Origin of the sequence: Azospirillum canadense, from assembly GCF_025961225.1 — a bacterium.
Classification (GTDB): domain Bacteria; phylum Pseudomonadota; class Alphaproteobacteria; order Azospirillales; family Azospirillaceae; genus Azospirillum; species Azospirillum canadense.
In genome coordinates, this window is record NZ_JAOQNG010000001.1 from 1,007,012 (window position 1) to 1,120,749 (window position 113,738).

At 69.2% G+C, this 113,738-nt stretch carries 100 protein-coding genes and 4 tRNA genes (2 of these 104 running past the window's edge); 70 read left to right on the forward strand and 34 right to left on the reverse strand.

Features of this window, described 5'->3' with window-relative positions; genetic code table 11:
- A protein-coding gene (rpoD, locus tag M2351_RS04770; protein ID WP_264654989.1) for an RNA polymerase sigma factor RpoD crosses the window boundary here: on the forward strand, positions 1-322 show its 3' portion. It extends 1,646 nt beyond the left edge of the window; only the last 322 of its 1,968 coding nucleotides appear in the window; its start codon lies off the left edge, out of view; the stop codon is at positions 320-322.
- Positions 323-469: 147 nt separating this feature from the next.
- Positions 470-545, forward strand: a tRNA-Ile gene (locus M2351_RS04775).
- 22 nt (positions 546-567) lie between these two features.
- Here M2351_RS04775 and M2351_RS04780 read toward each other — a convergent pair.
- Positions 568-1,188: a response regulator transcription factor gene (locus M2351_RS04780; protein ID WP_264654990.1), complete on the reverse strand. Its 621-nt coding sequence runs from the start codon at positions 1,186-1,188 to the stop codon at positions 568-570.
- A complete protein-coding gene (locus tag M2351_RS04785) occupies positions 1,185-2,642 on the reverse strand; it encodes a histidine kinase (protein ID WP_264654991.1) in 1,458 nt (485 codons plus the stop codon). The genes M2351_RS04780 and M2351_RS04785 overlap by 4 nt, the downstream gene beginning before the upstream one ends.
- Before the next feature lie 233 nt (positions 2,643-2,875).
- Between M2351_RS04785 and M2351_RS04790 the strand changes: the two genes are divergently transcribed.
- On the forward strand, positions 2,876-5,272 hold the full coding sequence (locus M2351_RS04790) for a TonB-dependent receptor (protein WP_264654992.1): 2,397 nt from the start codon (positions 2,876-2,878) through the stop codon (positions 5,270-5,272).
- A 63-nt stretch (positions 5,273-5,335) separates the two neighbouring features.
- The gene (locus tag M2351_RS04795) at positions 5,336-6,145 is read left to right on the forward strand and encodes an energy transducer TonB (protein ID WP_264654993.1); all 810 of its coding nucleotides are present in this window, start codon (positions 5,336-5,338) and stop codon (positions 6,143-6,145) included.
- Positions 6,146-6,164: 19 nt separating this feature from the next.
- Here M2351_RS04795 and M2351_RS04800 read toward each other — a convergent pair whose 3' ends face one another.
- A complete protein-coding gene (locus M2351_RS04800) occupies positions 6,165-8,090 on the reverse strand; it encodes a PhoX family protein (RefSeq protein ID WP_264654994.1) in 1,926 nt (641 codons plus the stop codon).
- A gap of 232 nt (positions 8,091-8,322) precedes the next feature.
- Here M2351_RS04800 and napE point away from each other — a divergent pair, with 232 nt between their 5' ends.
- From napE to M2351_RS04915, 23 genes are all read left to right on the forward strand, one after another.
- Positions 8,323-8,568: a periplasmic nitrate reductase, NapE protein gene (gene napE, locus M2351_RS04805; protein WP_264654995.1), complete on the forward strand. Its 246-nt coding sequence runs from the start codon at positions 8,323-8,325 to the stop codon at positions 8,566-8,568.
- 18 nt (positions 8,569-8,586) lie between these two features.
- Positions 8,587-9,093 (forward strand): ferredoxin-type protein NapF, encoded by a 507-nt coding sequence (napF, locus tag M2351_RS04810; protein ID WP_264654996.1) that lies wholly within the window; start codon positions 8,587-8,589, stop codon positions 9,091-9,093.
- Complete coding sequence (locus tag M2351_RS04815; RefSeq protein ID WP_264654997.1) at positions 9,083-9,379, forward strand: chaperone NapD; 297 nt, start codon at positions 9,083-9,085, stop codon at positions 9,377-9,379. The genes napF and M2351_RS04815 overlap by 11 nt, the downstream gene beginning before the upstream one ends.
- Positions 9,380-9,419: 40 nt before the next feature.
- The gene (napA, locus tag M2351_RS04820; RefSeq protein ID WP_264654998.1) at positions 9,420-11,912 is read left to right on the forward strand and encodes a periplasmic nitrate reductase subunit alpha; all 2,493 of its coding nucleotides are present in this window, start codon (positions 9,420-9,422) and stop codon (positions 11,910-11,912) included.
- A gap of 16 nt (positions 11,913-11,928) precedes the next feature.
- On the forward strand, positions 11,929-12,417 hold the full coding sequence (locus M2351_RS04825; RefSeq protein ID WP_264654999.1) for a nitrate reductase cytochrome c-type subunit: 489 nt from the start codon (positions 11,929-11,931) through the stop codon (positions 12,415-12,417).
- Positions 12,414-13,103 carry a NapC/NirT family cytochrome c gene (locus tag M2351_RS04830; protein ID WP_264655000.1) on the forward strand — a complete coding sequence of 230 codons (690 nt, stop codon included), beginning with the start codon at positions 12,414-12,416 and terminating at the stop codon, positions 13,101-13,103. The genes M2351_RS04825 and M2351_RS04830 overlap by 4 nt, the downstream gene beginning before the upstream one ends.
- Before the next feature lie 100 nt (positions 13,104-13,203).
- Positions 13,204-14,244, forward strand: coding sequence for a lysophospholipase (locus M2351_RS04835; protein ID WP_264655001.1), 1,041 nt, complete (start codon positions 13,204-13,206; stop codon positions 14,242-14,244).
- A gap of 168 nt (positions 14,245-14,412) precedes the next feature.
- Positions 14,413-14,814: a hypothetical protein gene (locus M2351_RS04840; RefSeq protein ID WP_264655002.1), complete on the forward strand. Its 402-nt coding sequence runs from the start codon at positions 14,413-14,415 to the stop codon at positions 14,812-14,814.
- Positions 14,815-14,834: 20 nt separating this feature from the next.
- On the forward strand, positions 14,835-15,581 hold the full coding sequence (locus M2351_RS04845; protein ID WP_264655003.1) for a beta-ketoacyl synthase chain length factor: 747 nt from the start codon (positions 14,835-14,837) through the stop codon (positions 15,579-15,581).
- Positions 15,574-16,359 carry a lysophospholipid acyltransferase family protein gene (locus M2351_RS04850; RefSeq protein WP_264655004.1) on the forward strand — a complete coding sequence of 262 codons (786 nt, stop codon included), beginning with the start codon at positions 15,574-15,576 and terminating at the stop codon, positions 16,357-16,359. Before M2351_RS04845 ends, M2351_RS04850 begins: the two co-directional genes overlap by 8 nt.
- A complete protein-coding gene (locus M2351_RS04855) occupies positions 16,352-16,630 on the forward strand; it encodes a phosphopantetheine-binding protein (protein WP_264655005.1) in 279 nt (92 codons plus the stop codon). Before M2351_RS04850 ends, M2351_RS04855 begins: the two co-directional genes overlap by 8 nt.
- A 26-nt stretch (positions 16,631-16,656) precedes the next feature.
- On the forward strand, positions 16,657-16,923 hold the full coding sequence (locus M2351_RS04860) for an acyl carrier protein (RefSeq protein WP_264655006.1): 267 nt from the start codon (positions 16,657-16,659) through the stop codon (positions 16,921-16,923).
- 1 nt (position 16,924) lies between these two features.
- A complete protein-coding gene (locus M2351_RS04865; RefSeq protein WP_264655007.1) occupies positions 16,925-17,482 on the forward strand; it encodes a COG4648 family protein in 558 nt (185 codons plus the stop codon).
- Positions 17,479-19,200 carry an AMP-binding protein gene (locus tag M2351_RS04870; protein ID WP_264655008.1) on the forward strand — a complete coding sequence of 574 codons (1,722 nt, stop codon included), beginning with the start codon at positions 17,479-17,481 and terminating at the stop codon, positions 19,198-19,200. The genes M2351_RS04865 and M2351_RS04870 overlap by 4 nt, the downstream gene beginning before the upstream one ends.
- Positions 19,197-20,885: a glycosyltransferase family 2 protein gene (locus M2351_RS04875; RefSeq protein ID WP_264655009.1), complete on the forward strand. Its 1,689-nt coding sequence runs from the start codon at positions 19,197-19,199 to the stop codon at positions 20,883-20,885. The genes M2351_RS04870 and M2351_RS04875 overlap by 4 nt, the downstream gene beginning before the upstream one ends.
- Positions 20,882-21,304, forward strand: a complete 423-nt coding sequence (locus M2351_RS04880) for an acyl-CoA thioesterase (RefSeq protein WP_264655010.1) — start codon at positions 20,882-20,884, stop codon at positions 21,302-21,304. Before M2351_RS04875 ends, M2351_RS04880 begins: the two co-directional genes overlap by 4 nt.
- Positions 21,301-21,918 (forward strand): LolA family protein, encoded by a 618-nt coding sequence (locus M2351_RS04885; protein WP_264655011.1) that lies wholly within the window; start codon positions 21,301-21,303, stop codon positions 21,916-21,918. Before M2351_RS04880 ends, M2351_RS04885 begins: the two co-directional genes overlap by 4 nt.
- On the forward strand, positions 21,915-24,287 hold the full coding sequence (locus tag M2351_RS04890) for an MMPL family transporter (RefSeq protein ID WP_264655012.1): 2,373 nt from the start codon (positions 21,915-21,917) through the stop codon (positions 24,285-24,287). The genes M2351_RS04885 and M2351_RS04890 overlap by 4 nt, the downstream gene beginning before the upstream one ends.
- Positions 24,288-24,323: 36 nt before the next feature.
- Positions 24,324-24,917, forward strand: a complete 594-nt coding sequence (locus tag M2351_RS04895; RefSeq protein ID WP_264655013.1) for a DUF3261 domain-containing protein — start codon at positions 24,324-24,326, stop codon at positions 24,915-24,917.
- On the forward strand, positions 24,914-26,119 hold the full coding sequence (locus M2351_RS04900) for a beta-ketoacyl-[acyl-carrier-protein] synthase family protein (protein WP_264655014.1): 1,206 nt from the start codon (positions 24,914-24,916) through the stop codon (positions 26,117-26,119). The genes M2351_RS04895 and M2351_RS04900 overlap by 4 nt, the downstream gene beginning before the upstream one ends.
- Entirely contained in the window at positions 26,116-26,586 is a 471-nt protein-coding gene (locus tag M2351_RS04905) for an ApeP family dehydratase (protein ID WP_264655015.1), read from the forward strand. The genes M2351_RS04900 and M2351_RS04905 overlap by 4 nt, the downstream gene beginning before the upstream one ends.
- Complete coding sequence (locus tag M2351_RS04910) at positions 26,583-27,308, forward strand: 3-ketoacyl-ACP reductase FabG2 (protein WP_264655016.1); 726 nt, start codon at positions 26,583-26,585, stop codon at positions 27,306-27,308. Before M2351_RS04905 ends, M2351_RS04910 begins: the two co-directional genes overlap by 4 nt.
- Positions 27,308-28,531, forward strand: a complete 1,224-nt coding sequence (locus M2351_RS04915; protein ID WP_264655017.1) for a beta-ketoacyl-ACP synthase — start codon at positions 27,308-27,310, stop codon at positions 28,529-28,531. The genes M2351_RS04910 and M2351_RS04915 overlap by 1 nt, the downstream gene beginning before the upstream one ends.
- Before the next feature lie 273 nt (positions 28,532-28,804).
- On the opposite strand, the gene M2351_RS04920 is transcribed toward M2351_RS04915, so the two are convergent.
- On the reverse strand, positions 28,805-31,213 hold the full coding sequence (locus M2351_RS04920) for a transketolase-like TK C-terminal-containing protein (RefSeq protein WP_264655018.1): 2,409 nt from the start codon (positions 31,211-31,213) through the stop codon (positions 28,805-28,807).
- 138 nt (positions 31,214-31,351) lie between these two features.
- Between M2351_RS04920 and M2351_RS04925 the strand changes: the two genes are divergently transcribed.
- The gene (locus tag M2351_RS04925) at positions 31,352-31,834 is read left to right on the forward strand and encodes an Lrp/AsnC family transcriptional regulator (protein WP_264655019.1); all 483 of its coding nucleotides are present in this window, start codon (positions 31,352-31,354) and stop codon (positions 31,832-31,834) included.
- Between the two features lie 84 nt (positions 31,835-31,918).
- Here M2351_RS04925 and M2351_RS04930 read toward each other — a convergent pair whose 3' ends face one another.
- Both M2351_RS04930 and M2351_RS04935 read right to left on the reverse strand, forming a co-directional pair.
- Positions 31,919-34,162: a xanthine dehydrogenase family protein molybdopterin-binding subunit gene (locus tag M2351_RS04930; protein ID WP_264655020.1), complete on the reverse strand. Its 2,244-nt coding sequence runs from the start codon at positions 34,160-34,162 to the stop codon at positions 31,919-31,921.
- Positions 34,163-34,176: 14 nt separating this feature from the next.
- Positions 34,177-34,623 (reverse strand): (2Fe-2S)-binding protein, encoded by a 447-nt coding sequence (locus tag M2351_RS04935; protein WP_264655021.1) that lies wholly within the window; start codon positions 34,621-34,623, stop codon positions 34,177-34,179.
- 243 nt (positions 34,624-34,866) lie between these two features.
- Here M2351_RS04935 and M2351_RS04940 point away from each other — a divergent pair, with 243 nt between their 5' ends.
- The gene (locus M2351_RS04940) at positions 34,867-36,093 is read left to right on the forward strand and encodes a sensor histidine kinase (protein ID WP_264655022.1); all 1,227 of its coding nucleotides are present in this window, start codon (positions 34,867-34,869) and stop codon (positions 36,091-36,093) included.
- Here the strand turns inward: M2351_RS04940 and M2351_RS04945 are convergent.
- Both M2351_RS04945 and M2351_RS04950 read right to left on the reverse strand, forming a co-directional pair.
- Positions 36,075-36,737 carry a response regulator transcription factor gene (locus M2351_RS04945; RefSeq protein ID WP_264655023.1) on the reverse strand — a complete coding sequence of 221 codons (663 nt, stop codon included), beginning with the start codon at positions 36,735-36,737 and terminating at the stop codon, positions 36,075-36,077. The two genes, M2351_RS04940 and M2351_RS04945, sit on opposite strands and share 19 nt — an antisense overlap.
- Positions 36,738-36,895: 158 nt before the next feature.
- Positions 36,896-37,267 (reverse strand): response regulator transcription factor, encoded by a 372-nt coding sequence (locus M2351_RS04950; protein ID WP_264655024.1) that lies wholly within the window; start codon positions 37,265-37,267, stop codon positions 36,896-36,898.
- A gap of 263 nt (positions 37,268-37,530) precedes the next feature.
- Between M2351_RS04950 and M2351_RS04955 the strand changes: the two genes are divergently transcribed.
- The gene (locus M2351_RS04955) at positions 37,531-38,823 is read left to right on the forward strand and encodes an MFS transporter (RefSeq protein WP_264655025.1); all 1,293 of its coding nucleotides are present in this window, start codon (positions 37,531-37,533) and stop codon (positions 38,821-38,823) included.
- Positions 38,824-38,927: 104 nt separating this feature from the next.
- Here M2351_RS04955 and M2351_RS04960 read toward each other — a convergent pair.
- Positions 38,928-39,004 (reverse strand) — tRNA-Arg (locus tag M2351_RS04960).
- Between the two features lie 227 nt (positions 39,005-39,231).
- On the opposite strand from M2351_RS04960, the gene M2351_RS04965 reads away from it, so the two are divergent.
- The 6 genes from M2351_RS04965 (at position 39,232) to M2351_RS04990 (ending at position 45,894) form a co-directional block, all read left to right on the forward strand.
- Complete coding sequence (locus M2351_RS04965) at positions 39,232-39,735, forward strand: hypothetical protein (RefSeq protein WP_264655026.1); 504 nt, start codon at positions 39,232-39,234, stop codon at positions 39,733-39,735.
- 65 nt (positions 39,736-39,800) lie between these two features.
- Positions 39,801-40,496 (forward strand): phosphatase PAP2 family protein, encoded by a 696-nt coding sequence (locus M2351_RS04970; protein ID WP_264655027.1) that lies wholly within the window; start codon positions 39,801-39,803, stop codon positions 40,494-40,496.
- Positions 40,497-40,791: 295 nt separating this feature from the next.
- Positions 40,792-44,073 carry a DEAD/DEAH box helicase gene (locus tag M2351_RS04975; RefSeq protein WP_264655028.1) on the forward strand — a complete coding sequence of 1,094 codons (3,282 nt, stop codon included), beginning with the start codon at positions 40,792-40,794 and terminating at the stop codon, positions 44,071-44,073.
- Between the two features lie 110 nt (positions 44,074-44,183).
- Positions 44,184-44,726, forward strand: coding sequence for a hypothetical protein (locus M2351_RS04980; RefSeq protein WP_264655029.1), 543 nt, complete (start codon positions 44,184-44,186; stop codon positions 44,724-44,726).
- Positions 44,723-45,247, forward strand: coding sequence for a DUF1499 domain-containing protein (locus M2351_RS04985; protein WP_264655030.1), 525 nt, complete (start codon positions 44,723-44,725; stop codon positions 45,245-45,247). Before M2351_RS04980 ends, M2351_RS04985 begins: the two co-directional genes overlap by 4 nt.
- A gap of 110 nt (positions 45,248-45,357) precedes the next feature.
- Positions 45,358-45,894: a DUF2141 domain-containing protein gene (locus tag M2351_RS04990; RefSeq protein WP_264655031.1), complete on the forward strand. Its 537-nt coding sequence runs from the start codon at positions 45,358-45,360 to the stop codon at positions 45,892-45,894.
- Here the strand turns inward: M2351_RS04990 and M2351_RS04995 are convergent.
- Positions 45,860-47,326: an aldehyde dehydrogenase family protein gene (locus M2351_RS04995; RefSeq protein ID WP_264655032.1), complete on the reverse strand. Its 1,467-nt coding sequence runs from the start codon at positions 47,324-47,326 to the stop codon at positions 45,860-45,862. The genes M2351_RS04990 and M2351_RS04995 overlap by 35 nt on opposite strands.
- 129 nt (positions 47,327-47,455) lie before the next feature.
- Here M2351_RS04995 and crtI point away from each other — a divergent pair, with 129 nt between their 5' ends.
- The 5 genes from crtI to M2351_RS05020 all read left to right on the forward strand — a co-directional run bounded on the left by crtI (position 47,456) and on the right by M2351_RS05020 (position 53,427).
- A complete protein-coding gene (gene crtI, locus M2351_RS05000; RefSeq protein ID WP_264655033.1) occupies positions 47,456-49,024 on the forward strand; it encodes a phytoene desaturase family protein in 1,569 nt (522 codons plus the stop codon).
- A complete protein-coding gene (locus tag M2351_RS05005; RefSeq protein WP_264655034.1) occupies positions 49,024-50,607 on the forward strand; it encodes a phytoene desaturase family protein in 1,584 nt (527 codons plus the stop codon). Before crtI ends, M2351_RS05005 begins: the two co-directional genes overlap by 1 nt.
- Before the next feature lie 248 nt (positions 50,608-50,855).
- Positions 50,856-51,584: a lysophospholipid acyltransferase family protein gene (locus M2351_RS05010; protein ID WP_264655035.1), complete on the forward strand. Its 729-nt coding sequence runs from the start codon at positions 50,856-50,858 to the stop codon at positions 51,582-51,584.
- Positions 51,581-52,702 carry a glycosyltransferase gene (locus M2351_RS05015; RefSeq protein ID WP_264655036.1) on the forward strand — a complete coding sequence of 374 codons (1,122 nt, stop codon included), beginning with the start codon at positions 51,581-51,583 and terminating at the stop codon, positions 52,700-52,702. The genes M2351_RS05010 and M2351_RS05015 overlap by 4 nt, the downstream gene beginning before the upstream one ends.
- The gene (locus M2351_RS05020; protein ID WP_264655037.1) at positions 52,699-53,427 is read left to right on the forward strand and encodes an endonuclease III domain-containing protein; all 729 of its coding nucleotides are present in this window, start codon (positions 52,699-52,701) and stop codon (positions 53,425-53,427) included. The genes M2351_RS05015 and M2351_RS05020 overlap by 4 nt, the downstream gene beginning before the upstream one ends.
- 192 nt (positions 53,428-53,619) lie before the next feature.
- On the opposite strand, the gene M2351_RS05025 is transcribed toward M2351_RS05020, so the two are convergent.
- Both M2351_RS05025 and M2351_RS05030 read right to left on the reverse strand, forming a co-directional pair.
- Complete coding sequence (locus M2351_RS05025) at positions 53,620-53,838, reverse strand: hypothetical protein (protein ID WP_264655038.1); 219 nt, start codon at positions 53,836-53,838, stop codon at positions 53,620-53,622.
- Positions 53,839-53,863: 25 nt separating this feature from the next.
- Positions 53,864-54,124 carry a hypothetical protein gene (locus M2351_RS05030; protein ID WP_264655039.1) on the reverse strand — a complete coding sequence of 87 codons (261 nt, stop codon included), beginning with the start codon at positions 54,122-54,124 and terminating at the stop codon, positions 53,864-53,866.
- Between the two features lie 191 nt (positions 54,125-54,315).
- Here M2351_RS05030 and M2351_RS05035 point away from each other — a divergent pair, with 191 nt between their 5' ends.
- Positions 54,316-56,961 carry a glycosyltransferase gene (locus M2351_RS05035; protein WP_264655040.1) on the forward strand — a complete coding sequence of 882 codons (2,646 nt, stop codon included), beginning with the start codon at positions 54,316-54,318 and terminating at the stop codon, positions 56,959-56,961.
- Positions 56,962-57,068: 107 nt separating this feature from the next.
- Here the strand turns inward: M2351_RS05035 and M2351_RS05040 are convergent, their stop codons facing one another.
- The 4 genes from M2351_RS05040 to M2351_RS05055 form a co-directional block, all read right to left on the reverse strand.
- Positions 57,069-57,902 (reverse strand): hypothetical protein, encoded by an 834-nt coding sequence (locus M2351_RS05040; RefSeq protein WP_264655041.1) that lies wholly within the window; start codon positions 57,900-57,902, stop codon positions 57,069-57,071.
- A gap of 104 nt (positions 57,903-58,006) precedes the next feature.
- Positions 58,007-58,222 carry a hypothetical protein gene (locus M2351_RS05045; protein WP_264655042.1) on the reverse strand — a complete coding sequence of 72 codons (216 nt, stop codon included), beginning with the start codon at positions 58,220-58,222 and terminating at the stop codon, positions 58,007-58,009.
- A 34-nt stretch (positions 58,223-58,256) separates the two neighbouring features.
- Positions 58,257-58,682, reverse strand: a complete 426-nt coding sequence (locus M2351_RS05050) for a hypothetical protein (protein ID WP_264655043.1) — start codon at positions 58,680-58,682, stop codon at positions 58,257-58,259.
- A gap of 94 nt (positions 58,683-58,776) precedes the next feature.
- Positions 58,777-59,256, reverse strand: a complete 480-nt coding sequence (locus M2351_RS05055) for a hypothetical protein (protein ID WP_264655044.1) — start codon at positions 59,254-59,256, stop codon at positions 58,777-58,779.
- Positions 59,257-59,619: 363 nt separating this feature from the next.
- On the opposite strand from M2351_RS05055, the gene M2351_RS05060 reads away from it, so the two are divergent.
- A complete protein-coding gene (locus tag M2351_RS05060) occupies positions 59,620-60,564 on the forward strand; it encodes an IS110 family RNA-guided transposase (protein WP_264655045.1) in 945 nt (314 codons plus the stop codon).
- Positions 60,565-60,838: 274 nt separating this feature from the next.
- Here M2351_RS05060 and M2351_RS05065 read toward each other — a convergent pair whose 3' ends face one another.
- Positions 60,839-63,073, reverse strand: a complete 2,235-nt coding sequence (locus tag M2351_RS05065) for a DNA topoisomerase (protein ID WP_264655046.1) — start codon at positions 63,071-63,073, stop codon at positions 60,839-60,841.
- A 21-nt stretch (positions 63,074-63,094) separates the two neighbouring features.
- On the opposite strand from M2351_RS05065, the gene M2351_RS05070 reads away from it, so the two are divergent.
- The 8 genes from M2351_RS05070 to M2351_RS05105 all read left to right on the forward strand — a co-directional run bounded on the left by M2351_RS05070 (position 63,095) and on the right by M2351_RS05105 (position 72,866).
- Positions 63,095-63,922: a trypsin-like serine peptidase gene (locus M2351_RS05070; RefSeq protein ID WP_264655047.1), complete on the forward strand. Its 828-nt coding sequence runs from the start codon at positions 63,095-63,097 to the stop codon at positions 63,920-63,922.
- A gap of 133 nt (positions 63,923-64,055) precedes the next feature.
- Complete coding sequence (locus M2351_RS05075) at positions 64,056-64,403, forward strand: RidA family protein (protein WP_209765800.1); 348 nt, start codon at positions 64,056-64,058, stop codon at positions 64,401-64,403.
- 227 nt (positions 64,404-64,630) lie between these two features.
- A complete protein-coding gene (gene fusA / locus M2351_RS05080) occupies positions 64,631-66,775 on the forward strand; it encodes an elongation factor G (RefSeq protein WP_264655048.1) in 2,145 nt (714 codons plus the stop codon).
- 185 nt (positions 66,776-66,960) lie between these two features.
- Positions 66,961-67,500, forward strand: coding sequence for a tetratricopeptide repeat protein (locus M2351_RS05085; protein WP_264655049.1), 540 nt, complete (start codon positions 66,961-66,963; stop codon positions 67,498-67,500).
- Between the two features lie 135 nt (positions 67,501-67,635).
- Positions 67,636-69,141: a DegQ family serine endoprotease gene (locus tag M2351_RS05090; protein WP_264655050.1), complete on the forward strand. Its 1,506-nt coding sequence runs from the start codon at positions 67,636-67,638 to the stop codon at positions 69,139-69,141.
- Between the two features lie 199 nt (positions 69,142-69,340).
- Entirely contained in the window at positions 69,341-70,018 is a 678-nt protein-coding gene (locus tag M2351_RS05095; RefSeq protein ID WP_264656838.1) for a winged helix-turn-helix domain-containing protein, read from the forward strand.
- 22 nt (positions 70,019-70,040) lie between these two features.
- Positions 70,041-71,537: a sensor histidine kinase gene (locus M2351_RS05100; protein WP_264655051.1), complete on the forward strand. Its 1,497-nt coding sequence runs from the start codon at positions 70,041-70,043 to the stop codon at positions 71,535-71,537.
- Between the two features lie 213 nt (positions 71,538-71,750).
- The gene (locus M2351_RS05105; protein WP_264655052.1) at positions 71,751-72,866 is read left to right on the forward strand and encodes an AI-2E family transporter; all 1,116 of its coding nucleotides are present in this window, start codon (positions 71,751-71,753) and stop codon (positions 72,864-72,866) included.
- Positions 72,867-72,870: 4 nt separating this feature from the next.
- Here the strand turns inward: M2351_RS05105 and M2351_RS05110 are convergent, their stop codons facing one another.
- Entirely contained in the window at positions 72,871-74,418 is a 1,548-nt protein-coding gene (locus M2351_RS05110; protein WP_264655053.1) for an MDR family MFS transporter, read from the reverse strand.
- Between the two features lie 132 nt (positions 74,419-74,550).
- On the opposite strand from M2351_RS05110, the gene M2351_RS05115 reads away from it, so the two are divergent.
- The 3 genes from M2351_RS05115 (at position 74,551) to M2351_RS05125 (ending at position 76,239) form a co-directional block, all read left to right on the forward strand.
- Positions 74,551-75,141, forward strand: coding sequence for an ABC transporter ATP-binding protein (locus M2351_RS05115; protein WP_264655054.1), 591 nt, complete (start codon positions 74,551-74,553; stop codon positions 75,139-75,141).
- A 1-nt stretch (position 75,142) separates the two neighbouring features.
- Positions 75,143-75,943: an ABC transporter permease gene (locus M2351_RS05120; RefSeq protein ID WP_264655055.1), complete on the forward strand. Its 801-nt coding sequence runs from the start codon at positions 75,143-75,145 to the stop codon at positions 75,941-75,943.
- 83 nt (positions 75,944-76,026) lie between these two features.
- On the forward strand, positions 76,027-76,239 hold the full coding sequence (locus M2351_RS05125) for a hypothetical protein (protein ID WP_264655056.1): 213 nt from the start codon (positions 76,027-76,029) through the stop codon (positions 76,237-76,239).
- A gap of 10 nt (positions 76,240-76,249) precedes the next feature.
- Here the strand turns inward: M2351_RS05125 and M2351_RS05130 are convergent, their stop codons facing one another.
- The gene (locus M2351_RS05130) at positions 76,250-78,793 is read right to left on the reverse strand and encodes a hybrid sensor histidine kinase/response regulator (protein WP_264655057.1); all 2,544 of its coding nucleotides are present in this window, start codon (positions 78,791-78,793) and stop codon (positions 76,250-76,252) included.
- Positions 78,790-81,933 carry a chemotaxis protein CheB gene (locus M2351_RS05135; RefSeq protein ID WP_264655058.1) on the reverse strand — a complete coding sequence of 1,048 codons (3,144 nt, stop codon included), beginning with the start codon at positions 81,931-81,933 and terminating at the stop codon, positions 78,790-78,792. Before M2351_RS05135 ends, M2351_RS05130 begins: the two co-directional genes overlap by 4 nt.
- A 673-nt stretch (positions 81,934-82,606) precedes the next feature.
- On the opposite strand from M2351_RS05135, the gene M2351_RS05140 reads away from it, so the two are divergent.
- Entirely contained in the window at positions 82,607-82,852 is a 246-nt protein-coding gene (locus M2351_RS05140) for a hypothetical protein (protein ID WP_264655059.1), read from the forward strand.
- A 132-nt stretch (positions 82,853-82,984) separates the two neighbouring features.
- On the opposite strand, the gene sppA is transcribed toward M2351_RS05140, so the two are convergent.
- Entirely contained in the window at positions 82,985-84,736 is a 1,752-nt protein-coding gene (gene sppA, locus M2351_RS05145) for a signal peptide peptidase SppA (protein ID WP_264655060.1), read from the reverse strand.
- 41 nt (positions 84,737-84,777) lie between these two features.
- Positions 84,778-85,350, reverse strand: coding sequence for a peroxidase-related enzyme (locus tag M2351_RS05150; RefSeq protein ID WP_264655061.1), 573 nt, complete (start codon positions 85,348-85,350; stop codon positions 84,778-84,780).
- A gap of 168 nt (positions 85,351-85,518) precedes the next feature.
- On the opposite strand from M2351_RS05150, the gene M2351_RS05155 reads away from it, so the two are divergent.
- The gene (locus M2351_RS05155) at positions 85,519-86,613 is read left to right on the forward strand and encodes a response regulator (protein WP_264655062.1); all 1,095 of its coding nucleotides are present in this window, start codon (positions 85,519-85,521) and stop codon (positions 86,611-86,613) included.
- A 149-nt stretch (positions 86,614-86,762) separates the two neighbouring features.
- Positions 86,763-87,047, forward strand: coding sequence for a hypothetical protein (locus M2351_RS05160; protein WP_264655063.1), 285 nt, complete (start codon positions 86,763-86,765; stop codon positions 87,045-87,047).
- Between the two features lie 68 nt (positions 87,048-87,115).
- On the opposite strand, the gene M2351_RS05165 is transcribed toward M2351_RS05160, so the two are convergent.
- From M2351_RS05165 to fabI, 4 genes are all read right to left on the reverse strand, one after another.
- Positions 87,116-87,688, reverse strand: coding sequence for an invasion associated locus B family protein (locus tag M2351_RS05165; protein ID WP_264655064.1), 573 nt, complete (start codon positions 87,686-87,688; stop codon positions 87,116-87,118).
- Positions 87,689-87,761: 73 nt separating this feature from the next.
- Positions 87,762-88,853 (reverse strand): chorismate synthase, encoded by a 1,092-nt coding sequence (gene aroC / locus M2351_RS05170; protein WP_264655065.1) that lies wholly within the window; start codon positions 88,851-88,853, stop codon positions 87,762-87,764.
- Between the two features lie 81 nt (positions 88,854-88,934).
- Positions 88,935-90,071: a hypothetical protein gene (locus M2351_RS05175; RefSeq protein WP_264655066.1), complete on the reverse strand. Its 1,137-nt coding sequence runs from the start codon at positions 90,069-90,071 to the stop codon at positions 88,935-88,937.
- 164 nt (positions 90,072-90,235) lie between these two features.
- Positions 90,236-91,087, reverse strand: a complete 852-nt coding sequence (gene fabI / locus M2351_RS05180) for an enoyl-ACP reductase FabI (RefSeq protein WP_264655067.1) — start codon at positions 91,085-91,087, stop codon at positions 90,236-90,238.
- Positions 91,088-91,178: 91 nt separating this feature from the next.
- On the opposite strand from fabI, the gene M2351_RS05185 reads away from it, so the two are divergent.
- Positions 91,179-92,525 (forward strand): YihY family inner membrane protein, encoded by a 1,347-nt coding sequence (locus M2351_RS05185; RefSeq protein WP_264655068.1) that lies wholly within the window; start codon positions 91,179-91,181, stop codon positions 92,523-92,525.
- Positions 92,526-92,531: 6 nt separating this feature from the next.
- Here M2351_RS05185 and M2351_RS05190 read toward each other — a convergent pair whose 3' ends face one another.
- The gene (locus M2351_RS05190; protein ID WP_264655069.1) at positions 92,532-93,539 is read right to left on the reverse strand and encodes a radical SAM/SPASM domain-containing protein; all 1,008 of its coding nucleotides are present in this window, start codon (positions 93,537-93,539) and stop codon (positions 92,532-92,534) included.
- 164 nt (positions 93,540-93,703) lie between these two features.
- On the opposite strand from M2351_RS05190, the gene M2351_RS05195 reads away from it, so the two are divergent.
- Together M2351_RS05195 and M2351_RS05200 are read left to right on the forward strand one after the other, a co-directional pair.
- Positions 93,704-94,840, forward strand: coding sequence for a sialidase family protein (locus tag M2351_RS05195; protein ID WP_264655070.1), 1,137 nt, complete (start codon positions 93,704-93,706; stop codon positions 94,838-94,840).
- Positions 94,841-94,914: 74 nt separating this feature from the next.
- The gene (locus M2351_RS05200; RefSeq protein ID WP_264655071.1) at positions 94,915-96,072 is read left to right on the forward strand and encodes a phosphoserine transaminase; all 1,158 of its coding nucleotides are present in this window, start codon (positions 94,915-94,917) and stop codon (positions 96,070-96,072) included.
- Positions 96,073-96,128: 56 nt separating this feature from the next.
- Here M2351_RS05200 and M2351_RS05205 read toward each other — a convergent pair whose 3' ends face one another.
- Positions 96,129-97,838, reverse strand: coding sequence for a hypothetical protein (locus M2351_RS05205; RefSeq protein WP_264655072.1), 1,710 nt, complete (start codon positions 97,836-97,838; stop codon positions 96,129-96,131).
- Between the two features lie 289 nt (positions 97,839-98,127).
- On the opposite strand from M2351_RS05205, the gene M2351_RS05210 reads away from it, so the two are divergent.
- The 4 genes from M2351_RS05210 to M2351_RS05225 all read left to right on the forward strand — a co-directional run bounded on the left by M2351_RS05210 (position 98,128) and on the right by M2351_RS05225 (position 103,358).
- On the forward strand, positions 98,128-99,291 hold the full coding sequence (locus M2351_RS05210; RefSeq protein ID WP_264655073.1) for an ATP phosphoribosyltransferase regulatory subunit: 1,164 nt from the start codon (positions 98,128-98,130) through the stop codon (positions 99,289-99,291).
- Between the two features lie 76 nt (positions 99,292-99,367).
- Entirely contained in the window at positions 99,368-100,660 is a 1,293-nt protein-coding gene (locus M2351_RS05215) for an adenylosuccinate synthase (RefSeq protein ID WP_264655074.1), read from the forward strand.
- Positions 100,661-100,790: 130 nt separating this feature from the next.
- The gene (locus tag M2351_RS05220) at positions 100,791-102,830 is read left to right on the forward strand and encodes a protein kinase family protein (RefSeq protein ID WP_264655075.1); all 2,040 of its coding nucleotides are present in this window, start codon (positions 100,791-100,793) and stop codon (positions 102,828-102,830) included.
- A 72-nt stretch (positions 102,831-102,902) separates the two neighbouring features.
- On the forward strand, positions 102,903-103,358 hold the full coding sequence (locus M2351_RS05225; protein WP_264655076.1) for a hypothetical protein: 456 nt from the start codon (positions 102,903-102,905) through the stop codon (positions 103,356-103,358).
- Positions 103,359-103,408: 50 nt separating this feature from the next.
- On the opposite strand, the gene rpoH is transcribed toward M2351_RS05225, so the two are convergent.
- Positions 103,409-104,293, reverse strand: coding sequence for an RNA polymerase sigma factor RpoH (rpoH, locus tag M2351_RS05230; RefSeq protein WP_264655077.1), 885 nt, complete (start codon positions 104,291-104,293; stop codon positions 103,409-103,411).
- A 156-nt stretch (positions 104,294-104,449) separates the two neighbouring features.
- Positions 104,450-105,448, reverse strand: a complete 999-nt coding sequence (locus M2351_RS05235; RefSeq protein WP_264655078.1) for an RluA family pseudouridine synthase — start codon at positions 105,446-105,448, stop codon at positions 104,450-104,452.
- Between the two features lie 46 nt (positions 105,449-105,494).
- Between M2351_RS05235 and M2351_RS05240 the strand changes: the two genes are divergently transcribed.
- The 4 genes from M2351_RS05240 to M2351_RS05255 all read left to right on the forward strand — a co-directional run bounded on the left by M2351_RS05240 (position 105,495) and on the right by M2351_RS05255 (position 107,169).
- Complete coding sequence (locus M2351_RS05240) at positions 105,495-105,863, forward strand: hypothetical protein (protein WP_264655079.1); 369 nt, start codon at positions 105,495-105,497, stop codon at positions 105,861-105,863.
- Positions 105,860-106,912: a threonine aldolase family protein gene (locus tag M2351_RS05245; RefSeq protein ID WP_264655080.1), complete on the forward strand. Its 1,053-nt coding sequence runs from the start codon at positions 105,860-105,862 to the stop codon at positions 106,910-106,912. The genes M2351_RS05240 and M2351_RS05245 overlap by 4 nt, the downstream gene beginning before the upstream one ends.
- Before the next feature lie 69 nt (positions 106,913-106,981).
- Positions 106,982-107,057 (forward strand) — tRNA-Glu (locus M2351_RS05250).
- Between the two features lie 36 nt (positions 107,058-107,093).
- A tRNA-Glu gene (locus M2351_RS05255) sits at positions 107,094-107,169 on the forward strand.
- A gap of 146 nt (positions 107,170-107,315) precedes the next feature.
- Here the strand turns inward: M2351_RS05255 and M2351_RS05260 are convergent.
- Complete coding sequence (locus M2351_RS05260; protein WP_264655081.1) at positions 107,316-108,272, reverse strand: transglycosylase SLT domain-containing protein; 957 nt, start codon at positions 108,270-108,272, stop codon at positions 107,316-107,318.
- Positions 108,273-108,872: 600 nt separating this feature from the next.
- Between M2351_RS05260 and M2351_RS05265 the strand changes: the two genes are divergently transcribed.
- Entirely contained in the window at positions 108,873-109,562 is a 690-nt protein-coding gene (locus M2351_RS05265; RefSeq protein ID WP_264655082.1) for a sigma-70 family RNA polymerase sigma factor, read from the forward strand.
- Positions 109,563-109,804: 242 nt separating this feature from the next.
- Here M2351_RS05265 and M2351_RS05270 read toward each other — a convergent pair whose 3' ends face one another.
- Positions 109,805-109,969, reverse strand: a complete 165-nt coding sequence (locus M2351_RS05270) for a DUF1328 domain-containing protein (RefSeq protein ID WP_209765735.1) — start codon at positions 109,967-109,969, stop codon at positions 109,805-109,807.
- A gap of 342 nt (positions 109,970-110,311) precedes the next feature.
- Between M2351_RS05270 and M2351_RS05275 the strand changes: the two genes are divergently transcribed.
- Positions 110,312-111,208 carry a hypothetical protein gene (locus M2351_RS05275; protein WP_264655083.1) on the forward strand — a complete coding sequence of 299 codons (897 nt, stop codon included), beginning with the start codon at positions 110,312-110,314 and terminating at the stop codon, positions 111,206-111,208.
- Positions 111,209-111,328: 120 nt separating this feature from the next.
- On the opposite strand, the gene M2351_RS05280 is transcribed toward M2351_RS05275, so the two are convergent.
- A complete protein-coding gene (locus M2351_RS05280) occupies positions 111,329-113,332 on the reverse strand; it encodes a YjbH domain-containing protein (protein WP_264655084.1) in 2,004 nt (667 codons plus the stop codon).
- A gap of 143 nt (positions 113,333-113,475) precedes the next feature.
- On the reverse strand, positions 113,476-113,738 hold the end of the coding sequence (locus tag M2351_RS45055) for a CAP domain-containing protein (protein WP_406567362.1). 1,138 nt of this gene lie beyond the right edge of the window; the window shows 263 of its 1,401 coding nt (coding positions 1,139-1,401); its start codon lies off the right edge, out of view — the gene reads right to left on this strand; the stop codon is at positions 113,476-113,478.

Consider the following 113,738-nt stretch of genomic DNA (forward strand, 5'->3'; position numbering starts at 1 on the left):
CGAAACGCCGATCGGCGACGAGGAGGATTCGCATCTCGGCGACTTCATCGAGGACAAGAACGCGGTCCTGCCGCTCGACGCCGCCATCCAGGCGAACCTGCGCGAGACGACGACCCGCGTGCTGGCATCGCTGACGCCGCGCGAGGAGCGTGTCCTGCGCATGCGCTTCGGCATCGGCATGAACACCGACCACACGCTGGAAGAGGTCGGCCAGCAGTTCAACGTGACGCGCGAGCGCATCCGCCAGATCGAGGCGAAGGCGCTCCGCAAGCTGAAGCACCCGTCGCGGTCGCGCAAGCTGCGCAGCTTCCTGGACACCTGATCGGGACACCTGATCCGGGCTCGGGAATACGCTGGAATGGAAAACGGGGCCTTAATGGCCCCGTTTTTCGTTTCGGCACGCCTCGGTTGCCAAACGGGGTTGCAAGTTGCCCCTGATCTGGCGCACATTCGGCGTCCCTCGCGGGATGGGCCTGTAGTTCAGCGGTTAGAACGCGCCGCTCATAACGGTGTTGTCGTCGGTTCGAATCCGGCCAGGCCCACCACTTCTTCCAACGGCGCTCTCCTTCACAGATCGAAGCGCTGTTCGATGGCGAAACGGATCAGTTCCCGGGTGTTCTTCAGGGTGAGCTTGTCCTTCATCTGCGTGCAGGTGTTCGCCACCGTCTTGTAGCTGATCCCCAGCCGCTCGGCGATGTCCCCCAGGATCAGGCCCTGCCCGAGCAGGCGCAGCACGTCCAGTTCCCGCGGCGTCAGGTCCTGGCGCCGGCCCGGCCCATGGTTCAGCACCGCCAGCTCGCGCGCCATGGCGTGGCTGAGGTAGGTCCCGCCGGCGAGCATCACCTCGACCGCCACGATCAGCTCCTCGGGCGCGTCGTTCTTGGTCAGGTAGCCTTTTGCCCCGGTCTGGAGCGCCCGCGACACGAGGATCAGGTCGTCGTGCATGCTGAAGATCATCACCCGGCAGCGGGGGTCCTTCTCCAGGAGTTTGCGCAGAACCTCCAGCCCCCCGATCCCCGGCAGACCGAGGTCGAGAACCACCACATCCGGCTGCCGCTCGTCGCAGAGGGCGAACGCCTCCTCGGCGGTGGTGGCGTCCAGCACCTCGTACTCCCCGCCCTTGCTCAACAGGCGCCGGCAGCCGGCGATGACGATCCGGTGGTCGTCGACGATGAGAACCGTCTTCATGGCTCCTGTCCCTCCCGGCAAACGGTTTCGGGTGGCGGGGCGGTGGGCGCGCCGGTGGGGCCGGTGGGGATGATGGCGCGGACCATCGTGCCGCCGTGCTCAGACGGGCGGACGGTCAGGCTGCCGGCCAGGGCGTGCACGCGCTCCGTCATCCCCGGTATCCCGAAGCCCCCCGTGGCGGATGGGCCGGCACCTCCCTGGTCGCCACCTTGCCCGCGGCCTTGCCCATCATCGCACACCGACACCACGACGCGCTCCGCCTCGGCCGTGGCCCGACGCTCCACCGACACCGCGATGTCCGTCGGCCCGGCGTGCCGCACGGCGTTCATGATGGCTTCCTGGATCACCCGGTAGACGGTCAGGCGGACCGGGTCGCTGAGGCTGTCGATGGGACCTTCCAGATCGAGGCGCCACTGGATGTCCGGCTTCTGGCGGCGCCAGCGGTCCACCTCGTCGCGCAGGACGTCGCTCAGCGGAAGGTGATCCAGCACCGCCGGGCGGAGGCGGCCGAGCACGCGCCGGCTCAGCTGGTGGATGCTCTCAATGGCGTCCATCACCGCCTCGCCGCGCTCGTCGATCTGCTCTGGTCGTGCCGCCGCCGGGTTTCGCGCCAGCTTGTGGAGTTCGCGCGCGTCGATCTTCAAGGCGAACAGGGACGGCCCCAGCTCGTCGTGGATGTCGCGGGCGAGGTCGCGCCGCTCCCGGTCCTCGACCTCCACGAGCTGGACGGCGAGGCGGCGGTTGTCGGACTGGCTCCGCGCCAGGCTGTCGCCCAGCGCGCGGATTCCCGCGGCGATCGGGGCCAGCTCCGGCACGCCAACCTGATCGAGCCGGACGCCGAAGTCGCCATGTTCCATGCGGGCCAGCTCGCGTTGAAACTGGCGCAGCGGGGCGAGCGCCCGGCCCACCGCGACGGCCAGAAGCAGGAGGAGCCCCGCCGACAGCAGGAGACTGAAGCTCCCCAGGCTGCACGCCGTCTCCCAGACCTCGGCCACCTCGTCCCAGGGCTCGGCGACCACGGCGTAGGCCGCGGGCCCGTCATCGTCGGATCCATCGCCGTCAGACGGGGGCAGGTCGATGCGGCGCACCTGCGGCTGCGCGCCCACCAGGGTGGCGAACCAGCCCGGGACGTCGTCGCGGGCCTCGGAAGCGCCGGTTTCACCGATCACCGCGCCGGAACGGTCGAGCAGGCGAATTTGGACGTGGCGCAGCTTGCGGGCGGGAACCAGGAGGGCCGACAGGGCGGCGATGTGCTCCGCCGCCGGGCGGTTGCGCAGGGTCGGCGCGACGGCGATGCCGGAGTGGCCGATCAGCACGCCGGCGAGGTCGAGGACCGACTCCATTTCCGCCCCAACGCGCTCGCGCGCGTCGGCGATGATGACGGTCCCGCCGATTCCGACGAAGAGCAGCAGGAACAGCGCGAACAGGGCGATGAGTCGCTGCTTCAGGGACATGGTGCCGGCGTCATGGATTCCTCCCGCGGCGGCCATGATACGGCGCGGACGATCGCCCAGCCATTGTCCTTTCGAACCGTGCGCCGGAAACAAGCAGGTATTGCCGAATTTTCCCGGGTCGAACCGGGAATAACCGGGCGCTGCACGGGCAATCTTTCGTCCCTCCATTGTGCCATTGGCCGATGGAGACTTCCGTCGCTCAAATAAAGAAAACATGGGATTGCGGAGGAAACATGCGACGCCGTGCGTTGGGAGCCTGGGTGATCGGCTCCTGCTCGATGGGGATTGGTTTGGCGTTTGCGGCGGAGCCCGTGACGCCCGCACCGGCAACTCCCGCGCCGGTGGCCCTGGCTCCGGTGAACGTCACGACCACGCCGCTGGTTGGACCGGGCATCGAGGCCGACAAGGTGCCGGCCAATCTGACGGGCGTGACCAAGGAGGACCTGTCGGAGCGCGGCGCGCCCGACCTGACCGGCACGCTGGAACGCCGGGTGCCGAGCGTGAACCTGAACGCGGCGCAGAACAACCCCTTCCAGCCGGACCTGCAGTTCCGCGGCTTCACCGCCTCCCCCCTGGTGGGGAACGCGCAGGGGCTGGCGGCCTACCAGAACGGCGTGCGCGTCAACGAGGTGTTCGGCGACACCGTCAACCTCGACCTGATCCCGGACATCGCCATCAATGACATGGACGTGGTGTCGAACACCCCGGCCTTCGGGCTCAACGCGCTGGGCGGCGCGCTGAGCATCCGGATGAAGGACGGCTTCACCAGCCAGGGCGGGCAGCTGGTCTTCCAGGGCGGCTCCTTCGGCCGCGTCCAGGGCGCCTTCGAATACGGGCGGCAGATCGGCAACGTCGCCGGCTACGTCGCCGGGCAACTGCTGCACGAGGACGGCTGGCGCGAGCATTCTCCCACCACCCTGCGCCAGTTCTACGGCGACATCGGGGTGCGCGGCAGCCGCGGGCAGCTGAACGTCAACCTGACCGCCGCCGACAACAGCCTGACCGGCAACGGCCCGGCGCCGATCCAACTGGTGGAGGCGGCGCGCTCCCACGTCTTCACCTACCCGGACAACACCCGCAACCGGCTGGTCATGCCGACGGTCCGGGCCGACTATCAGGTCAGCGACACGCTGTCGCTCCAGGGCACGGCATATCTGCGCCATTACGAGCGCAAGACGCTGAACGGCGACACGGTGGACGCCGAAAGCTGCACGGTCACCGACCGCAACCGCGACGGCATCGACGACCGCACCAGGGAGCGGACCGCGCTGCGCACCGGCCAGCTCTGCCTGAACGACACCGGGCCGATCCTCTACGACAGCCAGGGCCGGCCGATCGCCGATTTCCTGAACGACGCGCGCGGCGGCGTGCTGAACCGGACGAACACCCAGTCCACCTCCGGCGGCGGCACGCTCCAGGGCACGCTGGAGGAGCCGCTGTTCGGCCATCGGAACTTCCTGGTGGTGGGGGCCAGCCTGGACTACGGCGTGACGCGCTTCAACGCCAGTTCGGAGCTTGGCACCCTGACCCCCGACCGCACCGTGGACCCGGTCGGCCTTATCATCGCCCAGCCGGACGGCGAGATCGCCCCCGTCTCCATCCGCGCCACCAACACCTACATCGGCGCCTACTTGTCGGACACTTTCAACGTCACGGACGCGCTGGCCCTGACCGCCGGCGGACGGCTGAACGTGGCGCGCATTTCGACCGAGGACAAGCTGGGCAGCGCGCTCAATGGCACCAACACCTACACCCGCTTCAACCCGGCGGCGGGCGTCACCTACCAGTTGGACAAGGGGCTGAGCAGCTATTTCGGTTATTCGGAGAGCAACCGCGTGCCGACGGCCGCGGAGCTGTCCTGCGCCGATCCGGCGCGGCCCTGCACCCTGACCAACTTCTTCCTGTCCGACCCGCCGCTGAAGCAGGTGGTCGGCCGCACCTGGGAGGCCGGGCTGCGCGGGACCGATGCGCCGGCCCTGGAGGGGCTCCGCTTCTCCTGGAACGCCGGGCTGTTCCGCACCGACCTCAGCAACGACATCCTGAACGTGGCCTCGGGCGTGCGCGGGCGCGGCTATTTCCTGAACGCCGGCGACACCCGCCGCCAGGGCATCGAGGCGGGGACCAAGCTGGCCGGCAAGGGCTGGTCGGTCTATGTCCAGTACGCCTACATCGAGGCGACCTTCGAGAGCGACCTCGTGCTCAACAGCCCGGACAACCCGAACCGCGACCGGGCGACCGGCACCGTGCGCGCCCATTCCGGCGACTCGCTGCCCGGCGTTCCCGCCCATCGCTTCAAGCTCGGCGGCAGCTACAGCGTGACGGAGTCCTGGACGGTGGGCAGCGCGCTGACCGCCTATTCCGGCCAGACCTACACCGGCGACCCGTCCGGGTCGGTGGGCAAGGTGGGCGGCTACGCCACGCTCGATCTCAACACCAGCTATCAGGTCACCAACAACATCCAGCTCTTCGGGCTGGTGCAGAACGTCACCAACGCGCACTACGCGACCTTCGGCACCTTCGGCGGCGTGCGCGAAATCCCCCTTGCGGAGGCGCCGGGCGCGACCGACCCGCGCTTCATCAGTGCCGCCCCGCCGCGCGCCGTCTATGGCGGCGTGCGGGTGACCTTCTAAGCCGTGGCCGGGGCGGCGCACCCGGCGTTCGGCCGCGGAGTCACGCGGGCGGAGGAGGCGCGCGTGGAGAGTCGCTTCGTCGCGGCGGTGGCCGCTTCGATGCTCCTCCACGTCACCGTGGTCGCGTGGCTCCTGCTGCCTTCGGCCGAGCCACCGGCCGCTCCGGAGTCCATCGCCGTCGACCTGATCCTGGAGGAGCCGGCGACCGCGTCGGAGCCGACCGCCGGGGACCCCACGCCGGACCCCGAACCGCCGCCTGCGGTGCCGGACCCCGAAGCGCCACCGGTCGCAGCGCCGGTCGCGGTGCCGGAAGCCGCAACGCCGGAATCGCCCGTCACCGAGCCGCCGGTCCCGGAGCCCGAGGCGGTTGCTCCTCCAGCACCGCCGCCTCCACCAGTGCCGACCCCGGCCGTCACCACGCCGTCTCCCCCGGTACCGCCGCCAACGCGCAAGCCGCGGGCGCCGTCCGCGGCAGTGTCACCGAAGCCGGCGGCACCGCCGGCCGCAACCGCACGGGCACCGGCACCGGCCGCGCAGGCGGGACCACCAGCCTCGGCGGCCCCATCCCCATCGGCATCCTCCGCCGTTCCGGCCGACTACGCGGCGATGGTCAACGGCCGGCTCGAACAGGCCAAGACCTACCCGCGGCTGGCCCGCATGCGGCAGGAGCAGGGGACGGCCCAGGTCCGCTTCGCGCTGGCCGGCGACGGCCGGGTGACGGCGTGCACTGTGACCGGCAGTACCGGCCACGAATCGCTTGATGAGGAAGCCTGCGCCCTGGTGTTCCGGGCCTCGCCGCTGCCCCCGCCTCCCGGGGCGGCGCCGAACGCCCGCGTGGAGCTGTCAGCGCCGATCCGGTTCTCCATCCGCTGAAGCGACGTCAAGCAGTCACTCAGACCGCGTGCGGCAGCCCGTGGATGTAGCCGACGCCGCCGCTGCGGCGGTTGCGGTAGGCGTCCTCGATCAGCGCGGCGACGCTGTCCTTCACCTTGTCGTGCAGGCCCTTCTCCCAATCGCCGGGGTGCTGGAAGTTGCTCATGATGTAGGAGAAGCCGTTGACGTCGTCGATCGCTTGCAGGCCGGTCGACTCCGCCCCCGTCGGGCAGGACAGGATGCGGGCAAGCGCCTTGGTGTCGACGTTGTAGGCCCACAGGAAGTTGTTGACGTGGTTGCCGCTGTCCTCGCCGATGAACAGCGTGCGCAGCTTCTCGGAGAATTTCAGGTTGTCCGGATTGGCGATCAGGTCGGCGTCGGCGGTGTTGCCCAGCGCGTCCGGGGTGGCGAGGTCACGCCCGACCAGGGCCGGGACGGCGCTGAGATGCACCGGCACCCACGCGCTGTCGATGGCGGCCCCGGCCACGTCGGTCTGGCCGCCGGTCATGGGAAGCTGGTAGACCGCGCCGGCGTTGATGGCGTTGACCTTGATGCCGCTCTTGCCGTCGCTCATGGACTTGTAGATGTAGGACATCGCCATGTAGGCGGTCTTGTCCTTGGCGTTGACGGTGACCCCCTCCAGCTTGGTCAGGGCCATCGTCGCGCCGGCGGTCGGGGCGTAGCGGTGGGTTTCCAGGAAGGCGGCGGCCTTCTCCATGCCCGGCTTGAACCTGACCCACTGGGTCTTGCCGCTGAAGGGGATCGCCGTGAAGGACGGGTCCTGCGGATCCTCCTTCCTCACCTCCACAATGTCGGCGGCCGTCAGGCTGTCGGCCAGCTTTTCGATCTCGGCGCTGGTGGCGTGGCCCAGCTTGACCCAGCGCAGCGCGAAGGCGCCGCCCTTGTCGAGGTCCTTGCCGTCCTCCTGCTGCATCTTGGCGGCATAGAGCGTGCCGGCGGACAGGTCCGCGGCCTTGTCGGCGATGAACATGAACAGGCCGCCGTTGGTGGCGTCGTCGCCCATCAGCACGGTGCGCCGGTCGGGCATCACCTGCACCAGCTCGTGCGAAATGCGGCCCAGGCAGTAGTGCTTCGTGATGGTGCCGGTGCCGTCGGGGTTGACCGTCACTTCCGGCAGGTGGCCGTAGTGGTACGGGTTGGCCTTGTTCGGGTCGCCGTACAGGCTCTGGCTGAAGCCGTGGCACTGGTCGTCGAGCGCGGTGGCGTCCGGCTCGTACTCCTCGCTCGACAGGTGGGTGTTCCAGGGCGACAGGCTGGCGCCGCAGGTGATCCACAGGCCATGCGCCGCGCTGGTGTCGACCGTGTGGTACTTCACCAGCGAGAGCGCCCCCGTCTCCTTGTTCTGGTCGAGCGTCAGGATGGCGATCGGCGACGGCAGGCGGCCGTACATCGACGCATCCTTCGAATCGCGGGTCGTGTACTCGAACTGGACGACCGCGAACAGGGTGTTGCCCTTCACGCCCGGCACCGTGGCCGGCATCGGGTTCAGCAGGTTGCAGCCGTCCGGGCAGTCGGAGAAGAACTGGGCCGGCGTGGTCAGCGAGCCGTCCAGGATCGGCTTGCCATTGATGTCGTAATGGCCGCCGGCCAGCGTGGTGCCGCCCTTGCCGTCCGGAACCATGTCGCCGGTGATGAACAGCGGCTGGTAGTCCAGCGCGAAGCTCTGCTTCGTCCCGTCGGCCCAGCCTACCACCATGCTGGATTCGACCGTGGTCTTGGCCTGCGCCGCGGCGGTCGCGGGGGCGGCCATGCCGACGAACTCGACGGACACCGGGGCTCCCTTGGCGGTGGCTGCTTCCGCGCCCGCGGCGAACAGCAGGCTGCCGGCGCCCGCGCCGGCGACCGGCAGCAGCGGCATTCCGGCCAGCATCCGGAGCACGGAGCGGCGTGACGTTTCAGAACGATGGACGGGCGGGGTGGTCATGATCGGTGTCTCCTGAACCCTCAGCAGGGCAATCGGCTGGTCCGGTCGCGCGGCGCGGGCGCCCCGGCCTTGTTTGCGTGAGCGGGCGCAGGGTACTGCGGCGATGTTACAGTTTGACGGGCGTCGCCACGCAAACGGGGCAGCGACGTGGGGCTGCGACTCCTGTCGGAACCAGACCAACCGTCGCGGGTTGTAGAAACGTCTGGCAGGCAGGTTGAAGGCTGAAAGACCCATGAGCCATTTCCGACGGGACAACGGTTCCTCCACGCCCGATCGATTATCGCCGCGGCTGGTCACGACATCCGAGGTCGGCGGTTCCAGGGGCGATCCCGGAGCAAAGCGCCGGGAAATCGCGATGTTCCTGGTGTTGGCCGTCGTCATCTGGCCGATCCTGTCGGTCGCGATCGTCGGCGGATACGGCTTCCTGGTCTGGATGTCGCAGCTGATCATGGGGCCGCCCGGCCCACCCCCCGTTTGACCGGGCGGGCGGTGGACCATGCCGAGCCCGGTATTTGATGAATCGCGGCGGCGCCTTCTGCGCGGACGCGTGCGCGCGGCGGCGCTCCGTCCCCCCTGGTCGCTTGCCGACCGCTTCACGGATCTGTGTACACGCTGCGGCGCCTGCGTCGGGGCCTGCCCGGAAGCGATCCTGCACGCCGGTGACGGCGGCTTCCCGGAGGTCGATTTCCGCCACGGGGAATGCAGCTTCTGCGCCGCCTGCGCGGATGCCTGCCCGGAACCGGTGTTCGACCGCACCAATCACCGCCCCTGGACGCTCGTCGCCGCGATCGGGCCGTCCTGCCTGACCGCCCGCCGCGTCGTCTGCCGAAGCTGCGGCGACGCCTGCCCGGAATCCGCGATCCGCTTCGCCCTGGAGCCCAACGGCGTCGCGCGTCCGGCCCTGGACACGTCCGCCTGCACCGGCTGCGGGGCTTGCCTGTCCGCCTGCCCGGTCGGCGCGGTCACCATTGGCACGCCGTCGGAGGCTTCCCATGCTGCCTGACTCCAAGCCCGCCGAATGGCACATCGCCTCCATCCTCGTGCATCTGCGCCCGGAGCGGCGCGACGACGTCCGGGCGGCGGTCGCCGCCATGCCCGGCGTCGAGATCCATGCCGATGAGGCGGGCAAGATGATCGTGACGGTCGAGGCCCCCGACGAGGGCCGGATCGCGGATCGCATGACCGCGATGCACCTGCTCGACGGGGTGATGTCCGCGGTCCTGGTCTTCCATCACGTCGAACCGGCTGGCGGTGAAGCGGAGGAGGCCATCGGTTCGACCGGCACCTGAGCATCCAAACTCTGAAAATCCAAGAAAAGGGGGAACACCCATGTTGGATCGGCGGGATTTCATCAAGGCGCAGGCGGTGGCCGCGGCGGCGGCGGCGGGGGGCGTCAGTCTTCCGGCGATGGCGCAGACCTCCATGATCGCGGGCGAGGACGCGCAGCTGAAATGGTCCAAGGCGCCCTGCCGCTTCTGCGGCACCGGCTGCGGGGTCATGGTCGCCACCAAGGACAACCGCGTCGTCGCCACCCACGGCGACATGCAGGCGGAGGTCAACCGCGGCCTGAACTGCGTGAAGGGCTATTTCCTGTCCAAGATCATGTACGGGCAGGACCGGCTGACCCAGCCGCTTTTGCGCATGAAGGACGGCAAGTACCACAAGGACGGGGAGTTCCTGCCCGTCACCTGGGACCAGGCCTTCGACGAGATGGCCCGCCAGTGGAAGCGCGTGCTGAAGGACAAGGGGCCGGACGCCGTGGGCATGTTCGGCTCCGGCCAATGGACGATCTGGGAAGGCTATGCCGCTTCCAAGCTGATGCGCGCCGGCTTCCGCACCAACAACCTGGACCCGAACGCCCGACACTGCATGGCGTCCGCCGCCGTCGCCTTCATCCGCACCTTCGGCATGGACGAGCCGATGGGCTGCTACGACGATTTCGAACACGCCGACGCCTTCGTCCTCTGGGGCTCCAACATGGCGGAGATGCACCCCATCCTGTGGACCCGGATCAGCGACCGGCGGCTGGCGCACAACCACGTCAAAATCGCGGTGCTCTCCACCTTCGAGCACCGCAGCTTCGAGCTGGCCGACATCCCCATGATCTTCGAGCCGGGGACCGATCTCGCCATCCTGAACTTCATCGCCAACCACATCATCAAGACCGGCCGGGTGAACCGGGAGTTTGTGGAGAAGCATTGCAGCTTCCGCCTTGGCCAGAAGGACATCGGCTACGGCCTGCGGCCGGAGAATGTGCTGGAGGTGCGCGCCGCCAACGCCAAGGACCCGACCGATTCCAAGCCCATGAGCTTCGACGAGTTCGCCACCTTTGTCAGTGACTACACGGTGGACAAGGTCGCGGAGCTGTCCAAGGTGCCGAAGGAGCGGCTGCTGGCGCTGGCGGAGCTGTACGCCGACCCGAAGACCAAGGTCATGTCGCTGTGGACCATGGGCTTCAACCAGCATGTGCGGGGCGTGTGGGTCAACCACATGGTCTACAACATCCACCTGCTGACCGGTAAAATCTCCGAACCCGGCAACAGCCCCTTCTCCCTGACCGGGCAGCCGTCGGCCTGCGGCACCGCACGCGAGGTCGGCACCTTCGCCCACCGCCTGCCCGCCGACATGCAGGTGAACAACCCGGTCCACCGCTCCCATGTGGAGGAGGGCTGGAAGATCCCCAAGGGCCTGCTGCCCGGCAAGATCGGCTACCACGCCGTCCTGATGGACCGCATGCTGAAGGACGGGAAGCTCAACGCCTTCTGGATCATGGTCAACAACAACCTCCAGGCGGCGCCCAACACCAACACGGAGACGTACCCCGGCTACCGCAACCCGGACAACTTCATCGTTGTGTCCGACGCCTACCCGACGGTCACCGCGTCCGCCGCCGACCTGATCCTGCCCGCCGCCATGTGGGTGGAGAAGGAGGGCGCCTACGGCAACGCGGAGCGGCGCACCCATTTCTGGCACCAGCTGGTCACCGCCCCTGGCGAGGCGCGCTCCGACCTCTGGCAGCTTATGGAATTCTCCAAGCGCTTCACCACCGACGAGGTGTGGCCGAAGGAGATCCTGGACACCAACCCGGAGTTCCGCGGCAAGACGCTGTTCGACGTGCTGTACCGCAACGGCAACGTGGACCGCTTCCCCCTGTCGGAGATCGACCCGGAGTACGAGAACCGGGAGTCCAAGGCCTTCGGCTTCTACGTGCAGAAGGGGCTGTTCGAGGAATACGCCAGCTTCGGCCGCGGCCATGGCCACGACCTTGCCCCCTTCGACCGCTACCACCAGGAACGCGGCCTGCGCTGGCCGGTGGTGGACGGGAAGGAGACGCGCTGGCGCTACCGCGAGGGCTACGACCCCTTCGTCAAGGAGGGGGAGGGCGTCAAGTTCTACGGAAACCCGGACGGCAAGGCGAACGTCTTCGCCTTCCCCTATGAACCGCCGGCGGAATCGCCGGACAAGGACTTCGACCTGTGGCTGGTCACGGGGCGCGTGCTGGAGCACTGGCACTCCGGCTCCATGACCATGCGGGTGCCGGAGCTGTACAAGGCCATGCCCATGGCGATGGTCTTCATGCACCCCGACGACGCCAAGGACCGCGGCCTGCGCCGCGGGTCGGAGGTCAAGGTGGTCTCCCGGCGCGGCGAGATCCACACGCGGGTGGAGACGCGCGGCCGCAACCGGCCGCCGCGTGGCGTGGTCTTCGTGCCGTGGTTCGATTCGGCGCGACTGATCAACAAGGTGACGCTGGACGCCACCGACCCGATCAGCAAGCAGACCGACTTCAAGAAGTGCGCCGTCAAGATCGTCGCCGCCTGAGGGAGGACCGGATCCCATGCCCCGCCATCTTCTCATCGCGCTGGCCGCGGCGCTGCCTTGCCTCGTGCCCGCTCTGCTGTCGGCCCAGAATAGTGGGCCGGCCCGGCTCGACTCGCCGTTTCGGCCGCCCGTCAACTTCACCGACGAGACCACCGCCCCGCCGATCCCGGCCGACGTTACCGACGACCGGCGCGTCGCGCGCAACTACCCGGAACAGCCGCCGGTGATCCCGCACAACGTGCGCGACTACCAGATCACGTTGAACAACAACCAGTGCCTGACCTGCCACAGCCGCCAGTACACCGGGGCTTCGCAAGCGCCGATGATCAGCATCACCCACTACGTGAACCGTGACGGCCAGACGCTGGGGGCGGTCAGCCCGCGCCGGTATTTCTGCATGCAGTGCCACGTCCCGCAGACCGTCGCGCAGCCCATCGTCACCAACACCTTCAAGGACGTGGACAGCATGATCAGCCGGCCGTCAGACGGGGGAGACCGGCGATGAGATGGACCATCCCGGAATACCTGCTGCGGCCCTGGCGCACCATCGCGGGGCCGAGCCGGTACCTCAGCCTCGGCTTCCTGACGCTGGGCGGCTTCGCCGCGGGCGTGATGTTCTGGGGCGGCTTCAACACGGTGCTGGAGGCGACCAACACCGAGAAGTTCTGCACCGGCTGCCACGAGATGCGCGACAATGTCTATGAGGAGCTGAAGACCACCATCCACTTCACCAACCGGTCCGGCGTGCGGGCGACTTGCCCGGACTGCCACGTCCCGCACAACTGGACGAACAAGATCGCCCGCAAGATGCAGGCTTCGAAGGAGGTCTGGGGCAAGATCTTCGGCACCATCGACACGCGCGACAAGTTCGTGGCGATGCGGCGCGAGTTGGCGGAGCATGAATGGGCGCGGCTGAAGGCCAACAACTCCCTGGAATGCCGCAACTGCCACAGCGCGGAGTCCATGGACATCACCAAGCAGGGGGCGCGGGCGTCGCGCATCCACCAGCAGTTCCTGTTCACCGGCCAGCGCACCTGCATCGACTGCCACAAGGGAATCGCCCACCGCCTGCCCGACATGAACGGCGTTCCGCCGGGCTGGAGCGAGGCGGCGAATGAGACGGACGAGCCGGTCCGGAGCTGGCTTGCGGAACGACCAACCGGCGTCGCCAACCCGCACGCAAGCCCGTGACGGCGCTTTCGGCATAGCCAGCCTCGCGCCAAAAGCGGGAACTGGCCTTTTCGCAACCACGCCCTACTTGAGTTCAAGCTAATGGACGACGGGGGCGGCGATGGTCCGGATGTGCGTGATTGCCGCGATCATGGCGCTGCTCGTCGCCTGCCGGTCGGACGGGACGGGGACCTCCGCGCACTCGGCCACCCGCCCGACGCTCGATGCGCAGGCCCTGACGGCCGAGGATGGAATCCGCCTGCCGGTCCATCTCTGGAAGCCCGATGGGGAGGTGCGCGCGATCGTCGTCGTCGCCCACGGCATGAACGATTACGGGGACTCCTTCGCCCCGCCCGCCCGGCGTTGGGCGTTATCGGGAATCGCGACCTACGCCATCGACCAGCGCGGATTCGGCCGCGCCGCCGAGCGCGGACGCTGGTACGGCGGCGACCGCATGGCCGACGACCTCCTCGCGCTGGCCCGGCTTCTGCGCGAGGGCAATCCGGGCACGCCGCTGTTCCTGTTGGGCGAGAGCATGGGCGGCGCCGTCGCCGTCCTTGCCGCGGGACGGGCGGAACCGGGGCTTCTGGATGGCCTCGTGCTGTCCGCCCCGGCCATCTGGGGGTCGGGCCCCCGCGCGGAGGTGACCTACGCGGTGGCTATGGCTCTCAGCGCCCTGACGCCATCCGCGACGGTGCCGCCGTTGTCCGTGAACATCCCGTCCACCGATGACCCCGACGTGCTGAAGCGGCTGCGCGAGGACACCCTCATCATCCACCGCACGCGGCTCGACACGCTGGCCGGGATCGTGGCGCTGATGCGCAGCGCGCGGCAGAAGGCGGCGGCGGTGCATCTGCCGACCCTGGTCCTGCTGGGTGACCTGGACGGCCATGTGCCGCGTGACGGCGTCGCCGCGCTGCTCCGCCGGTTGCCCCCGCCGGACGGTTCGCCCGGCACGACCCTGGCCCTCTACGAGCAGGGCCGGCACCTGCTGATGCGGTCGTTGAACGGCGATCGGGTGACCGACGATGTCGCCGCCTGGATGCTGGCGCCGGGCCGGCCTTTGCCCTCCGGCGCGGATGTCCGTGCGAAGGGCTGTCCGACCCTTCTGAAGGCGCCCGGCCGCGGCTGCCGCCTGGACCAGGTCGCCGGAATGCGCTGAGCGGCGCTTTCGTCCTGAATTCCTGGGATACGAAATTCCTGGGACAACGGGTGTCTGTTTCAATCCTGCAACCGGATCACGCTACCAATACACTTACGCCCTATGGTAGGCGTGGGGCGGGAGTGTCGCGGTTGCAAGGGGTTGCGACCGCCGATGGGGATAAAGAACTTGAAAACCATTCCTCACCTTATTGTTTTTCTGCTGGGGGCGTCGGTGATTCTGGGCGGCTGCCAGCGGATGCAGCCGATCTATTCCGTGAAGGGCCACGCCATTCCCGCAGCCGCACAAAAGAGGCCGCTGGCCGACATTGAGCGCGCCATCTTTGATGCGGCGACCGCGCGCGGCTGGAACGTGGACCGCGTCCGGCCAGGCCTGATGCAGGCGACGCAGAAGTGGCGCGACCATTCGGCGACGGTCAACATCGTCTATTCCAACGAGAGCTTCAGCATCGATCACGTGGGATCGTCGAACCTGAAAGAGCAGGGGGAGCAGATCCACCGCGCCTACAACAAGAACGTCCACGCGCTGGAAGACGAAATCGAGAAACGTCTGTACCGCGTGGGCTACTGAGGGGCGGCTTGGGTGGAGCGATGATGACCCCGGGACTGCGCTTTTCGGTACGCGACTGGTGGGCCTGGGCTCCAGGCCGCGAAGGGCGGGCCGCGTGGCTTGGCTGGGCCGGGGTGCAACCGGCGGAGGCCGCGGCGGACGGCGCAGCGCCGTCCCTGCCCATGATGCTGCGCCGGCGCACCACCAGCTTCGGGCAGAAAATGGTGGCGGGCGCGCTCGCCTGCGGGGACTTCGCGGCCAACGCGCGCTGCGTGCTGGCCTCGCGCCATGGGGAGCTGTCGCGCACGCTGGGAATCCTCCGCGCGCAAAGCGCCGGGGAACCGCCGTCGCCGGCGGAGTTCAGCATGTCGGTGCATCACGGGCTGGTCGGGCTGTTGTCGATCCACACCGGCAACCGGGCCGGCCACACGGCGCTGGCCGCCGGCCCGGACAGCTTCGGCTTCGGCCTTATTGAGGCGTTGGCCGGGCTGGCCGAACGGCCGGAAGAGCCGGTCCTTCTCCTCTACGGTGACGAGCCGCTGCCCGAACCTTACGACCGGTTCCGCGAGGACGGCGACGTGGAGCAGCCGCTGGTCGTCGCGCTGGCGCTGGGACCGGCCGCGGCGGGGGAGGCCGCCCTCGTCATGTCCGCCGAACCGTCCGACCAAGTCGAACGCCCGACCGGTGAGTCCGCCGAGCTTGCTTTCCTGCGCTTTCTCCTGTCCGGGGGCACAAGCGCCACGGCGGAGGGTGGGCGCATGCGCTGGGAGTGGCGCCGGGATGCTTGAGCGTCTGGACCGCCTCTGGCGCATCGCCGGAACGGGCTTCGCCTTCGCCTTCCTGTTCGGGGGCGGCGCGGTGCTGGCCCTGACGGCCTTCCCGCTGGTCCATGCGGTGACGCCGCCCGGCCCGCGCCGGCGGGAGCGGAACCAGCGGCTGATCCATTGGGCCTTCCGCCTCTACCTGTGGATTCTGACCACGCTGCGCATCATCGCGGTGGAGGTCGTCGCGGCGGAGCGGCTGCGCGATGAAGCCGGCGGAATGCCCGGCGACATGATCATCGCGAACCACCCGTCGCTGCTCGACGTCGTGCTTCTGATGGCGCTGGTCCCGCGCGCCCAGTGCATCGTGAAAAAGGAACTCTGGGACAGCCCCTATCTCGGCAACGTGGTCCGCGGCACCGGATACATCCGCAACGACCTGGAGCCCGAGGCGCTTCTCGACGCCTGCCGGCAGGCGCTGGAGGCCGGCAACCGGCTGATCATATTCCCGGAAGGGACGCGCACCGTCCCCGGCGAGCCGATGCGCCTGCGCCGCGGCTTCGCCAACATCGCCACGCTGCTCGGCGCGGAACTCCAGCTCGTCACCATCACCTGCTCGCCGGCCACCCTGTTCAAGGGCGAGCCCTGGTGGGCCGTCCCAAGCCGCCGCCCGCGCTTCCGGGTCGAGGTGGGCGACCGCATCGACGCCAAGGCCTGGCTCGGCACCCAGCACCGCTCGCTTGCCGCGCGCAAGCTGGTGCGCTTCATCGAACAGTACTACGCAGAACGGCTTGCCCATGGATGACCTGGAAACTGAAGTCAAAGCGCTGATCGTCGACTCCCTGAAGCTGGAGGATCTGCGCCCCGAGGACATCGACAGCGAGGAACCGCTGTTCGTGGACGGGCTGGGGCTGGACTCCATCGACGCCCTGGAACTGGGCGTGGCCCTGCGCAAGAAGTTCGGGCTGCGGATCGAATCGGTGAGCGAGGACATCAAGGCGCATTTCGCCACGGTGCGCAGCCTGGCCCGGTTCATCCGGTCGCAGCAGGCGGCTGCCGCGGCGCAGCAAGCATGATGGATGGGGGCATGATGGACGGGGGCATGATGGGGACCACGGCCGTGCTGTCGCGGGATGAGATTTACGAGAAGCTGAAAGGCTACCTGGAAGACCTGTTCGAGGTGCCGCCGGACCGCGTGTCGTTGGACGCGCGCCTGTTCGACGACCTGGACCTGGACAGCATCGACGCGGTCGATCTGGTCGTGAAGCTCCAGGAACTGACCGGGCGCAAGTTCAAGCCGGAGGAGTTCAAGAGCGTCCGCACCGTGGGCGACGTCCTGGACCAGGTGCAAGCCCTGCTGGTGGAGTGACGTGCCCGTCATCGCCAAGGCGGCGATGCTCGTGTTGAGCCTCGCCTACCCGGGCGCGGTCTATCTCGGCCGCGGGGCGGTGCCGCCGCTGGCCTTCGTCGCCGTGGCGCTGGCGCTGATCGGGCTGCGGCTGGCCGGCTCAAGCAGCCCGGCCGCGCGCGTCTGGCGGGCGCCGCTGGCGGGGGCCGCTGCGGTGCTGGCCGTGCTGGCATTGCTCGACCCGGCGCTGGCCGCCAAGTCCTACCCGGTGGTCGTCAGCCTGGGCTTCGCCGCCGCCTTCGGCGTGACGCTGCGCCACCCGCCCAGCTTGGTCGAACGCTTCGCCCGCCGGTCCGAGCCCGACCTGCCGCCGCGCGGCGTGGCCTATTGCCGCGCCGTCACCGCGCTGTGGACCGGCTGGCTGCTGCTGAACGGGGCGGTCGCCGCCGGGCTGGCCGTGGCGGGCGACGACGCGGCCTGGGCGTTGTGGACGGGGCTGCTGTCCTATCTGGTCACCGGCGCGCTGTTCGCCGGGGAAATGCTGGTCCGCCGCGCCCTGCGGCAGCGGGGGACGGCATGACGGCGCCGACGCTGTCCCGGCTGTTCGCCGATGGGGCGCCGGAGGACCGGACCGTCGCGGTCACCAATGGCGAAACGATCAGCTTCGCCCGCTTCCGGGCCGACGTCGCTGGCAACGCCGCCCGGGTGAGGCGCGCCGGCGTACGGCGCGGGCTGCTGGTGACGCAGGACGCCTATTGGGGGGCGGTCGGCCTGTTCGCGCTGCTCCAGGCCGGGGCCGAGGCGATCCTGCCGCCAAACGCCCAGCCGGGCACCATCGCCGGGCTGGCCGGAGCCTGGGACCTCCTCCTGTGCGACCAGCCACGGTCCGGCGACGAAAACGCCCTGATGCTGGAGCCGGGCGGGGAGGGCGCCGCACCCGGCCCCTTCGACCCGGCGGCGCCGGTGACGGTCTTCACCTCCGGGTCTACCGGCGAGGCCAAGCGCATCGCCAAGACGCTCGCCCTGCTGGAATGGGAGGCGGCGACCCTCGACCGTGCCCTTGGCGCCATGGTCCCCATGGGAGCGACGGTGCACGGCACCGTGGCGCACCAGCACGTTTACGGCCTTGCCTTCCGGCTGTGCTGGCCCCTGGCGAGCGGGCGGGTCATCGCCGGCCCGGCGCACGAGCTGTGGGAAGGCGCCCTGTCCGCACTGGCCGCCGGCGACGCGTTGGTCACCAGCCCGGCGCACCTGTCGCGGATGGACGGCATCGCGCCGATCGCGCCGGCGCGGCGGCCGAGCCTCGTCCTGTCGGCCGGTGCCCCGCTGGCGGAACCGGCCGCCGAGCAGGCCGCGGCGTTGTTCGGCGTGCCGGTCACGGAGATCTTCGGCAGCACCGAAACCGGCGCCATCGCGCTCCGTCACCGCTCGTCTCCCGATCCGGCCTGGCAACCGCTGCCAGGCATCACGGTGGAGGCGGACGGGGCGGGGCTGCTGCGCGTGCGCTCCCCCTTCGTGGCCGGCGACGGGCTGTTCGAGGGCGCCGACCGCATCGCCTTGGAGGCGGAAGGCGGTTTCCGCCTGCTCGGCCGCGCCGACCGAATCGTGAAGATCGAGGGTAAGCGGGTCAGCCTCGCCGAGGTCGAGGCCCGCCTGCGCGCCCTGCCGGAGGTGGCGGACGCCGTCGCCGTCAGCCTGTCCGGCCCGGCATCGCGTCTCGCTGCCGTGGTGGTGCCGAGCGGCGAGGGTGCGGCGCGCCTTGCCGAGGTCGGCGCCTTCCGCTTCGGCCGGCAGCTGCGCCGCGCGCTGGCCGCCACGCAGGAGCCCGCCGGCCTGCCCCGGCACTGGCGCTTCCTGGACGCCCTGCCGTCCGGCCCGCTCGGCAAGCAGCGCCACGCCGACATCGCTTCGCTGTTCGAGGACACCGCGTCCATGGACCCAATCCCGCACCGCCCAACCGAACCCGACATCCGCGCTACGCGCCCCTTGCCCGACGGGCTGGAGCTGGACCTGTTCCTGCCCGCCAACCTCGCCCCTTTGGAAGGGCATTTCCCCGGCATGCCCATCGTGCCCGGCGTGGCGCAGATCGACTGGGCGGCGAAGCTGGCGGCCCGGCATCTCGGGGCCGGCGACGGCGTGGCGCGGAATTTCCAGGTGAAGTTCCGCCGCGTCACCGTTCCCGACGCCAGCGTCACGCTGACGCTCCGCCACATCGCGGCCCGGCGTCGGCTGACCTTCGAGTACCGCAGCGCCGACGAGGTGCTGACCAGCGGTTCCATCGCGCTGGAGGGGCCGTGACCGACTCTTTCCGCCCCTGCGCCATCGTGCCGAGCCACAACCACTGGCGCGCCGTGGGCGCGGTGGTGGCCGGCCTGCGCGCGCAGGGGCTGCCGGTCTTCATCATCGACGACGGCAGCGCGGAGCCGGCGCGCGGCGCGCTTGCCGCCCTGCACGACCCGAAGGGCGGCGTGACCGTGCGCCGGCTGGACGCGAACCAGGGCAAGGGCGGCGCGGTGATGGAGGGGTTCCGGCTGGCGCTCGCCGAAGGCTTCACCCACGCCGCGCAGGTCGACGCGGACGGGCAGCACGACCCGGACGCCGTGCCGGGCCTGCTCGACCTCGCCCGCACCAATCTGGACGCGCTAGTCACCGGTGTGCCGGTCTACGACGCGACCATCCCGCGCGGGCGCGCCATCGGCCGCTGGGTCACCCATGTCTGGGTGTGGGTGGAGACGCTGTCGCTGCGCATCCGCGATTCCATGTGCGGCTTCCGCGTCTACCCGCTGGCGGCGGTGGAGCGGCTGGTGGCCTCGGGCGAGCGGCTTGGCCGGCGCATGGATTTCGACACGGAGGTGATGGTCCGCCTGTTCTGGCGCGGCACGCCGGTGGCCGAGCTGCCGGTGCGCGTCACCTACCCGCCGGACAACACCTCCAACTTCGACCTGTTGCGCGACAACGTCCGCATCTCCCTGATGCACACGCGGCTGGTCGTCTCCATGCTGCTGCGCCTGCCCGGCATCCTGCGGAACCGGCCGCGCCGGGTGGGCCAAGGGATTCATTGGGCGGGCCTTGCGGAGCGGGGGATGGGCTGGGGCCTGCGCTTCTGCGCGGCGGCCTACCGGCTGCTGGGGCGGCGCGCCTGCCTGGCGGTCATCGCGCCGGTGATCCTGTACTTCTACCTGACGGGGGCGGAGCAGCGCCGCGCCTCCGCCGTCTTCCTGACGCGCGCCTTCGTCGCGCGCGGGGAGGGGCGGCGGCCGACCTGGCGCGACGGCTTCCGCCATTTCCTGGCCTTCGCCGGGCGGGCGCTGGACAGCTTCGCCGGTTGGACCGGACGGCTTGGGCCGGAGGCGGTGGAGCCCGGCGAGACCGACGCCTTGCGCGAGGCGGCGGGGCGGGAGCGCGGGGCCCTGTTCATTGTCGCCCATCTCGGTAACGTCGACCTGTCGCGCGCCGTGCTGGACGCGGCGACGCGGCGTCGCCTGCTGGTGCTGGTCCACACCCGTCACGCCGAGAACTACAACCGGCTCCTGCGCGACTGGAATCCGGAGGCTGCGGTCAACACGCTCCAGGTCACGGATATCGGGCCGGAGACCGCCATCGCGCTGAAGGAGCGGGTGGAGCAGGGCCAGTGGGTCGTCATCGCCGGCGACCGCGTGCCGGTGCAGAGCCGCGGGCGCGTCAGCCTCGTGCCCTTCCTGGGGGAGCCGGCGCCCTTCTCCCAGGGGCCCTACATCCTGGCGGCCCTGCTGGATTGCCCCGTCTACCTGCTGTTCTGCCGGCGCGTCGGCGACCGCCACCGGCTCGACGCCGAAAAGCTGGCGGAGCGCGTCGTCCTGCCCCGCGGCCGGCGGGAGGAGGCGCTGGCCGGCTACGCCGCCGCCTTCGCCGGACGGCTGGAGCAGCACGCGCTGGCCGATCCGTACCAGTGGTTTAACTTCTTCGATTTCTGGGCCCGCCCGGAAGGGAGCAAGGCTTCATGATTTCCGCAGCCATGATCTCCGCTGACGTCACCATCCAGGCCCAGTTCTACGACCTGGACCCCATGGAGGTGGTCTGGCACGGCAACTACGCCCGCTATCTGGAGCAGGCGCGCTGCGCGCTGCTGGACCGGATCGGCTACAACTACCCGGACATGGCGGCGTCCGGCTTCATGTGGCCCATCGTCGACATGCAGCTGAAGTATGTGCGGCCGATCCGCTTCGCCCAGACCGTGGTCGTCACCGCGACGCTCGCCGAGTACGAGAACCGCATCCGCATCGACTACCGCATCCGCGACGAGAAGAGCGGGGAGCTGCTGACCAAGGCCCGCACCGTGCAGCTGGCCGTGCACGCCAAGACCGGCGAGCTGTCCTTCGAATCCCCGCCCATCCTGATCGAGAAGGTGAGGGCCCTGCTGTGACCCGCGTCATCCTTGCCCTGCTGGCTTTCCTTGCCTTTGCTCCCCCCGCCCTGGCCGCCCCGCCGGAACCCGCGACGCTGTCCGAGGGGCAGGTGCTGCGCGGACGTTTCGTGCAGGAACGCCACCTGAAGGGCTTCCAAAAGCCGCTGAAGAGCGAGGGCCATTTTACCCTGGTGCCCGGCCGCGGCCTGCTGTGGCGGACGGACAAGCCCTTCGCCATGACCACGGTGATGAGCCCGTCCGGCATCGTGCAGGAGGTGCGCGGGGCCGAGACCATGCGGCTGCCCGCGTCCAAGCTGCCCTTCCTGTCTAAGCTCTACGCCATGCTCGGCGGCGCGCTCGGCGGCGACCTGCGGTCGCTGGAGGGGCTGTTCGCCGTGAAGCGGGAGAGTGACCCCGCCGGCTGGCGGATGGTGCTGGTGCCGCTGAAGGCCGACGACCCCGCGATGCCGATCCGCCGCATCACGCTGACCGGCGCCCGCCTCGTCGAGGCGGTGGAGATCGTGAAGCCCGATGGCGACAGCGACGTTCTGCGCTTCCTCGACCAGGAACTGACCGCGGGGCCGCCGGCGGAGGACGAGGCCCGGCTGCTGGGCACCGCGGACCGGTCATGAGCCGACGCCTCGCCGCGTGGGCGTGGCTGGCGCTGGTCCTGCTGGCCGGCCTGTACCTCGCCCACCGCATCCAGGACGGGCTGACCTTCCGCACCGACTTGCTGGCGCTTCTGCCGCGGGAGGAGCAGGACCCGCTCCTGCAGCGCGCCAACGAGGCGGTGTCCCGCGCGCTGGGGCGCCGGGTGGTGGCGCTGGTCGGCGACGCCTCGCGGGAGCGGGCGCGCGCCGCGGTGCAGTCCCTGTCCGCGGATCTGAAGGCGACCGGGCTGGTGTCCGCCGCCGGGGACGAGATCGGCGCCGACCGGATGAAGGCGATGGGCGCCCTCTATTTCCCGCATCGCCGTGGCTTGCTGAGCGAGGGTGACCGCGCGCTCCTGCTCGCCGGGCGGGGGGAGGAGATCGCGCTGCGCGCCCTGTCGCAGGCCTACGGCGTCTTCGGCATGGCCGACGCCAACCTGCTGCGCGCCGATCCCTTCCTGCTGCTGCCGTCCTTCTTCACGGGACTGCCGTTCCCCCTGTCGAAGCTGACCCCCGACGACGGACTGCTGACGGTGGTGGAGGACGGCACGACCTGGATCCTCGTCACCGCCCTGCTGGCGGGGGAACCGTTCGAGCTGGACGTGCAGGAGCGCGTCATCGGCGCCTTCGACGCGGCGGTGGAGCGGCTGCGGCGGGACTCGCCCGGCCTCCAGGTCAAGCGGCTGGGCGCGGTGTTCTTCGCGCAGGCCGGGTCGCAGGCGGCGCTGAGCGAGTCGAGCTGGCTGTCCAGCCTGTCGCTGGGCGGGACGGTTCTTCTGATCCTGCTGGTGTTCCGGCGCGTCGGGCCGCTGCTGCACAATCTGCTGGCGCTGGGCGTCGGCCTGGGCGTCGGCCTGTCCGGAAGCCTGCTCCTGTTCGGTGAGCTGCATGTGGCCGCGCTGCTGTTCGGGACCAGCCTGATCGGCGTCGCGGTGGACTACAGCCTGCACTACAGCGCCTGCCTGTTCGACCGGACGGCCGGCACGCCGCGCGAACGCCTCGCTCACGTGCTGCCGGGGATCGTGCTGGGGCTGCTGACCACGCTGATCGGATACATGGCGCTGATGCTGGCGCCGTTCCCGGGACTGCGGCAGATCGCGGCCTTCTCCATCCTCGGGCTGCTCGCGGCGTTCCTGACAGTGGCGCTGTGGCTGCCGTCGCTCGACCGCGCGGCGCCCCTGCGCCACGGCGCCGGCATGCTGGCCGCCGCCGGCCGTCTGTGGCGCTTTTGGGAAGACGCGCGGTGGCGCCCGGCGCGGGTGCTGCTGCTGGTCGCACTTGGCCTCGTCGGTGTGCTGGGCCTGTCGCAGTTGCACGTGGACGACGACGTGCGCCGGCTGCAATCGCTGTCCCCCGAGCTGGTGCGGGAGCAGGAGGAGATCCAGCGCCGCATCGGCGCCACCACGGCGACCCAGTTCCTGCTGGTCCGCGCGGCCGACGACGAGGCGGCCCTGCGGCGGGAGGAGGACATCGCCGGCACCCTCGCCGCGTTGAAGGGCGACGGGACCATCGCCGGCTACCAGACGCCGGCGTCCTTTGTGCCGTCGGCCCGGCGGCAGGCGGAGAACCGCGGTCTGCTGCGCAGCGCGCTGGAGGGGCCATACCTCGCCGCCCAGCGCGAACAGCTCGGCCTGCCGCCAGCCCCGCCGGAAAAGGACGGGGAGGCAACGGCCCCGCTCACCCTCGCCACGGCGCTGGGCCGGGGCGACGTGCCGTTCCTCAGCGAGCTGGTGCTCGGCCCCGGCCTGCACGTCGTCGCCTTGCAGGGGCTGACCCGGCCGGACGCCGTGCGGGCGGCGCTGGCCGGCGTTGAGGGCGTGCGGCTGGTCGATCCCACCGCCGACTTCAGCGCGCTGCTGGGCAAGTACCGGCAGCGGGCGCTGCTGCTGATCGCCGGGTCGGCGCTGCTGATGGTGCCGGTGCTGGTCTGGCGCTATGGCTGGAAGGGTGCGCTCCGCACCATGCTGCCCTCGTCCCTGGCGCTGGCGATCGCCCCGGCCGTGGCGGCTCTGGCCGGGCAGGGCTTCACCTTCTTCCACGCCATGGCGCTGGTGCTGATCCTGTCGGTGGGGGTCGACTACAGCATCTTCTGCGCCGAATCCGGGCCCGCTTCAGGGGCGCGCGAGGGGGTGGACCGGCGGCCGGTCACCATGGTCGCGGTGTGGCTCGCCACGCTGACCACGCTGCTGTCCTTCGGGCTGCTGGCCTTCAGCCAGGTGGCGGCGGTCCACAGCTTTGGCCTGACCATGCTGGTGGGCGTGTCGCTGTCCTTTCTGCTGGCGCCGCTGGCCGCAGGGGCGGGGGCGGGGCGGAAGGTCACGACACCAGCGCGTGCGCAAACCGCCAATTGATGTAAGATCGCGCGTCTTTCAAAGGATTTTCGCGTCTTGGTTCATGCCTTTCGGAAAACGGTCCTGGGATTGGCCATCCTGCTCGGCGCCTGCGCCACCGGTCCCGCCACGGGTCCGGACGCGCGGGCGCCGATGATCGGGCCGACGCAGCGCCTTGCCCTGCCGCGCCCGGCCGACCTCGGCCGCAGCGTGGAGGCGGCCCAGCTCATCACCGCGCGGCGCGGCGGCGACACCTTCGTGTTCGAAGGGCACGTCAGCGTCACGCCGGAGCGCTTCACGCTGGTCGGACTCGATACGCTGGGCCGGCGCGCCATGACCGTCACCTGGACCGACGCGGGGGTGGAGGTGGAGACCGCGCCCTGGCTGCCCGACGGCGTACGGCCCGGCGCCATGCTGGCCGACCTCGTCGTGCTCTACTGGCCGGACGCGGTGGTGCGCAAGGCGCTGGCCCCGGCGGGGGCGGAGCTTGCGGCCGACGCCACGTCGCGCACGGTGAGCGCCGACGGGCAGGACCTGCTGCGCGCGCGCTATGGCTGGACGGTGGGCGGGCCCTGGACCGGCACGCTGACCTACGCCAACCTCGCCTGGGGCTACGAGATCGAGGTGCAGTCGCAGGAGCAGGGGCCATGAACAGCGGATTCGGGCTTCCGGCGATGGGGCTCGCCACGCCGATCGGCACCGGCGCTGCCGCGGTCGCCGACGCCCTCTTCACCGGCACGCGGGCCGGGTTGGCGGCGCGGGAGGGCTTCATCCCCGGCCGCACGGTCCCCGTCGGTGCGATCGACGCCGCGCTGCCGGACATCCCCGCCGGGCTGGAGGCCTGGGACTGCCGCAACAACCGCCTGATGCTGCTGGCGCTGGAGCAGATCGCCGACGCGGTGGAGGACGCCACCCGCCGCTTCGGCCGGCACCGCGTCGCCGTCGTCCTCGGCACCAGCACCGCCGGCATCGCGGAGGGGGAGGCGGCCTTCGCCGCGCTCCAGCGCGACGGCGCTTGGCCCGCCGCCTTCCATTACCGCCAGCAGGAGACCGGCAACCTCGCCGACTTCGCCGCCCGCGCCCTGGGGCTGACCGGGCCGGCCTACACGGTGGCGACCGCCTGTTCGTCCAGCGGCAAGGTCTTCGGGTCCGCGCGCCGGCTGATCCGCGCCGGGCTGGCCGACGCCGCCGTGGTGGGCGGGGCCGACACGCTGTGCCGCATGACGGTGGGCGGCTTCGCCTCGCTGGAAGCGGTGTCGGGCGGGCTCTGCGCCCCCTTCAGCGCGAACCGCGACGGCATCAACATCGGGGAGGCGGCGGCGGCCTTCCTGATGACGCGGGAGGCTGCGGAGGTGGACCTGCTCGGCGTCGGCGAAAGCTCCGACGCGCACCATGTCAGCGCGCCCGACCCGGAAGGACGCGGGGCGCTGGCCGCCATGGCGGCGGCGCTGGACGACGCCGGCCTGGCGCCGCGCGAGATCGCCTACGTCAACCTGCACGGCACCGGCACGCCGCTGAACGATTCCATGGAGGGCAAGGCGGTGAACGCGCTGTTCAGCGCCGACACGCCGTGCAGTTCCACCAAGGGCATGACCGGCCACACGCTGGGCGCCGCCGGGGCCTGCGAGGCGGCCTTCCTGTGGCTGACCCTGCACCGGGCGCACAACCCGGCGGGATTCCTGCCGCCGCACGTGTGGGACGGCACTCCCGATCCGGCCATCCCGCCGATCGCCCTGACGGCGCCGGGCGCGGCGCTGCCCGACCCGCAGGGGCCGGCGGCGATGCTCAGCAGCTCCTTCGCCTTCGGAGGCAGCAACGTGGCGCTGGTCTTCGGGCGGGGAGGCCGGCCGTGAAGGCTTGTCCGTTCCCCATGGACGCCCTGCTGCCGCACGGGCGGCCGATGATCCTGCTGGACGAGGTCGTCGGGCGCGACGAGACGCGGCTGGTCGCCGCGCTGACCGTGCGCGCCGGCGCGCCCTTCTTCGAGGCCGGGCGGGGCATGGCCGCCCACATCGCCATCGAGTGGATGGCCCAGGCCTGCGGCGCCTTCGTCGGCGCGGAGGCGCTGGAGAGCGGCGGGCCGGTGCGCCTCGGCCTGCTGCTCGGCACGCGGGATTTCCGGGCGGCCGTCTCCTGGTTCCATGAGGGAACGCGGGTGGAGGTGACCGCCGCGCTCGTCTACCGCGACGGGGAGATGGGCGTCTTCGACTGCATGGCCGTGGCGGACGGGCGGAAGGCGGCGAAGGCGCAGCTGACCGTCTACCAGCCGGCCGACACGGCGGCGCTGCTGGCGAGCCAGGGGGTGAAGGTCTCATCATGACACGCACGATACTCGTCACCGGCGCCAGCAAGGGCATCGGCCGCGCCATCGCCGAGCGGCTGGCGCGCGACGGCTTCTCCATCCTCGTCCATTACGGGCGCGACGCGGCGGGGGCGGAGGCCACGTTGGCCGCCATCGCCGCGGCCGGCGGGCAGGGGCGGACGCTCGGCTTCGACATCGCCGACCGCGCGGCCTGCCGGGTGGCGCTGGACGCCGACATCGAGGCGCATGGCATGTATTACGGGGTCGTGCTGAACGCCGGCATCGCCCGCGACGCCGCCTTCCCGGCCATGTCCGACGAGGATTGGGACAGCGTGCTGGGCACCAACATGGACGGCTTCTACAACGTGCTGAAGCCGCTGGTGATGCCGATGGTCTCCGCCCGCAAGGGCGGGCGCATCGTCACGCTGTCGTCGGTGTCCGGCGTGGCCGGCAACCGCGGGCAGGTGAACTACAGCGCGGCCAAGGCCGGCATCATCGGCGCGACCAAGGCGCTGGCGATCGAGCTGGCGAAGCGCAGCATCACCGTCAATTGCGTCGCCCCCGGCGTCATCGACACCGCCATGGTCGAGGGGCTGCCGATGGACGAGGTGATGAAGGCGGTGCCCATGCGCCGCCTCGGCCGGCCGGAGGAGGTGGCGGCGGCTGTCGCCTTCCTGTGCTCCGACGAGGCCGGCTACATCACCCGGCAGGTCATTTCCGTCAACGGGGGCATGGTCTGATGCGCCGGGTCGTGGTCACGGGGTTCGGCGGCGTCACCGCGCTGGGGCAGGACTGGCCGTCCATCCGCGCCCGCATGGACCGCGGGGAAACCGCCGTCCGCACCATGGCGGAGTGGGAGCGGTTCGACGGCATCAACACCCGCCTCGCCGCCCCCGTCCTGGACTTCTCCATCGACGACCGCTACCCGCGCAAGAAGACGCGCACCATGGGGCCGGTGTCGCGCATGGCCGTCTACGCCACCGAACGCGCGCTGGCCGACGCCGGCCTGACCGACGACCCGGTGGTGAAGGGCGGGCGGGCCGGCATTTCCTACGGCTCCTCCTTCGGCAGCCCGGCGCCGGTCCTGGCCTTCGCGGAGCTGATGAAGGACGGGCGGTCCAAGACGCTGAACGCCACCAGCTACATCCAGATGATGAGCCACACGGCGGCGGTGAACATCGGCCTGTTCTTCGGCGTGACCGGCCGCATCATCACGACCAGCAGCGCCTGCACCTCGGGCAGCCAGGGCATCGGCTACGCCTACGAGGCGATCAAATTCGGCAAGGCCGACGTCATGATCGCCGGCGGAGCGGACGAGCTGGACGTGACGGAATCCGCCGTCTTCGACACGCTGTTCGCCACCTCCACCCGCAACGACCGCCCGCACACATCGCCCCGGCCCTACGACCGCGACCGCGACGGGCTGGTGATTGGGGAAGGCGCCTGCACCTTGATCCTGGAGGAGCGTGATCGCGCCGTCGCCCGCGGCGCCCGCATCCACGCGGAGCTGGTCGGCTTCGGCAGCAACTCTGACGGCAACCACGTCACCCAGCCCCAGGCGGAGACGATGGAGGTCGCCCTGCGGCTGGCGCTGGAGGACGCGGGGCTCGGCCCCGACGCGATCGGCTTCGTCAGCGGCCACGGCACGGCGACGGAGTGGGGCGACATCGCCGAGACCAAGGCGACCAACGCCGTCTTCGGCGAACGCATGCCCATCCACTCGCTGAAGAGCTACTTCGGCCACACGCTGGGCGCCTGCGGCGCGCTGGAGGCGTGGCTCGGCATCGAGATGATGCGGGAGGGGCGCTTCGTCCCCACCGTCAACCTGGACGCGGTGGACGAACGCTGCGCCCCGCTGGACTACGTCACCGGCGAGGCGCGGCCGCTGGACACCGAATTCCTGATGTCCAACAACTTCGCCTTCGGCGGCATCAACACCTCCCTGGTCTTCCGCCGGGTGTGAGCCGAAAATCCGCACGAAAAAGCCCTTCTCCCCTTGGGGGGTGAAGCCGGAGGGCGCCAATGGCGACCGCAGGCTTCACAGGTTGGGATGAGGGGTCGTTACGCCCGAAGGGCGGATATAGATTTCCGGCCGACTGTCGTCGGTACCACCCTCACCCCAACCCGTGAAGCTTACGGATGCCTTTGGCCTCCTTCAGCTTCACCCCCTCAAGGGAGAGGGGCTTTTCATTGTTCATCAGCGACTTGTCCTCATCTTAAGAAGACGCGTGTATTCTCACACCGCCTTCAGGTATCGCACCGGCCGGCCGGGGGTCAGGGCCTCTGCCGCGCGCACGATGCCCTGGGCGTCGATGCCGTGGTGGCGGTAGAGGTCGGCGATGGTGCCGGTCTGGCCGAAATGTTCCACGCCCAGCGCCCGCGTGCGGTGGCCTTGCACGGACCCCAGCCAACCCAGCGTCGCCGGGTGCCCGTCCACCACCGTCACCAGCGCGCAGTGCGGCGGCGCGCCCTCCAGCAAGCGCTCCACGTGGGAGCTGGCGTGGCTCAGGCCGCGCTCCCGCGCCCGCTGCGCGGCACTCCAGCCCGCGTGCAGGCGGTCGGCGGAGGTGACGGCCAGCAGGCCGACGTCGCGCCGGTCCTCGCCCAGCATGCCCACCGCCTCGATCGCCTCCGGCGCGACGGCGCCGGTGTAGGCGACGATCACCTGCGCGTTCGGCCCCGGCCGGCGCAGCCAGTAGGCGCCCTGCACGATATCACGCTCCAGCTCCGGCGTCATGGTGCGGGTCGGCTGCTCCAGCGTGCGGGAGGACAGGCGCAGGTAGACGGAGCCGCCCGTCTCGTCGCGCAGCCAGTTCTGCTCGTCGGGCTCCCCCTCGCCGTCGCGCTGCAGGTAGTCGAAGGCCCAGCGCATGACCACCGACAGCTCGTCGGCGAAGGCCGGCTCGAAGGTGGCGAGGCCGTCCTGGGCCATGCCGACCAGCGGCGTGGCGATGGACTGGTGCGCTCCGCCCTCCGGCGCCAGCGTCACGCCGGACGGCGTAGCCACCAGCAGGAAGCGGGCGTCCTGGTAGCAGGCGTAGTTCATCTGGTCCGCCGCCCGCATGATGAAGGGGTCGTAGACCGTGCCGATGGGCAGCAGCCGCTCCCCGAACAGGGAGTGCGACAGGCCGAGCGCCGACAGCAGGATGAACAGGTTGGACTCGGCGATGCCCAGCTCCATGTGCTGGCCGTTCGGCGAGAAGTCCCAGCTGTAGGTGGAGGGGATACGCTCCTTCTTGAACAGGTCGGCCATGGCGCTCTTGGCGAACAGGCCGCGCCGGTTCACCCAGGCGCCGAGGTTGGTGGACACCGTCACGTCGGGCGCGGTCGTCACGATCCGCTCCGCAAGGCCGGTCTTCTCGCGGCCCAGCTCGTTCAGGATCAGGCCGAAGGCCGCCTGGGTCGACAGGCTCTTCTGCGCCGGGACGGGCAGGGCGGCGGGAACCGGTACGGGCGCCGAGGCGTGGCGGCGGCGTCCCTTCGCGGCGAAGGGCACGCGCTTCAGGAAGTCCGACAGGGTGTCGGCGGGCAGGGTCAGCCCTTCGAATTGGTCCCACTCGTGGCCCGGCCGGACGGTGTTGGCGGCGCGGAACGCCTCCATCTGCGCCGGGGTCATCAGGCCGGAGTGGTTGTCCTTATGCCCAGCCAGCGGCAGGCCGGCGCCCTTGATGGTGTAGGCGATGAAGCAGACCGGCCGGTCGTGCGTGCGCGCCTCGGCAAAGGCGTCGAGCAGCGAGGGCAGGTCGTGGCCGCCCAGGTTGCCCATCAGCCGCGCCAGTTCCTCGTCGCTGCGGCGCTCGATCAGCTGGGAGACGGGCCCCTGGTCGCCCAACTCGTCCATCAGCCGCTTCCGCCACGCGGCACCGCCCTGGTAGGTCAGCGCGCAATAGAGCTGGTTCGGGCACTCGTCGATCCACCGACGCAGCCGCTCGCCACCCGGCTCCTTGAACGCCTGCTGCATCAGCGTGCCGTATTTCAGGATCACGACATCCCAGCCGAAGGCGCGGAAGATGTTCTCCAGCCGCTCCCACAGCCCTTCGCGGATCACCGCGTCCAGGCTCTGCCGGTTGTAGTCGACGATCCACCAGGTGTTGCGCAGGCCGTGCTTCCAGCCCTCCAGCAGGGCTTCGAAGATGTTGCCCTCGTCCATCTCGGCGTCGCCGACCAGCGACACCATGCGCCCCTCCGGCAGGTCCTTCGCCCAGCCCTTGGCCTTCACGTAATCCTGCACCAGCGAGGCGAACAGGGTCTGCGCCACGCCCAGCCCGACGGAGCCGGTGGAGAAGTCCACGTCGTCCACGTCCTTGGTGCGCGACGGGTAGGACTGCGCGCCCTTGAAGCCGCGGAAATTCTCCAGCTTCTCGCGCGTCTGGTTGCCCAGCAGGTACTGGATGGCGTGGAAGATCGGGCTGGCGTGCGGCTTCACCGCGACGCGGTCCTCCGGCCGCAGGGCCGAGAAGTACAGCGCCGTCATGATGGTGGCGAGCGACGCCGAGGACGCCTGGTGGCCGCCGATCTTCAGCCCGTCCAGGTTGGGGCGGACGTGGTTGGCGTTGTGGATCGTCCAGGACGCAAGCCAGAGGACCTTGCGCTCCAGCTCTTGCAGGCAGGCGAGGTCGGCTTGGTTCGGAACGGTCGCGGCCATGGTGTCCCCCTTCAGCGGAATGGCGGTCGATGATTGGTCAAACCTATCATTTGTATCCTGGCATAGGTTTGCAAAGTGGCGTTGGGCGCTGCGCCGGTTTAGCATCGGATTGCGTCAATGGCCGATGGACGACATCCGATGCCAAAAATCAAACTCGACCGCATTGACCGGAAGATCCTGGCGCTGTTGCAGCAGGACAGCCGGCAGCACAACAACGAATTGGCGGAGCGGGTCGGCCTGTCGCCCTCGCCCTGCCTGCGGCGGGTGAAGGCGCTGGAGGATGCCGGCGTCATCACCCGTCACGTGGCTCTGGTCGACCCGGCCTCCGTCGACCTTGCGGTTAACGTCTTCGTCAGCGTCAGCCTGGAACGTCAGGTGGAGGAGCGCATCGACGCCTTCGAGCAGGCCGTGATGGACCTGCCGGAAGTGATGGAATGCTACCTGATGACAGGCGACGCCGATTACCTGCTGCGCGTCGTCGTGCCGGACCTCGCGAGCTACGAGCGCTTCCTGAAGGAGCATCTGACGCGCATCCCCGGCGTCGCCAACATCCGGTCGAGCTTTGCCCTGAAGCAGGTGCGCTACCGCACGGCGCTGCCGCTGGCGCACTTGGCGGAGTGAAGGGCCGTATGAAGCGCGACCACCGCCCCCAGCGGGGCGCCGACGTCGCTGCTATCAACGCAGAACGTCATGATAACGGCCTCCTCAGACGTCGATCTTGGCCTTGGCGAGGGGGAGGCTGCGGATGCGCTGGCCGGTCAGCGCCGCCACGGCGTTCACCACGGCCGGCGGCACGCCGGGAAGGCCCGGCTCGCCGACGCCCCCCATGGGGGCGCCGCTCTCCACGATCTCCACATGCACCGCCGGCATGGAGCGGCGTGACAGGATCGGGTATTCGTCGAAGTTGTGCGACTGGCGGACGCCGTCCTTGTAGACCAGCTCCTCGAACAGCGTCGCCGATAGGCCCAGCGCGACCGCCGATTCGACCTGCGATTTGACAATGGCCGGGTTGACGATGCTGCCGGGATCGAAGGCGACCCAGACGTTGTGCACCCGCGTCTCCCCGCCCTCAATCGACACCTCGGCGATGGTCGCCGTCTCCGACCCGAAGGGGGAGGCCATGGACACGCCGCGCGCCCGCTTGCCGCCCTCGGCCTCATAGGGGCCGCGCTTCCAGCCGCCGGACATGGCGGCGACGGTCTGGAGAAGCTTGGTGTGGCGCGGCTTGTCCTTCAGCAGTTCCATGCGCAGCTCGAACGGATCGCGCCCGCCCGCGACGGCGATCTCGTCCAGGAAGCCTTCATAGAAGAAGTCGTTCATGGAGTGGCCGACCGACCGCCAGAAGGCGATGGTCACGGGGTGTGGGACCTTCACGAACTCCATGCTGCGGTTCGGGATGGCGTAGGGTTTCTCCGTGATGCCCTCGACCGCGGAGCTGTCGACCGGCCCCGGGAACACCGAATCGAACCAGCGGCCAATCGGCCCTTCGCCGACCGTGCGGACCTGGATGGCGGTCGGCCGCCCGTCCTTGTCCAGCGCTGCCTTGAAACGGCTGAAGCTGAGGGGGCGGACGGCGTCCATCCGGAATTCCTCCTCGCGCGACCACAGCACCTTGACCGGGCGCTTGGTGGCCTTGGCGAGCTGGATCGCCTGGAGGAAGGGGTTGGAACTGCCGTAGAGGAAGTGCCGGCCGAAGAAGCCGCCGAGGATGGGCGTGTGCAGGATGACCTTCTCCGGCGGCAGGCCGGAGGCCTGGGCCGCGACAGACTGGAAAAGCTCCGGCATCTGGTTGGGGACCCACAGCTCCAGCGTGCCGTCGGCGTTGAAGCGCGCCATGGAGGAGGGCGGCTCCAGCTGACCATGGGCGAGGTAGGGCGCGTCGTATTCCGCCTCGACGACCTTGGCCGCGTTGGCGAAGGCGGCAGCGACGTCGCCCTCCGCCTCGGCGGACGGGCCCGACGCGGTGTTCGCTTTCAACGCCGCCAGGATGCCCTGCGAGGAATAGTCCGCGGCCACCGTGTCGAAGCCGGTTGCGGCGGGCTTCGACCAGGTGACCTGAAGCGCCTCCACCGCCTTGCGGGCGCGCCACCAGCTGTCGGCCGCGACGGCGACCGCGCCCGGCAGCCGGTGCACGGAATGCACGCCCGGCATTCCGGCCACCGCGGCCTCATTGGCGACGGACTCCACGGTCGTGCCGAGGTTCGGCGCGTGCTGGACGGCGGCGTAGAGCATCCCGTCCAGCTTCTGGTCGATGGCGTAGACCGCCTTGCCCGTGGACTTCGCCCGCACGTCCAGCCGGGCCACCGGCTGCTTGATGTAGCGGAAGGTCGCCGGGTCGCGCAGAGTCACGGAGTCGTTCGGCGTCAGGGCCAGCGCCTCGGCCGCAAGCTCGCCGTAGGTGAGCTTTTTGCCGGAGGCGGCGTGGACGACGTGGCCGTCCTCCGTCGTCAGGCTCTCCGGCTTGACCTTCAGGCGCTTGGCCGCGGTGCGGATCATCATGTCACGGGCGGTGGCGCCCAGCTTGCGCATCAGCGGGTAGCTCGACCGCGTGGAGAAGCTGCCGCCGGTCATGCGCAGGCCGTTGATCACGGCGTAGTCTGGACCCGGTGGCGCGCATTCGACGGTGAAGCGGCTGGGATGGACGTCCAACTCCTCCCCGACGATTTGGGCGAGGCCGGTGCTGATGCCCTGGCCGCCCTCCACGAAGGGGCTGAGCAGCGTGACGGTGTTGTCCTTGCCGATGACGAGGAAGGCCGGAACGCGCGTCCCAGGCTTCACCGCCGCAGCGTCCGCAGCCTGCGCGATCCGCGGCAAGCCGGGCAGCAGGGCGCCGAGCACCAGCGCGCTCGTGCCGAAGCCGAGGAAGGAGCGGCGGGACAGGTTGGTGACCCCCTCGGCCCGCATCAGGGGAACGGCCGACAGGGCCTTGGACGACAGCAGCTGGTTCATGGCGTGTCCTCCCCTCAGCCGGCGGCTTGGCGGATGGCCGAGGCCACCCGGTTGTAGGTCCCGCACCGGCAGAGGTTCGTCATCGCGTCGGCGATGTCCCCGTCGGTCGGTTTCGGGTTGCTCTTCAGCAGCGCGGTCGCCGCCATCACTTGGCCGGATTGGCAATAGCCGCACTGCGGCACCTGGGTGGCCACCCAGGCCTCGACCACCTTGCGGCCGACCGGATCCTCATCGATCGCGTCGATGGTGCGGATGTCGGCGGTGCCGACGCTGTCCACCGGAACCTGGCAGGACCGGGTGGCCGTGCCGTCGATCATGACGGTGCAGGCGCCGCACTGGGCGATGCCGCAGCCATACTTGGTCCCGGTCAGGCCGAGGGTGTCGCGCAGCACCCAGAGCAGGGGCGTGTCGGCTTCGACCGCAACCTCATAGGTGCGGCCATTGACGTGGATGGTGGTCATGGCGGTGTCCGTGTTCAGGGGCCGGAGGCTGGAGCGCCGGTGCGCGTCCAGTCCTTAGGCAGCGATTCACTCTCGCCCGACGCGCCGGGGCTTGTGATCCATCCCTAGGTATTACGGGCTCCGGCCATGACCGGTCCGGCCGCGGAAATGGCCGGAAATTGCGGCGCTCGACCGGGCACCGCATACTTTGATATGAGTCGGCCGCGGGTGCAGGCGCTGGCAGGGCGGAAAAGAGCTGGGACGATGGGCATCAACCACTCCGACGTCTTTTACATCTCGCCCATCGCCATCCTCTGCGAGGACTGGTCGGGGGTGAAGCGGGCGGTTGACGGCGTCATCGCCGACGGCGTCGAAGACTTCGCCACGTTCCTGGACGACAACCCCGACTTCATCCAGGAGGTGCGCCGGACCCACCGCGTGCTCGACGCCAACCGGGCCGCCCTCGACCTCTTCGGGTACGACGACAAGGCCGAATTCCTACGGGAGTCGAACCGCCTGCTCCCGGCCAACCGGGCCAGCAACGCCCAGGTGCTGATGGCCATGGCCCGCGGCGAGACGGTCTGCCAGGGGGAGCGGGTGCTGCAGGTCGCGGGCGGCCGCGCCGTCCCCATCCTGTGGCGGGCCAGCCTTCCGGCCGGGCTGGACGGATTCGACCACCTCTATTTCTTCGCCGTCGATACGACCGAGCTGAAGCGTGTCCAGGCGCAACTGCTGACCGCGCAGACGAACCTCAGTCACGCCGGGCGGCTGTCGCTGGTCGGGGAACTGTCGGCGTCGCTGACGCACGAGGTGTCGCAGCCGCTGGTCTCCATCGCCGGCCATGCCGCGGCCGCCTCGCGTTGGCTCGCCCGCGAGACGCCGAACCTAGAGGAGGTCGCGGCCAGCCTGGCCCGCATCACCGCCAGCAGCCGCCACGCCGTGGAGATCGTCGCGAAGATGCGAAGCTTCGCCCGGCGGGCGGACCTCGTCCCCAGCCGGTTGTGCCCCAAGGACTGCGTCGCCGACGCCATCGCGCTGATCGACCACGAGGCTCACCGCCAGAAGGTCACCATCACCGTCGACATCCCCCCGGGCACGCCGAAGGTGCTGGGCGACCGGACCCGGATCCAGCAGGTGATCGTCAACATCGCCTTCAACGCCATTCAGGCAATGCACGGCTTCACCGGGCCGGAGCGGCGGATCGCCATCACCGCCGCCGTGGAGAACCCGGATTTCCTGACCGTTTCCATCTCCGACAGCGGCCCCGGCATCCCGGAGGACGTGCTGCCGCGCATCTTCCAGCCCTTCTTCTCGACCAAGGCCGAGGGCATGGGGCTGGGCCTGTCCATCTGCAAGACGATCGTCGAGGAGCATGGCGGCCGGCTGTGCGGGCGCAACGGCCCGATCGGCGCGACCATCGCCTTCACTCTTCCAATCGCGAAGGAGACCATTGCGACAAAGGCGGGCGCCGGTCAGCCCGTCGCGCCGTAGCGGGTCACCGACCGTTCGCGCACGCCCAGCGCTTCGGCCATGCGGACAAGGTCGGCCAGGGACTGCGCGTTCATCTTCCGCATCAGGTTGCCGCGGTGGATCTTGACCGTCACCTCGCTCAGCTCCAGGCGCCCGGCGATCTGCTTGTTCATCAGCCCGGCGGTCACCAGGGACATGACATCGCGTTCGCGCGGGGTCAGCTTGGCGTAGAGCGTGCGGATGCCGTCGTCCAGGCTGGTTTCGGCCCGGCGCTTGCGGTCCCGTTCGACGGCCTCGCCGACCGCGGCGAGGACGCCCTCCTCTGTAAAGGGCTTGATCAGGAAATTGACCGCGCCGGCCTTCATGCCGCGGACGGTCATCGGGATGTCGCCCTGGCCGGACATCAGCACGACCGGAACCTTGACGGCGTTCTCAGCCAGCGCGCGCTGGAAATCCAGCCCGTCGGCCCCGTCCAGCCAGACGTCGAGCATCAGGCAGGCGGCGTCGTCGACCGCATCGCTGGCAAGGTAATCCTCCGGAGAGGCAAACGTCAGCACGTCGTACCCGACCGAACGCAGCAGGCTGTCCATCGCGCTGCGGACGTCCGCATCGTCATCGATCACGCAGACCAACGCGTCCTTGTTCTCCTGAATGCTGCTGGCCATGTGGTCTCCACGAGTCTTCGCCCACCCACCCAAGTCATCGTACCCAAGAGTCATCGTACCAGCCGTCCCAGGGTGCGGCAAACTGCGCAGGGGAATTGTTCTTGAAACCCTGACCGGGAGGTCAGGACCGAGCGGGCGCGCGTCCCCGGTGCCCCTCCTCAATGGCGGCTCGGCTCCACGGCGGACTCCACCGAGTTGAGCAGATCCTCCGGATCGAGCGGCTTGGTCAGGAAGGCCGTGGCGCCGAGGTCGAGCGACCGGTTGCGGACACCGGGCGTCGGGAAGGCCGTCATCAGGATGATCGGGAAGGTGCATCCCCGCTGGCGCAACACGGCCTGCAGATCCAACCCGTCCATGCCGTCCATGTTCAGGTCGGTAATCAGGCAGTCGGTCCGCCCGGTGTAGGAGATGAAATCTTCGGCTGAAGGGAAGGTGCAGACCTTCATGCCGACCGAGCGCAGGAGGCTGTCGAGGCTGTCCCGGACATTCTCATCATCATCGACGACGCAAATCGTAGGAACCGTCCGCACAACATCTCACTCCAGCCAAGGCGTGCCCCGCCGACCATCGTCAACGCCTGCGCGGTATAACAGCAACCTGGAGAAAACCACGCCATTCATACCTCGGTATAGGGTGCCGAGACCATGGTCAATCCGGCCCTCCGCCCGGCACGCCGCGCCCGTTCTGTCCGAAATGGGTGGAAAAATGTCGTTTGTTCAATGTGGCCAAGCCGTTAGCCTTGCCGCGGACTGACGGTGAACGGTGAGCGTTCTTGACGATGCCGAAGAATGGATTGAACGACGTCGATGGCCGCCCCCGGCCGCCGTCCCGGTTCGCGACGGTGCTGGCCCTCTCCCTGGGCAACGCCATCGAGATCTACGATTTCACCGTCTACAGCTTCTTCTCCTTGACCATCGGCAAGCTGTTCTTCCCTGTCCAGTCGGAGTTCGGCCCGCTTCTGCTGGCGCTGCTGACCTTCGGCATCGGCTTCGTCGTCCGTCCCCTAGGCGGGATCGTGATCGGCGCCTACGCTGACCGGGCCGGCCGCAGGCCGGCGCTGGTGCTGACCATCGCCCTGATGGCGCTGGGCACGCTGCTGATCGGGCTGTGCCCGACCTACGCCGACATCGGCCTGCTGGCCCCGGCGGCCATCGTCGTCGGGCGGTGCCTCCAGGGCTTTTCCGCGGGCGGGGAGATCGGCGTCGCGACGACCTTTCTGATGGAACTGGGCCGGCCGTCCGGCCGCGGGCTGCGCGTCAGCTGGCAGATGGCCAGCCAGGGCGCTGCGGCGCTGTGCGGCGCGCTCAGCGGCTACATCCTGACGACCACCCTGCCGCCCGGCGCCCTGGAGGCGGGGGTGTGGCGCATCCCGTTCCTGGTCGGGCTGCTGATCATACCCGTCGGGCTGTATGCCCGCTGGTCGCTGCCGGAAACCGCCGTGGGGGGACGGCGCCAGACCGTGATCCTGCGAAATCTGGTGTCCGGGCACGGCCGCACGCTGTTCGCGGGCGTGCTGATGATCATGGGCGGGACGGCGTCGACCTACGTCAACATCTACTACATGCCGACCTACCTGATCAAAACGATCGCCCTGCCGCCGCAGAGCGCTTTTCTGGCGGGGTGCTTCGCCGGGGCGACCCTGCTGATCGTCGCGCCGCTGGCCGGCCGCCTGTCGGACCGGCTGGGGAGCCGCCGGCCCTTCGTCTTCTGGTCTTGGCTGGGAACCGCGGTTCTGACCTATCCGGCCTTCTGGGTTGTCGTCCAGACGCAGAGCGCGACGGCGGCGCTCGTCGCCTTCGTGGTGCTGATCGGCTTCAACGCGGCGGGTTCCGGTTCCTGCCTGATCATGGTGATGGAGAATTTTCCGCGCGGCGTGCGGGCGACCGGCCTGTCGGTGGTCTACAGCGTCGGCGTCTCGGTGTTCGGCGGCTTCGCGCCCTTCATCGTGACGTGGCTGATCAGCGTCTCGGGCAACCCGATGTCGCCGGCCTGGTACGTCACGGCCTGCGCCACCGCCGCCTTGTTCGGCGTGACACGCCTGCGCGAGCGGACAGAGCCTGAAGGCGCCGTTCCGGTCCAAAGATGAACGCCCAAACACGAAAAGCCCGACATCGCGCCGCGGGATCGAACGATCCGGCGAAAGGCGAAGCGGGCTGTATTTGTATGTCGGATTTTTGAGAGAGGAGAGAGTGGCGCGCCCGAAGAGATTCGAACTCCTGACCCCCAGATTCGTAGTCTGGTGCTCTATCCAGCTGAGCTACGGGCGCTTCCCTCTGCCGCGGCGTCCGGCGATGCCGTCCGCGGTAGGCGCGCTTTTTAATGGGGCTGGAAACGGAAGGCAACCAAAATTTTGCCCCTGGAGCGAGATTTCTGAAACGCCCATAGTTCCCGGACCAGAGGGCTCCGCCGATTGGCGGACTTTCGATCGGATGGCGCTCGTCCTACCTTGCGGCGGGGCGATGACGCCGTGATTTGAGGAGTTCAGGGGATTGGCATGGTGATGAAGGCGGTGGCGACCAAGCTTGCGGGTTTGACGGCGATGGCGGCCGGCCTGTTTGTGACCGGGGCGGTGGTCGGGCCGAATGGCGCCCGCGCCGCGGACATCCTGCTGTCGGCGGCCGTCGGCGACGAGACCGTCCAACTGGTGCAGGCGGCGCCGAAGGTCATGCAGGTCGTGGTCAACGACAAGGTGGTGTACGAGGACCGCGACGGTGCCTCCTTCGCCTTCGTCAACGCCTACAACCTCCAGGGCCGCTGGTTGGTTCTGCTGCGGCAGAGCGCCGACGGCGGCTGCGCCGCGCGGTTCCGCGTGCTGGACCTGTCCGCGGCGAAGCCCACCGTTTCGCTGCCCTTCGGGACCTGCAGCACGGCACCGGAGGTCGCCATGGCCGATCGGACCCTGACGGTCTCCATGCCCATTACGGACGGCAAGGGCGCTGCCGCGAAAGGCACCGCCGCCTGGAATTATCAGGAAGGCATGCTGGTCCGGGTGCGTTGATGTGGGTGATGGGAATGCGGGTGATGGTGATGCGGGCGCAGACGATTGGAAGGCGGTAGGGGCGTATGTTCATCGCGTTGAACAAGGCCGTCACGCTTCTCGGCAGCGCACCGGTGGTGCTGCCGGTGTCCGGCGTGCTGACCGCCGTGCTGTGGCGCCGGCATTCGGTGCGGGCCGCCGTGGGCTGGGTCGCGGCGCTGGCTTTCATGGTCGCGGTCGTGATGCTGCTGAAGATCGCCGGCCACGCCTGCGACGTCCATTTCCTTGACGACCGGCTGACCAGCCCCAGCGGGCACGCGGCGCTCAGCGCCGCCGTCTACGGGGCGGTCGGCGTGGTGGTCGCGCGCCATGTCGAGGGCTGGCGGCGGAACGCCTTCCTGCTGGCGGTGTTCGGGATCGTCGCCGGCGTGGCGGTGTCCCGGGTCATCCTGCGCAGCCATTCGGTGACGGAGGTGACGGTCGGCCTCGCGCTGGGCGGGCTGGCGGTGGCCGCCTTCGCGCAGGGCCTCGCCCGGATTGCGCGGGCGCAGTCCGCGGAGGTGGCGTTTGGGCAAGCACCGGCCGCGCCTTGGCGGTGGCCGGCACCCCCGCTGGTCGTCGCCCCCTTGCTGGCGGCGGTGGTCCTGCTGCTCGGCGCCGGGGCCGTGACCTTCGGCAACCGATCATCGGAGCCGATGCTGAAGCACATCGGCATGCTCCTGCGCCAGGACGATGTTCTGTGCGGGCCGGTGTCGCCGCTGGACAGCCTGCTTCCGCGATAAGCCTTTGACAGGCCGGTTGCCTCATCCTCGCCCGGCCTTCGCTTGTCTTGGCGATATTTTCCGACATGCCGGCCGGGCCTGTCGGCTATTTGGCAACCGGAATGTTTCTCCTCCAAGGCCGGTTCAGGGTTGAGAGCGGGGTTGCGGAGAGGCATGGTGTCCGACTATACCCACGCCCCCGTTCATGTCCCGTTCTGTCCACGCCAGTCTATTCGCCGCCCGTCCTTCCGCTGCCTTTCTCAGGGTCATGTCGCTTTTCGACTCCCTTCCGCGCGCAACGACGCCCGGAACCGCCGTGGTCCCCTTCACCCAGGAGGATCTGTCGCGCGTCTTCGATGCGAAGACGTTGCAGCGGGGGCGCACGCTCATCCTGACCAAGGCGGTGACCTTGTCGGAGGCGGAAGGCCGTATTGAGGCGACGGTTGTCGACCTCGGCCGCCACCTGACGGTTTCCGTCACGCCGGTGCGCGGGCGCAGCCGGGTGGTGTTCGACAAGAGCTGCAGCTGCGGGCGCAACACCTGCGCGCACATGGCCGCGGCGGCGCTGATGGCGCTCGACGCGCGGCCGGAAGCGCGGCAGATGTCGCTGTTCGATCCGCCGCCCGATCAGCCACCCCCGGCCCAGACGCTGTCCAGTCAACCTGTGCAACCGGCGCCACCGGCCCCCGTGCCCGAACCTCCACGCGCCGCCCCGCCACCACCACCTCCTCCTCCGCCGGATCCGGTGCTGAGCGTCCTCTGGACGCTGGAGCCGGGGAAGGAGGACGTGGCCATGTTCGTCTCCGCCGTCATCGCCGTGGAGGGAGAGAACGTCTCCACCCCCGCCAGCCCGCGCGACGTGATGGCCCGCGCCCCGCGCAGCCTGGACGGCGACGTGGACCGCGCCGTCGCCCGCCTGCTCGGCGGCGGCGGGGTGGTGCGCACACCGGTCGCCAAGAGCCGCGGCGACGCGGTGGACCGCGTGCTGCGCCGGCTGCTCGGCACCGGGCGGCTGCGCTGGCGCGGCGGTGCGGTGCTGGCGGAGGGGCCGTCCCGCACGGTCCGCGCCTTCCGCGACCCGGCCACGCGCAAGCTGCGCCCCACCGGCCTGCCGGAGGGCGGGACGCTCATCAAGGGCCAGACCTACTGGTGCGTGGACCCCAAGGGGGGCATGGTCTCGCCCGTCGAGTTGCAGGTCGTCGAGGTGCCGAAGCCCAAGGGAGCGGCGGCGGCTCCGGTTTCGGCGCCGTCCGTGGCGGAGCGGCCGACCATCTCCATGGCACCGTCGCTGTCCGCTGCCATGCCCTCGGGCATCCGCATGGGCTCCGACGCCGCCGCGACCATCGTGGAGCGCGACCCGCGCATCGTGGCGCGACTCGGCCGCGTGGTGTCGCCGGACGGCGGGCTGGTGGACGTGCTGCGCCTCGCCTTCGACTACGGCGAGGAGGGCTCCCCGTCGGAGATCGAGCCCGACGACCAGCGCCAGTTCGCCCGCGTGGAGGAGCCCGCCGGGGCCGTCTTCGTGCGCCGCGACAAGGCGCTGGAGCAGGGGGCGCTCGACCGCCTCGCCGCCTTCGGCTTCGCGCAGGGGCGCATCGAGCCGCCGCGCGGGCAGCTGAACGCGCGCGGCACCCGCGTGCATTGGCTGACCGGCAAGGACGCGGAGGAGCGCTGGTCCGCCTTCCTCGCCACCGAGGTCGCCGCCCTGCGCAAGGAAGGCTGGATCGTCGAGGTCGGCGCCGACTTCGGCACCAAGGTGGTGGAGGCCGGCGACGAGGTGGCCGTGGCCATCCGCGACGCGGGCGACGGCTGGTTCGACCTGGACGTCGGCGTGGAGATCGACGGGCAGCGCCGCGCGCTGTTGCCGATCCTGGCGACGCTGATCGAGCGCGGCGGCATGGAGGCCACCCGCGTCATCGAGGGGCGTGCCCACCTCGTGCTGGACGACGGCAACGTGCTGGCCCTGCCGGCGGAGCGCGTCGAGCGGTTGATGAGCGTGCTGGAGGCGATGCTGGGCAGCGGCCGGCGCATCGACGACACGCTGAAGGTGCCGCTGGCCGAGGCCGACGGGCTGCTGGACATCGACGACCTGATCGCCCGGCGCACCGAGGACACCGCCCAGATCGACCGCTACCTGCGCACCTTGCAGGAACAGGAACTGCCGGCGGAAATGGACCCGCCCGCGGCGTTCCAGGGCACGCTGCGTGATTACCAGCGCGTCGGCCTCGCCTGGATGCAGTCGCTGCGGTCGAACAGGGTTGCCGGCATCCTTGCCGACGACATGGGCCTGGGCAAGACCGCCCAGACGCTGGCTCACATCGCGACGGAGCATGCGGAGGGGCGGCTGACCGAGCCCTGCCTCGTCGTCGTGCCGACCAGCCTCGTGCCCAACTGGGTGGCGGAGGCCGGGCGCTTCACGCCGCACCTGAGGGTGGTTGTTTTGCACGGGCTGGACCGGCACGAGAAGCTGGGTGACCTCGACCGCGCCCAGATCGTGGTGACCACCTACGGCGTGGTCGGCCGCGACGTGGACGTGCTGAAGCGTCAGACTTGGCACATGCTGATCCTGGACGAGGCGCAGGCGATCAAGAACCCGGACAGCAAGGCGACGCGCGCGGTCTGCGCGCTGAACGCCCGCAACCGGCTCTGCCTGTCCGGCACGCCGGTGGAGAACAACCTGGGCGAGCTGTGGAGCCAATTCGCCTTCCTGATGCCCGGCCTGCTCGGCGACCGGAAGGAGTTCGGCAAGCGTTACCGCACGCCGATCGAAAAGCGCGGCGACGGCACCCGGGCCAAGGCGCTGATGCGCCGCATCCGCCCCTTCCTGCTGCGCCGGACCAAAGAGGCCGTGGCGAAGGAACTGCCCCCGAAGACGGAGGTGGTGGTCCGCATCGACCTGGAACCGGCGCAACGCGACCTCTACGAGACCATCCGCCTGTCGGTGAACGAGACGGTGCGGGCGGCGCTCGCGGTCAGCGGCGTGTCGCGCAACGCCATCACCATCATCGATGCGCTGCTGAAGCTGCGGCAGGTCTGCTGCGACCCGCGGCTGGTCAAAATCCCCGCCGCCGGCCGGGTGAAGGAGAGCGCCAAGCTCGACGCCCTGACCGACATGGTGCTGGAGATGGTGCCCGAAGGCCGGCGCATCCTGATCTTCTCGCAGTTCACCTCCATGCTCGACCTCATCAAGGGCAAGCTGGAGGACGCGAAGATCCCCTATGTGGAGCTGACCGGCCGCACGCTCGACCGGGCGGAACCGGTGAACCGCTTCCAGAACCGCGAGGTGCCGGTCTTCCTGATCAGCCTGAAGGCCGGCGGGCGCGGCCTGAACCTGACCGCCGCCGACACGGTCATCCACTACGATCCCTGGTGGAACCCGGCCGCCGAGGACCAGGCGACCGACCGCGCCTACCGAATCGGCCAGGACAAACCGGTTTTCGTCTACAAGCTGATCGCCGCGAACACGGTGGAGGAGCGGATTCTCGACCTCCAGCGGCGCAAAGGCAACCTTTCGGACGCGACGATCGAAGGAACGGGCCTTGTGAGTGCCCTGGACGGCGGCGACATCGACTATCTGCTGGGTAAGGGGGAAAACTGAGGGCATACTCGGGGTTACCGCGTACCCCCGGCACTGGCCTTTGGCGAAATATGGCCTAATTGCGTCCAAAGGAGGGCTCTTCGGGGGACCCTTGCGACAGGGGAGGGGCCATGATGTTGACGCCGTGGGATGAATCGCCTGGTCCGGAGCGGCTTGTCGAGGCGTGGCGCGACGCTGCCGCGGAGGCGCGGCGCTGGCGCGACGACCCGGACCTGACCGCCGCGCTGAAGGCGGCGCGCAGCCGCCTGCACCGGCCACCGGCCGCACCGCCGCGTTCGCCCGAGCAGGTGCTGGCCGACGAACTGCGCGCCGCGCGCCTCGTCTGGGCGGACATGCAGGCCACCGCGGAGGGACCCGCACGCGGGGCGGCCTACGCGAACTTGAAGCGCTGGGAGCCCGGCCTGTTCGGCTACAGCGAGACGCAACGCTCCACCGCCGGCAAGATCGCGGCGTCGGAAGCTGCTGAAGCCCGCCGCGACGCCCAGGAACGGGCGGAGGCACAGGCGCTGCTCGGCTCCTTCCGCGTGGCCCAGGACCGGGCGCGGCTGGCGACCCGGGCGGTGCAGGCCGACCCCCGCGCCCGCGCGCTGGCGGATTCGGACGGCACGCCGCAGCCGAATGGCCGCCCGGCGGGGCGGGTTTCCGCTTCATGAGGCGTTTTCTTCGGAGTTTCCTGCGGGTCCTGGTGATCGTCCTGCTGGTGCCGGTGTTCGCTTATGGCGCGCTGGCCCTCGTGGTCGGGCGCGACAACGTCTGGGCGACGGTGTTCGGCCCCGGCAACCGTGCGCCGGTGGACTTCGCGACGCTTCAGCCGGCCGACACCCCCAACCGCTACCTCGTCTGCCCGCCCGCCCAATGCGCCCGCGCCGACGCCGAAAGCCCGGTCTACCCCGTGCCGGCCGACCGGCTGCGCGCCGCCTGGACCGAGGTGATCGCGAAGCATGGCGCCAAGCTGCTGTCCTCCGGCGAGGAGCAGATAGACGCGGAGGCCCGGACCCCATGGCTGCGCTTCCCGGACCTCGTCACCGTACGCATCGTGCCGCTGGGCGCGGACCGCTCGACCGCCAAGATCTACAGCCGCTCCCTCTACGGCCGCTCCGACCTCGGCGTGAACGCCGCCCGGGTGAAGGCGTGGATGGCGGAGGTTGAAGCCGGCCTGCGGACGATGTCGTGACGCGGTTTTGCCCCCAACCCAACCCTCCCCCGCTCTCGGCGGACCGAAGGTCCGCCTGCCGCGTCAGCGCAAACCTTTGGTTTGCGCGAGAGCTGGGCGGGGGAGGGGACTTGGCCATCTCCCTCCCCCGCCCAGCGGGGGAGGGTCGGGGTGGGGGCATCACAGCAGCACTCTTCCTCACCACACTCTTCCTCACCACACTCTTCCTCACCACACTCTTCCTCACCACACTCCTCCCCACCACCCCATCCCTCGCCGCCGACCTCGCGGTCACGGTGACCAACGTCCACTCCGACCACGGGCGGGTCATGGTCGCCGTCTGCACGCAGGACACCTTCCTGAAGCCCGGCTGCCCCTACACGGCGAGCGCGCCGGCCCAGGCGGGTGCGGTGACGGTCACGGTGCGCGGCGTCCGGCCCGGCACCTACGCCGTGCAGGCCTTCCAGGACGAGAACGGCAACGAGGAGGTCGACCGCAATTTCTTCGGCCTGCCGGAGGAAGGCATCGGCTTCAGCAACGACGCGCCGATCCGCTTCGGCCCGCCCAGCTACGCGGACGCGGCCATCACCGTCGCCGAGGGCGGAAGCCGGACCGCGCTGCGCCTGCGCTATTTCATCGAGAGCGGAAACGTTCAATCAAAGCGCTGAGCGGGAACCGGGGGCGACCGCCGTGGGCAAGGCGCAGCCACGCCTTCAGCAGCGCCGCGTCGCCGTCGCGCAGCGGCCGGTGGTGCGGGCGGAAGCGGCCGGGGCTGACCGTGACGGTCTTCACCTGGGTCATCTCCAGCAACCCTTCCGCCCCGCGTGTCACGCCCCAGCCGCTGCGGTGCCGGCCGCCGAAGGGCAGGCGCGGGTCGGCGGTGGGGGCGATCAGGTCGTTGATGGTCACCGACCCGGCATCGACCCGCGCGGCGAGTGTCTGGGCCTCCGCCGCCGGCCCGAAGATCGACGCGCCGAGGGCGTAGGGGCAGGCCGCGGCCAGCCGTAGGGCCTCATCCATATCCACGACGGGCACCAGCGCCAGCACGGGGGCGAAGACGTCCTCCGCCAGCAGGTCCATGCCGGGCCGCGCGTCGGCCACGGCGAAGGGGGCCAACTCTGGTGACTCCACAACGGGCGCCGGCCCGACCAGCCGCCCGCCTTTGCTGAGCGCGTCCTCCAACAGCCGGGCGAGGCGGGCGCGCACCGGCAGGGGCACCGGGGTCGCGGGCAGCGCCGCGATCCGCTCCGCCAGCGCGCGTTCCAGCTCATCCGCGCGGTTCCGCAACACGAAGACCCGGCGCGGCGCGATGCAGGTCGCCGACCCGTTGAAGCGCAGCCCGAAGGACAGCGCGCCGGCGACGAAGCCGGCCTCGGCGCCGGGCAGGACGAACACAGCGTCGTTGCCCGACAGTTCCATGGCCGCGGGGATCAGCCGGTCGGCCAGCCGCGCCATCACCCGCCGCCCGGTTTCGGCGGAGCCCGTCAACACGACCTTGTCCACGCCCGCGTCAATGGCCGCTTCTGCGTCCGCCGGGCTTTCGCCCAGCGTGGCGAACAGCCCCTCCGGCAGGCCGGCCTCGGCCAGCCAGCGGCCGAGCAGACCCATGGGCGCGGCGCAGCCCGGCGCCGGCTTCACCAGCACGGCGTTCCCTGCCGCCAGCGCCTGCACCGCTTGCACCCCCGCGAGCAGCAGCGGGTAGTTGGACGGCGCGATCACCAGCACGGTCCCGAACGGCTCCCGCCGCACCTCCGCGGCGACGCCGAACAGCCAGCCGGGCCGGCCCCGCGAGCCGAGCCGGCGCGGCTTCAGCAGGGTCGCGGCCTCCCGTTCCAGGAAGCGGCAGGCGTCGGCCAGCGGCAGGATCTCCGCGGCCAGGCTTTCGGCGGGCGTCCGGCCCGGCCGGTCGGCGAGCGACGCGACCAGCGCGTCGGCCTCCACCGCGATCCGGCGGCGCAGGCGCGCGATCAACGCCAGCCGCTCTCGCACGGGCGTGGCGGCCCAGCCGGCTTGCGCGGCGTGTGCGGCCCGCAGCGCAGCCTCCGGTCCGAAGGTGGTGGGGCACTTATCCCTTTGGCCTTTGTTCGCGGTGTGATCCATCTGTGACCTGGGTCCGTAACCATCCCCGACAATCAATCGACAGTGTGGTCGACGGCGGCGTTTGCCAAGGGCGCCAATTCCCAAGGCCAATCCCCCAGGCCCATCATCCCCAAGGGAGGAAGGACCGGCATGCATCGACGCGTGGTCATCATCGGCGCGGGCCCCGGCGGCCTCGCGAGCGCCATCCTGCTGGCGCTGACCGGCGCCAAGGTCACGGTGCTGGAACGGCAGCAACGGGTGGGTGGACGGTCCGCGCTGATGGAGGCGGACGGGTTCCGCTTCGACACCGGGCCGACCTTCTTCCTCTATCCCCGCATTCTGGAGGAGATATTCGCCGCGGCGGGCCGGCGCCTGTCCGATGCCGTGGATCTCGTACGCCTCGACCCGCTCTACCGGTTGGTCTTCGAAAGCGGCGGGGATCTGCGCGTGCACGCCGACCCGGCCAAGCTGGCGGCGGAGATCGAGCGCTTCGCCCCCGGCGACGCGCGCAACCTGCACCGTTTCCTGGCCGACAACCGCGCGAAGCTGCAGGCCTTCCGGCCGGTGCTGGAAACGGCCTTCAACGGCCCTGCGGACCTGCTCTCCGGCCCGATCCTGAAGGCGCTGCGCTGGCTGAACCCGCACCGCTCCGTCGACGCGGACCTCGCCCGCTACTTCCGCGACCCGCGCATCCGGCTGGCCTTCTCCTTTCAGAGCAAGTACCTGGGCATGTCGCCCTTCCGCTGCCCCAGCCTGTTCACCATCCTGTCCTTCCTGGAGCATGAGCACGGCGTCTTCCACCCGCGCGGCGGCTGCGGCGCGGTGATGGAGGCCATGGCGCGACTGGCGCGCGAACTGGGCGTTGAGGTCCGGCTGGGCGAGACGGTGCGGCACATCGACTTCCGCGGCCGCCGCGCCGTCGGAGTGCGGACGGGGCAGGGGGAGTACGCCTGCGACGGGCTGGTCATCAACGCCGATTTCGCCAAAGCCATGGCGACGCTGGTGCCCGACGACCTGCGCCGGCGCTGGAGCGACGCGCAGATCGCCCGCAAGAAATTCTCCTGCTCCACCTTCATGCTCTACCTAGGCATCGAGGGGAAGGTGGACGAACTGGACCACCACACGATCCTGCTGGCCGAGGACTACGCCCGCAACCTGGCGGAGATCGAGGCCTGCCGGGAACTGCCGCGGCGCCCCTCGCTCTATGTCCAGAACGCCTGCGTGACCGATCCGGGGCTGGCGCCGCCGGGCTGCTCCACGCTCTACGTGCTGGTCCCGGTCGGTCACCAGCGCGGCCACATCGACTGGACCGTGGAGGCTCCGCGTTACCGTGCTCTGGTGCTGAAGCGGCTGGAAGCGCTGGGCGTGCGCGACGTCGAACGCCGCATCCGGGTGGAGCGCGCGCTCACCCCCGCCGACTGGGCGGACGGCTTCAACATCCATCGCGGCGCCACCTTCAACCTCGCTCACAATCTCAGCCAGATGCTGCACAACCGGCCGCGCAACCGGTTCGAGGATCTGGACGGCGTCTATCTGGTCGGCGGCGGCACCCACCCCGGCAGCGGCCTACCGGTGATCTTCGAAGGGGCGCGCATCTCCGCCCGGCTGCTGGCGGAGGATCTCGGCCTGCCGGTGCCGTGGCGCGGGGACACGGGCGCGCTCGGCGGTGTTCTCGGACAGGGCGCAACGAAAGAAGCCTATTCGCGGGAGGCGGCGTGATGCTGATGAAGGTCGACAACAACAGGGCGGGCGACAACAAGGTTGCGGTGATCGGCGGCGGTCTGGCCGGTCTGGCCTCGGCGGTCGTGCTGGCCGCGCGCGGCCATTCCGTCGTGCTGTTCGAGCGCAACGCGTGGCTCGGCGGCAAGGCGGCGGTTCTGGAGGAGGACGGCTTCCGCTTCGACATGGGGCCGACCATCCTGACCGTGCCGCGCGTCCTGCGCCGCATCTTCGCGGAGGCCGGGCGCGACATGGACAAGGAACTGGACCTGATCCGGCTCGACCCGCAATGGCGCTGCTTCTTCGAAGACGGCAGCGTGCTCGACCTTGCGGAGAATGTGGACGCCATGGCCGCCACCTTGGACCGCTTCGCGCCCGGCGCGGGGGCGGGGCCAGGGGCGGGGGAAGGCTACCGCCGCTTCATGGCCCTATCGGAGCGGTTGCACGGCATCTCCGAACGCTTCTTCTTCTGGAAGGCGGTGGAGGATCTGACCGACACGCTGGACTTCAAGAATTCCCTGAACGCCGCCACCCTGTCCGACGTGCTGGCGCTGCGCATGGGCACGACGGTGGCCGGCACCATCCGCGGCAAGGTGCCCGACGGGCGGGTCGCGCAGATGCTCGACCATTTCACCCAGTATGTCGGGTCCTCGCCCTACGGCTCGCCGGCGGTGCTCTGCGCCATCGCCCACATGCAGACCAACGACGGCGTCTGGTACCCCCGCGGCGGCACCCGCGCCGTGCCCGTGGCGCTGGAGCGGCTGGTCCGCGACCTCGGCGTCGACATCCGCACGGGCACCGGCATCCGCCGCATCGAGGTCGAGAAGGACCGTGTGGTCGGGGTGGAGACCGCGACCGGCGAGCGCGTCCCCGTGTCCGCCGTGGTGTCCAACATGGACAGCGTGCGCACCTACAACGAACTGGTCTGCGGCGCCCCGGCGGAGCGCTTCAACAAGCGCCGCAAGTACGAGCCCGCCTGTTCGGGCGTGGTGTTCTACCTGGGACTCGACCGCGCCTACGAGCATCTGGCGCACCACGACTTCGTCTTCTCCCGCGACCCGGAGGAGGAGTTCGACTGGATCTACCGCCGCGGCGAACCGGCGCCCGACCCCACCTGCTACATCGCCGCGCCATCCCGGACCGAGCCGGAGGTCGCGCCACCGGGCGGGGAGGCGCTGTACGTGCTGGTCCACACCCCCTACCTGCGCCCGCACCACGACTGGAAACGGATGCTGCCGGACTACCGCCGCGTGGTCTTCGATAAGCTGAAGCGCACCGGCGCCATGCCCGACCTTGAGGACCGCATCCGCGTGGAACGCGTGCTGACCCCGCAGGACATCCACGACCGCTACAACGTGCTGAACGGCGCCATCTACGGGCTGGCCAGCCACGGCCGTTTCATGGGCGCCTTCAAGCCCGGCAACCGTTCGCGCGAGGTGCAGGGGCTCTATCTGGCGGGCGGGGCGGCCCACCCCGGCCCCGGCATGCCGATGGTGCTGATGTCCGGCTGGATCGCGGCGGACACGCTGGACCAGGACATGGGCCGCGAACTGGGCGGCACCGTGCGGCGGGAGGTGGCGTGAGCGTCGAACCGGGCCCCCACCCTAACCCTCCCCCGCTCTCGGCGGACCCCAAGGGTCCGCCTGCCGCGTCAGCGCAAGCTCCGCTTGCGCGAGAGCTGGGCTGGGGAGGGAACTCCGCCGCTTTCCCCGCAATCTTTTCTCCCTCCCCCGCCCAGCGGGGAAGGGTCGGGGTGGGGGCACCGACGCGACCACTCCCCCTGAAAATCCCCCCACGCTCCCCCCATCTCCTGCGTTTCTTCGGCGGAGTCATGGCGCGCGCCATGCGCCGGAACTTCCACGCGATCCGTCTCGCCAAGCCCGGCTGGCCGGACCTTCCACTCCACCGCCCGGTGATCGTCTACCTGAACCATCCCTCCTGGTGGGACCCGGCCTTCCTGATCGTGATGGCGACCACGCATTTCCGCGACCGGCCGGGCTATGGGCCGATCGACGTGGCGGGGCTTGCCCGCTACCCGTTCCTCGGCCGCATCGGCCTGTTCGGGATCGAGCCGAACGGCCTTTCAGGCGCCACCGCTTTCCTGCGCACCGCCGGCGCGATCCTGGACGACCCCGACGCCATGCTGTGGATCACCGCGGAAGGCGCCTTCACCGACCCGCGCCGGCGGCCCGTGGCCCTGCGCCCGGGCCTTGCCCACCTCGTGCGGCGGACACCGGGGGCAGTGGTGGTGCCGCTGGCGCTCGAATACCCGTTCTGGAACGAGCGCACGCCGGAGGCGCTGGCCCGCTTCGGAACGCCGATGGACGCCGCCCTGTTCGAGGGCTGGCGCGTCGAGACCCTGAACGCACGCCTGACCCACGCGCTGGAGGACACCATGGACGCCCTGGCCGAGGATGCGCTGAGCCGCGATCCGGAGCGCTTCATCCGCGTCGTCGGCGGCACGGTCGGGGTCGGCGGCCTTTACGACCTGTGGCGACGCGGCAGGGCCTGGGCGACGGGCCGTCCCTTCCAACCCGGCCATGGTGCTTCGGAGCGATGATGGACCTGGCCTGGGTTGCCTTGGGGCTTGCGCTGCTGCCGCTGGTGATGTGTCTGGTGAACATGGCGCTGTACCGGGCGCCGCCGCAGAAGACGGCCCCCAACGCCGCCGTCTCCATTCTCATCCCCGCGCGCAACGAGGAAGCCAGCATTGCCGGGGCGGTGCTGGCCGCGCTGACCCAGCCCGGCGTGGAGCTTGAGGTCATCGTTCTGGACGACCATTCCACCGACAGCACAGCGGCCATCGTCAAGGGTCTGGCCGCGCGCGACCCGCGCGTCCGGCTGGCCTCCGCCCCGCCGTTGCCGCCGGGCTGGTCGGGCAAGCAGCACGCCTGCCACGTGCTCGGCACGCTGGCGCGCCATCCCGTCCTGCTGTTTCAGGACGCCGACGTCCGGCTGGAGCCGAACGCGCTCGCCCGCATGGTGGCGTTTCTCCGCGGCAGCGGGGCGGGGCTGGTCAGCGGCTTCCCGCGCCAGGTCACCGGCACCTTGGGTGAGGCGCTGGTGATTCCGATGATCCATGTGCTTCTGCTGGGCTACCTGCCGATGCCCGGCATGCGGTTCACCGCCCATCCGGGCTTCGGCGCCGCCTGCGGGCAGTTGATGCTGATGGACCGCGACGCCTACGCCGCAGCCGGCGGGCACGCCGCCATCCGCACGTCGCTGCACGACGGCGTGACCCTGCCGCGCGCCTTCCGCCGCGCCGGCTGGCGGACCGATCTGTTCGACGCCACCGACCTCGCCCGTTGCCGCATGTACCAGGGCTTCGGACAGGTCTGGGCCGGCTTTTCCAAAAACGCCACGGAGGGCATGGCGACCCCCGCGGCGCTGCCGGTCTGGACCGTGCTGCTGTTCGGTGGCCATGTCCTGCCCTGGCTTCTCCTCGCCCTCGGTCCCGGCCTCGTGCCCGCTCTGGCGGCCGGGGCGGGGCTCGCGATACGGCTTTTGCTCGCCGTCCGCTATCGCCAGAGCTTTTTGGGCGCGCTTCTGCATCCGGTCGGCGTGTTGGTGATGCTGGCGATCCAATGGACCGCGCTGGTCCGCTCCGCCGTCGGCCGCCCCTCCGTCTGGCGGGGCCGCGCCTACCCGACCAGCCCCTTGCACGGAAGCGACGGATGACCGACTCCCTTCAAGACAAGCTTCTGGAAATCCACCGCCGCCTCTGCCTGATCTTCGGCTGTCCGGTGGCCTATTTCCGGGCGCTCGACCCTTTGAGCGAGCTGGTCTCCTCGCTCCTGTCGCACCGCACGCGCAACGCCGCCTCAGGGGCGGCCTTCCGCGCATTGCGCACGCGCTGGAACGGTGACTGGGCCGCGGTGCGCGACGCCGACCCGGCGGAGGTGGAGGCGACCATCGCCGGCGTCACCTGGCCGGAGCAGAAGGCCCCGCGCATCCAGGCGATCCTGCGCCGGATCACGGAGCTGCGCGGCGAACTGTCGCTGGATTTCCTGGCGGAACTGTCGGTGCCGGAGGCGCGCGCCTGGCTGGAGGAACTTCCGGGCGTCGGCCCGAAGACGAGTGCGGCGGTTATGAGCTTCAGCAGCCTGCGCCGCCCGGCCCTGCCGGTGGACAGCCACCACCACCGCGTGGCGGTGCGCACCGGCCTGATCCCGGCGTCGGTCGCGGTCGGCCCCTCGCACCGGATCCTGGAAGCGCAACTGCCGCCGGACTGGACGGCGCAGCAGATCTACGACAACCACGAGGTACTGATGCTGCACGGCCAGCGCGTCTGCAGCTACCGCGATCCCGCCTGCCACCGCTGTGTCCTGCTGGAACTGTGCCCGACCGGGCAGGCCAGGATGGGCGGGGCGGAGCCTGTCTCCCTCTCCCCTCTGGGGCGCTGAGCCGACGGCCGAAGGCCGGACGGGCACCGAAGGTGACCGTAGGCGAAGCGAGGTCGCGAGACTTGCGAGCGACCTGGGTAGGGGTGAGGGGGCGGCCGCAAGGGCGTCCACCTACGCACCTTGCAGCGCTGGTCCGGCCTTCGGCCGCCCCCTCATCCTAACCTTCTCCCCGGAGGGGAGAAGGAACTATGGTCACCCCTGGCCGCCCTGGTCCTTGAACTTGTCCGCCTTGCGGCGGTCGTCCTCGATTTCTTTGGCCATTTCCTGGCCGATCTTCGGGTCGATGTCCTTGGCCTGGTCGGCCAATTCCCGCGCCTTGCGGGTGTCGCCGTCGGCGGCCTTTTCGATGGCCTCCTCGGCGAGGTCGTGGGCCTTCTTGTGTTCCGGGCTCTGCTCGTGCTTGCCGGCCATATCCGTTTCCTTTTCCTCTTGAGTCTCAGTTCACCAGGCCGCCGGAGCGCGGCGGGTTGGGCATGAAGGGCGCCTTGCGCTCGCCGCCCGCACCGCCGCCGGATTCCGCGGCCGCGTCGAGCATCGCCTCGGCCTGCTTCTGGATCGCGGCGGCGCGGGCGCGGTCGATGGGGTCGGGGTTGCGGGCCTGCGCGTAGTTGGCGGCCTGTTCGGCGAGGTCGAGCGTTTCCACGACCTCCTCCATGGTCTCCTCCAGCGCGTCCACATCGACTTTCTTGCTGGTCATTCTCCCGTCTCCGGTCCTTGTGGTCGGTCCAGCCAACAGGAGCGGAGCACCAGCCGTTCCCTGCCGTAACCGCGCAAAGTCCGCGTCCGAAAAATCTGCGCAGCCTGTGGGAATAGTTTTTTGCGGTGCACGTTCGTCTCAGTGTCCGGTGGCGCCCGCCACCCTTCTTCCAGGCTTGCGAACCTCCCCACATGAGCAACCCGAAGCGTTCGATCCGGTCTGCGGCGCTGGCCGCCGCCATGCTGGCTGTGACTGCCGGCCACGCGTCCTTCTGGTCCTGGCGCAACGCGCCCACTCCTGTGGATGCGCAGCCGGGACGCATCGAATCCGTGTCCTATTCCCCGTCGGGCCGTGACTACGACCCCAACCACCAGCCGGTGGTCGACGAGACGGAGATCGACAAGGACATGACCGCCATCGCCGGCTTCGCCGACGGCGTGCGCACCTACTCCACGCTGGGCTCCCAGGGCGAAGTGCCGGCCATCGCGGCCAAGCACGGCCTGGATGTCTCGCTGGGCGTCTGGCTCAGCAAGGACATGGCCCGCAACGAGCAGGAAGTGACCCGCGCCATCACGCTGGCGAAGACGGTGCGCGGCATCACCCGCATCGTCGTCGGCAACGAGACGCTGCTGCGCGCCGAGCTGACCGACAGCCAGCTGGCCGGCTACGTCAAGCGCGTCCGCGCCGGGGTGCCGAAGCACATCAAGGTCGGCACCGCCGACGTGTGGTCGGAGATCGTCAAGGCGAACGAGACGATCAAGGCGTCGGACTACATGGGCGTCCACGTCCTGCCCTACTGGGAAGGCGTGCCGGCCGACAAGGCGCTGACCTGGATCCGCGACCGGCTGGACACCGTGCGCAAGGCGCACCCGGGCAAGCCGCTGTTCGTCGGCGAGGTCGGCTGGCCGTCGGGCGGCGAGAACTTCCACGACGCCTACGCCACGCCGCAGTCGCAGGCCTTCATCGTCCGCAACTTCGCGGCCGAGGCCGGCATGCTCGGCATCGACTACAACGTGGTCGAAGCCTTCGACGGCGTCTGGAAGTCGACCATCGAGGGCTCGCCCGGCCCGACCTGGGGCGTGCTGGACGCCGACCGTGCGCCGAAGTGGCCGCTGGCCGGCGACGTTCCGGCCCCCTACGGCGACCGCGTCGGCGCCGCCGTGGCGCTCGGCCTCGGCCTTGCCCTGTCGGCCTTCGTCGCCTTCCGGCGGCGGACGGGCCTGGGCTACGCGCTGGCCGCCTCGGCGGGCGCCAACATCATCGGCTTCGGCGTGGGTTCCGCCGTCGCCGGCGCCTACGGCGAGTACCTGACCTTCGGCGCCGCGACCACCTGGGGCTCCGCCTTCGCGCTGGGTGCCTTGATGATGGGCGTCGCCTTCGCCGACCTGACCGACGTTGTCCGGCGCCTGTTCACCGGCCGTGCGCCGGAGCTGCTGCCGCGGGTTCCCGCCGTGCCGGAGCACAAGCCGATGGTGTCCATCCACGTCGCCGCCTGCCGCGAGCAGCCGGACGTGCTGGCCGCCACGCTGACCTCGCTCGCCCGGCTGGACTACCCGAACTACGAAGTCGTCGTCCTCATCAACAACACCGAGGACGAGGAGCTGGTGCGCCCGGTCGAGGAGCTGTGCGCCGAGCTTGGGCCGAAGTTCAAGTTCCACTGGTACAAGAAGATCAGCGGCTTCAAGGCCGGCGCGCTGAACGCGGCGCTGCGCCACACCGACAAGGATGCGGAAATCGTCGCCGTCCTGGACGCCGACTACACCGTGTCGCCGGATTGGCTGAACAAGCTGGCCCCGACCTTCGCCGACGCAAACGTGGGCATCGTGCAGGCCCCGCAGGAGCACCGCGATGGCTATGAGACCCCGCTGAAGGCCGCGATGACCGCGGAGTACCGTCCCTTCTTCGACGTCGGCATGCAGGAGGGTCTGGCGACCCAGGCCTTCATCTGCCACGGCACGATGATCATGCTGCGCCGTTCCGCCATGGAGCAGGTCGGCGGCTGGTCGGAAGAGGGCATCTGCGAGGACACCGAGCTTGGCATCCGCATCCTGTCGGCCGGCTACCGCGCCGCCTACACGGACGAGCGGCTGGGCGAGGGCCTCGCGCCGGACAACTTCATGCAGTTCCGCAAGCAGCGCGACCGCTGGGTGTTCGGCTCCACGCAGATCCTCCGCGCCCACTGGCGGAAGTTCCTGCCGGGCTCCACGGCGCTTACCACCGGGCAGAAGGTCGGCTACCTGACCAACTGGGCGCGCTGGTGGTCGGACGCGGTGGGCGTGATCGCCGCCGGTGCCGCCATCGTCTGGACCTTCGCCTCGCTGGTCCTGCCGCTGCACCTGCCGCCGGTCCAGGCCACCGCCGCGGTGCTGGGCGCCCTGGTCCTGCGCGCCGGGTCGAGCCTCCTGGCCTCCCGCTACGCCTCGGGCAACTCGTGGAAGGAGAGCGTTGGCGCCTGCGCCGTCGGCATGGCGCTGTCCACCACGGTGGCGATGGCGGCCCTGCGCGGCGTGATCCGCAAGCGTGACGCCTTCCGCGTCACCGCCAAGGGCGGCAAGCGGGCCCCCAGCCGCTTCTGCGCCAAGCCGGAAGCCTGGATGTCCGGCGGCCTGCTGGCGGCCTCGGCCACCGCGGCCCTGGTGAACCCGCTGGGCACCCTGTCGCTGGAGCTGTGGTCGGCCCTGCTGTTCGCCATGGCGGTGCCGAACCTGATGGCGGTGGGTTTCGCGGTCACCGACATGCTGCCGGCCCGTGCCCCGCGCCCGGCCCCGCTGCCGGCTCCCCAGACGGTCGGCCAGCCCGCCACCCAGCAGCCGGCCCGCGACGCGGTCACCGCGTAACATCCCTCCCGCAGCGAAAAGGCCCTCTCCCCCGACCGGGGAGAAGGCCTTTTTCTTTTTTCTCCATCCCCCGCTGGGCGGGGGAGGGTCGGGGTGGGGGCCGAAGGTCAGCGCTTCCCGCGCTTCTGCACGCTGGTGAAGTTCTGGATGGCGATGTTGCCCTGGCCGATGGCGCCGTTGAAGGCGCTGTTCACGTTGTTGACTTGCACGCCGCCGTTGGCCAAGGCCGCCGGCAGGTGGGGCAGCGGGCCGAAGGTCGACATGATTGGGTCGATGCCCGCCGGTCCGGCGCCAGCCCCCAAACCCGCGGGGAACTTCGGCGGCGCGGGCGGCTTCGGCGGCGTGATCACCGGCGGCGCAGGCGGGGCGGCCGTCTGCGTGGGGGCGGGGACGGCAGCGGCCGGTGCGTGCGACGGCGCTTCGGCCTGCTGGGTCTGGATACCGGTAGTCTGGGTGCCGGGGTCGGCCACGAAGGCGCCGCCCTGCTGGACGCTCTGGGCGGAGACGTTGCCGTCCCCGAAGGTCAGCGACAGCGAGCTGTCGAAGTTGTTCACGATGAAGGGCGCGTCGATGAAGTTGAAGTTCGGGGTGATCGGCTCCGGCGGCGGCTGGCGGCTGGCGGACAGCGCCTGGCCCTTGTTGAAGCCGCCCAGGAAACCGGCGTCGCCGCGGATCTTGGTGATGGCCTGCTGCGACAGCTCCTTGCGGCTGACGTTCGGGTTGGTGACCGTGGCGCCCGGAGGAGCCCCGCGCGGGGCGGCGTTGGCGAAGACCGGCTGGCGCGGCATCAGGGGCGGCATGCCCATCCCCATGCCCATCGACATGCCGACCGTGGCGCCCAGCCGCGGGTCGACCGCGAACCCGCCCGCATCCTGCGCGGCGGCGGTCCCGCCCAGCAGCGCCAGAGCGGCAAAACCGGAGAGCAGAGCGGTGCGGACCATCGTGGGCTCCTTCGTTCGGCGGGCTTGGTGTCGTGAGGGCATCCTAGGCGAGTGGCCGGCGCCCCGCTGTGAGGCGGGCCACATCCGGCGCATGACACCGGGTTTCAGTGGACGCTGAGCGCCCGCAGGTCCTGCTGGGTCATGGCGGCGTCGGCCAGCTCGCGGCTGCGGAACTGCCAGAGCTTCGTCCCGTCGGCGCCATAGGCGACGTAGCGGGTCCGCCCCCGGCGGGTCACCGCCTTGACGTAGGCGTGGTCGAACAGGCCGAACTTGGCGAGGCGGTCGCGGACGACGGCCTCCAGGCTGTCGGGAAGGGGCATGACGGGGCCCTCCGTTCCGGCCGCTCGCGTGCGGCTAATCAAGGGAAACCACCAATTGGCCGACGCGGACGGTTAGACCGTGGGCATCTTCCTCGACACGCGCCTCCTCCTCGAAGCGGGCCTTGCGGCCGAAGGGACGGTCGGGTGTGGGCCGGGCCTCCGGCGCCAGGGACGGCATCTGGGGCATCGGTGGCGTGGTCAACGGCTTCAGATCAGGCTGCGCGGAGCTGCGGCGGCAGGAGGTGTTGCCGTTGACCGTCTCGCAGCTCAGCACCCCCGGTCCGGTCGTGCAGGTCGTCTTGTCGTTCAGCGTCTGGCAGGACAGGTTGCCGCGGCTGCACGCCGTCTTGCCGTTGACCGACTGGCAGGCGAGGGATTCGGCGCCCGCGGGGTGGGGAGCGGCGGTCAGGAGCAGGATCGCGGCGACGGGGCCGAAAGCCGGCAGGGCGAGGCGAAGCATGGTGGAAGCTCTCCCTTGATTCCATGACGACTGGTCGCGGGACATGGAAAGGGATGCCGCCGGACGGTCCGGCGGCATCCGGTTCGACGACGGATCAGCGGCCCTTGAGCCCGAAGACGCTCTGGCCGGCGGCGTTGCCGATGCCCGCGGCGACGTTGGTGTTCACGTTGACGTTGGTGTCCACGAGGCTGCCGCCCTTGCCGAAGCCGATGGACACGCCGGCCACGCCCTGCTTGGCCTTGTTGCCGATGCCGGCGGCGGTGTTGGTGTTGACCCCGACGTTGGTGGAGACCAGCGGAGCCCCGCCGCCCGCACCGAAGGCCGCGCCCGGTCCGAAGGGGAAGCCGCCCTGTTGCAGGCCGAGGCTCTGCTGCTGCGCCTTGTTGCCGATGCCGGCGGCGGTGTTGGTGTTGACGCCGACGTTTGTGCTGGTCAGCTGCGACGCGGCGAAGGGGTTGAAGGGGCCACCCATCCGCGGGGTGATGGGCAGGCCGCCCGTCTGGATGTCCAGGGCAAAGGCCGGGGCGGTGAGCAGGGTGGCGGCAGCGGCGGCGATCAGAGTCAGGCGGCGCATGGGATGGTACTCCTCCGAACATTGCGAAGCCGGGCTGATGCCGCGGCGGGGTCGATGGCCGGAGGATAGGGGAGCGCCGGGCGCGCCGCTGTGGCCTGGGCCACAGGTTGGGGGAGATTGCCGGTAAGTGGTCGCGCTCGGAGGCTGGGAGGTGGTCGCGTTGGGCTCCCCCTCCCAACCTTGTATGTTGGAACAGCATTAGAGTGAAACCCGGCTGGCGCGCGGCCGCGCGCCAGCCGGGTTGACCGACCCCGTTACCAACCCGTCTTCAAAGCCGTGGGGGAGCTTGGGGCGGTCAACCTTCCTTGGAGACCGAACGGTTGCTTGGGGCGTGACCCCGCAGCACAAGGAAGGAGCGCAAGGATGACACACCTGATCCCGTCTGTCGGCCTCGATTGTGGCCGGGATTGGCTCGATGCCGCCCTGTTCCCCGGCCCGGCCCGCCTGCGCGTCGCCAACACCTCGGAGGGGCGGAGCGCGCTGGCGTCCTGGATCCGCGAGCGCGGTCTCGCCCGCGTCGGGGTCGAGGCCAGCGGCGGCTACGAGCCCCCGGTCCGCGACGACCTGGGCGCGGCCGGCTTGGCCGTTCACGTCCTCGATGCGGCCCGCGTGCGCCACTTTGCCAAGGCCAAGGGCCGGCGTGCCAAGTCGGACGCCATCGATGCTCCGCTGATCGCCGAGTTCACCGCCACCCTGATCGACGGCCCGCCCACGGCGCCCGACCACGGACGGGAGGCGTTGGCCGGCTTGCTGCGTCTGCGCCGGCGGTTGGTCGATCAGAGTGCCGATCTGCGCAAAGCGGCGGTCGGCCTGCCGAGGGAGGCCGAGGCCACCGTCGGCGGCGCGCTCGCGGCGTTGGACCAGGCGGTGGCCGCCGTGGAAGCGCTCATCACCCGGCGGGTGGCGGCCGACAGGGCGCTCGGAGAGCGCGTCGCCGCGCTTCAGAGCGCCCCGGGCATTGGGCCGGTGACGGCGACGACCCTGGCGGTTCGGCTGCCCGAATTGGGGGCACTGAGCGGCGCCAAAATCGCCGCGCTGGTGGGGGTGGCGCCCTATGCCGCCGACAGCGGCGAGCACCATGGCGAGCGCCACATCGCCGGCGGGCGCACCGATGTGCGCCGGGCGCTGTATATGGCGACGCTGACCAGCGCCGTCCGTGGCCGCGGCGTCCTGGCGCGGTTCTATGCTCGACTGATCGCCTGCGGCAAGAAGCCCAAGGTGGCGTTGGTCGCCTGCATGCGCAAACTGCTCGTCCGCCTCAACGCCATGCTCGCCCACCACCAAACTTGGCACGAGCAGACCGCCTAGAGGCCGACGGTCGGCGCTCGCCGCCGACCACATGCCCAGCCCAGCGAACCGGGGGCGCGGACCGGTCAAGGCCGCAGCCGCCCGCAGGGCGGGCGCGCGCCAGCGCGAGCCTTGACAGGGAGCACCCCCGGTTCACTCACCACCTCCCAGAAAACACGGTTGCTCCCCCCACTTCGCGGGGGGAGGAGCTTATTCGCGAAGCGGCGGAGTTCCCTCCCCCGTCGAAGATGGGGGAGGGTTAGGGTGGGGCCCAGCGCCCGCACTTACGTAAAGATCATCCCCGCGCGTGCTGGTCCAGGAACTGGCGGCAGCTGTCGAAGTCCTGCAACACCGCGTCTGGAAGCTCCACGCCCTTGCGGTCGGCGAGGCTGCGGGCGAAGGCGACCATCTTGTCGGTCGGAGCCTTGCGGCGACCGGTGCTGGCGGGCGGAGCGGAGGGGGCAGGCTCGGACACCGTCGCGACTGCAACCGGCGCCGCAGCGGCTTTCGCCTTGCGGGTGCGGCGCGGCTTCGGCGCCTCGCCCTCGATACCCGCTTCCAGCGCAACCGTCTTCACCGCCCGCTTGCGCGTTCGGGGAGCGCCGGAAACGCCGGCCCCGCCACGGGGAGCGCTGGCCCGCCGTCGCCCGCCCGCACCGCGCGCCGCGCGGACCGGAGCACGGACGCCCAAATCCACCGCGGGCCCGCGGTTGCCGACCAGCGCGCCGATCAGCCGCCCGGCCTCGTCGGCGATGCCGTCGATGACCGTGCGGAAGTCGGCGCGGCCGGTGACGACCTCGTCCAGCTTCATCTCCCACAGCGCGGTGGTGCCCGGATCGACGAGCGTCGGGGCGGCGCCGCGCAATGTCTCGAACAGCTGGAGCCCGGCCGGGGTCGGCACCAGCCACTTGCCGTCGGCGCCCATCAGGTTCTGCCGGCGCAAGCCCTTGATGATCTCCGCGCGGGTCGCCGGGGTGCCGATGCCCTTGGCCTCCTTCAGCCGGTCGCGCAAGGCGGGATCCTCGACGAAGCGCCAAGCGTTCTGCATGGCGTCGACCAGCGTGCCCTCGTTGTAGCGTGGCGGCGCCTGGGTGCGCTTGGCCTCCACCTTCGGGTCAGACAGCGCGGCCGATTCGCCGTGGGTGAGCGGGGGCAGCGTCTGCTCCGCCTCTTCCTCCGGCTTGCCGTCCGTCTCGGCGGAGCCGAAAGCGGCCTTCCAGCCGAGCTTCAGCGGGATGCGGCCGACCGCGCGGAAGACCACCGGCTTCCCCTCAACCGGCACATCCATCAAAACCGTCGTCTGCCGGTACTCGTAGTCCGGCATCACGGCCGCCAGATAGGAACGGCAGATCAGCGCAAACAGCCGCTTCTCGTCGTCGGTCAGGCGGTTCAGCCGTGTTTCCAGGTCGTCCAGCACGTTGACGTTGGGCACGATGGCGTGGTGCGACACGCCCTCCAGCGCCTTGTCGGAGAAGTGGCCGGACTTGCCCCGGCGGATCACCGGCCGCGACAGGTCCAGGTGCGCGAAACCGCGCAGGCGGGTCAGGGCGCCGGTGATGGCCGGCACGTCGGCGATCTGGTTCTCCGACAGATAGCGCGCCTCCGCGCGCGGGTAGGTGATCAGCTTCTTGCCGTCGCCGTCGTAGAGTTCCTGCGCGACCTCCAGCGTCCGGTCGGCGGTCCAGCCCCAGCGCTGGCCGCAGGTCTTTTGCAGGGAGGGCAGGTCGTAGAGCTTCGGTGGCCCCTGCCGCTTCTCCTCCACCTCCACCGACAGCGGGCCGGCGTGGCCGTCCGCCGCGCGGGCGATGGCCTCCGCGCGGGTGCGGTCCTTGATGCGGTCCTTCGGCGGCGGGCCGTGGCGCATCTGGAAGCTGCCGTTGGCGGCCGTCGCCGTAGCCACGACCTCGAAGTAGTCCTCCGGTTTGAAGTTGCGGATCTCCAGCTCGCGCATGCAGACGATGGCCAGCGTCGGGGTCTTCACCCGCCCGACGCCGATCACCCCGCGTGTGCCCGGCGCCAGCAGCGTCTTGGTCGCCGTGCGCGTCAGGGAGAGATTGAAGATCTGGTCGGCCTGCTGGCGCGCCACCGCCGCCTCGTAGAGCGGGCGCAGCTCGGCGTTCGGCTTCAACTTCGCGAAGGCGTCGCGGATCGTCTTGGGATCCTGCGCGGTGAACAACGCGCGCTGCACCCGGCCGCGATAGCCGACATGCTCCAGGATCTCCTGCCCGATCAGCTGCCCCTCGCGGTCGCAGTCGGTGGCGAGGATCACTTGGTCGCAGCCCTTCAGCGCCGCCCTGATGGCCGCCAGTTTCGCCGATTTGTTACCGCCGCTGTCGGGCCGCGTCGGGTACAGTCCGTCCGGCTTCAGCAGGGTGGAGGACCAGCGCTTCCACTCCGGATTCACCTCGTCCGGCTCGGCAAGCCGCAGCAGGTGACCCTCGGCCGGCAGAATGCGCCCGTAGCGCTCGCCCAGCGCGGCGCGCAGGTCCTTCGCTTGGCTGGATTTTTCCGTGATGATCAGCGTGGCCATGGCCGCCAGGATAATGCGAAAATGAAAACGTATCAAGAACGTGTGTGCGGCCTTCTGGCGGCCGTTCTTCTGACCCTTTCGACCTCTTCGGCCCTCGCGCAGGCCCCGGCGCTGCCGGGCATAGGGGCACAGGACCGGCGCGCCGCGGTTGACACGACCGAGGCGCCCTGGCGCAGCCTCGTCAAGGTGCAGACCAACCTGGGCAGCCGCTGCACCGGGGTGCTGGTGGCGCCGCGCCGGGTGGTGACGGCGGGCCACTGTCTTTTGAATCGCGCGCAGCGGTTCCTGCCGGCCTCGTCGCTCCACGTCCTGTTCGGCTACGACCGCGGCGATTACCGGGAGCATCGGACGGTCGCGTCGCTGGCCGTCGGCGGCCCCTTCGACCCCGGCCATCGGCCGGAGGGGCTTGCCCGCGACTGGGCGGTGCTGACGCTGTCCGGTGACGCGCCGGCCGGAGTCGAGCCGTTGCCGCTCGTCCGAGTCCCGCCGGAACCGGGCACGCCGCTGATGCTCGGCGGCTACAGCCAGGACAAGGCGCAGATCATCACCGCCGACACCGCCTGCGCGGCTCTCGGCCTGGCGCGGGCAGGGCAGGGGCAAGGTCAGGGATTGCTGATCCACGATTGCAACGGCACGCGCGGGGTCAGCGGCGCCGCGTTGCTCGTCCGCGTCCCGGACGGCCAGGAGGGCGCGTGGGGTGTGGCGGGGGTCGCCGTCGCCGCGCAGAACAGCGCCGCCCCGCGCAACATAGCCGTGCCCGCCGCAGCCTTCGCGGACGTTGCCGGTGGGGCTGTCGAAGGGACCGCGCTGGTGGGGAAAGCGCCCGTGGATACGCCCTCTTTGCGGTGAAAAGTCGCCTTTTCGCGCTGTTACAAGGGCGCGGGGCAGCTTTGAGCGGTGAAACCGCATTTTTTGCTATGTGGTTGGTCGTGAATCGCATAGACGTACGCGCGTCAAAGACCCCGTACCCGGAGCCGTACCCATGTCGATCCAGCGCTTCCATACCGGACCGCGCATGAGCCAGATGGTCATCCACAAGGACACGGTCTATCTGGCCGGCCAGGTGGCGAATGATCCGACTCAGGACGTGGAGATGCAGACCCGTCAGATCCTGGGCCAGATCGACGCCCTGCTGGCCGAGGCCGGAACGGACAAGTCCAAGCTTCTGTCCGCCACCATCTACCTGGCGGACATCGCGACCTTTGGCGCCATGAACAAGGCGTGGGACGCGTGGGTCGACCAGGCCAACGCACCGGCCCGCGCCACCGTGGAAGCCAAGCTGGCCGCGCCCCAGTATGTCGTTGAAATCCAGGTGACCGCAGCCAAATAAGCTGCGTGAACGGGGCGACCCGGCTCCCTCGGTTGGGGTTTGCCGGCGTGGCCCACTGTCTGTGAGGGCCTCGCTTCGAAAAAATCCGGAAGGACATGACCTTCCGGATTTACAGAATGTTAATCACGCCTTAACAGATCACCCGTAAAACCCCGACCAACCTTGCCGCCGGAGCGGACGACCACCGTTGCGCTTCGATAGCCGCGTTACAGTAATGGATCCGCAACATGCCGCGCCAAACGCCTCTTTCTGACATCCGCAACATCGGCATCATCGCCCACGTCGATGCCGGCAAGACGACGACCACCGAGCGCATCCTGTACTACACCGGTCGTAAGCACACGATCATCGACGTCCATGAGACGAAGGATCTCAAGACTTCGACGACGACCGACTACATGGAGCAGGAGCAGAAGCGCGGCATCACGATTCAGTCGGCTGCCGTCTCGGCCTTCTGGCGCGGCAAGAAGATCAACGTCATCGACACCCCGGGCCACGTGGACTTCACCATCGAGGTGAACCGCTCGCTCCGCGTGCTCGACGGCGCGGTCGTGGTGTTCGACGGTGTCGCCGGCGTGGAGCCGCAGTCGGAGACCAACTGGCGCCTCGCGGACAACTACAACGTCCCGCGCATGTGCTACGTCAACAAGATGGACCGTTCGGGCGCGAACTTCCGTCGCTGCGTCGACATGATCAAGAACCGCCTGGGCGCCCGTCCGCTCTGCCTGCAGGTTCCGCTGGGCTCGGAAGACAACTTCCGCGGCATGGTCGACCTGATCGAGATGAAGGCCTACGTCTGGTTCTCCGACGACAAGGACAGCAAGTGGGAGATCTGGGAGATCACCGACGATCTCGCCCAGAAGCTCAACCTGACCGTCAAGGAAGACCTCGACAACATTGAGAGCATCGCGGATCTGCGCCAGGAGCTGGTCGACACCGCCCTGGAGCAGGACGACGCCGCGATGGAGGCCTACCTGGATTCCGGTGAGGAGCCGTCGGCCGACGTGCTGCGCGCCTGCATCCGCAAGGGCACGATCACCAGCACCTTCACCCCGGTCCTCTGCGGCTCGTCCTACAAGAACAAGGGCGTGCAGCAGGTCCTGGACGCGGTCGTCGATTTCCTGCCGGCCCCGACGGATGTCGAAGCCATCAAGACGGTGGACGAGGACGGCAACGCGAACGGCGAGCGTCTCAGCTCCGACGACGCGCCCTTCTCGGCGCTGGCGTTCAAGGTGCTGAACGACACCTACGGCTCGATGACCTTCATCCGCGTCTATTCGGGCGTGCTGACGAAGGGCATGTCGATCCTGAACTCGACCCGCGGCAAGCGCGAGAAGATCGGCCGCATGGTCGAGATGTTCGCGAAGGAAGCCAACCCGATCGAGGAAGCCCGCGCCGGCGACATCATCGCGCTCGTCTCCCTGCAGGAGACCGAGACCGGTGACACGCTCTGCGACGCCTCCGCGCCGGTGATCCTGGAGCGCATGCGCTTCCCGGACCCCGTCATCAGCGTGTCGGTCGAGCCGAAGACCAAGGGCGAGCAGGAGAAGTTCTCCATCGCGCTGGGCAAGATGGTCCGCGCGGATCCGTCGCTCCGCCTGGAGACCGACCGTGAAACCGGCCAGACCATCCTGCGCGGCATGGGCGAGCTGCACCTGGAAGTGACGCTGGACCGCATGCGCACGGAGTTCGGCGTGGAAGGCAACATGGGCAAGCCCCAGGTGGCCTACCGCGAGACGATCACCAAGCCGGTCGAGTACACCTACACCCACAAGAAGCAGACCGGTGGTTCGGGCCAGTTCGCCGAGGTGAAGATCGTCTTCGAGCCGCGCGAGCGTGGTGAAGGCTTCGAGTTCAAGGACGAGACGGTCGGCGGCTCGGTGCCGCGCGAATACGTCCCGTCGGTCGCCAAGGGCCTGGAGATGCAGAAGGAAGAGGGCGTGCTCGCCTCCTATCCGACTGTGGACTTCCGCGCCCGCCTGGTGGACGGCAAGTACCACGACGTCGACTCGAACGCCCTGACGTTCGAAATCGCCGCCAAGGCTTGCTTCCGCGAGGCCCTGAAGCTCGCCGCCCCGATCCTGCTCGAGCCGGTCATGAAGGTCGAGATCGTCACCCCGGACGACTACCTGGGCGACGTCATCGGCGACGTGAACCGCCGCCGCGGCACGGTGCTGGGCCAGCTGGAGCGTGGCGCCAACATCGCCGTCGAGGCCCATGTGCCGCTGAACGAGATGTTCGGCTACATCGGCCAGCTGCGTGGCATGACCTCCGGCCGTGCGTCCTACACGATGGAGTTCAGCCACTACGAGCCGGTGCCGCGCAACGTCACCGACGAAATCGTGGCCGGCCGCAACAGCAAGGCCGCCTGATTTCAGGCCCAGCCTTGATCTGTGGTTGTTGAGAAAAACGGCCGGCGGAGCGATCCGCCGGCCGTCTTTCGTTTCCTGCGTGCGACGCATGGGTGAGTTGCCCTTCTTACGGCGATTATCCGAAAAGATGAGTGTTGCCTCTGAGTAACGCGCACCAATTTTTGGATATGACCCGACGAATCTCCTTGATCGTTGCCTTCGTGGCTCTGTCGCTTCTGTCCGCGCCAGCCGTGGCGGAGCAGGGGGACGGCCGACTCGATTCGCTCTTCGGCGATCTGCTGGGCACCAGCGATCAGGTCGCGGCCGAAGCGGTCCAGGACCGAATTTGGGACATCTGGCTGGAGCACCCGAAGGAGGACATCGTCCTCCTCATGCGCGAAGGCGTACAGAACCTGAACGCGGACCATTATGCGGAGGCGCTGGCCGCCTTCGACGCGGTCATCGCGCGGGATCCGAACTACGCCGAAGGGTGGGACAAGCGCGCGAACGCCGAGTATCTGCTCGGCAATTACGACAACGCGGTGCGCGACATCGGCCGCGCCCTGGCGCTGGAGCCGCGCCATTTCGGCGCCCTGGCCGGGCTCGGCCTCGTCTACCTCGCCATCGACGAACCCGCGGGCGCGCTGCGCGCCTTCAACGCGGCGCTCGCCATCAACCCGCACCTGGACGGCGTGCGCCAGCAGGCCACGAAAATCCGCCAGCAGATGGCCGGCTCGGCGCTGTGAATCCTTTTGCCGCCGCTTTCGCCTTCTCTTCTGAGAAACCCTAAAATCATTTAATCCAGCCGCAAGGCCTCCGTGACCTGTCATCCCCTACCTTTGGGGCAACGATAAACGCACGCCAGTCATGGAGAGCCATCGATGCGCAAGACGATTGCCGCCCTGCTGCTCGGCACCACGGTGCTGACGGGGCCGTTCCTGATCGCGAACCCGCCGCACGCCGCCGCCGCGGCCGTGCTGACCCAGGACATGCCGGTCACCTTCGCCGACCTCGCCGCCAAGGTGACGCCCGCCGTGGTCAACGTTTCCACCACACAGGAAGCCAAGGCCGAGCGCGGTCCGCGCGCGCCGAACTTCCCGCCGGGCTCGCCCTTCGAAGAATTCTTCAAGCAGTTCCAAGACCAGTTCGGCCAGAACCCGTCCGATCAAAATTCTTTGGGCCAGGGTGAAGAACAGCCCGAAGCACAGCCCAGGGGGAAGATGGGCTCGCTCGGCTCCGGCTTCATCGTCGATCCGTCGGGGTACGTGGTCACCAACAACCACGTCATCGACGGGGCGGAGGAGATCACCGTCACGTTGCAGGACGGCACCGCGCTGAAGGCGAAGCTGGTCGGGCGCGACGCCAAGACCGACATCGCCCTGCTGAAGGTCAAGTCCGACAAGCCCCTGCCGTCGCTCGACTGGGGCAACAGCGACGTCTCGCGCGTCGGCGACTGGGTGATGGCCGTCGGCAACCCCTTCGGTCTGGGTGGCACGGTGACCAAGGGCATCATCTCGGCGCGCGGCCGCGACATCCACAGCGGCCCGTACGACGACTACCTGCAGCTCGACGCCGCCATCAACCGCGGCAACTCCGGCGGCCCGACCTTCAATCTGAACGGCCAGGTCATCGGCATCAACACCGCGATCTACTCGCCCAACGGCGGCTCGGTCGGCATCGGCTTCGCCATTCCCTCAAACCTCGCCAAGGAGGTCGTCGCCCAGCTGAAGGACAGCGGCCATGTGGAGCGCGGCTGGCTCGGTGTGAAGATCCAGGAGGTCTCGCCGGACATCGCCGACACCGTCGGCCTGTCCCAGTCCAAGGGAGCGCTCGTCGCCGAGGTGACCCCGGGCAGCCCGGCCGCCAAGGCCGGCCTGCACCAGGGCGACGTCATCCTGTCCTACGACGGCAAGCCGGTGGACACGCTGCGCGACCTGACGCGCCGAGTCGCGGAGACCAAGGCCGGCGACAAGGCCGACATCAAGGTCCTGCGCCACGGCAAGGAGACGACGGTCACCGCCGACATCGCCCCGCTGCCGGCCGAGCAGAAGGTCGCCTCCGCCGAAGGCGGGCCGGCCGACACCTCGGCGGTGGAGACGGTGAAGGGGCTGAAGCTGGCCCCGCTGGACGGCGCCACGCGCTCCCGCCTCGGCCTCGACGACGGGGTGACGGGCGTGGTGGTGACTTCCGTCTCGCCGAAGGCCGGCGACGTTCCGGTCCGCGCCGGCGACGTGATCGTCAAGGTCGGCGACCAGACCGTCACCTCGCCGTCCGACGTGACGAAGACCCTCGCGCAGGCCGAGAAGGACGGGCGCAAGGCGGTCCTTCTGCTGGTCAACCGCCGCGGCAGCGAGAGCTTCGTCCCGCTGAAGCTCGGCCACGCGTAAACATCGGCGTTGCCGCTGCCCCGGCTGCCGCATCACGCGGGTGGCCGGTCGGGGTGGCGGTGATCCGGGTGAGGATGCTGGTGCGGAGCGAGCCCCCGCTCCCCACCGGCATCCTCGCCCTACCTCTGTTTCCCCTACCTCCGTTCCCACTGGACACGGGGCTTCTAGGCAGCCGGAAGGATGCGGTATTCTCATGCTCATGAAAGTCCTCGTCATCGAAGATGATCAGCAGGCCGCCTCCTACCTCGCAAAGGGGCTGAAGGAGGCGGGGCACGTCGTCGACACCGCCAACGACGGCAAGGAAGGACTCTTCCTCGCCGGGGCGGAGCATTACGACGTGATGGTCGTGGACCGGATGCTGCCCGGCCGCGACGGGCTGTCGCTGGTCGAGATCCTGCGCGCCACGGGCAACGACACGCCGGTGCTGTTCCTGTCGGCGCTCGGCAGCGTGGACGACCGGGTGAAGGGTCTGAAGGCGGGCGGCGACGATTACCTGACCAAGCCCTTCGCCTTTTCCGAGCTGCTTGCCCGCATCGAGGTGCTGGTACGCCGGCGCACGGCCGCACAGCCGCAGACCAAGCTGACCGTCGGCGACCTGGAGCTGGACCTGCTGTCCCGCACGGTGAAGCGCGCCGGCAAGCCCATCGACCTGCTGCCCCGCGAGTTTGCCCTGCTCGAATACCTGATGCGCAACGCCGGCAGCGTGGTGACGCGCACCATGATGCTGGAGAATGTCTGGGACTATCACTTCGACCCGCAGACCAACGTCATCGACGTGCACATCGCCCGCCTGCGCCAGAAGATCGACAAGGACTTCCCGACACCGCTGATCCACACGGTGCGCGGCGCCGGCTACAGCCTGCGGGCTGCGGAATGAGCCCCCGGATAAGGTTCTTGGCGTGATCGCGGTCGCGGCCCCCGTCCTACGGCTCCTGCGCACCACGCCGTTCCGGCTGGCCCTGCTGTACCTGGGCCTGTTCGTGCTGTCGGTCAGCGTGATCCTGCTGATCCTCTACCGCACCACCGCCGGATTCCTGGAGCAGGAGATCGGCGAGACCATCGCGCTGGAGGTCGCCGGCCTTCAGGACCAGTACCGCGGCAGCGGCCTGCGCGGGCTGGTCGACGCCGTGCGCGACCGCAGCGTCGCCACGCACACCAACTCCATCTACCTGCTCACCACGCCCAGCGGCACCATCCTGGCCGGCAATCTGAACGCCTGGCCCGACACGCAGCCCGGCGCCGGGGGGTGGAGCCATTTCAAGGTTTCCGATTACGGCGGCACCGACGCCCGGCCGTCCACCGCCATGGCCGTCACCTTCACGCTGCCCGGCCAGTTCCGCCTGCTCGTCGGCCGCGACATGAGCGAGCTGGACCAGCTGCGCGGACGCCTGATGGAATCGCTGCGCTGGGTCTTCGCCGTGACGGTCGTGCTGGGCGTCGGCGGCGGCCTGCTGCTGGCACGCGGCGCCATGCACCGGATCGAGCTGATCAACCGGACCACCCGCCAGATCATGGCCGGTGACCTGACCGGCCGCGTGCCGCGCGTTGGCGGCGGCGACGAGATCGACCGGCTGGCCGGCAACCTGAACGCCATGCTTGACCAGATCGAGCGGTTGATGACCGGCATGCGGCAGGTGACGGAAAGCGTGGCGCACGACCTGCGCACGCCGCTGTCGCGTCTGCGCGCCCGCGTCGAGTTGGCGCTGATCCGCGACACCGACGACCCGGAGGTCTACCGGACGGTCCTTCAGGACACGATCATGGAGGCCGACCGGCTGCTCGCCACCTTCACCGCCCTGCTGTCGATCGCCGAAGCCGAATCGGGCGCCAAGCGCACCGACCTGGAGCCGGTGTCCCTGTCCGAGGTGGTGCGTCTCGCCGCCGACCTCTACGAACCCGTTGCGGAGGAGAAGGGCCAGACCCTGACGACCGAGATCCGCGCCGACGCGACCGTGCGCGGGAACGAGCAGCTGTTGGCGCAGGCCGTGGCGAACCTGCTCGACAACGCCATCAAGTACACGCCGGAGGGCGGTCACATCGCCTTGCTCCTGGAAGGGGCCGGCCACGGCGAGGCGGCGCGGGTGACCGTGGCCGACAGCGGCTCCGGCATCCCGTCGGAGATGCGGGAGAAGGTGCTGGAGCGCTTCGTCCGGCTCGACACCGCACGGGCGTCACCGGGCAACGGGCTGGGGCTCAGCCTCGTCGACGCGGTGGCGCGCCTGCACGGGGCGCGGCTGGTGCTGGACGACAACCGGCCTGGCCTGCGGATCAGCCTGGTCTTTCCGGCGGACACCGCGCCGCAGGCGGCCGGACCCCAGCGCGCCATGGTGGCGAAGAGCGGAACAATCACCGGCGGCGCCCTGCATCCTCTCCCGCCCCCGGCGGGAGAGGGGTGATGTCGCGGCCCTGGCAAATAAAGAAGCCCGCCGTTTCCGGCGGGCTTGAGGTGACATCAGCGAGAATGACTCCTTGGCGTCACTCATGATATGGGGCGTCCGGCGGCCGCGCGCATTCGGATAAGTGTGGTAGCACCAAGGTGCTATGGGGCGTGCCCTGCAACTCTTTCCTTCGGACGGCGTTTCTCCGGAACGTGAAACCGGGGAACGAGCATGGACACACCGACACGGACGACCCGTCAGGCAGCGGAGGCGGCGACTCGCGTCGAGACGGCGCGGGCACCGGCGGCGTCCGGCGGCGAGCGGGCGCTCTCCATGGAGCTGAAGGTCTACACTTGGAAGGTGCTGATCGCCGTCGGCGTCTTCGGCCTCGTCTTCCTGGTGTGGCGGGTGGCCGACGCGCTTCTGCTCGTCTTCGCCGGTGTTCTGTTTGCCATCCTGTTGCAGCGCGTGGCCGACCTCGTGCGGCATTACACCCACCTGTCCCAGGGCTGGGCGTTGGCGGCCGTGCTGCTTCTGCTCACCGCGATGCTGGTCGGCGGCGGCTATCTGCTCGGCCATTCCGTCGTCTCGCAGTTCGACCAGCTGAGGCAGCAGATCAACGGCGCCGTCGACCAGTTGCCGCCGCCCATCCGGGACCAGATCGCCGAGCAGGGGCGCGACGCGACCTCTTGGATCAACCGGCTGCGCACGGTGGCGTCGAGCGTCATCTTCTTCCTGGGCGACGCCGTCGTGGTGATCTTCACGGCCATCTACCTGGCCGCCTCGCCGGGGGTCTACCGGCGCGGCGTTGTCCTGCTGGTGCCGCCGCGCGGGCACGAGCGCGCGCGCGAGGTGCTGGACGTCATGGGCGACTCGCTGTGGAAGTGGCTGATCGGGCAGATCGCCGCCATGGTGATCGTCGGGACGCTGACCACGGTCGGTCTTCTCCTGCTCGGCATCCCCAGCGCCGCCGCCCTGGGCTTCCTGGCCGGGCTGCTGGAGTTCGTGCCGCTGCTCGGCCCGGTGCTGGCGGCGGTGCCCGGAATCCTGATCGCCTTCTCCCAGTCGCCGCAGGAGGCGATTTGGGTTGGGCTGCTCTACCTCGCCATCCAGCAGACGGAGGGCAACCTGATCACGCCGCTGATGCAGAAGCGCGTGGTGGACCTGCCGCCGGTCATCACCATCGGCGCCATCGCGGCGGGCGGGCTGCTGTTCGGCATCCTCGGCATGTTCCTGGCGACCCCGCTGGCCATCGTGGCGCTGGTGCTGGTCAACATGCTCTACATCGAGGACAAGCTGGGCGAGGGACGGCACTTTCCCAGCGAGGACGCGGGGAAGAGCGCGTAGCCCCTCACACCGCCTCCGCCTTGATCTCCGCGGCGGAGCGCAGCGGCAGCTCCTTCAGGAACAGGGTCATCACGAAGGACACCACCGCCAGCGCCGCCGCCAACAGGAACAGGGTCGAGAAGCCGTGCTCGAACGCCGTCAGGGCGGAGGCGCGGGCCCCCGGCGGCAGGGAGGCCAGGGCGGCCGTGCCGCGGTCCAGAACGTCGCGCCCGCTGATGCCGGGCAGGCCGGCGGCATTCAGGCGGGATTCCACGTCGGCGGCGAAGACCGCGCCGAACACAGCCACCCCGACCGACCCGCCGAGCGAGCGGAAGAAGCCGACCGAGGCGGTGGCGGCCCCCAGGTCGCGGCGGTCCACGGCGTTCTGCACCGCGACCGTCATCACCGGCATGACCAGCCCCAGCCCGATGCCCAGCGGCACCAGGATCACCGTCGACCACAGACCGCTTTCCGACACCGACGGCGACAGGCCGAGCGCCAGGTACATGGCCGCGGCCAGCGCCAGGCCGGCCAGCGGCACCGCCTTGTAGCGGCCGGTGCGGGCGATCAGCCGGCCGCCGCCGCCGGCCCCCAGCACCATGCCCAGAACCATCGGCAGCAGCAGCAGGCCGGCCGCGGTGGCGTTCGTCCCGCTGACCAGCTGAACGCGCAGCGGCAGGAAGACGATGCCGGAGAACAGCACCATGGCCGACACCGCGACCACCGGGTTGGCGACGGCGACCACCGGCACGCGGAACAGGTGCAGCGGCAGGATCGGCTCGTCCACCCGGCGCTCGTGGATCAGGAAGGCGACGAACAGAGCGACGCCCAGCACGGTGAGGCCGAGGATGAAGGGCGACGCCCAGGGGATCACGACGCTGCCGCGCGACACCACCAGCAACAGGCTGGTCACCGTGCCCATCAGCAGGACGGCGCCGAGATAGTCGATCTTCGGCTGGGCGCGCCCGGCGTGCAGGCGGCCGAGCGCCCGGCTGGTCATGGCGAGCGCCGCGACGCCCAGCGGCAGGTTGATCAGGAAGATCCAGTGCCAGCTCAGCGTTTCCGTGAAGACGCCGCCCAGCAGCGGGCCGGCCACGCTGGCCAGCGCGAAGACGCCGCCGATGTAGCCCTGGTAGCGCCCGCGCTCGCGCGGGGCGACCACGTCGCCGATGATGGTGAAGGCCAGCGCCATCAGCCCGCCGCCGCCCAGCCCCTGAAGGCCGCGGAACAGGATCAGCTGCCCCATGCTCTGCGCCGCCGCGCACAGCACCGACCCGATCAGGAACAGGAAGATCGCCACCTGGAGGATGCGCTTGCGGCCATACAGGTCGCTCAGCTTGCCGTAGATCGGCGTGGTGGCGGTGGAGGCCAGCAGGTAGGCGGTGACCACCCAGGGCAGGTCGTCCAGGTTCCCCAGCTGGTGCGCCATGGTTGGCAGGGCCGTCGCGACGATCGTCTGGTCCATCGCCGCCATCAGCATGGCGATGGCGACGCCGCTGAAGACCCGCAGGATCTCCTGGTGGGTGAAAGCGGCGTGGTCGGCGGAATCGGGCACGGCGGTACGGTCGGTCATGGCTCGCCTTCGCGGTTCGAGCGGAAACATCCTGTGCGCACACCATAGTCCGGGAGGCGTTCCGCGCAAGAACTCCGCTGCGAATGGCTGATAGACTCGCAACAGCATCCCCCGAGGACCGTTGCCTGCACCATGCTGACCGTCCGTGACCTGTCCAACCGCGTGCTCCAGCCCGCCTCCTTCCGCGTGGACACGGGGGAGTGCGTGGCCGTCCAGGGGCCGTCCGGTGCCGGGAAGTCGGTGCTCCTGCGCGCCGTTGCCGACCTGGACCCGGCCGCCGGCGAGGTGCGGCTGGACGGTGCGCTGCGGGAGGATATGACCGCGCCGGAGTGGCGCCGCCGCGTCACCTACCTCGCCGCCGAGTCGGGCTGGTGGTCCGACCGGGTCGTCGATCATTTCGCTGACCCCCAGCGCGCCGCCCCGCTCATCGATGCGCTAGGCCTTCCCGCGGAGGCGCTGGGCTGGCCGGTGTCCCGCCTGTCCACGGGGGAGCGGCAACGTCTGGCGCTGATCCGCGCCCTGGTGCAGGAGCCGCGCGTGCTTCTGCTGGATGAGCCGACCGGCGCGCTCGACCTCGACGCCACGCACCGGGTGGAGGGCTTGCTGCGCGACGCGCTGGACCGCGGGATGGGCGTGCTGATCGTCACCCATTCCCCGGACCAAGCCGACCGCTTGGCAAAGCGACGCCTGCGCGTCGAAGCCGGTCAAGTGCGGGAGGCCTGAGATGCCGCTGATCCCCCTTCATTACACCGACCTCGTCCTGGCGGCGCTGTTGCTGCTGGTCAACGGCGGCCTGTCGGTCCGGCTGTCGCTGGGGCTGGAGCGGTCGCTGGCCATCGCGGCGGTCCGCATGGTGGTCCAGCTCTCGCTGGTCGGGCTGGTGCTGAAGCAGCTTTTCGCGCTGGAGTCGCCCTGGCTGACGCTCGCCGCCGCGCTCGTCATGGTGCTGTTCGCCGGGCAGGAGGCGATGGCCCGGCAGGAGCGGCGGCTGGTCGGCTGGTGGGCCTACGGGCTCGGCACCGGGGCCATGGGCTTCGCGGCGTTGGTGGTCATGTCGCTGGCCCTGACCACGGCCATCCAGCCGGACCCGTGGTGGGACGCCAGGTACGCCATCCCGCTGCTGGGCATGGTGCTGGGCAACGCCATGAGCGGAGTCAGCCTGTCGCTGAACACCCTGACCGCGGGGGCGGTGCGCGAACGCGCGGCGATAGAGGCGCAGCTGGCGCTCGGCCGCACGCTCTGGGTGGCGCTGCGGCCGGTGCTGCGGCACGCGCTGCGCACCGGGCTGATGCCGACGATCAACAGCATGGCGGCGACCGGCCTTGTGGCGCTGCCCGGCATGATGACCGGCCAGATCCTCTCGGGCGTCGATCCGGCGGAGGCGGTGAAGTACCAGATCCTGATCATGTTCCTGATTTCCGGCGCCACCGGCCTCGGCGTGCTGATCGCGACGCTTGCGGCGGCGCGCCGGCTCAGCGACGTCCGGCAGCGGCTACGGCTCGACCGGCTCACTCTGCGAGAGTGACGGAACCATACCTTCGCCGTGTCCGTTGATCGCGCATGGCAACAGCAGGCGGGTAACACCAGCCGCGGCGGGGGCAAAGCGTCATGGCGCACATCGTGGAGATCCGGAACGGCGCGATCGTCGGCAACGACGAGCCGTCCGACGAATATCTGCCCATCGGCACCCACATCACGCAGGCCGACGGGTTCTACGTCAGCTTCGGCATGGATGTGGAAGGGCCCTACGACCGCGCCGACGCGGAGGAGCGCTTGGATCACCTGAAAAAGGCCACCCAGGCGGACCTCGAACGGCCGTAAACTCCGACCCTCACTGGGACGACGCGCCGCGCAGGCTTTCGTTCACGATGCGGCGCAGGTCGTGCGGCTGGATGGGCTTGTGCAGCAGGGCACACTGGGCGCCGGCGGCTTCGCGCAGCCGGTCGGAGGAGGTGTCGCCTGTCAGAAGCACGCCGGGCAGGTCGCGCCCCATGCGGCGGCGCAGCGTGTCCATCAGCATCAGCCCGGTTCCGCCGTCCGGCAGGCGATAGTCGGTCAGCACAAGATCGGGCACCATCGTGCCGTCCAGCAGCTCCAGCGCTTCGGCGACCGACCCCGCGTCCGTGACGCGATAGCCCCAGCCCTCCAGCATCAGCGACAGGGCCATGCGGATGACCGCGTCGTCCTCCACCAGCAGGACCTCCGCGCCGTTGCCGTCGGCGCCGCCCGCCATATCCTCCTCGGTGATGGCGCCGATGCCGGGCTGGGCGTCCGCGACGATGGCCAGCGGCAGCGTGACCGCGAAGCAGGACCCCTGGCCAAGGCGCGAGGTCACATCGATGCTGCCGCCCAGCATGTGGATCAGGCGTTTGGCGATGCTGAGCCCCATGCCCAGCCCCTCCCGCCGGTCGCGGGCGGCGTTGCCGACCTGGTAGAAGTCCTGGAAAATCCGGTCGATCTGGTTCTCGGCGATGCCGATGCCGGTGTCCCACACCTCGATGCGCAACGTGTTGCTGCGCCGCCGCACGCCGAACAGCACACGCCCCTGCTGCGTGTAGCGGATCGCGTTGGTCAGAAGGTTGCGCAGCACCCGCTCCAGCAGCCCGCCGTCGGTGCGCAGCGTGAGCCGCGAAGGCACCGTGCGCAGGGACAGCCCGGAGGAGGCGGCCACCGTCGCAAACTCCCCGTGCAGCCGGTTCATGATTGAACCGACGTCCACGGGCGCCACGCTGGGGGAGATGAGCCCCGCTTCGAGCTTGGAGATGTCCAGCAGGCAGTCCAGCAGGGTGCCCAGCGACTGGACGGTGTCGCGCAGCTGCGTGCCGATGCGCCGCGCCTCGTCGGGGATCGGCTCCTTCAGCAGCAGGCCGGTCAGCAGCATCAGGGCCTGGGCCGGCTGGCGCAGGTCGTGGCTGGCGGCGGCCATGAAGCGTTCCTTGGCGTCCAGGGCGACGTTCAGGTCGCGCTCCATGGACTTGATGGCCGAGATGTCGGTCACGCTGGTGACCACCGATTCGGCCTTGCCGTCGCCGTTCAGCACGGGATGGCTGGACACCCGAAGCCAGCGTGTGGGCGCGGCCGCACCGTCGCCGTCCGCGATGCCGATAATCTGCTCCACCACGGTGGCGCCGGTCGCCACCGCCTGCGCTGCGGGCGGCAGCCCGGTCAGGCGGACTCCGTCGGCGCCGATGAAGCGCCGTCCGCCCGCCGTCGTCGCCCGGTCGCCCAGCGTGCGCGTGTTGAAGGGCTGGGCGCGCGGGTCGAGCAGGACGCCCGCCGGGCTGGCCATCAGCCGCTCCGCCATGCCGTTGGCGACCTGGACGGTGCCGTCGGCCGAGCGCATGACCAGACCTTCGTTCAGCGAGTGCACCAACGTGCGGTGGCGCCGCTCGCTGGTCGCCAGGGCCTCCTCGGCGGCGCGGCGCGCGGTCACGTCGCGGAAGGCGACGACGGCGCCGGTGATCCGGCGGTCTTGCTTGATGGGGGGCTGCATGATGGGGGAGACGGTCAGCTCGGCGGTGAAGGAGCCGCCGCCGCGACGACGCATCCGGGCGTCCGGAACCTGCCGGACGGTCCCGTCCGACAGCGCCAGCGCCACCGACGTGGCGGCGTCCGAATTGTCCGCGTTCACGGAGTCGAGCAGCGACGGGAAGCGCAACCCCACCAGGTCGGTGGGATCGAAGCCCGTCATCGACTGGGCCGCGCTGTTGACGAAGGTGATCACGCCCTCGGCGTCCAACCCCAGGATGCCGTCGGCGACCGCGTGCAGGATGTGGTGGTATGCGGCGCGGGCGCGCTCCGCCTCGTCGCGGGCGGCCTGAAGCTCGCCAACCCAGGCGTTGCGCTCCGTCACATCGGTGACGGTGATCAGCACGTCGCCCTTGTCGCCGTCCTCCAGCGCCACCATGCGCGCGTCGGTCAGCCCGTCGATCAGGCTCCGTGCGCCGACATAGACATACTCCTGGCGGGACCATTGGCCGGTCTCGCGCAGGCGATTGAGCGCGGTGAACAGGCGGCCGTGGTCGAGCGAATCGACCATCAGGGTCAGCGGACGGCCCTTCAGGCGGCGCAGCGGCAGCCCGAACTGGCGCTCCGCGGCGGCGTTGGCTTCGCCGACGATGCCCGCGGCGTTGACCGTGAAGCAGGCCAGCGGAACCGACTGGAAGAGCTGGAGGTACTGGATGCGCGACGCCTCCAGCGCCTGCTGGGCGGTGCGCAGCTCCTCGTTCTGGATTTCCAGTTCGGCTTGGTGCACGTACAACTCGTGCACGACCTCCTTCAGGGTGGTGGCCGAAATCTCCGCCCCTTCGAATCCCCCGGAATTGAGCGCCTGTTCGGCGCGTCGGCGCAGGCGTTCGTTCAGGATGTCCTTCACGCCGCCCCCTTGCTGGCGCTGCCCTTCTGCTGGTTCGCCTTTTCGCGCCTAAGGTTGCCACTGGGGCTGCCGCCGGTGCGCCCACTCAGGCGCAGCTCCATCAGCTTGCGGTTGGTGATGTTGATGTGGCTCACCACCGCGCCTCCGGTCATTTCGTTCAAGCGACAGGCGTGCATCATGAACCAACGCTCTTCCGTGTCCGAGTGGCAGGGGTATTCGATCGTGAAGTGGCTGATCTCGCCGTTCAGGATTTTGCGCAGCCCTTCGTTCACCGCCCGGGCGATGTCCTCGCCGTCCTCGCCTTCCTGTGCGGTGCAGACCTGGAGGTAGTTCGTTCCAGGACCGCAACGTTCCAGGGCGGGTGCGCCGTTGGCCTGGCCGAAGCTGCGCCAGGCGGCGTTGACCATGGTAATGACGCCGTCGGAGTCGATGACCGCCACATGCTCCGGCAGGCTGTTGAGCACCGTTTGCAGGCGATGCTCGGCCTCCTTGGCCACGGTGACGTCGACGAAGGTGATGACGACGCCGGCGACCTGCTGCTTGTCGTTCAGGTAGGGCAGGATGCGCGTCTGGATCCAGCGCTCGTCGCGCACCTGGACATGGCTTTCGATGGGCACGTGGGTTTCGAACACCGTCCCGATGTCCTTGAGGAAGTTCGGGTAGTCGATGTTCGTCGACAGGTGCGTGATCGACCGCCCGACGTCGCGCGGGATGATGTTGATGAAGCGCGCCGCCGCCGGCGTGAAGCGCCGGATCACCATGCCGGAATCCAGGAATATCGTGCCGATCTCGGTGGAGCGCAGCAGGTTGTCGAGATCGTTGGTGACCTCCGTCAACTCCTCCACCTTTGCCTGGTACTCGGCGTTGACGGAGTACAGTTCCTCGTTGACCGATTGAAGTTCTTCGTTGGTGCTCTGCAGCTCTTCGTTGGAGGCGAGAAGCTCCTCGTTCGTGGCCTGCAGTTCCTCGTTGGCGGTCTCCAGTTCCTCGATGGTCGCCTGCAGGTTCTCGCCCCGCGACATCAGCTCCTGCTCCAGACCACGGATGCGCTCCGCGGTGTCGGCGTTGAAGTCGAAGTCGCTGTCGGGTATCGGCAGCATCGGGCCGGCCGGGTCCAGCAGGACCAGGGCAAAGCGGCGGCCGGTCTTGCGCAGCACGAAGGGCTTCACCCGCAGGCTGATCGCCGGCAGCCCCTCCCGGTCCTTGACCGGGATGTTGGACAGCGCGAACTCCTCGCCGGAGCGGAAGGCGCGGGACAGCGCGGTGCCGACCACCATGGACACGGACGACGGCAGCAGCTTCAGCGCGTTCAGCGTCGCCTCGCCGGCCGGCACCTTCAGGATCGCCGAGGCGTCCCCGAAGACGTGCATGATGTTCATCTGGTCGTTGATCAGCAGGCAGGGCGGCACATAGGCCTTCATCAACGCGCCGATGGCCTCGTCGATGGCGGCACCTTCCTCCTGCACGTGGCTTGTCTCGCCGCTGCGGGCGAGCGGGGCGGCCACGGTCGGGACGAGCAGGCGCGACAGCCGGTGCGGTCCGGCGCGCAGGCTCTGGAACACCTTGTTGCGGCTGTCCAGCGCGTGGAACTCCGCCGACAGCTCGCCCAGCGTCTCGCTGGTGCCGAGGAACAGGAAGCCGCTCTGCCGCAGGGCGTACTGGAACAGGCTCAGCACCTTGCGCTGCAACGGCGCGTCCATGTAGATCAGCAGGTTGCGGCAGCTGACCAGGTCGATCTTGGTGAAGGGCGGGTCGCGCATGATGTTGTGGACTGCGAAGACCACCATCCGCCGGATTTCGCGCGCCACCACATACTTATCGCCGCGTTGGCTGAAGTAGCGGGTCAGGCGCTCTTGCGAGACGTCCTCCGCGATGGAGCGCGGGAATTCGCCGAGGCTGGCGATCTCGATGCTGTCCTGGTCGATGTCGGTGGCGAAGATCTTGACGTCGAAGCTGCGCCCCAGCCGTTCCTGCGCCTCGGCGAAGAGAATGGCGATGGAGTAGGCCTCCTCGCCCGTGGCGCAGCCGCAGACCCAGACGCGCACCATGTCGGTGTGGCTGCGGTTGGCCAGCAGCGCCGGGATGACCTTCTCGTTCAGCGCGGCGAAGGCCGACTCGTCGCGGAAGAAGCGGGTGACCCCGATCAGCATCTCCTTGTAGAGATGGACCGTCTCGGCGTTGTCCCGGCGCAGCAGGGCCGCGTATTCGTCCATGGATTCGAGCCCGGCGCCGTGCATCCGCCGCTCGATCCGGCGCAGCAGGGTCGCCAGCTTGTAATGCGAGAAATCCACGCCGGTGACCGACCGAATGGTCGCCACGATCTGGGCCAGCGGATCGCTGTTCTTGTCGCGCGCGCGGCCGGCGTGGGCCGGGCGGGCGCGGCTCAGCGTGCGGCGGGCGTGGTCCATCAGAGCGGCCGGCAGCTTGGCCGGGGGCAGGGTGGTGTCCACCTGGCCGGTGGCGATGGCGCTGCGCGGCATGCCGTCGAACTGGGCGGTTTCCGGGTCCTGCACGGCGGCGTAGCCGCCCGCCGCCTTGATGGCGAGCAGGCCGCGCGTGCCGTCCGACCCGGTGCCCGACAGCACCACGCCCATGGCAAGCGGTCCCTGGTCCTGCGCGAGTGCCGTGAAGAAGATGTCGATCGGCAGGCTCATGCCGCTGCCCGCGTCCTTCGCGGTCAGGCGCAGCCGGCCGTCCTCGATGGACAGGTGCTTGGCCGGCGGCAGAAGGTAGACCGTGTTGCGCTCCACCACCATGCCGTCGGCCGCCTGGACCACCGTCATGGAGGTGTGCTTCCCGAGCAGGTCGACCATCAGGCTTTTGTGGACCGGCGACAGGTGCTGGACGACCACGTAGGCGAGATCGCTGTCTCCCGGCACGTTGTCGAAGAAACGTTGCAACGCCTCCAGCCCGCCGGCCGAGGCGCCGATCCCGACGATGCAGCAGGTCCGCTCCGCGCGCAACTCCTCGGACGGCGGGCCATCGCCGCCCTCCGCGTCGCCGCCCGGCGTTTTGCTGCCAGCCGTTCCGCCGCTGGCCGGCCCGCCGCCCTCAGACGCATCACGACGTTTGATTTCGGATGCGGCCGCTTCGGAGGTCCTGGCGTCGGACGCCGTTGTGTCGCTGTCTTCAGGTTGCACGATGCTTCGCAAATGCTGCCACAAAGGATGACGGGCGGATGACGGGCGGAGTATTGCCCTATCGAACGATATAGTCCTCACCCCTGCAGGTGAAAAGACCTGTTTCCCGGATGGGGATGGGTTGAACTCAAAGTGGGTTGCTGGCCTATATATGAATGAGATAATCGGGTCAACTCAGATGAAATGGTGTCGAGTCGAGGTGGTTGAAAGATAAGGCTCTTCTGATCTCTTTCATCCCGATTATTTCAAAGCACCATCCTTCCGGATATATCCAAAGGCTGTCTTGCCGAATGTTTGTGCAGGCAGAGTCCTTAACGCTGGTCCTTGGCGCTGACGATACGTGGCGTGAATCTTTCCACGAAAAACGCAACGAAATGTGAACAAAATTCCAATGTCTGAACATGCAAAGAACGGCCTGCGGAGTCAAACGGCGGCGGAAGCGCCCGGGGGTAGGTAATATCCGTTTTGGAATGTTCGCAGCGGTCGCCTCTCCTTTGGTGGATGACGGCGTCACCGACGGTCTGCTTACCCTGAACGTATGATGTGGTGCGGACACAACACTGTGCAGGATTTGCTACTTCGCCCGCTTATGTCGCTTTACGCGTTTGGCGGTTTGCGCAATCTTTATACTGTAGCCACTAATCATCAAAAAAGTGGGAAAGGAGTGCGCCCGATGGAGCGTGAGGACGACTGTGCCCTCGACCGATATATCACGGCGATTCCGCCTAAGCTGAGACTAGTGGCGAGGGCTGCCTATGAAGAGCTTTCGAACAATCCTTTCCTGCCGGTCTTCTCCAAGGATGAGATCGCCCGGCTGGTCTGTTCGCCTGGTTTTCAGAGCTACCTGGAAAGCGAAAGCAGCCTGAACGCGAATTCGTTGTTCCTGTTGTATTCTGCCAGCTTGTCCACGCGACATTGACGATCGCTGCGCCGCCCCCTTCCTTGCTCGTACGGCGGGAAGGGGCGCCGCCGCGTCGTCGCACATTCACGGTTCCTTCAGCCGTCTCTGCTTGCGCTGCTCTGTTTGAGCCGGACACGGACGTCCGTTCGTTCATCGATCCAGCATCATCGGGGGCATCCGCGCTTCCACGCCGCCGGAACGCGCCGCCTGCACAAGCGGCGACAGTTGCCCCAGAACCGGCCGCAGTTCGGCCAGCAAGGCCGCCGTCTCCACAAGATCGCCCTTGCCCGACGCAAGGTCCCGGATTTCCTGCAGCAGCGACTTCGGCTTGGGATAAGCCTTCAGGGTGACGGCCGCGTCGGGGTCGAGTTTCGCCGCCTGCTTCGCCAGCCGCAGGGCCGCGTCCACCCCGCCGAGGTCGTCCACGAGGCCCAGCTCCCGCGCCTGCGCGCCCGACCAGACGCGCCCCTTGGCGGCCGCGCGCGCCTGCTCCGGCGTCATGTGACGCGCCTCGGCCACGCGACCCAGGAAGGTGGCGTAGCTGGCGTCGATGATGGCGGTCAGCCGCTCCTCCTCGCTGGGGCTGAAGGGGCGCAGCGGCGACCACATGCCGGCGTTGCGGCCGGTGTCGACCACGCCCCAATGGACGCCCAGCCGCTCCGACAGCCCGTTCAGCGACATCTTGCCGGCGACCACGCCGATGGATCCGGTGATGGTGCCAGGCGAGGCGACGATGCGGTCGGCGGCCAGCGCGATCCAATAGCCGCCCGACGCCGCCGTGTCGCCCATGCTGGCGATGACCGGCTTGCCGGACTCCCGCGCCTTGGTCAGCGCGCGGCGGATGGTTTCCGACGCCGTGACGCCGCCGCCGCCGCTGTCGATGCGGAACAGGATCGCCTTCACGGCGGAATCCTCGGCTGCGTCCTCGATGGCCTGGACGATGGTTTCCGCCCCGGCGGTGACCTCGCCGACGCCGGGCTTGTCGCTCTTGCCGCTGGTGATGGTGCCGGCCGCGTGGATCATCGCGATGGTCGGTCCGCTGCCGTTCGCCGGGCCGGCCACGGCCAGATATTCCTTCGGCGACACGGTGTCGCTGTCCGCCGGGGCGTCGGCGCGGCGCAGGGCCACCTCCTTCGCCTCGTCGGCATAGCCCAGCTTGTCGACCAGCTTGGCGTCCAGCGCCTCCTTGTCGAGCAGGGGGGCCTTGTCCATCGCCGCCCGCACCGCCGCCGGGGCGAGGCGTCGGCTTTTCGCGACGCCGTCCACGACTTGGTTGGTCAGGTCGCCGAGCAGCGCCTCCACCATCTCCCGGTGGGCGGGGGTGAAGTCGGTCTTCGTGAAGGTGTCGGCGAAGCTCTTGAACTCCTCCCGCTGCATCAACTGAGCCTGGACGTCCAGCTTGTCGAGCGCGCCGCGGGCGAAGGGCACCTGGGCGGACAGGCCGGTCAGGCTGAGCAGGCCCAGCGGCTGCAGCCACACCTCGTCGAAGGCGCTGGCCAGCAGGTATGAGCGGTTGCCGGAACCGCTGTCGCCGTAGGCCTCCGCGAAGGCGATGGCGAAGCGGCCGGAGGCGCGGAACCGTTCGATGGCGCCGCGCAGCTCCTGCGCCTGGGCGAAGCCGATGCCGTCGCCGCCGAAATGGGCGAGCAGGCCCTTCACGCGCGGGTCCGTCCGCCCACGCTCCAGTGTGTCCAGCACCTCGCGCAGCGTGGTCTCGTGCCCGAGGAAGCCGCCGAAACGCTCGGCCCCGCCTTCCGCCAACGGCCCTTTCAGGTCGAGTTCCAGCACGACGTTGTCGGGAAGGGTCGGCTCGTGCCGGGTGACCAGCACGACCGCCGCCACGATGGCGGCGACCACGAGAAAGCCGATGGCGGCGAACAGGCGGACGATGAACCTCAACATCCGGGCGGCTCCGGTTTGCGGGCGGGCTTACAGGGCGGGCTTTAACGGTCCAGCTTGTGGTATTCCCGGTTGGGCATCATGTCCACCGCCGAAGCGACGCGGTTCGACATGTTGTAGAAGCCGGCGGTGTCGGCGATGTCGAAGATGTCCGCGTCGCTGAAGCCGGCGTCGCGCAGCGCCTGCCGGTCGGGCTCGCCCATGGTCCAGGGCTCCTTCGTCATTTTCCAGGCGAAGTCGAGCATGGCGCGCTGGCGCGGCTCCAGCGGCGCGGCGCGGTAGTTCATGGCCAGCATCTCGCCCAACTCCGGGTCGCCGGACAGCTTGCGCACCGCCTGCCCGTGCGCGACCAGGCAATAATAGCAGTGGTTGGCCGAGGAGACGACCACCGCGATCATCTCGCGCTCCAGCTTCGACAGCCCGCTCTCGCCCAGCATCAGTTCGTTGTAGTGCATGGCGAAATTGCGCAGCTTCTTCGGGCGCAGGCTGTAGGCCTGCAGCACGTTGGGCACGAAGCCCAGCTTCTCCACGCATTTGTCGAACAGCGCCGCCATTTCCGGGTCGAGGTCCGGGGTCTCAGACAGCGGCAGGGCCATGACGTGATCGGGCTGCGGCATCGCGGTGGGTCTCCCTTCAGGATTTTCGTGAACGGTCTTTTGCGCCAGCCTAGCGGCGCCATGAGTCGGAGCAAAGCCTGACCTGCGGCCAGACCATAAGTTCATGCTCGCCAACGCGCCGCACGGCGTGTCAATAACGGGGTCGATGGATCTCAAACGGTTGCGGCGATGAACGATCTGATCGGCAGGGGCGGGCCGAAGCTCGACCTCCTCTCGGTCCTGGTGGTCGAGGACAGCGCGTTCATCCGCAACGTGCTGACCGCGACCCTGCGGGCGATTGGGGTCGGCACGGTCCATGGCGAGCCGACCGGGGCCGACGCCATTCGCCTCATTGAGGAACGCCGCGCGGCCCTGCCGCCGGGCACGGCGCCGGTCGACCTGATCATTTCGGATCTGGTGATGCCGGAGGTGGACGGGCTCATGCTGCTGCGCTGGGTGCGCTACAGCCCGCGGTCGCCCGACCGCTTCCTGCCGATGTTGATGCTGTCCGGGGCCGCCGACCGCCATTATGTGGAGCAGGCGCGCGACCTGGGGGCGACGGACTTCATCGCCAAGCCATTTTCGGCCGGGATCATCGCCAGCCGCCTGCTGACGGCCATCGCGCGGCCGCGCCGCTTCGTGCTGGCCAAGGGCTATTTCGGGCCGGACCGGCGGCGCAGCCAGCGGCCGGTTGCCATGGACTGCCGCATGACGCACGGTAGCGAAATTCTGGTGGTGCACAGCAAGTCCAAGGCGGTGGGGATCGACCGATACCCGGTGATCCATTTCGAGCTGCCCAACCGCCTGGGCGCCAAGGTGGGATTGGCGCCCAAGGACCCGGTCCCGGTGCTGCCGGCCGAGGTTCTGGCCGCGGCGGAGGCGGAGATTCAGAACCGCGCCGGCGATTACGCCACCTGGATCGCGGGGGAGGTGGACGAACTGGCCCGCCGTGTCGAGCGGCTGCGGGCGGAGCCGGCGGCCGTCCCGGGGCTGGTGGCGCAGATCAACCGGTCGGCCCACGAGATGCGCGGTCAGGGCGGCATCTTCGGCTATCCGCTGATCACGCACGTCGCGAAATCCCTGTACGAGGCGACGCACGGCTCCTTCACCGCGGTGACCGACAACGAGCGTCTGCTGTTCAAGGCGCATGTGGACGCCATCAAGGCGGTGATGAACGCCCGCGTCAGCGGAGACGGCGGGGCCACGGGCAAGCAGCTTCTGGCGACGCTCGACGTGGCCAAGAAGAAATACGCCAAAGTCGAGGGTGATCCAGGGGCAGCGTGAGCGCCTCGGCCATTCCGTGGCGTCGCGCAACGGTTGAATCGCACATCCACTGGGGAACGTTCCGGACGGCCTTTGGTTGTCGGGGGAACGTCAACGCGCCGCCCGCACGCGCGGAGCGGCCCACGAACCCAGGGAAGCGAAACGAAACCATGCGTCACATGATGATCGCCACCGCCGTCGCCACGCTGCTGCTGGCCGGTTGCTCCGGCATGGACAACCGAACCGGCTCCGCAACGAGCGGCAGCAGCGGCACGCCCAGCGCCTCCACCTCCGGCAATTCGACGACCGTCGTGCCTCCGGCCGGGCCGGGCGGATCGGCGGCGGTGCGGGAAGGCGGGCTGGACAGCCGCGCGATTTCCCCGGACGAGCCGGGTCTCGGCCAGTCGCCGACGCGTGAATCGCTGACCAACCCGAAACGCGCCGGCACGCAGTAAGAAGCCGTTCACGGACGTGGGCCAACCGGCCCGCGTCCGTTACGTAGGCCCGTTTCGGTATCGGAACGTTACATCCAGGCGCCGCCCGCCTCGCGCCGGATTTGCTCCATGCGCTCCACGGCGGCCTTGAAGCCGTTCAGCGAAAAGCGGACCTCGGACTTGATCCCGGCCGGCGACACGCCGACGGCGGAAACCTCTTTCCCGGACAGCAGCTTCTCCACCAGTTTCTGGTTGGTGGCCGGGTCGGACACTGCGCAGGTGTTCGATTCGAACGCGAAGAGCTGGCAGGGGAATTCCGGCCGGAACACCGAATCGTCCACCCAGACGCGCAGCTTCTTGCCGAGATCCATCCCCGCGTCGTCCAGGCGAAAGCGCAGCCCCTCCAGCCAGCGCTCGCTGGAGCGCAGCCAGACGAGGCGGGAGCGGCGGTCGCTGCCCGGCCGTGACCCGAGTTCGCATTCCAGGCGCTTCGGCGCACTCCACACCTGGCAGTAGAGCTTCCAGTCCTTGAAGGTCTCGGTGACCTCGCGATAGGCGGTCGGTGCGGCTGGGGCCTGCGCTGCCGCTGGGCGGGGCAGGGCGCTCGTGATGGCCAGCACTGCGCCCGCGACGATCAACCCCCTGCGCCAAGCCCCGCCCATCGCTCCCAACTCCGTTCCCACACCTTCGATGGGCGCAGGTTAGCGGATTTCTCCGTTCGAAGGGAGAGGCCGACTACTCGCGCGTGTAGGCGCGGTGCCTCAGCAGATGGTCGGCGAGCACGCAGGCCATCATCGCCTCGCCCACCGGCACGGCGCGGATGCCGACGCAGGGGTCGTGGCGCCCCTTGGTCAGGATGTCGGTGTCCTGCCCGTCCAGGTTCACCGTGTGGCGGGGCGTCAGGATGGAACTGGTCGGCTTCACCGCGAAGCGTACCACGACGTCTTGCCCGGTGGAGATGCCGCCCAGGATGCCGCCGGCCTGGTTCGACAGGAACTCCGGCTCGCCGGGCTCTCCATTGATGGCCGGACCCGCACGCATCTCGTCGGCGTTCTGCTCGCCGGTCAGGGTGGCGGCCTCGAAGCCGTTGCCGATCTCCACGCCCTTCACCGCGTTGATGGTCATCATCGCGCGGGCGAGATCGCCGTCCAGCTTGTCGTAGAGCGGGTCGCCGAGCCCGACCGGCACGCCGGACGCCACCACCTCGACCACCGCGCCGATGGAGGAACCGCTCTTGCGGATGCCATCCAGGTAGGTCGCCCACTCCGCCGCGGCGACCGGATCGGGGCAGAAAAAGGGGTTGTTGTCCACCTCCGCCCAGTCCCAGCGGCTGCGGTCCACCTTATGCGAGCCAATCTGCACCAGCGCGCCGCGCACCTGGATCCCAGCCCCCAGCACCTTGCGCGCCACGGCGCCGGCCGCGACGCGGCAGGCCGTCTCGCGGGCCGAGGAACGGCCGCCGCCGCGATAGTCGCGGATGCCGTACTTCTTCCAATAGGTGTAGTCGGCGTGGCCGGGCCGGAATTTGCCCGCAATCTCGCTGTAGTCCTTGGACCGCTGGTCGGTGTTCTCGATCATCAGCGAGACCGGCGTGCCGGTGGTCTTTCCTTCGAACACACCGGAGAGGATCTTGACCTGATCCGGCTCCTGCCGTTGGGTCGTGTATTTCGACTGGCCGGGCCGGCGCTTGTCCAGCCAGGGCTGGATGTCCGCCTCGCTCAGGTCCAGCAGCGACGGGCAGCCGTCCACCACCACCCCGATGGCCGGGCCGTGGCTTTCGCCCCAAGTGGTGAAGCGGAAAAGCGTTCCGAAGCTGTTGCCGGCCATGATGTTCCCCAAAAAGCGTTCTGGCGGGCATTTAGTTGCCGGAAATCGGCACAGCGTCAAGCGCAGCGATTTCCGAGCCCGTCAGAACGCGCCCTTCTGCTCGCGGCGGCGATCCAGCGCGACGTCGAATTGGCGGAGCAGCTTGTGGATCATCTCGAAGTACAGCTTGCGGCTCGGGTTGTTCTTCATGCAGCGGGCGTCCAGGTGCGCGACGCTGGTCAGGGCCGACACGCAGTAGCCCAGCAGCCAATAATGGCTGCGGATCTTGCGCAGATAGTCGCGGAACGGCTCCGGCTCGCCGTTCATGAAGGCGCTGAAGCTGGTTTCGTAGTCGGACAGGATTTGCCGGATGTCCATCAGCGTGGTTTCCAGCAGCTTGCCCACCTTCTCGATGTGCATCAAAAGCTGCGTCTCGTAGGGCTTGTGCATCCGGATGTCGACCGGGATGCACTCCCGCGACTTCAGCCAGTTCAGGATGGTCCGCGCCCGCGGCGCGATGCGGCGCAACTGGTATTCGTAGAAGGTCGTGCCCTTCCAGGCGCTGAAGATGGCGTCCGCCTCGCCGCGCTCGATGCCGAAGGCGGAGACGAACAGGCCGGCTTCCTCCAGCTCGGGGTTCCAGATCGCCTCCAGGAAGCGCTCGATGCTCTGTGAATTGGCGGTGCCGCCCTCGATGGCCTTGCGCACGATGGGTTCGATGCGCAGCCGGATCAATCGGCGCAGCTGCTGGTCCTCCGCGTCGCTGATCAGCCAGTGGCGCGCGTCGACGGAAACCTTTTCGGCTTCGAAACAGGCCTTCAGCAGGAAGGGGTCGAGCGAGGGGACGCTGTCGATCAGCGACAGCGTTCGCAGATCGGCCGCGGAATCGTTGCCGCCGCCCGCCGAGACGCCGAATTGTTCCGCCAGCAGAACGTCGCTGTTGCGCGAGCGCAGGTAGATGGCCAGGCCGCCGGCCTCCGGCGCGTCGATGCTGTGCGGGACGTAGATGCCAGTTTCCACCGGCCGGGCGCCGATGTCGTCTTCGTCCTCATCGTCCAGGATGGGGTTGGCGTAGTCGTCGGCGCGTTCGTCGAAGTTCGGGTACTTGAACAGGATCGCCTTGTTCAGCCCCTGGGCGCGGAACAGTCGCTGCTCCTCCGGAATGGAGCGCGTGATGCCGATCAGGTTCATCGACACGCTGGAGCCGCCATAAAGGATCTGCTCCAGGATCGGGGACACCGAATCCGATTGCCGCCGGGCTCGCATTGACACCGCACTCCACGCCACGCTCAAGGGGCGGAGGATAACGGGCAGCACGCACCAGCAAAAGTAGCTTCAGTGTCTATAACAATCAAAAATCGCGGGCGCGCCGACCATTCGTTGCGCGCCCGCGACTTTTGCGTTTACTCGGACTTGGCCGTGCTGCCGCCGAGCGAGCCGAGGAGCTGCGCCACCTCCGACGCCGCGTCGACCGCCACCATGCCCACCGTGTGGTAGCCGGAGTCCACATGCATGACTTCGCCGGTCACGCCGGAGCCGAGGTCGCTCATCAGGAACAGGCCGGCGCCGCCGACCTCACCGATGGTGACGTTGCGCTTCAGCGGGGCGTTCAGCTCGTTCCACTTCAGGATGTAGCGGAAATCGCCGATGCCGCTGGCCGCCAGCGTCTTGATGGGACCCGCCGAGATGGCATTGACGCGGATGTTCCGCCCGCCCAAATCGACAGCCAGGTAACGAACACTGGCCTCCAGCGCGGCCTTGGCGACGCCCATCACGTTGTAGTGCGGCATGACCCGCTCTGCGCCATAATAGGACAGGGTCAACAGGCTGCCGCCGTCCTTCATCAGCGGCACGGCGCGTTGAGCCACCGAGACGAGGGAATAGCAGGAAATGTCCATGGTGCGGAGGAAGTTGCTCCGCGTGGTGTTGAGGTAGAGGCCGTCCAGCTCGTTCTTGTCGGAAAACGCGATCGCATGAACCACGAAGTCCAGCTTGCCCCACTCCTTCTCGATCGCGGCGAAGGTCGCGTCGACGCTGGCCTCGTCGGTCACGTCGCAGGGCAGCACCAGCTTGGCCCCGACCTGCTCGGCCAGCGGCTTCACGCGCTTCAACAGGGCGTCGCCCTGGTAGGTGAAGGCCAGCTCGGCGCCGTGCTGCGCCAGGGTGGAAGCAATGCCCCAGGCGAGCGAACGATCGTTGGCCACGCCCATGATCAGGCCGCGCTTGCCGTCCATGAGCGGCTTCGGGTTGGACATCCGTACCTCGTTAATCAAGAGTATGCTTTGAAAAGTTGGCCGCATCCTACACGAAAGACCGGTCCGGTCAAACCAAGGCGGGAGGTCGCGCATGGCCGAATCTGAAGGGCTCTCTCGGACCTTGCTGCGCCCGTTTCGGCGGATTCGCGAGGTCGGCGGCTTCATCGCCTATTCGGCGATGCGCTTCTACAACGACAACTGCTTCCAGACCGCGGCGTCGCTGACCTACACCTCGCTGCTGGCGCTGGTGCCGCTGATGACCATCGGCTTCGCCATCTTCTCCGCCTTCCCGGCCTTCAACGCGCTGCAATCGCGCATTCAGACGCTGCTGTTCAAGAACCTGGTGCCGGAGAACAGCGACGCCATCCTGCAATACCTTGCCGCTTTCATGGCGAACGCCGGCCAGATGCCGGTCTTCGGGATCCTGGGCCTCGCCATTTCCGCGGTGCTGCTGATCTGGACCATCGAAGGCTCCTTCGCGACCGTCTGGCGGGTGCGGGAACCGCGCTCCTACGTCACGCGCATCCTGTCCTTCTGGGCCGTGGTGTCGCTGAGCCCGCTGTTCGCCGGCGCCAGCTTGTCGCTGTCCAGCACGCTGTGGTCGGTGCTGCAGATCGCCCATCTGGAAAGCTACGCCGACCCGCTCGTGGGGATCGGCGCCGTGCTGCCCTTCCTGCTGCAGCTGGTCGGCTGCACGCTTCTCTACATCATCATCCCGAACCGCGACGTCTACTGGCTGGACGCCGCCTGCGGGGGCGCAATCGCGTCGGTGCTGCTGGAGACGTCGAAGGCCGGCTTCGCCCTCTACATGAAGGAATTCCCGGCCTATCAGACCATCTACGGCGCGCTGGCCACGGTGCCGATCTTCCTGTTCTGGCTGTACATCGCCTGGTCCACGGTGCTGTTCGGCGCGGTGGTGACCGCGTCGCTGCCGGAATGGCGGGCCGGCAAGATCACCCGCGGGGGGCCGGAGGGGCTGCTGCCGGCGCAGAGGCTGGGGCTGGCGCTCGCCGTGCTGCACGAGCTGATGGACGCCAGCCGCCTGGGCGTCGGCCTGCGCCGCCGCACGCTGGTCGGGCGGGTGCCGGTCGGCACGGTGCTGATCGACGGCATCCTGGAGCAGCTGCGCGACGCCCATTGGGTGGCCCACACCACCCGCGATTCCTGGGTCGTCACCCGCGACCTGGGCGAGGCGACGCTTTACGACCTGATGAAGGCCCTGGGCATCGGTCTGCGCGGGTCGGTGCGGGGCCTCGGCGGGCTGGAACTGCCCTGGCAGGACCGCACCGCCCAGTTGCTCGACCAAGCCGAGAAGAGCCAGGAGGACACCCTCAGCGTGATGATCAAGGACCTGCTGTCCGACGCGCCGGTGGAAGCGGGGGCACCGAAAGGGGAGGGTGCGCCCGCCCTGCCGTTCCGCGCTGGACGGCGACCGTAAGGCAGCTCACACCGTCGCCCGGTACTTCCCGATCAGGTCGGCGGCGAAGCCGTCCAGGTTGTTGTCGGCGGGCAGGGTCTGGACGTAGGCGCAGCCGTTGCAGGCCGGGATCTCGTCCCGCCGGCCTCCCAGGTGCTTCAGGCGGAAGTCGCGCAGCCGCTCGCCGTTCCAGATGTCGATCAGCGGCTCCTCGGCCACGTTGCCGACGATGGTGCCCATGGCCCAGTCGGCGCAGCAGACCGACACCTCCCCGTTGAAGTTGATCGCCAATTTCAGGAAGGGTTCGGAGCAGACCTTGCGTCCGGTGTCCGGGGCGGCGGCGAAGGCGCTCTCCTCCGCCAGCGCCTGCCCGTGGACGGGGTGGACGAACAGGCTGTCGCTGATGGGGCCGAAGGTGTCGATGAAGGTCTGCCGCTCCTCCGCCGTCAGTTCCACATTGATGATCTTGCAATGGAGGTGGAAGTTGCGCCCCAGCTCCGTCTTGCGGCGGTGCAGGTAGGCAACGTTGTCCACCACGGTCTGGAAGCTGTCGAATCGCCGCGTGACGCGCTTGTACATGGCGTCGCTGGCCCCGTAGACCGACACGCGCATGGCGTCGAGCCCGGCGGCGAGCAGCGCGTCCGCGCGTTCCCGCGTCAGCAGGGAGCCGTTGCTGGTCATCTCCACGTGGCGGGCCAGCCCGCGCGCCTTCAGCAGGTGGACCATGTGGTCCACGCGCGGGTTCACCAGCGGTTCGCCGTCCTTGTAGAGGTGGACCGACTTGATCGGCGCGTCGAAGGCGGCGATGTCGTCCGCGATCTTGCGGAACAGGTCGAACTTCATGGATCCGCGCGGCCGTCCCACCTCCTTCAGCAACTCCGGCGAGCCGGTGGCGCAGAAGACGCAGCGGAAGTTGCAGCCATTGGACGGGTCGATCAAGAGCGAGAAGGGCGTCGTCAGCGGCAGCACCTGCGACAGGTCGCTGCGCTCGCGGTGCCGGCCATAGGGGATGTTCACGGTGGTCGATTCGGTCATGGCCGGGGTGTCGTCTTCTGGGAAGCCCATGTGACTATCAAGGGATCATGGAGACCGTAAAGGAATCCTTCATCCAAGCCGCCGGACAAGGGACATTGGGTCGCGCCCGGACCTCGGGGGCGCCAGACGGCGGTTCAGGTTACGGCGGTTCAGGTTCAGGCACCATGCTCGACATTCTCTCCCATCGCGTCGTCTACAGCGACCGGCGCTTCTACGCGGCCTTTCCCTCGGCGGCGACGCTGACCGACGGCACGGTGCTGGTCGCCTTCCGCCGCGCCCGCGACCACCGCTGGCTGCACGGCGAGCCGACGGAAGGGAAGGGCGACTTCGACAGCGTGGACCATGTGGACTCGCGCTCCCACCTCGTGATGCAGCGCTTCTCCGCCGATTTCGAGCCGCTGGGCGAGCCACGGGCGCTGCCCACGGATCCGGAGGCGGGGGACCAGGACGCCAACCTGCTGGTGCTGCGCTCCGGCCGCATCCTGATGGGCGGCTTCTCCTGGTACCCGATGTCGGCGCGCCACGGCGCCCGGCTGCGTGAGAAGGGCGTGCACCTGCTGGGAAACCCGGACAGCAGCGGCACCTTCTTCCTGTTCTGGGGCGGCACCACGCGGTTCAGCGACGACGGCGGCCGGCACTGGTCGCCGCATCGCTACCTGCCGGAGCTCCCCGACCAGGGCCCAATCATCCCCGGCGTGCGGCCGATGCTGGGCGGCGCGGTGCGCGGCCGGGCCGTGGAGGCGCCGGACGGGACGCTGCTGATGGCGACCTACACGGGCGGACCCTACACCAGCTACCTGTTCGTCTCCCGCGACCGGGGCGAGAGCTGGGAGTTGCGCAGCACCATCGCCCGCGATGCCGACGGCAAAGCCGGCTTCTGCGAGACCGCGCTGCACCTGACCGAGGATGGGCGGCTGATCGCCTTCCACCGCACCACGGGGCTGAAGGACCACCTCGTCACCTCCGTCTCCCGCGACCTGGGCGAGACCTGGGAGCCCTGGGAGCAGAGCGCGGTGGTCGGCCATCCCTACGACGCCTGTCCGCTGCCCGACGGGCGGCTGCTGGTCGTCTACGGCTATCGCCACAAGCCCTACGGCGTGCGCGCCCGTGTCTGGGACCCGTACAAAGGGTCGCTGGACGACGCGCCGGAGGTGGTCATCCGCGACGACGCGCCGTCGCCCGACACCGGCTACCCCTGGGCGACCGTGCTGGCCGACGGGCGCGTGGCCGTCTGCTATTACATCTGCGACGCGGCGGGAATTCGCCACATCCAGGCGACCCTGCTGCGCGTGCGGGGATAATTGACGGTTGGGCGGGCGTGCCCGTATCGTCCGCCGCGTGTCTTCCATCCCGCATTTTGGGGAGTAGTGCCTCCATGAAGCCCGTCCGCCGGCCGTCGAACCCGCTGTTTTCCTCCGGCCCCTGCGCCAAGCGGCCGGGCTGGTCGCTGGACTCCCTGGACGGGGCGCTGCTCGGCCGATCCCACCGGTCCAAGCCGGGCAAGGCGAAGCTGAAGGAGGTCATCGACCTCACCCGCGCGGTGCTGGCCATTCCCGGCGACTACCGAATCGGCATCGTGCCGGCGTCGGACACCGGCGCTGTGGAGATGGCGCTGTGGAACCTGCTGGGCGCCCGCGGCGTGGACATGCTGGCCTGGGAGAGCTTCGGCAAGGAGTGGGTGACCGACGTCACCAAGCAGCTGAAGCTTCCCGATGTGCGCCTTCTCCAGGCCGATTACGGCGAACTGCCCGACCTGGGGCAGGTGGACTTCGACCGCGACGTGGTCTTCACCTGGAACGGCACGACCTCGGGCGTGCGGGTGCCGAACGGCGACTGGATCCCGGACGACCGCCAGGGCTTGTCGATCTGCGACGCCACCTCCGCCGCTTTCGCCATGGACATCCCCTGGTCGAAGATCGACGTCGCCACCTGGTCCTGGCAGAAGGTGCTGGGCGGCGAGGCCGCGCACGGCATGCTGGTGCTGAGCCCGCGCGCCGTGGAGCGGCTGGAAAGCTTCCAGCCCGACCGCCCGCTGCCGAAGATCTTCCGCCTGACGAAAGGCGGGAAGCTGATCGACGGCATCTTCGTCGGCGACACCATCAACACCCCCTCCATGCTCTGCGTGGAGGACGCCATCGACGGCCTGCGCTGGGCCCTGTCCATCGGCGGCCTGCCTCAGCTGGTCCGCCGGTCGGAGCAGAACCTGCGAATCGTCGCGGAGTGGGCGGAGGCCAGCCCCTGGGCCGGCTTCCTCGCCACCGACCCGGCCATCCGCTCCTGCACGGCGATCTGCCTGCGCTTCACCGACCCGGACGTCACCGCGTTGAGCGCGGAAGCCCAGGCGGCCTTCGCCAAGAAGCTCGCCACCCTGCTGGAGACGGAGGAAGCCGCCTTCGACGCCGGCTCTTACCGCGATGCCCCTTCGGGTCTGCGCCTGTGGGGCGGCGCCACGGTGGAGAACGAGGACATGGAAGCGGTGCTTCCCTGGCTCGACTGGGCCTTCGCCACCGTGAAGGCCGAATTGGTGAAGTAAGCGGCTATCGCCCCCTCTCCCTGCAGAGCAGAAAGAGGGGGTTCAAGCGCTTGAACTCACGTAAACCCGGCCTCGCCCAGCAGGCGGTAGAACTCGCGCAGGGCGAGCTGCCGCTGGGTGCGGTCGGGCAGGTCCTCGACGTATTTGTGCTCGAAGTTGGGCTGGCGCAGATGGTCGACGACGCGCCGCCGCACCATGTCCAGCGCCCGGCGGCTGCGCAGCGTGCCCGGCGCGCAGAGGCCGATCAGGCGGTTGGCGCGGTGGCGCAGCGGGTCGCCGGGGTTGTCGAGCTGCTCCACCACCCGGCTGTGGAGGATGTAGGCGACCAGCATGTGGTCCAGGTTGTCGGCGAACCGGCGGCGCCGATCCTCCGGCAGCGGGGCTTCGACGATCTGGGAATAGAGAAGGGTCAGCGTCTCCAGGTTCTCCCGCACCGGCAGGCGGCGGTCGATGAAGCGGTCGAAGTCCGCCGGGTCGCCGGTCAGCGACGCCAGCGCCCCGCCGATGTCGTCCGCGTGCTGCCGCCCCAGTTCCGTTTCGGCCAGCGCGATCAGGAAACGCACGCGGTCGTTGGCGCTGCGAATCGCGGCGGTGGCCTCCGCGATGGCCTGCCGGCGTCCCGTGGCCCCGCCGGCCTCCAGGAAGCGCAGGCAGCGTAGGACGAGCGCCTCCGCCATCGGGCCGCCGCCCACGACTCCGTCGGGGGACAGCACGCTCCCAAGGACCGTTTGGAAGGCCTCCCGCTCTTTTCCCGGATCGTGGCGGTAGAGCGGCTGGGTGCCCTTCAGCTGCCGGCGCACCAGGTCCAAAATGACGAGCCGCGTCTCGTCCAGGTCGTGGAAGGCGAGAAGCTCGTTCAGGTGGACGGCGCGGTCGTCCTCCGCCCGGCCGCCGGGGGCCAGCCGGCCGCGCGCCAGGTCGATCAGGTTGCACAGCGCCTCCGCCAGGCTGCCCTGCATCCCCAGAAGTTCCTGCGCGACGGAGGGGGCGCCCATCACGTCGGCGATGACTCCGTCCACGACCATCAGCGGCCCGTCGGCAAGGCCGCCGCCCTCGCGCACGAGTTCACCGAGGAAATCCAGCTTGGCGAGCCAGTTGCGCATCTGCACCAGCTCCCGCGACAAGACGACGCGGGCGAGGAAGTCGCGTTCCTCCGCGGGCAGCCGGGAGTTCAGCTGGTCGAACATCGGGCGGAAGCCGGTGGAGGTCAGCGCCGGCAGGTCCTTGCGCGTCGCGGCGCGCTGTGCGCGGTCGCGGACCGACTCCAGCAGCCCGTTCAGCGCCTCGCGGCGGCTCCGACCGTCGCCGGCGCCCTGTTCCGCCTGCAGGACGGCCACGCGCCCCACCGCGCTGGTGACGAGGCTGTCGGTTCCCAGCAGCCGGGTCAGTTCCGCGTGGTTGTGCAGGACCTCCGTCGGGGTGACGACCGCCCGTTCCACATAGTTGCGCAGCAGCCGGTTCATCGCCATGCGGCACTGCACCCCGTAAACATCCCCGACGGTCGTGCAGACCGGGGGCGCCTCGTCCAGCGGAGCCACGGCGACCGTTCGCGAGAGGGCGCGGAACTCGACGTGGATTTCCGTTTCCACGTGCCGCCCGTCGGGGCGCCGCCAGTCGCGCACGACCCGCACGCCTTCGATCTTGCCGCCGGACAGGATGCGCCGGGCATAGGACATTGCCTCCGCCTCGACGTCGAAGCGGCAGTCGAGGACCCAGTGGTCCACCTTGTAGATCTGCACCTCGAAGCTGGCGGAGGGGGCGGCCATCGCGTCTTGTCCCCGATAGTGGGGTCCCCGAAATTGCGGGGTATGTGCACGCAGGAATCGAACATTTTTCGGTCGAATTCAACGGCGTTTTTCAAAGGTTGCGCAGGCGGATAACCCCCGGCCGCCCGAGGCGACTGACGTGCGCGCAGAGGAGACGGGCACGCCCCGCGGGGCTTTTCCGTTTGCATGGGACATGGGGCTGGGGTATTGACGCGCACCGTGTGTCCGACGTTCGCCTCGACCGCGGTGCGTCGGCCCTTGCCCATTTTTTGACGAGACGACGCCGGCCATGCCCGCTGATCCCCTAAGCTCCGCCCTGTTGCCCGCTGGCCTGCACGACGTGCTGCCGCCCGAAGCGGCGCATGAAGCGGCGGCGGTGGAACGCCTGCTGGCCGAATTCACTGCGCACGGCTATCAGCGCGTCAAGCCGCCGCTGGTGGAGTTCGAGGACAACCTGCTGTCCGGCTCCGGCGCGGCCATGGCGAAGCAGACCTTCCGCCTGATGGACCCGCTGTCGCAGCGGATGATGGCCGTCCGCGCCGACATCACGCCGCAGATCGCCCGCATCGCCACCACGCGGCTGAAGAACGAGTCGCGCCCGCTGCGCCTGTGCTACTCGGGCCAGGTGCTGCGTGTGAAGGGCTCGCAGCTGCGCCCCGAACGGCAGTTCACCCAGGTCGGCGTTGAGCTGATCGGCCCGCTGGAGGCCGAGGCGGACGCCGAGGTGATCCTGCTGGCCGCCCACGCGCTGGAAGGCGTCGGGGTGCAGCACCTGTCCGTGGACCTCTGCGTGCCGACCATGGTGCCGCTGGTCTGCCGCGGCCTCGGCCTTGCCGAGGAGGAGACGGCCCGCCTGCGCGCGGCGCTCGACCGCAAGGACGCGGCCGCCGTGGCGGCGGTCGGCGGGCCGGCGGCGACGCTGCTGCAGACGCTGATGACCGCCTCCGGCCCGGCGGAGCGCGCCATGCAGGTGCTGGCCTCCCTGCCGCTGCCGGAAGAGGCGGAGAAGGACCGTCGCCGCCTGACCGACGCGCTGCGCCTGCTGCGCGCGGCGCGGCCGGACCTGGTCATCACCGTCGATTTGGTGGAGCACCGCGGCTTCGAGTACCAGACCGGCCTCAGCTTCACCCTGTTCGCGCGCGACGTGCGCGGCGAGCTGGGGGCGGGCGGGCGCTACCGCGCCGGGGGTCGCACCGGGGAAGAGGAACAGGGCGAGCCGGCGACCGGTTTCACGCTCTACATGGACACGCTGCTGCGTGCCGTTCCGGCACCGGCCGCGAAGAAGCGCGTTTATGTGCCGCATGGCACGTCCTGGGCCGCGGCGGGCAAGCTGCGCGCCGAGGGCTGGGTCACCGTGGTCGGGCTCGCCCCGGCGGCCGACCCGGCGGAGGAGGCGCGACGCCTGGGCTGCGGCCACCGGTTGGCCGACGGCGCGGTGACGGCGCTGGAGTAGTCGTTCCCGGATCCCTCGGCCCGAGCGGGGCCGGGACGGGCTTTTTTTGACAGCGTACTTTTTTGCGGAGACACACATGGCCAACGTGGCGGTGGTCGGCGCCCAGTGGGGCGACGAGGGCAAGGGCAAGATCGTCGACTGGCTGTCCAGCCGGGCCGACGTGGTGGTGCGCTTCCAGGGCGGTCACAACGCCGGCCACACGCTGGTGATCAACGGCGTGACGTACAAGCTGAGCCTGCTGCCCTCGGGCGTGGTTCGGCAAAACAAGCTGTCGGTCATCGGCAACGGCGTCGTCTTCGACCCCTGGGCCTTCATCCGCGAAGTCACGGCGATCAAGAGCCAGGGCGTCGAGGTGTCGCCCGAGACGCTGTTGGTCGCCGAGAACGTGCCGCTGATCCTGCCCGTGCACAGCGCCCTGGACAAAGCGCGCGAGGAGGCCCGCGGCGCCGGCAAGATCGGCACCACCGGCCGCGGCATCGGCCCGGCCTATGAGGACAAGGTCGCCCGCCGCGCCATCCGCCTGTGCGACCTCTCCGACGAGGCCGTGCTGAAGGAGAAGGTCGACGCGCTGCTCGCCCACCACAACCTGCTGCTCCGCGGCCTGGGTGCGGCGGAGATGACGCCGGCCGACCTGCTCGACCCGCTGCGCGAGATCGCCCCGCAGGTGCTGCCGTACGCGTCGGTCGTCTGGAAGACGCTCGACGAGCTGCGCCGCGCCGGCAAGCGCATCCTGTTCGAAGGCGCCCAGGGCCAGATGCTCGACATCGACCACGGCACCTACCCGTACGTCACCTCCTCCAACACGGTGGCCGGCAACGCCGCCGCGGGCAGCGGCATGGGCCCGCGCGCCGTCGGCTATGTGCTGGGCATCTGCAAGGCGTACACCACCCGCGTCGGCTCCGGCCCGTTCCCGACGGAGCTGTTCGACGACGTGGGCGAGCTGATCGGCCAGCGCGGCAAGGAGTTCGGCGTGGTCACCGGCCGCAAGCGCCGCTGCGGCTGGTTCGACGCCGTGATGGTCCGCCAGGCCGTGAAGACCGGTGGCATCGACGGCATCGCCATGACCAAGCTGGACGTGCTGGACGGCTTCGACGAGATCAAGGTCTGCGTCGGCTACCGCCTGGACGGGCAGGAGCTGGACTATTTCCCGGCCAACGCCGGCGCCCAGGCCCGCGTCGAGCCGATTTACGAGACCTTTGAGGGCTGGAAGGACAGCACCCACGGCGCCCGCTCCTGGGCGGAGCTGCCGGCCCAGGCGGTCAAATACGTCCGCCACGTGGAGGAGCTGATCCAGGCCCCGGTCGCTCTGCTCTCCACCAGCCCCGAGCGCGACGACACCATCCTGATGAACGACCCGTTCCAGGATTGAGGCAAGTTCACCCCTCTCCCGTCGCCGGCGGGAGAGGGGATGCTTGCTTCTCGCACGTTAAGGGTTTGTTTGCCTTTTGCGCGCCTCCTAATGCGCGCACACGCTCGCAGGCTCCGGGGACACGCTCGCCATGCCATCCGACTCCATGACCGCCGCGGCCGCGGAACGGATGATGGCCAACGCCGACCCCGTCCGGCTGGGGGAGCGGTACGAGGTCCTGCCCAACGCGCCGCTTCAGGTGCTGAACGGGGTGGGCGGCAACGCCTACACCGCGCGCTCCCAGCGCGACAAGCGGGCGGAGCCCTTCGCCGTCATCGGGCACGGCGCGACCCTGCCGCGGACCGACGTCGCTGCCACCGTGTCGAGCCTGGACAATCAGGTGCACATGCGCCTGCTCGACTGGGGCGTGGTGGACTGGCCCGCCGACCATGGGCGGCGATTCTGCCTGATCTTCGAACGGCCGGCCGGCCGTCGGCTGATGAACAGCATCACCGACAGCGTCGAGCCGATCCCCGAAGACCACCTGACCCGCCAGATCATCCACCCGCTTGTGCCCGCGCTGAAGGAGCTGTCGAGCCGCGGCGTGGTGCACGGCGCCATCCGGCCGAGCAACCTCTATTACCGCGACCTCGCGTCCGGCGGGCTGATGCTGGGCGAATGCGTGTCCACGCCGCCGGGCTACGGCCAGCCGGTGCTGCTGGAGACGGTGGAGCGGGGCATGGCGGCCCCGGCCGGCCGCGGCAACGGCACGATGGCCGACGACCTCTATTCGCTGGGCGTCACGCTTCTGCTGCTCCTGCTCGGCCGCAACCCGGTGGCCCATCTGGACGAGGAGCAAATCCTCCAGGCCAAGATCGAGCGCGGGTCCTACCCGGCGCTGGTCGGGCAGATGCGCTTGCCGCTGGCCATCAACGAGGTGATCCGCGGTCTGCTGGTGGACGACCCCAAGCAGCGCTGGACCTTGCAGGACCTCGACCTCTGGGTCGCCGGGCGCCGGCTCAGCCCGAAGCAGCCGCAGGTGCCGCGCCGCGCCGCCCGGCCGCTGGAATTCCAGGGGCAGGAATACTGGCATTGCCGCACGCTGGCCCGCGCCTTCGCCAAGCACGTCGCCGCCGCCTCGACCGTGATTGAGGGCGGGGAACTGGACAAGTGGCTGCGCCGCTCCATGGGCGACGACGCGCGGGCGGAGGCGGTCGGCAACGCCATCCAGACCGCCTCGACCGGCAAGGCCGGCAGCATGTCGGAACGGCTGGTCTCCCGCGTCGGCATGGCGCTCGACCCCACGGCCCCGATTCGCTACCGCGGCAAGGCGATCATGCCGGACGGCATCGGCGCCATGCTGGCCGACGCCTTCCTGCGGGGCGAGTCGCCGCAGCCGGTGGCCGAGGTGCTGGCGAACCAGCTGCCCATGTTCTGGGTGAACGTGCAGAGCGACTTCAAGCCGGAGTTCGTGCCGATGGTGCAGAACTTCGACCAGATCCGCGCCTTCCTGGACCGCACCGCGCACGGGCTGGGCGTGGAGCGCGTGCTGTACGAGATGAACCCGACCATGCCCTGCCTCAGCCCGCTGGTCGGCAAGCAGATCCCGACCTCCCCGGCGGAACTGCTGCGCGCGCTCGACTGGGTGGGGGCGGGTGGGGAGCGCCACAAGGATCCCATCGACCGGCACATTGCCGCCTTCCTGGCCGTGCGGCACAAGCGGACGGACGAGCTGCTCTATACCCAGCTCGGCTCCAGCGTGGAGCCGATGCGCCGGGTGATCGCCATGCTGACCATCCTGGCCGACGTGCAGGCGCGCACCGGCACCGACTCCCTGTCGCATCTCGCGACCTGGGTGGTTGCGTTGCTGGAGCCCGCCTTCCGGCGCTTCCACAGCCGCCCGCATCAGGAGACCGTGCGCAAGCAGGCCGACGGGGCCGCCCACAACGGCCGGCTGGGTGAGTTGCTGAAGATCGTCGACGATCCGGAAGCGCTGCGCCAGGACAAGCTGGAGTTCGAGGCCGCCCAGATCGCCTATCGGGAGGCGGACGCGGAGATCAACAAGCTGCGGCAGACCATCGCCGACCGCGGAACCATCATCGAATCGACCGGCCGACAGGTGGCCGCGATCGCGTCGAGCCTGCTGTCCACCCTGCTGGTGGCCGGCATCATCCTGTTCTTCGCCTTCTGACGGTTTGCCCTTTTACGTTTTTGGGGAGCACGCATGGCCCGCGGCGGGAAAAAGCGGAAACGCAAAGGCAGCATGCTGACGCTGATCCTGCTGATCATCCCGGCAGGGCTGGTGGTGCTGCCCACCTCGATCCTGTTCGGGGTCGGCATGATCCCGACCATCGTCGCCTACGTGACCGACCGTGATCCGGAAAAGTCGGCGCCGATCACCGTGGGCGGGCTGAACTTCTGCGGCTGCATGCCCTACGCCATCGACCTGTGGAAGCACAACCACACCATCACCGCGGCCGGCAAGATCTTCGCCGATCCCTTGGCGTGGCTGATCATGTACGGGGCGGCGGCCATCGGCTGGGCGCTCTACTACGGCATCCCGCCGGCTGTGGCGAACTTCGAGGTGATGCGGGCGGAAAAGCGCGTCGGCGCGCTGAAGCAGGTGAAGGTCGGCCTGGTCCAGGAATGGGGACCGGACGTCGCCGGCGACACCTTCGACGACTCCGGCGGCTTCGCGCCGGGCGAGGAGCCGGCGTAGGCGGAAAAATCCCCTCTCCCAGCGGGGCTGGGAGAGGGGATAGAAAGCCGTTACCCCGCTAGCTTCTGCTCCAGGGCGGCGTTCTTGATGGCCTTCTGAAGCTTTTCGAAGGCGCGGACCTCGATCTGGCGGACGCGCTCGCGGCTGATGCCGTATTTCTGCGACAGGTCCTCCAGCGTGGTCGGATTGTCGCGCAGCCGGCGTTCCACCAGGATGTGGCGCTCGCGCTCGTTCAGGCCTTCCATGGCGTGGGCCAGCAGCTTGCGGCGCTTGCCCAGTTCCTCGCTCTCGGCCAGCGAGATTTCCTGGTTGGCCGTCTCGTCCACCAGCCAGTCCTGCCACTCGCCCTCGCTGTCGGCGCGCAGCGGCGCGTTCAGCGAATGGTCGGGGGCGCCCAGGCGGCGGTTCATGTTGACGACGTCCTGCTCCGGCACCTCAAGGGTGGTGGCGATGTGGCGCACCTGCTCGGGCGACATGTCGCCCTCCTCGATGGCCTGCATCTGACCCTTCAGGCGGCGCAGGTTGAAGAACAGCTTCTTCTGCGCGGCGGTCGTGCCCATCTTCACGAGCGACCAGCTGTGCAGGATGTATTCCTGGATGGCCGCGCGGATCCACCACATGGCGTAGGTGGCCAGCCGGAAGCCGCGGTCGGGGTCGAAGCGCTTGACCGCCTGCATCATGCCGACGTTGCCCTCGGAGATCAGCTCCGACAGCGGAAGGCCGTAGCCGCGGTAGCCCATGGCGATCTTCGCCACGAGTCGCAGGTGGCTGGTCACCAGCTTGTGGGCGGCGTCCGAATTCTCGTGCTCCTGCCAGCTCTTGGCCAGCATGTACTCCTCCTCCGCCGCGAGCATGGGGAACTTGCGGATTTCCTGGAGGTAGCGCGAGAGATTGCTTTCGGAACTGATGACCGGAACGCTGGATAGTGTCGCCATGATTGACCCTCTCCGACGGTCGTTGTTCGTGCCTTCTGCCGGGCACCCGACCGTTCTTCAGTGCTGCGCCGCCACGATCGTTTCCGGATGGGAAGCTTGAGCGTTGGTGGCTGTTAACGCGAAGAATAACCGACTTCTGCGCGGGGGCATAGAGTTTTATAGTGATTCTAAGGTATGGATCAAATCCCGGATATCCGGGGGTAGACTGGTCTGGAAGCGCACCTGTTCCCCCCCGGCGGGATGCACGAAGCTGAGCCCGACCGCGTGCAGCGCCTGCCTGGGAAAGCCAACAAACAAGCCGCGGACGGGTTCCGGCAGGGTGGAGGCGTGGCGACCCCCGGCGCGTCCCGAGCGGCCCTTGCCGTAGAGCGGATCCCCGACGACGGGATGGCCGATATGCGCCATGTGCACGCGTATCTGGTGGGTCCGTCCGGTCTCCAGCACGCATTCGACGAGCGCCATGGCGGTCCCATACGCCTTCACCACGCGGTAGCGGGTGGCGGCGTGCTTTCCGCCGTGGGCGACCACGGCCATCTTCTTGCGGTCGGCGTTGCTGCGCCCGATGTTGCCTTCGATCCGCCCTTCCTTGGGCGAGGGGACGCCCCAGACCAGCGCCTGATAGGTGCGGCTGAGCGACCGGCCGGAGAACTGCTCTGTCAGCGCGTGGTGCGCGCGGTCGTTCTTGGCGACCACCATCAGGCCGCTGGTGTCCTTGTCGAGTCGGTGCACGATCCCCGGCCGCTTCACGCCGCCGATGCCCGACAGACTGTCGCCACAATGGGCGAGCAGCGCGTTCACCAGCGTGTTGTCCGGGTTGCCGGCGGCGGGGTGGACCACCAGACCGGCGGGCTTGTCGATCACCAGCACGTCCTCGTCCTCATAGATCACGTCCAGGGGGATGTCCTGGGCTTCCGGCTGTGCAGGTTCAGCTTCGGGGACGAAAACGTCGAAAGTTTGGCCGGGTTTGACCCTGAGGGAGGGGTCCGTTATCGTCCGCCCGCCCTCGCGCACGCAGCCCTGCTCCAGCAGCGCCTGGACGCGCGAGCGCGACAGCCCGGGCAATCCCGCCGCGAGCGCCTTGTCGAGCCGGTCGCCGCCGGATTCGGCGGGGATCTCGTGGGTGTAGTGGTTGCTGTTGACGGTGCGCTCGGGCATCGTTCGGCTCAACTCCTTACATTCGCGCGAGAGTGGACCCCAAACCGTGCAGTTCCTCAAGGCACTCGTCGTCATCATGGGCGTGTTGATCATCGCCGGCTTCGCGGTGATCGGCGTCGAACTCTACAAGCGCATGAACGATCCCAGCCGGGGCAACCCTGGCGCCAACCCCAGCGCCAACCCCAGCGCCAATGCCGACCCTGACCGCGTCGCGACCACCCCCGCCGGCCGGACGGAGGAGGTCGGGCTCGACCTGCCGCCGGGCACGCGCATGGGCGATCCGGTCGCGGTCGGCAATCGCGTCGTCTTCCGCGTCACCATTCCCGACGGCGTGGACCGGCTCTATGTGATGGATCCGCGCTCCGGCGCCATCTCCACCACGGTCACCACCGGGAAGGCAACGAGTTCGCGATGAGCCCCGAATCCCAACGCTACGATTTCCGCAGCGACAACGTCGCCGGCGCGGCCCCCGAGGTCGTCAACGCCCTGGCCGCCGCCTCCGTCGGGTCGGCCGATCCCTACGGCAACGACCCCTGGTCGGACAACGTCACGCGCCGCCTGTCCGAGATTTTCGAGACGGAGGTCGCGGTGTTCCCCGTCGCCACGGGCACGGCGGCGAACGCGCTGGCCCTGTCGGCGCTGGTGCCCCCCTACGGCGCGGTCTACTGCCATGACGAGAGCCACATCAACACCGACGAGTGCGGCGCGCCGGAGAACTTCACCGACGGTGCCAAGCTGGTCCCGCTGGCGGGGAAGGGCGGCAAGCTGGACTCGGACGCGCTGACCACGGCGCTGGGCAAGGCCGGCATCGGCGTCGTGCACCGGGTGCAGCCGGCGGCGCTCAGCCTGACCCAGGCGACCGAGGCCGGCACCGTCTACCGGCCGGAGGAGGTCGCGGCGCTGGTCGACGTGGCGCACGGCCACGGCATGGCGGTGCACATGGACGGCGCGCGCTTCGCCAACGCCATCGCCCGGCTGGGCTGCGCGCCGGCCGACGTCACCTGGAAGGTGGGCGTCGACGTGCTGGCGCTGGGTGGCACCAAGGGCGGCTGCCTCGCGGCGGAGGCGGTGGTCTTCTTCAACCCCGCCCTGGCCGAGGATTTCGGCTTCCTGCGCAAGCGGGCAGGCCATCTTGTGTCGAAAGGGCGGTTCCTGTCGGCGCAGCTCGACGCGTGGCTGGCCGACGACCTGTGGCTCCGGCTGGCGCGCCACGCCAACGCCATGGCCGAGCGGCTGTCGCAAGGCCTTGCTGCGTTGCCGGGGGCGGAACTGGCCTTCCCGGTGGAGGCCAACGAGATCTTCGTGCGCCTGCCGGCCGCCGTGGCCGACGGGCTGGAGGCGGCAGGCTACCGCTTCTACCGCTGGGACGGGACTCTGCTGCGCTTGGTCACCGCTTTCGACACGCCGCAGGCCGCCGTGGATGGCTTTCTGAAAATCGCAAGGAACCTGTCAGAAAAGGCTTGATCGGGAAGGGCGGGTTCGCTAAAAACCCGCCCACGCCGACGACGCCACGTCGTCAGACGACGAAAGACTGTCCCCTTCGTCTAGAGGCCTAGGACATCGCCCTCTCACGGCGGTAACAGGGGTTCGAATCCCCTAGGGGACGCCACTCGTTGGCTGACAGTACGCGCATCGCCCGATGAAGGTCCCCTTCGTCTAGAGGCCTAGGACATCGCCCTCTCACGGCGGTAACAGGGGTTCGAATCCCCTAGGGGACGCCATCCTCCGGCATGAACGAGCAACGGCCCGCCTTTTTGGCGGGCCGTCGTCGTTTCGGGGTGAGATTTCGGGGTGGCCCGCCTTTCGGCGGGTTGCCGTTGTCACGTTGGCCCGCCTTTCGGCGGGCCGTTGTCGTGTCGGAGCCCTGTCACCGCTTCGCGGTGGCACGGCCCTTGGGCGAAATGCCCAGTTCGGCGACCTCCTCCTGCTTGGCCGTGACGAGGCCGGCGGAGCGCACGACGCTGGGGTCGTGGGGGTGGCTGCGGCGTGGGTAGACGCTGCGGACCTTCTCCACATAATCCTGCGTCTCGCGGTAGGGCGGGACGCCCTTGTATTGCAGGACCGCTCCTTCGCCGGCGTTGTAGCCGGCCAGCGCCAGCGACACGTTGCCGTCGAAGTAGGCGAGCAGCCAGCGCAGGTACTTCATGCCGCCGCGCAGGTTCTGCTCCGGGTCGAACGGCTTCGTCACGCCGAAGCGCTCCGCCGTCTCGGGGATCAACTGCATCAGCCCCATGGCGTTCTTGTTCGACACCACGTCGACGCGGTAGCCCGATTCCACCGCGATGACCGCCAGCACCAGTTCGGGGTCGAGTCCGTAGGTCGGCGCCATTTTGGTGACCATGGTGCGGACTTCCTTGGGTGGCATGCGGATGACGCCCCAGCGGATGCTCGGCGGCTCGCAGCGGTCCGGCACCTTCGCCTTGGCGCTGCCACCCCGGGCGTAGGATTGGGCCTCCTCGTTGCCCAGCAGCGCGGCGCGGCGCAGCCATGAGCGGCCGAGATCCTCGTCGCGCGAGACGGTGCCCTTGCCGGCCAGGTGCATGCGGCCGGCCCGATAGGCCGCCTCCGCATAGTCCTGCCGTGCGGCGCGGCAATAGAGGGAGAGCGCCAGCCGTTCGTCCCGGTTCACGCCGTTCCCGGCCTCGTAGCGCAGGCCCAGCTCATACTGCGCGCGGGCGCTGCCCTTGCTGGCCAGCGCCTCCAGCGCGCGCACCGTGCCGTCTCCGGCGCCGGCCATCGCCGCGGTCGGAGCCGCCAACGCCATGGCCAGGGCGATGGCGCTGAGCGCCCGCCGTCCCGTGCCATGGACCTTGGCACTACCCATTGGAGAAACCATTCGATCGTTGGGTGTATGCGGGAAGATTGCCCCGCTAGTGCGATTGGCCGGATTCCCCCGAAAGGGACAAAAGAGTATTGTCCATATCAGGCGGGACAGCAGCGCCGAAAGAAACACAACATCTGCTGAGGGACGGAAACGCCTACGTAAGGACAAAGAAGAACCGCCTGCTGCGGCCTCAGGGAGGGGTGAATACCACGGTTCATCGCAGGCCTTCCGCCATGCACTCCCGCAAAAGAGATTCGAGGCCGGTTGGAGTGCTCCAGCCGGTCTTTTCCTTTTGGGCCAAGTCATGAAGCCTCCCGAATGTGCGGGATCAATACGTTCCTCGCCAATAAAGGTTCCTGGCGCGAACGGGCAGTGCCTAGCATGTCCGAGGTAATCTCGCCAAATTGTGTGAGAACCTAGCCTTTTTCCCAACTGGCAGCCCATCCGCCCGGCCATTACGTACTGAAGGGCCAGCGATTGTCTTTGGGGAATCCGGTGATGATCCTGGCGCATTTGGCGCAAATCAGGGACCGGATCGACGCTTCCAGCGTTTCTGGTGCGCTTGAGGCTTTCGGTATTTAGGGAGGCAGTGTTCCACCGATGGCGAACCACGTCGCGAGTTCCTTGCGCCGTCCGGCGTGCGACCCCGCGTCGCTCGATCCCGTCGCGCTCAGCCCTGTGGTTGCCGGGGTCAGAGCCGAGGAAGACGAGTTGGATGTGGCGGCCGAGGTCGAGGAGGGTGCCGAGGTCGACGCGGTAGGTTCCGGCGCACCGTCGGCACCGCCCGATCCCGCAATCATCGCCCAGATCGAATCCGAGATTCCACGCCTGCGCCGTTTTGCGCGCGCCATGGTGCGCGACGCGACGCTTGCGGACGATCTTGTCCAGGAATGCCTGGAACGCGCGCTGTCCCGTCTGCACCTGTGGCGGCCCGGCAGCAATCTTCGCGCGTGGCTCTTCACAATTCTGCGAAACCTGCATATCAACGGCATCCGCCGCCGGCAGGCGGTGGTGGACATCGATGGGGAAGGGCAGGCGGCCATCGGCGCGGCGCACGGCGGCCAGTTCGTCCGGCTGGAGCTGCGCGACCTGAAGCGCGCGTTGGGCATGCTGCCCACCGAGCAGCGTGAAGTCGTGCTGCTGATCGGCCTAGAGGGCATCTCCTACGGTGAGGCCGCGGACATCCTGGGCATTTCGATCGGCACGGTGAAGTCCCGCCTGTCGCGCGGGCGGCGCGCGTTGCGCCAGCTGATGGAAGGCCGTACCCCCGGGTCGGACGACGACGATTGACCCGGGGCGACTGACTCGGGACGACTGACTCGGGGAGCGATCCGGCCGCCCGGCTTCGCTTCAACATTTCGTCATCCACGCACAATAAAAACCGGCAACGCTCGGGAGAGCGTTGCCGGCAGGTGCGAGGCTAACATCGAGAGGCTTAGGGGTACTCACGCGGCCCGTCCACAGAGACGAAGGACGGCCGCGGGCGCCACGCGGGGGAATCGCCCCTCCTTCGTAAAGGAAGGGCGCCGGGTCTAGCGGCGCCTGACCAGGCCCAGAATCAAGCTCGCAGCAAACAAGACGAGAAACAGGAAGAACAGGATTTGCGCAATGCCGGACGAGGCCGACGCAATCCCACCAAAACCGAGCGCGCCTGCAACCAGCGCAATGACGAAGAAAACCAGTGCCCAATAGAGCATCCTACCCTCCCTCGCTCGGCCCGAAGCGGCTCACAGCTCGTCCGACGCGCAGTCTGTTGAACGGGCAACTCTGTGAAGAGCGTTTTGTATTGTTCAGAACACTACGGCGGGACGAAGGTTCCCAAGACTTCACCAAGCAAAGAACTTTTCTTGGGTAGGCCCGATTCCAAACGGATAGGGCGTAGCCGCAAATGGTCGCTTGACGCCCTTCTCGTGGCTTGAGCGCAACAAGAATGGCCGGTGCGCTGTTGTCGACGCTGAGAGCCTGCGCCACGAAGGCGCGGGTACAGGGCGTCGCTGCGGCTTGTTCGGGCGGCGCCCCTTCGCGAGGAGAGGAATGCCATGAACACGAAGCTTTCTCTTGCCGTGATCGCCGCAACCCTGGCGGCGTCGCCGGCGGCAATGGCCCAGACCACGGGCAACACCTATCAGAACAACGCGTCGGAGTCGGGCTACGAGCGCAGCAGCCCGTCCGGCCTGCCCACCACCAGCCCGCAGGTCCGCAGCCTGCCGGGCGAGCAGCCCGATCCGTGGGACAACAACCGCCCAATGGGCACGCAGTCCTGGAACAGCCCGTCGCGCGGGGCCGCCGGCACCAGCATGGGCCCCAACGACCGCCTGCCGCCCTACGGCAACACCTATGGCACGCCCGCCAACCCGAGCGGCCAGCGCGCCGTGACCGGTTCCGCCACCACCGGCACCATGGAGCCGGCCGACCGCGCGCCCGCCTATGGGAATACCTATGGCACCGAGTCCAACCGGCGCGCCTTGTCGAACGCGGTGCCCGGCGACCTGGGCCCCAATGACCGCTCGCCGGCCTACGGCAACACCTACGGCACTGACACCAACCGCCGCGCTATGTCCGGCAACAGCGGCGTCGTCGGCCCGACCGGCACGATGGGCACCACCGGGACGGTCGTCGCTCCGGCCGGCACCGCGGGTTCGACCGGCACGATGGGCTCGACCGGCAGCATGGGCACCACCGGCGACACGCAGGGTGGCCGCCAGGTGCTGATGAACGTCGACCCGAACGTCCAGGGCCGGGCCGGCCGCGGGCAGAACCGCACCGAGCTGATGCAGACCTCCCTGCTGAACTACTTCAGCGCGGCGGGCTTCACCTCGGTCCGCGATTTCCGCAAGCAGGGCCAGAACTACGTCGCCGAGGCCCAGGACCAGAACGGCCGCTGGAGCACGGTTGAACTCGACCCGCGGACGGGCACCATCGCCTCGGTCCGCTGATCGGGAAGCGGATCGAGATCCGCTTTGGACCGCGACGGCGGTCCCGGCCGCACATGCGGCCGGAGCCCGGCCGGCGCATGAGGCCATATGAATCGAAAGCGAACGGATGTTCGCTTTCGGTCACTCCATGAGGCGTGACCAGGTGCCGGCGAGGCGGCCGAAGCCCGCCGGCACCGTGGCCTCATAGAGGGGAAGCGGCTGCCGCAGCCGCTGTCCCACGTCCCGGCCGAGCGTGCGCACGGCCATTTCCGCAGCACCGCCGACCGGCGCCAAGTCGGAAGGGCCGAACGGCACCACCAGCGACAGCCCCTGCTCCAGCCGCCCGCCGAGGCGGCTTTGCGCGTTGTCGGGCCCCGTGGTCCAGGTCAGGTGCGCGGACAGGCGCACGCCTCCGTCAAACGCGCGCAGAAGCTCCACCGTGCCGCCCCAATCGCCACCCAGGTAGCGTCCGGCCCGCAGGATGCCGGTGGTTGCAGCGCCGGGCGTCTCCAGATAGAGGCTGGCCTGCCCGGTCGTGCGGCCACTCTCCGCGTCGATCCGCAGCGGGTCGCCCGCCGGCCGCTTCCACACCCGGTTCAGATCCAGCCCGACGGCCCAGCGCGCCTGGAACGGGCGGTACAGCGCCTCCCCGCCGAAGCCGCCGAACATCTCCTCGAAATGCCCGGCCGACAGCCGCGTGGACCAGCCATCGGCCGGGCTCGCGAGCCAGGCGCCGTAAAGGCGCTCCAACTCAATCCGCGGCATGGCGTAGAGCGGCAGGTCGCTGCGCACCGGCCGCTCGACCGGCAACGCGTTGGTGTCGAGCGAGGCGAGGTTGTCGGACACGGCGAAGCGCAGCCCGCCGCCCAGAACAAACCCGCGGGCCGGTTCCCCCGTCAGCCGCAGGTCGGTGTAGCTGCGCTGGACGAACGGCACGCCTTGCTCGAACAGGCTTGTCTCCAGGGTCGGGTGAAAGGTGAGCGACCAGCGCGCAGGCCAGTCAGACGGCGGCCCCGCAGACGCGGAGACGCGCGCGGTGCGCCAGATCTCCTCGGCGCTGCCATGCCCGTCGGCGGCCCGCTCCACGTCGCGACGCAGCAGGGTGACGGCGGCGTCCTCCAGGCCCATGGCCCCGGTCACGACGGTCAGTCGCTCCACCTCCGCCGGCGTGCTGTCGGCCAGGATGCGGGCGGCGCGCCCGACCTCCCGCGCCAAGGGAGCTGTGCCGGCGCCCGCCGGGTCCAGCCACAGCACCGCCTCCTCACCCGTCACCAGGGCCGTGCGTGCCGGAAGCCCGGCGAGGCGCGCCAGCGCCACGATGTCGTCGGTGGACAGGGCTGTTCCGCCGGCTGGCCGGCGGGCGACCGGCGGCGGCGGGCGCGACGGCGGCTTCGCCTTCTCCTTCGGGTCGAAGCGGGCGGACAGGCGCAGCATGGCGCGCTTGCCCTGCTCCAACCCCGCACCGAATTCCAGCCAGGGCAGGGGGCGATAGGCGAGGCCGGCGTTGACCGGCAGGCCGGGCTGGAAGGACGGGTCTTCTTGCTGCTGCGCGCGAAAGCTATCGGCGCTGTACTCCAGCTTGACGCTCAAGCCCTCGACCGGGGTGTGCCACTCCAGCCCGCCGAACAAGGCGGTGCGGTTTCCGGTGAACCAAGCCTGGGGGCCGCGGGACGACGGCTGGGTGGGATCCCGGTCGCGCCGGAACGATCCGCCTAGAAAGCGCAGCGGGTTCTTGAAATGCCCATAGTCGCCGAGCGCGCCCCAGCCGAGCCCGAGGCTGACGTCCACGTCCCACCAGCGGCGGGAGGCCACCAGATACTCGCCCGCAAAGCGGCCCTTGCCGGGCAGGTCGAAGCCGGCGCCGGTCACATCCCGGCCGCCGACTGCCAGGGCGGGCCACCACTCCCCCTCCCGCAACAGGCGAAACTTCGCGTCAACGCCCGGCTCGCTGATCCCGTAGGGGTTCGGGTAGAGCGTTTCGCGCAGGGTGACCTCCAGCCCGGGCAGCGGCTGGGCACCCACGGTGATGTGCCGGTGCAGGTCGCCCAAGGCCGCGTAGCCGCCGGTGACGGTTCCGTCCGGCAGCAGGCGGGCGGTGGGGGTTTGCAGCAGCCCCACCGTACCCCAGTCCGACAGCGTCGGCACGAGCCCCTCCGTCCGCGCGGGCGCTGCGGCGAAGAGGAGGAGGCCCAATGCGATCGCAGTACGGTTCACGCCACGGTGGTGTTTATCGGAAAAAACTCCCGATCCATGGCATTGTCACACGTATGAATGCAACCGGAATCCGCTCAGCCGGCGTGCGTGTGATCCAGGTCCGTCTGGTGGCCCTGGTGGAAGTGGTCCTGAACCCACGCAAGGTCATGGTCGCCGAAGGCCGGGTGACGGGCGGCGGCATCGGGCAGGGTGGGGGCCGCGTTGCCCTGCGCCGTGGCCACATGGCTCCAGACATCGACGTCGCCGGTCGGCTCCGGATGCTCGGCGGAGGCGTAGACGCCCTTTACGGCGCTGCCGGGGAAGAAGGACTTGTCGGCGGTGACGACCAGCGTGCCGT

Bases quoted from the DNA above. Each gene is read 5' to 3' on its own strand.
- M2351_RS04780 (WP_264654990.1), bottom strand. From the start codon at position 1,188: ATGAAGACGGTTCTCATCGTCGACGACCACCGGATCGTCATCGCCGGC.
- M2351_RS04785 (WP_264654991.1), bottom strand. From the start codon at position 2,642: ATGTCCCTGAAGCAGCGACTCATCGCCCTGTTCGCGCTGTTCCTGCTG.
- M2351_RS04790 (WP_264654992.1), top strand. From the start codon at position 2,876: ATGCGACGCCGTGCGTTGGGAGCCTGGGTGATCGGCTCCTGCTCGATG.
- M2351_RS04800 (WP_264654994.1), bottom strand. From the start codon at position 8,090: ATGACCACCCCGCCCGTCCATCGTTCTGAAACGTCACGCCGCTCCGTG.
- napE (WP_264654995.1), top strand. From the start codon at position 8,323: ATGAGCCATTTCCGACGGGACAACGGTTCCTCCACGCCCGATCGATTA.
- napF (WP_264654996.1), top strand. From the start codon at position 8,587: ATGCCGAGCCCGGTATTTGATGAATCGCGGCGGCGCCTTCTGCGCGGA.
- M2351_RS04815 (WP_264654997.1), top strand. From the start codon at position 9,083: ATGCTGCCTGACTCCAAGCCCGCCGAATGGCACATCGCCTCCATCCTC.
- napA (WP_264654998.1), top strand. From the start codon at position 9,420: ATGTTGGATCGGCGGGATTTCATCAAGGCGCAGGCGGTGGCCGCGGCG.
- M2351_RS04825 (WP_264654999.1), top strand. From the start codon at position 11,929: ATGCCCCGCCATCTTCTCATCGCGCTGGCCGCGGCGCTGCCTTGCCTC.
- M2351_RS04830 (WP_264655000.1), top strand. From the start codon at position 12,414: ATGAGATGGACCATCCCGGAATACCTGCTGCGGCCCTGGCGCACCATC.
- M2351_RS04835 (WP_264655001.1), top strand. From the start codon at position 13,204: ATGGTCCGGATGTGCGTGATTGCCGCGATCATGGCGCTGCTCGTCGCC.
- M2351_RS04845 (WP_264655003.1), top strand. From the start codon at position 14,835: ATGATGACCCCGGGACTGCGCTTTTCGGTACGCGACTGGTGGGCCTGG.
- M2351_RS04850 (WP_264655004.1), top strand. From the start codon at position 15,574: ATGCTTGAGCGTCTGGACCGCCTCTGGCGCATCGCCGGAACGGGCTTC.
- M2351_RS04855 (WP_264655005.1), top strand. From the start codon at position 16,352: ATGGATGACCTGGAAACTGAAGTCAAAGCGCTGATCGTCGACTCCCTG.
- M2351_RS04860 (WP_264655006.1), top strand. From the start codon at position 16,657: ATGATGGGGACCACGGCCGTGCTGTCGCGGGATGAGATTTACGAGAAG.
- M2351_RS04870 (WP_264655008.1), top strand. From the start codon at position 17,479: ATGACGGCGCCGACGCTGTCCCGGCTGTTCGCCGATGGGGCGCCGGAG.
- M2351_RS04880 (WP_264655010.1), top strand. From the start codon at position 20,882: ATGATTTCCGCAGCCATGATCTCCGCTGACGTCACCATCCAGGCCCAG.
- M2351_RS04890 (WP_264655012.1), top strand. From the start codon at position 21,915: ATGAGCCGACGCCTCGCCGCGTGGGCGTGGCTGGCGCTGGTCCTGCTG.
- M2351_RS04900 (WP_264655014.1), top strand. From the start codon at position 24,914: ATGAACAGCGGATTCGGGCTTCCGGCGATGGGGCTCGCCACGCCGATC.
- M2351_RS04910 (WP_264655016.1), top strand. From the start codon at position 26,583: ATGACACGCACGATACTCGTCACCGGCGCCAGCAAGGGCATCGGCCGC.
- M2351_RS04915 (WP_264655017.1), top strand. From the start codon at position 27,308: ATGCGCCGGGTCGTGGTCACGGGGTTCGGCGGCGTCACCGCGCTGGGG.
- M2351_RS04920 (WP_264655018.1), bottom strand. From the start codon at position 31,213: ATGGCCGCGACCGTTCCGAACCAAGCCGACCTCGCCTGCCTGCAAGAG.
- M2351_RS04925 (WP_264655019.1), top strand. From the start codon at position 31,352: ATGCCAAAAATCAAACTCGACCGCATTGACCGGAAGATCCTGGCGCTG.
- M2351_RS04930 (WP_264655020.1), bottom strand. From the start codon at position 34,162: ATGAACCAGCTGCTGTCGTCCAAGGCCCTGTCGGCCGTTCCCCTGATG.
- M2351_RS04935 (WP_264655021.1), bottom strand. From the start codon at position 34,623: ATGACCACCATCCACGTCAATGGCCGCACCTATGAGGTTGCGGTCGAA.
- M2351_RS04940 (WP_264655022.1), top strand. From the start codon at position 34,867: ATGGGCATCAACCACTCCGACGTCTTTTACATCTCGCCCATCGCCATC.
- M2351_RS04945 (WP_264655023.1), bottom strand. From the start codon at position 36,737: ATGGCCAGCAGCATTCAGGAGAACAAGGACGCGTTGGTCTGCGTGATC.
- M2351_RS04965 (WP_264655026.1), top strand. From the start codon at position 39,232: ATGGTGATGAAGGCGGTGGCGACCAAGCTTGCGGGTTTGACGGCGATG.
- M2351_RS04970 (WP_264655027.1), top strand. From the start codon at position 39,801: ATGTTCATCGCGTTGAACAAGGCCGTCACGCTTCTCGGCAGCGCACCG.
- M2351_RS04980 (WP_264655029.1), top strand. From the start codon at position 44,184: ATGATGTTGACGCCGTGGGATGAATCGCCTGGTCCGGAGCGGCTTGTC.
- M2351_RS04985 (WP_264655030.1), top strand. From the start codon at position 44,723: ATGAGGCGTTTTCTTCGGAGTTTCCTGCGGGTCCTGGTGATCGTCCTG.
- M2351_RS04995 (WP_264655032.1), bottom strand. From the start codon at position 47,326: ATGGATCACACCGCGAACAAAGGCCAAAGGGATAAGTGCCCCACCACC.
- crtI (WP_264655033.1), top strand. From the start codon at position 47,456: ATGCATCGACGCGTGGTCATCATCGGCGCGGGCCCCGGCGGCCTCGCG.
- M2351_RS05005 (WP_264655034.1), top strand. From the start codon at position 49,024: ATGCTGATGAAGGTCGACAACAACAGGGCGGGCGACAACAAGGTTGCG.
- M2351_RS05010 (WP_264655035.1), top strand. From the start codon at position 50,856: ATGGCGCGCGCCATGCGCCGGAACTTCCACGCGATCCGTCTCGCCAAG.
- M2351_RS05015 (WP_264655036.1), top strand. From the start codon at position 51,581: ATGATGGACCTGGCCTGGGTTGCCTTGGGGCTTGCGCTGCTGCCGCTG.
- M2351_RS05020 (WP_264655037.1), top strand. From the start codon at position 52,699: ATGACCGACTCCCTTCAAGACAAGCTTCTGGAAATCCACCGCCGCCTC.
- M2351_RS05025 (WP_264655038.1), bottom strand. From the start codon at position 53,838: ATGGCCGGCAAGCACGAGCAGAGCCCGGAACACAAGAAGGCCCACGAC.
- M2351_RS05030 (WP_264655039.1), bottom strand. From the start codon at position 54,124: ATGACCAGCAAGAAAGTCGATGTGGACGCGCTGGAGGAGACCATGGAG.
- M2351_RS05035 (WP_264655040.1), top strand. From the start codon at position 54,316: ATGAGCAACCCGAAGCGTTCGATCCGGTCTGCGGCGCTGGCCGCCGCC.
- M2351_RS05040 (WP_264655041.1), bottom strand. From the start codon at position 57,902: ATGGTCCGCACCGCTCTGCTCTCCGGTTTTGCCGCTCTGGCGCTGCTG.
- M2351_RS05045 (WP_264655042.1), bottom strand. From the start codon at position 58,222: ATGCCCCTTCCCGACAGCCTGGAGGCCGTCGTCCGCGACCGCCTCGCC.
- M2351_RS05050 (WP_264655043.1), bottom strand. From the start codon at position 58,682: ATGCTTCGCCTCGCCCTGCCGGCTTTCGGCCCCGTCGCCGCGATCCTG.
- M2351_RS05055 (WP_264655044.1), bottom strand. From the start codon at position 59,256: ATGCGCCGCCTGACTCTGATCGCCGCCGCTGCCGCCACCCTGCTCACC.
- M2351_RS05060 (WP_264655045.1), top strand. From the start codon at position 59,620: ATGACACACCTGATCCCGTCTGTCGGCCTCGATTGTGGCCGGGATTGG.
- M2351_RS05065 (WP_264655046.1), bottom strand. From the start codon at position 63,073: ATGGCCACGCTGATCATCACGGAAAAATCCAGCCAAGCGAAGGACCTG.
- M2351_RS05070 (WP_264655047.1), top strand. From the start codon at position 63,095: ATGAAAACGTATCAAGAACGTGTGTGCGGCCTTCTGGCGGCCGTTCTT.
- M2351_RS05075 (WP_209765800.1), top strand. From the start codon at position 64,056: ATGTCGATCCAGCGCTTCCATACCGGACCGCGCATGAGCCAGATGGTC.
- fusA (WP_264655048.1), top strand. From the start codon at position 64,631: ATGCCGCGCCAAACGCCTCTTTCTGACATCCGCAACATCGGCATCATC.
- M2351_RS05090 (WP_264655050.1), top strand. From the start codon at position 67,636: ATGCGCAAGACGATTGCCGCCCTGCTGCTCGGCACCACGGTGCTGACG.
- M2351_RS05095 (WP_264656838.1), top strand. From the start codon at position 69,341: ATGAAAGTCCTCGTCATCGAAGATGATCAGCAGGCCGCCTCCTACCTC.
- M2351_RS05105 (WP_264655052.1), top strand. From the start codon at position 71,751: ATGGACACACCGACACGGACGACCCGTCAGGCAGCGGAGGCGGCGACT.
- M2351_RS05110 (WP_264655053.1), bottom strand. From the start codon at position 74,418: ATGACCGACCGTACCGCCGTGCCCGATTCCGCCGACCACGCCGCTTTC.
- M2351_RS05115 (WP_264655054.1), top strand. From the start codon at position 74,551: ATGCTGACCGTCCGTGACCTGTCCAACCGCGTGCTCCAGCCCGCCTCC.
- M2351_RS05120 (WP_264655055.1), top strand. From the start codon at position 75,143: ATGCCGCTGATCCCCCTTCATTACACCGACCTCGTCCTGGCGGCGCTG.
- M2351_RS05125 (WP_264655056.1), top strand. From the start codon at position 76,027: ATGGCGCACATCGTGGAGATCCGGAACGGCGCGATCGTCGGCAACGAC.
- M2351_RS05140 (WP_264655059.1), top strand. From the start codon at position 82,607: ATGGAGCGTGAGGACGACTGTGCCCTCGACCGATATATCACGGCGATT.
- sppA (WP_264655060.1), bottom strand. From the start codon at position 84,736: ATGTTGAGGTTCATCGTCCGCCTGTTCGCCGCCATCGGCTTTCTCGTG.
- M2351_RS05150 (WP_264655061.1), bottom strand. From the start codon at position 85,350: ATGCCGCAGCCCGATCACGTCATGGCCCTGCCGCTGTCTGAGACCCCG.
- M2351_RS05155 (WP_264655062.1), top strand. From the start codon at position 85,519: ATGAACGATCTGATCGGCAGGGGCGGGCCGAAGCTCGACCTCCTCTCG.
- M2351_RS05160 (WP_264655063.1), top strand. From the start codon at position 86,763: ATGCGTCACATGATGATCGCCACCGCCGTCGCCACGCTGCTGCTGGCC.
- M2351_RS05165 (WP_264655064.1), bottom strand. From the start codon at position 87,688: ATGGGCGGGGCTTGGCGCAGGGGGTTGATCGTCGCGGGCGCAGTGCTG.
- aroC (WP_264655065.1), bottom strand. From the start codon at position 88,853: ATGGCCGGCAACAGCTTCGGAACGCTTTTCCGCTTCACCACTTGGGGC.
- fabI (WP_264655067.1), bottom strand. From the start codon at position 91,087: ATGTCCAACCCGAAGCCGCTCATGGACGGCAAGCGCGGCCTGATCATG.
- M2351_RS05185 (WP_264655068.1), top strand. From the start codon at position 91,179: ATGGCCGAATCTGAAGGGCTCTCTCGGACCTTGCTGCGCCCGTTTCGG.
- M2351_RS05190 (WP_264655069.1), bottom strand. From the start codon at position 93,539: ATGACCGAATCGACCACCGTGAACATCCCCTATGGCCGGCACCGCGAG.
- M2351_RS05195 (WP_264655070.1), top strand. From the start codon at position 93,704: ATGCTCGACATTCTCTCCCATCGCGTCGTCTACAGCGACCGGCGCTTC.
- M2351_RS05200 (WP_264655071.1), top strand. From the start codon at position 94,915: ATGAAGCCCGTCCGCCGGCCGTCGAACCCGCTGTTTTCCTCCGGCCCC.
- M2351_RS05205 (WP_264655072.1), bottom strand. From the start codon at position 97,838: ATGGCCGCCCCCTCCGCCAGCTTCGAGGTGCAGATCTACAAGGTGGAC.
- M2351_RS05210 (WP_264655073.1), top strand. From the start codon at position 98,128: ATGCCCGCTGATCCCCTAAGCTCCGCCCTGTTGCCCGCTGGCCTGCAC.
- M2351_RS05215 (WP_264655074.1), top strand. From the start codon at position 99,368: ATGGCCAACGTGGCGGTGGTCGGCGCCCAGTGGGGCGACGAGGGCAAG.
- M2351_RS05220 (WP_264655075.1), top strand. From the start codon at position 100,791: ATGCCATCCGACTCCATGACCGCCGCGGCCGCGGAACGGATGATGGCC.
- M2351_RS05225 (WP_264655076.1), top strand. From the start codon at position 102,903: ATGCTGACGCTGATCCTGCTGATCATCCCGGCAGGGCTGGTGGTGCTG.
- rpoH (WP_264655077.1), bottom strand. From the start codon at position 104,293: ATGGCGACACTATCCAGCGTTCCGGTCATCAGTTCCGAAAGCAATCTC.
- M2351_RS05235 (WP_264655078.1), bottom strand. From the start codon at position 105,448: ATGCCCGAGCGCACCGTCAACAGCAACCACTACACCCACGAGATCCCC.
- M2351_RS05245 (WP_264655080.1), top strand. From the start codon at position 105,860: ATGAGCCCCGAATCCCAACGCTACGATTTCCGCAGCGACAACGTCGCC.
- M2351_RS05260 (WP_264655081.1), bottom strand. From the start codon at position 108,272: ATGGGTAGTGCCAAGGTCCATGGCACGGGACGGCGGGCGCTCAGCGCC.
- M2351_RS05265 (WP_264655082.1), top strand. From the start codon at position 108,873: ATGGCGAACCACGTCGCGAGTTCCTTGCGCCGTCCGGCGTGCGACCCC.
- M2351_RS05270 (WP_209765735.1), bottom strand. From the start codon at position 109,969: ATGCTCTATTGGGCACTGGTTTTCTTCGTCATTGCGCTGGTTGCAGGC.
- M2351_RS05275 (WP_264655083.1), top strand. From the start codon at position 110,312: ATGAACACGAAGCTTTCTCTTGCCGTGATCGCCGCAACCCTGGCGGCG.